Annotated in this window: 103 protein-coding genes, 15 tRNA genes and 1 rRNA gene (1 of these 119 running past the window's edge); 20 read left to right on the top strand and 99 right to left on the bottom strand. The window is 41.4% G+C overall.

Annotation, left to right across the window (positions count from 1 at the left end):
• From ABHC48_RS07105 to hflK, 3 genes are all read right to left on the bottom strand, one after another.
• Positions 1-222: the 5' portion of an acylphosphatase gene (locus ABHC48_RS07105; protein ID WP_118579773.1), read on the bottom strand. It extends 51 nt beyond the left edge of the window; the window shows 222 of its 273 coding nt (coding positions 1-222); it begins with the start codon at positions 220-222; its stop codon lies beyond the left edge, outside the window.
• A gap of 62 nt (positions 223-284) precedes the next feature.
• Positions 285-1,148: a protease modulator HflC gene (locus tag ABHC48_RS07100; protein ID WP_195699121.1), complete on the bottom strand. Its 864-nt coding sequence runs from the start codon at positions 1,146-1,148 to the stop codon at positions 285-287.
• A gap of 38 nt (positions 1,149-1,186) precedes the next feature.
• A complete protein-coding gene (gene hflK, locus ABHC48_RS07095; RefSeq protein WP_195699120.1) occupies positions 1,187-2,137 on the bottom strand; it encodes an FtsH protease activity modulator HflK in 951 nt (316 codons plus the stop codon).
• Between the two features lie 704 nt (positions 2,138-2,841).
• Between hflK and ABHC48_RS07090 the strand changes: the two genes are divergently transcribed.
• The 4 genes from ABHC48_RS07090 to ABHC48_RS07075 all read left to right on the top strand — a co-directional run bounded on the left by ABHC48_RS07090 (position 2,842) and on the right by ABHC48_RS07075 (position 7,878).
• A complete protein-coding gene (locus ABHC48_RS07090) occupies positions 2,842-3,519 on the top strand; it encodes a response regulator transcription factor (protein WP_118579781.1) in 678 nt (225 codons plus the stop codon).
• A complete protein-coding gene (locus ABHC48_RS07085) occupies positions 3,512-4,411 on the top strand; it encodes a HAMP domain-containing sensor histidine kinase (protein ID WP_118579784.1) in 900 nt (299 codons plus the stop codon). The genes ABHC48_RS07090 and ABHC48_RS07085 overlap by 8 nt, the downstream gene beginning before the upstream one ends.
• Positions 4,412-4,545: 134 nt before the next feature.
• Positions 4,546-5,217 carry an ABC transporter ATP-binding protein gene (locus tag ABHC48_RS07080; RefSeq protein WP_195699119.1) on the top strand — a complete coding sequence of 224 codons (672 nt, stop codon included), beginning with the start codon at positions 4,546-4,548 and terminating at the stop codon, positions 5,215-5,217.
• Between the two features lie 15 nt (positions 5,218-5,232).
• Positions 5,233-7,878 carry an ABC transporter permease gene (locus ABHC48_RS07075; protein ID WP_195699118.1) on the top strand — a complete coding sequence of 882 codons (2,646 nt, stop codon included), beginning with the start codon at positions 5,233-5,235 and terminating at the stop codon, positions 7,876-7,878.
• Positions 7,879-8,030: 152 nt separating this feature from the next.
• Here ABHC48_RS07075 and ade read toward each other — a convergent pair whose 3' ends face one another.
• The 16 genes from ade to uxaC all read right to left on the bottom strand — a co-directional run bounded on the left by ade (position 8,031) and on the right by uxaC (position 17,850).
• The gene (ade, locus tag ABHC48_RS07070; RefSeq protein ID WP_195699117.1) at positions 8,031-9,728 is read right to left on the bottom strand and encodes an adenine deaminase; all 1,698 of its coding nucleotides are present in this window, start codon (positions 9,726-9,728) and stop codon (positions 8,031-8,033) included.
• Positions 9,729-9,981: 253 nt separating this feature from the next.
• Complete coding sequence (locus ABHC48_RS07065) at positions 9,982-10,740, bottom strand: RNA polymerase sigma factor region1.1 domain-containing protein (RefSeq protein WP_195699116.1); 759 nt, start codon at positions 10,738-10,740, stop codon at positions 9,982-9,984.
• Between the two features lie 300 nt (positions 10,741-11,040).
• Positions 11,041-11,121: transfer RNA gene (locus tag ABHC48_RS07060), tRNA-Leu, on the bottom strand.
• A gap of 62 nt (positions 11,122-11,183) precedes the next feature.
• Positions 11,184-11,256: transfer RNA gene (locus tag ABHC48_RS07055), tRNA-Lys, on the bottom strand.
• A gap of 8 nt (positions 11,257-11,264) precedes the next feature.
• Positions 11,265-11,336: transfer RNA gene (locus ABHC48_RS07050), tRNA-Gln, on the bottom strand.
• A gap of 9 nt (positions 11,337-11,345) precedes the next feature.
• Positions 11,346-11,419: transfer RNA gene (locus tag ABHC48_RS07045), tRNA-His, on the bottom strand.
• 5 nt (positions 11,420-11,424) lie between these two features.
• Positions 11,425-11,498: transfer RNA gene (locus ABHC48_RS07040), tRNA-Arg, on the bottom strand.
• A gap of 20 nt (positions 11,499-11,518) precedes the next feature.
• Positions 11,519-11,589: transfer RNA gene (locus ABHC48_RS07035), tRNA-Gly, on the bottom strand.
• Between the two features lie 33 nt (positions 11,590-11,622).
• Positions 11,623-11,697: transfer RNA gene (locus ABHC48_RS07030), tRNA-Pro, on the bottom strand.
• A gap of 286 nt (positions 11,698-11,983) precedes the next feature.
• Entirely contained in the window at positions 11,984-12,463 is a 480-nt protein-coding gene (locus tag ABHC48_RS07025; RefSeq protein WP_148461758.1) for a metallophosphoesterase, read from the bottom strand.
• Entirely contained in the window at positions 12,460-13,050 is a 591-nt protein-coding gene (locus ABHC48_RS07020) for an XTP/dITP diphosphatase (RefSeq protein WP_118579802.1), read from the bottom strand. The genes ABHC48_RS07025 and ABHC48_RS07020 overlap by 4 nt, the downstream gene beginning before the upstream one ends.
• Positions 13,047-14,228 carry a class I SAM-dependent RNA methyltransferase gene (locus ABHC48_RS07015; RefSeq protein WP_148461759.1) on the bottom strand — a complete coding sequence of 394 codons (1,182 nt, stop codon included), beginning with the start codon at positions 14,226-14,228 and terminating at the stop codon, positions 13,047-13,049. Before ABHC48_RS07015 ends, ABHC48_RS07020 begins: the two co-directional genes overlap by 4 nt.
• A 17-nt stretch (positions 14,229-14,245) precedes the next feature.
• Positions 14,246-14,788, bottom strand: coding sequence for a phosphodiesterase (yfcE, locus tag ABHC48_RS07010; RefSeq protein ID WP_118579808.1), 543 nt, complete (start codon positions 14,786-14,788; stop codon positions 14,246-14,248).
• A gap of 143 nt (positions 14,789-14,931) precedes the next feature.
• Positions 14,932-15,249, bottom strand: coding sequence for a rhodanese-like domain-containing protein (locus ABHC48_RS07005; RefSeq protein ID WP_118579811.1), 318 nt, complete (start codon positions 15,247-15,249; stop codon positions 14,932-14,934).
• Positions 15,250-15,376: 127 nt separating this feature from the next.
• The gene (locus ABHC48_RS07000; RefSeq protein ID WP_118579814.1) at positions 15,377-16,384 is read right to left on the bottom strand and encodes a LacI family DNA-binding transcriptional regulator; all 1,008 of its coding nucleotides are present in this window, start codon (positions 16,382-16,384) and stop codon (positions 15,377-15,379) included.
• A 59-nt stretch (positions 16,385-16,443) separates the two neighbouring features.
• Positions 16,444-17,850, bottom strand: coding sequence for a glucuronate isomerase (gene uxaC, locus ABHC48_RS06995; RefSeq protein ID WP_195699115.1), 1,407 nt, complete (start codon positions 17,848-17,850; stop codon positions 16,444-16,446).
• Between the two features lie 257 nt (positions 17,851-18,107).
• Between uxaC and ABHC48_RS06990 the strand changes: the two genes are divergently transcribed.
• Entirely contained in the window at positions 18,108-19,589 is a 1,482-nt protein-coding gene (locus tag ABHC48_RS06990) for an altronate dehydratase family protein (protein WP_195699114.1), read from the top strand.
• 109 nt (positions 19,590-19,698) lie between these two features.
• Positions 19,699-21,183 (top strand): tagaturonate reductase, encoded by a 1,485-nt coding sequence (locus tag ABHC48_RS06985; protein WP_195699113.1) that lies wholly within the window; start codon positions 19,699-19,701, stop codon positions 21,181-21,183.
• Between the two features lie 188 nt (positions 21,184-21,371).
• Here the strand turns inward: ABHC48_RS06985 and ABHC48_RS06980 are convergent, their stop codons facing one another.
• Entirely contained in the window at positions 21,372-21,542 is a 171-nt protein-coding gene (locus tag ABHC48_RS06980) for a hypothetical protein (RefSeq protein WP_173716171.1), read from the bottom strand.
• A gap of 524 nt (positions 21,543-22,066) precedes the next feature.
• On the opposite strand from ABHC48_RS06980, the gene ABHC48_RS06975 reads away from it, so the two are divergent.
• A complete protein-coding gene (locus ABHC48_RS06975) occupies positions 22,067-23,059 on the top strand; it encodes a Fic family protein (RefSeq protein WP_195699112.1) in 993 nt (330 codons plus the stop codon).
• A 53-nt stretch (positions 23,060-23,112) separates the two neighbouring features.
• Here the strand turns inward: ABHC48_RS06975 and ABHC48_RS06970 are convergent, their stop codons facing one another.
• From ABHC48_RS06970 to ABHC48_RS06925, 10 genes are all read right to left on the bottom strand, one after another.
• The gene (locus tag ABHC48_RS06970; RefSeq protein WP_195477698.1) at positions 23,113-23,556 is read right to left on the bottom strand and encodes a hypothetical protein; all 444 of its coding nucleotides are present in this window, start codon (positions 23,554-23,556) and stop codon (positions 23,113-23,115) included.
• Positions 23,534-24,016 carry a DUF3990 domain-containing protein gene (locus tag ABHC48_RS06965; protein ID WP_195477697.1) on the bottom strand — a complete coding sequence of 161 codons (483 nt, stop codon included), beginning with the start codon at positions 24,014-24,016 and terminating at the stop codon, positions 23,534-23,536. Before ABHC48_RS06965 ends, ABHC48_RS06970 begins: the two co-directional genes overlap by 23 nt.
• A gap of 168 nt (positions 24,017-24,184) precedes the next feature.
• Positions 24,185-24,709: a site-specific integrase gene (locus ABHC48_RS06960; RefSeq protein WP_195699111.1), complete on the bottom strand. Its 525-nt coding sequence runs from the start codon at positions 24,707-24,709 to the stop codon at positions 24,185-24,187.
• Entirely contained in the window at positions 24,691-24,861 is a 171-nt protein-coding gene (locus tag ABHC48_RS06955) for a hypothetical protein (protein WP_195699110.1), read from the bottom strand. Before ABHC48_RS06955 ends, ABHC48_RS06960 begins: the two co-directional genes overlap by 19 nt.
• Complete coding sequence (locus ABHC48_RS06950) at positions 24,858-25,199, bottom strand: DUF3848 domain-containing protein (protein ID WP_118579832.1); 342 nt, start codon at positions 25,197-25,199, stop codon at positions 24,858-24,860. The genes ABHC48_RS06955 and ABHC48_RS06950 overlap by 4 nt, the downstream gene beginning before the upstream one ends.
• A 631-nt stretch (positions 25,200-25,830) precedes the next feature.
• Positions 25,831-26,265 (bottom strand): hemerythrin family protein, encoded by a 435-nt coding sequence (locus ABHC48_RS06945; RefSeq protein ID WP_118579835.1) that lies wholly within the window; start codon positions 26,263-26,265, stop codon positions 25,831-25,833.
• A 77-nt stretch (positions 26,266-26,342) separates the two neighbouring features.
• Positions 26,343-26,507, bottom strand: a complete 165-nt coding sequence (gene rd / locus ABHC48_RS06940; RefSeq protein WP_005608410.1) for a rubredoxin — start codon at positions 26,505-26,507, stop codon at positions 26,343-26,345.
• Positions 26,508-27,012: 505 nt separating this feature from the next.
• Entirely contained in the window at positions 27,013-27,471 is a 459-nt protein-coding gene (locus ABHC48_RS06935) for a hypothetical protein (RefSeq protein ID WP_173771184.1), read from the bottom strand.
• A 59-nt stretch (positions 27,472-27,530) separates the two neighbouring features.
• The gene (locus tag ABHC48_RS06930) at positions 27,531-27,848 is read right to left on the bottom strand and encodes a helix-turn-helix transcriptional regulator (protein ID WP_195699109.1); all 318 of its coding nucleotides are present in this window, start codon (positions 27,846-27,848) and stop codon (positions 27,531-27,533) included.
• A gap of 917 nt (positions 27,849-28,765) precedes the next feature.
• Positions 28,766-31,372, bottom strand: coding sequence for a hypothetical protein (locus ABHC48_RS06925; protein ID WP_173771187.1), 2,607 nt, complete (start codon positions 31,370-31,372; stop codon positions 28,766-28,768).
• Between the two features lie 340 nt (positions 31,373-31,712).
• Here ABHC48_RS06925 and ABHC48_RS06920 point away from each other — a divergent pair, with 340 nt between their 5' ends.
• On the top strand, positions 31,713-31,928 hold the full coding sequence (locus ABHC48_RS06920) for a helix-turn-helix domain-containing protein (RefSeq protein WP_173719184.1): 216 nt from the start codon (positions 31,713-31,715) through the stop codon (positions 31,926-31,928).
• Positions 31,929-32,030: 102 nt separating this feature from the next.
• On the opposite strand, the gene ABHC48_RS06915 is transcribed toward ABHC48_RS06920, so the two are convergent.
• From ABHC48_RS06915 to ABHC48_RS06890, 6 genes are all read right to left on the bottom strand, one after another.
• Complete coding sequence (locus ABHC48_RS06915; RefSeq protein ID WP_173719183.1) at positions 32,031-32,633, bottom strand: hypothetical protein; 603 nt, start codon at positions 32,631-32,633, stop codon at positions 32,031-32,033.
• Between the two features lie 109 nt (positions 32,634-32,742).
• Positions 32,743-33,849 (bottom strand): hypothetical protein, encoded by a 1,107-nt coding sequence (locus ABHC48_RS06910; RefSeq protein WP_195699108.1) that lies wholly within the window; start codon positions 33,847-33,849, stop codon positions 32,743-32,745.
• A gap of 15 nt (positions 33,850-33,864) precedes the next feature.
• A complete protein-coding gene (locus ABHC48_RS06905; protein ID WP_195699107.1) occupies positions 33,865-35,631 on the bottom strand; it encodes a hypothetical protein in 1,767 nt (588 codons plus the stop codon).
• A gap of 37 nt (positions 35,632-35,668) precedes the next feature.
• Positions 35,669-36,376: a hypothetical protein gene (locus tag ABHC48_RS06900; protein ID WP_173719180.1), complete on the bottom strand. Its 708-nt coding sequence runs from the start codon at positions 36,374-36,376 to the stop codon at positions 35,669-35,671.
• A gap of 3 nt (positions 36,377-36,379) precedes the next feature.
• Positions 36,380-37,282, bottom strand: coding sequence for a zinc ribbon domain-containing protein (locus tag ABHC48_RS06895; protein ID WP_195699106.1), 903 nt, complete (start codon positions 37,280-37,282; stop codon positions 36,380-36,382).
• A 143-nt stretch (positions 37,283-37,425) separates the two neighbouring features.
• A complete protein-coding gene (locus tag ABHC48_RS06890; RefSeq protein ID WP_173719178.1) occupies positions 37,426-37,896 on the bottom strand; it encodes a hypothetical protein in 471 nt (156 codons plus the stop codon).
• Between the two features lie 158 nt (positions 37,897-38,054).
• Between ABHC48_RS06890 and ABHC48_RS06885 the strand changes: the two genes are divergently transcribed.
• Positions 38,055-38,360, top strand: a complete 306-nt coding sequence (locus tag ABHC48_RS06885) for a helix-turn-helix domain-containing protein (protein WP_173719177.1) — start codon at positions 38,055-38,057, stop codon at positions 38,358-38,360.
• Positions 38,361-38,418: 58 nt separating this feature from the next.
• Here ABHC48_RS06885 and ABHC48_RS06880 read toward each other — a convergent pair whose 3' ends face one another.
• The 13 genes from ABHC48_RS06880 to ABHC48_RS06820 form a co-directional block, all read right to left on the bottom strand.
• Positions 38,419-38,700 carry a hypothetical protein gene (locus tag ABHC48_RS06880; protein WP_118581757.1) on the bottom strand — a complete coding sequence of 94 codons (282 nt, stop codon included), beginning with the start codon at positions 38,698-38,700 and terminating at the stop codon, positions 38,419-38,421.
• A 149-nt stretch (positions 38,701-38,849) separates the two neighbouring features.
• Positions 38,850-39,071: a DUF3791 domain-containing protein gene (locus tag ABHC48_RS06875; RefSeq protein WP_195699105.1), complete on the bottom strand. Its 222-nt coding sequence runs from the start codon at positions 39,069-39,071 to the stop codon at positions 38,850-38,852.
• A 67-nt stretch (positions 39,072-39,138) separates the two neighbouring features.
• Positions 39,139-39,423: a DUF2442 domain-containing protein gene (locus tag ABHC48_RS06870; protein ID WP_118581763.1), complete on the bottom strand. Its 285-nt coding sequence runs from the start codon at positions 39,421-39,423 to the stop codon at positions 39,139-39,141.
• Positions 39,424-39,442: 19 nt separating this feature from the next.
• The gene (locus tag ABHC48_RS06865) at positions 39,443-39,703 is read right to left on the bottom strand and encodes a DUF4160 domain-containing protein (RefSeq protein WP_118581766.1); all 261 of its coding nucleotides are present in this window, start codon (positions 39,701-39,703) and stop codon (positions 39,443-39,445) included.
• Between the two features lie 437 nt (positions 39,704-40,140).
• The gene (locus tag ABHC48_RS06860; protein WP_173716172.1) at positions 40,141-40,674 is read right to left on the bottom strand and encodes a methylated-DNA--[protein]-cysteine S-methyltransferase; all 534 of its coding nucleotides are present in this window, start codon (positions 40,672-40,674) and stop codon (positions 40,141-40,143) included.
• A gap of 375 nt (positions 40,675-41,049) precedes the next feature.
• Positions 41,050-42,333, bottom strand: coding sequence for a phosphodiester glycosidase family protein (locus ABHC48_RS06855; protein WP_195699104.1), 1,284 nt, complete (start codon positions 42,331-42,333; stop codon positions 41,050-41,052).
• A 208-nt stretch (positions 42,334-42,541) separates the two neighbouring features.
• A complete protein-coding gene (locus ABHC48_RS06850; RefSeq protein ID WP_195699103.1) occupies positions 42,542-44,200 on the bottom strand; it encodes a hypothetical protein in 1,659 nt (552 codons plus the stop codon).
• A 335-nt stretch (positions 44,201-44,535) separates the two neighbouring features.
• Positions 44,536-45,669: a hypothetical protein gene (locus ABHC48_RS06845; RefSeq protein WP_195699102.1), complete on the bottom strand. Its 1,134-nt coding sequence runs from the start codon at positions 45,667-45,669 to the stop codon at positions 44,536-44,538.
• Between the two features lie 10 nt (positions 45,670-45,679).
• Positions 45,680-47,095 (bottom strand): MBOAT family protein, encoded by a 1,416-nt coding sequence (locus ABHC48_RS06840; RefSeq protein ID WP_118581784.1) that lies wholly within the window; start codon positions 47,093-47,095, stop codon positions 45,680-45,682.
• A gap of 253 nt (positions 47,096-47,348) precedes the next feature.
• The gene (locus ABHC48_RS06835; protein ID WP_118581787.1) at positions 47,349-48,953 is read right to left on the bottom strand and encodes an FGGY-family carbohydrate kinase; all 1,605 of its coding nucleotides are present in this window, start codon (positions 48,951-48,953) and stop codon (positions 47,349-47,351) included.
• 103 nt (positions 48,954-49,056) lie between these two features.
• A complete protein-coding gene (gene araA, locus ABHC48_RS06830) occupies positions 49,057-50,556 on the bottom strand; it encodes an L-arabinose isomerase (protein WP_195699101.1) in 1,500 nt (499 codons plus the stop codon).
• 127 nt (positions 50,557-50,683) lie between these two features.
• Entirely contained in the window at positions 50,684-51,775 is a 1,092-nt protein-coding gene (locus ABHC48_RS06825; RefSeq protein ID WP_195699100.1) for a GntR family transcriptional regulator, read from the bottom strand.
• A gap of 316 nt (positions 51,776-52,091) precedes the next feature.
• Positions 52,092-53,111, bottom strand: a complete 1,020-nt coding sequence (locus ABHC48_RS06820) for a low specificity L-threonine aldolase (protein WP_195699099.1) — start codon at positions 53,109-53,111, stop codon at positions 52,092-52,094.
• 553 nt (positions 53,112-53,664) lie between these two features.
• On the opposite strand from ABHC48_RS06820, the gene ABHC48_RS06815 reads away from it, so the two are divergent.
• Positions 53,665-54,801, top strand: coding sequence for a sodium ion-translocating decarboxylase subunit beta (locus ABHC48_RS06815; RefSeq protein ID WP_195699098.1), 1,137 nt, complete (start codon positions 53,665-53,667; stop codon positions 54,799-54,801).
• 330 nt (positions 54,802-55,131) lie between these two features.
• Here ABHC48_RS06815 and ABHC48_RS06810 read toward each other — a convergent pair whose 3' ends face one another.
• Positions 55,132-56,301, bottom strand: coding sequence for an ATP-binding protein (locus ABHC48_RS06810; RefSeq protein WP_195699097.1), 1,170 nt, complete (start codon positions 56,299-56,301; stop codon positions 55,132-55,134).
• Between the two features lie 393 nt (positions 56,302-56,694).
• Complete coding sequence (locus ABHC48_RS06805; RefSeq protein ID WP_118581793.1) at positions 56,695-57,138, bottom strand: DUF1700 domain-containing protein; 444 nt, start codon at positions 57,136-57,138, stop codon at positions 56,695-56,697.
• A 557-nt stretch (positions 57,139-57,695) separates the two neighbouring features.
• On the opposite strand from ABHC48_RS06805, the gene ABHC48_RS06800 reads away from it, so the two are divergent.
• The gene (locus tag ABHC48_RS06800) at positions 57,696-59,381 is read left to right on the top strand and encodes a formate--tetrahydrofolate ligase (protein ID WP_173717513.1); all 1,686 of its coding nucleotides are present in this window, start codon (positions 57,696-57,698) and stop codon (positions 59,379-59,381) included.
• A 186-nt stretch (positions 59,382-59,567) separates the two neighbouring features.
• Here the strand turns inward: ABHC48_RS06800 and ABHC48_RS06795 are convergent, their stop codons facing one another.
• On the bottom strand, positions 59,568-60,440 hold the full coding sequence (locus ABHC48_RS06795) for a phosphoribosylaminoimidazolesuccinocarboxamide synthase (RefSeq protein ID WP_173717512.1): 873 nt from the start codon (positions 60,438-60,440) through the stop codon (positions 59,568-59,570).
• 326 nt (positions 60,441-60,766) lie between these two features.
• Here ABHC48_RS06795 and ABHC48_RS06790 point away from each other — a divergent pair, with 326 nt between their 5' ends.
• Positions 60,767-61,567 (top strand): Cof-type HAD-IIB family hydrolase, encoded by an 801-nt coding sequence (locus tag ABHC48_RS06790; RefSeq protein ID WP_195478342.1) that lies wholly within the window; start codon positions 60,767-60,769, stop codon positions 61,565-61,567.
• 108 nt (positions 61,568-61,675) lie between these two features.
• On the opposite strand, the gene xylB is transcribed toward ABHC48_RS06790, so the two are convergent.
• The 5 genes from xylB to ABHC48_RS06765 form a co-directional block, all read right to left on the bottom strand.
• Complete coding sequence (xylB, locus tag ABHC48_RS06785; RefSeq protein WP_195699096.1) at positions 61,676-63,142, bottom strand: xylulokinase; 1,467 nt, start codon at positions 63,140-63,142, stop codon at positions 61,676-61,678.
• Between the two features lie 239 nt (positions 63,143-63,381).
• Positions 63,382-64,863 (bottom strand): fucose isomerase, encoded by a 1,482-nt coding sequence (locus tag ABHC48_RS06780; protein ID WP_195379498.1) that lies wholly within the window; start codon positions 64,861-64,863, stop codon positions 63,382-63,384.
• Between the two features lie 166 nt (positions 64,864-65,029).
• Positions 65,030-65,647 carry a DUF4867 family protein gene (locus ABHC48_RS06775; RefSeq protein ID WP_226815961.1) on the bottom strand — a complete coding sequence of 206 codons (618 nt, stop codon included), beginning with the start codon at positions 65,645-65,647 and terminating at the stop codon, positions 65,030-65,032.
• A 206-nt stretch (positions 65,648-65,853) separates the two neighbouring features.
• Positions 65,854-66,717: an AraC family transcriptional regulator gene (locus ABHC48_RS06770; RefSeq protein WP_173719166.1), complete on the bottom strand. Its 864-nt coding sequence runs from the start codon at positions 66,715-66,717 to the stop codon at positions 65,854-65,856.
• Positions 66,696-66,893 (bottom strand): DUF6783 domain-containing protein, encoded by a 198-nt coding sequence (locus tag ABHC48_RS06765; protein ID WP_319017295.1) that lies wholly within the window; start codon positions 66,891-66,893, stop codon positions 66,696-66,698. Before ABHC48_RS06765 ends, ABHC48_RS06770 begins: the two co-directional genes overlap by 22 nt.
• On the opposite strand from ABHC48_RS06765, the gene ABHC48_RS06760 reads away from it, so the two are divergent.
• Both ABHC48_RS06760 and ABHC48_RS06755 read left to right on the top strand, forming a co-directional pair.
• Positions 66,813-66,986, top strand: coding sequence for a DUF6783 domain-containing protein (locus ABHC48_RS06760; RefSeq protein ID WP_319017296.1), 174 nt, complete (start codon positions 66,813-66,815; stop codon positions 66,984-66,986). The genes ABHC48_RS06765 and ABHC48_RS06760 overlap by 81 nt on opposite strands.
• A gap of 160 nt (positions 66,987-67,146) precedes the next feature.
• The gene (locus tag ABHC48_RS06755) at positions 67,147-67,425 is read left to right on the top strand and encodes a type II toxin-antitoxin system HicB family antitoxin (protein WP_118581811.1); all 279 of its coding nucleotides are present in this window, start codon (positions 67,147-67,149) and stop codon (positions 67,423-67,425) included.
• A 147-nt stretch (positions 67,426-67,572) separates the two neighbouring features.
• On the opposite strand, the gene ABHC48_RS06750 is transcribed toward ABHC48_RS06755, so the two are convergent.
• The 10 genes from ABHC48_RS06750 to ABHC48_RS06705 form a co-directional block, all read right to left on the bottom strand.
• Entirely contained in the window at positions 67,573-68,817 is a 1,245-nt protein-coding gene (locus ABHC48_RS06750; protein WP_195699095.1) for an AGE family epimerase/isomerase, read from the bottom strand.
• 357 nt (positions 68,818-69,174) lie between these two features.
• Entirely contained in the window at positions 69,175-69,597 is a 423-nt protein-coding gene (locus ABHC48_RS06745; RefSeq protein ID WP_118581817.1) for a flavodoxin, read from the bottom strand.
• Between the two features lie 156 nt (positions 69,598-69,753).
• Positions 69,754-70,305 (bottom strand): DUF3793 family protein, encoded by a 552-nt coding sequence (locus tag ABHC48_RS06740; protein WP_195699094.1) that lies wholly within the window; start codon positions 70,303-70,305, stop codon positions 69,754-69,756.
• Positions 70,306-70,376: 71 nt separating this feature from the next.
• Entirely contained in the window at positions 70,377-70,664 is a 288-nt protein-coding gene (locus tag ABHC48_RS06735; protein WP_118581906.1) for a DUF2325 domain-containing protein, read from the bottom strand.
• Between the two features lie 467 nt (positions 70,665-71,131).
• Complete coding sequence (locus tag ABHC48_RS06730) at positions 71,132-73,219, bottom strand: heavy metal translocating P-type ATPase (RefSeq protein ID WP_227200998.1); 2,088 nt, start codon at positions 73,217-73,219, stop codon at positions 71,132-71,134.
• A 203-nt stretch (positions 73,220-73,422) separates the two neighbouring features.
• Entirely contained in the window at positions 73,423-73,749 is a 327-nt protein-coding gene (locus ABHC48_RS06725; RefSeq protein WP_173719160.1) for a DUF6110 family protein, read from the bottom strand.
• Positions 73,750-74,049: 300 nt separating this feature from the next.
• Entirely contained in the window at positions 74,050-74,523 is a 474-nt protein-coding gene (locus ABHC48_RS06720) for a transcriptional repressor (RefSeq protein ID WP_306467816.1), read from the bottom strand.
• Positions 74,524-74,727: 204 nt separating this feature from the next.
• On the bottom strand, positions 74,728-76,881 hold the full coding sequence (feoB, locus tag ABHC48_RS06715; RefSeq protein ID WP_118581829.1) for a ferrous iron transport protein B: 2,154 nt from the start codon (positions 76,879-76,881) through the stop codon (positions 74,728-74,730).
• A gap of 314 nt (positions 76,882-77,195) precedes the next feature.
• Positions 77,196-77,417: a FeoA family protein gene (locus tag ABHC48_RS06710; protein ID WP_118581832.1), complete on the bottom strand. Its 222-nt coding sequence runs from the start codon at positions 77,415-77,417 to the stop codon at positions 77,196-77,198.
• Positions 77,418-77,442: 25 nt separating this feature from the next.
• Positions 77,443-77,655: a FeoA family protein gene (locus tag ABHC48_RS06705; protein ID WP_118581835.1), complete on the bottom strand. Its 213-nt coding sequence runs from the start codon at positions 77,653-77,655 to the stop codon at positions 77,443-77,445.
• Between the two features lie 462 nt (positions 77,656-78,117).
• On the opposite strand from ABHC48_RS06705, the gene ABHC48_RS06700 reads away from it, so the two are divergent.
• Positions 78,118-79,002 carry an LD-carboxypeptidase gene (locus ABHC48_RS06700; protein WP_195699093.1) on the top strand — a complete coding sequence of 295 codons (885 nt, stop codon included), beginning with the start codon at positions 78,118-78,120 and terminating at the stop codon, positions 79,000-79,002.
• On the opposite strand, the gene ABHC48_RS06695 is transcribed toward ABHC48_RS06700, so the two are convergent.
• The 3 genes from ABHC48_RS06695 to ABHC48_RS06685 form a co-directional block, all read right to left on the bottom strand.
• Entirely contained in the window at positions 78,999-80,171 is a 1,173-nt protein-coding gene (locus ABHC48_RS06695; protein ID WP_173716979.1) for a malic enzyme-like NAD(P)-binding protein, read from the bottom strand. The genes ABHC48_RS06700 and ABHC48_RS06695 overlap by 4 nt on opposite strands.
• A 315-nt stretch (positions 80,172-80,486) precedes the next feature.
• The gene (locus tag ABHC48_RS06690) at positions 80,487-82,820 is read right to left on the bottom strand and encodes an ABC transporter permease (protein WP_195699092.1); all 2,334 of its coding nucleotides are present in this window, start codon (positions 82,818-82,820) and stop codon (positions 80,487-80,489) included.
• Between the two features lie 11 nt (positions 82,821-82,831).
• Positions 82,832-83,530 carry an ABC transporter ATP-binding protein gene (locus ABHC48_RS06685; RefSeq protein WP_118581841.1) on the bottom strand — a complete coding sequence of 233 codons (699 nt, stop codon included), beginning with the start codon at positions 83,528-83,530 and terminating at the stop codon, positions 82,832-82,834.
• Positions 83,531-83,875: 345 nt separating this feature from the next.
• Between ABHC48_RS06685 and ABHC48_RS06680 the strand changes: the two genes are divergently transcribed.
• Positions 83,876-85,780 (top strand): GGDEF domain-containing protein, encoded by a 1,905-nt coding sequence (locus ABHC48_RS06680; RefSeq protein WP_195699091.1) that lies wholly within the window; start codon positions 83,876-83,878, stop codon positions 85,778-85,780.
• Positions 85,781-85,957: 177 nt separating this feature from the next.
• Here the strand turns inward: ABHC48_RS06680 and ABHC48_RS06675 are convergent, their stop codons facing one another.
• The 6 genes from ABHC48_RS06675 to ABHC48_RS06650 form a co-directional block, all read right to left on the bottom strand.
• A complete protein-coding gene (locus tag ABHC48_RS06675) occupies positions 85,958-86,215 on the bottom strand; it encodes a hypothetical protein (protein WP_173719155.1) in 258 nt (85 codons plus the stop codon).
• Between the two features lie 197 nt (positions 86,216-86,412).
• Positions 86,413-86,486 (bottom strand) — tRNA-Arg (locus ABHC48_RS06670).
• 184 nt (positions 86,487-86,670) lie between these two features.
• Positions 86,671-87,117 (bottom strand): hypothetical protein, encoded by a 447-nt coding sequence (locus tag ABHC48_RS06665; protein WP_195699090.1) that lies wholly within the window; start codon positions 87,115-87,117, stop codon positions 86,671-86,673.
• Positions 87,118-87,368: 251 nt separating this feature from the next.
• Positions 87,369-88,760 carry an aminopeptidase gene (locus ABHC48_RS06660; protein WP_195699089.1) on the bottom strand — a complete coding sequence of 464 codons (1,392 nt, stop codon included), beginning with the start codon at positions 88,758-88,760 and terminating at the stop codon, positions 87,369-87,371.
• Positions 88,761-88,948: 188 nt separating this feature from the next.
• Positions 88,949-90,679 carry an ABC-ATPase domain-containing protein gene (locus ABHC48_RS06655; protein WP_195699088.1) on the bottom strand — a complete coding sequence of 577 codons (1,731 nt, stop codon included), beginning with the start codon at positions 90,677-90,679 and terminating at the stop codon, positions 88,949-88,951.
• 451 nt (positions 90,680-91,130) lie between these two features.
• Positions 91,131-91,862, bottom strand: a complete 732-nt coding sequence (locus ABHC48_RS06650) for a histidine phosphatase family protein (RefSeq protein ID WP_118581862.1) — start codon at positions 91,860-91,862, stop codon at positions 91,131-91,133.
• A 324-nt stretch (positions 91,863-92,186) separates the two neighbouring features.
• On the opposite strand from ABHC48_RS06650, the gene ABHC48_RS06645 reads away from it, so the two are divergent.
• Positions 92,187-92,753, top strand: coding sequence for a hypothetical protein (locus ABHC48_RS06645; RefSeq protein ID WP_195699087.1), 567 nt, complete (start codon positions 92,187-92,189; stop codon positions 92,751-92,753).
• A 13-nt stretch (positions 92,754-92,766) separates the two neighbouring features.
• On the opposite strand, the gene ABHC48_RS06640 is transcribed toward ABHC48_RS06645, so the two are convergent.
• From ABHC48_RS06640 to ABHC48_RS06595, 10 genes are all read right to left on the bottom strand, one after another.
• Complete coding sequence (locus ABHC48_RS06640; protein WP_173719149.1) at positions 92,767-93,447, bottom strand: polysaccharide deacetylase family protein; 681 nt, start codon at positions 93,445-93,447, stop codon at positions 92,767-92,769.
• A complete protein-coding gene (gnpA, locus tag ABHC48_RS06635) occupies positions 93,420-95,603 on the bottom strand; it encodes a 1,3-beta-galactosyl-N-acetylhexosamine phosphorylase (protein WP_195699086.1) in 2,184 nt (727 codons plus the stop codon). Before gnpA ends, ABHC48_RS06640 begins: the two co-directional genes overlap by 28 nt.
• Entirely contained in the window at positions 95,596-97,497 is a 1,902-nt protein-coding gene (locus ABHC48_RS06630) for a hypothetical protein (RefSeq protein WP_195699085.1), read from the bottom strand. Before ABHC48_RS06630 ends, gnpA begins: the two co-directional genes overlap by 8 nt.
• Before the next feature lie 17 nt (positions 97,498-97,514).
• Positions 97,515-98,348, bottom strand: coding sequence for a carbohydrate ABC transporter permease (locus ABHC48_RS06625; protein ID WP_118581874.1), 834 nt, complete (start codon positions 98,346-98,348; stop codon positions 97,515-97,517).
• Positions 98,348-99,190: a sugar ABC transporter permease gene (locus ABHC48_RS06620; RefSeq protein ID WP_243284118.1), complete on the bottom strand. Its 843-nt coding sequence runs from the start codon at positions 99,188-99,190 to the stop codon at positions 98,348-98,350. The genes ABHC48_RS06625 and ABHC48_RS06620 overlap by 1 nt, the downstream gene beginning before the upstream one ends.
• A gap of 278 nt (positions 99,191-99,468) precedes the next feature.
• Complete coding sequence (locus ABHC48_RS06615; RefSeq protein ID WP_173719145.1) at positions 99,469-100,740, bottom strand: extracellular solute-binding protein; 1,272 nt, start codon at positions 100,738-100,740, stop codon at positions 99,469-99,471.
• A 112-nt stretch (positions 100,741-100,852) separates the two neighbouring features.
• Entirely contained in the window at positions 100,853-102,517 is a 1,665-nt protein-coding gene (locus ABHC48_RS06610) for a histidine kinase (RefSeq protein WP_173719144.1), read from the bottom strand.
• Positions 102,507-104,069, bottom strand: coding sequence for a response regulator (locus ABHC48_RS06605; protein WP_195699083.1), 1,563 nt, complete (start codon positions 104,067-104,069; stop codon positions 102,507-102,509). The genes ABHC48_RS06610 and ABHC48_RS06605 overlap by 11 nt, the downstream gene beginning before the upstream one ends.
• Before the next feature lie 250 nt (positions 104,070-104,319).
• Entirely contained in the window at positions 104,320-104,631 is a 312-nt protein-coding gene (locus tag ABHC48_RS06600) for a hypothetical protein (protein ID WP_118581890.1), read from the bottom strand.
• A 455-nt stretch (positions 104,632-105,086) separates the two neighbouring features.
• Positions 105,087-105,713, bottom strand: coding sequence for a lactate utilization protein (locus tag ABHC48_RS06595; RefSeq protein WP_195478279.1), 627 nt, complete (start codon positions 105,711-105,713; stop codon positions 105,087-105,089).
• A 206-nt stretch (positions 105,714-105,919) separates the two neighbouring features.
• Between ABHC48_RS06595 and ABHC48_RS06590 the strand changes: the two genes are divergently transcribed.
• Positions 105,920-107,680 carry a diguanylate cyclase gene (locus ABHC48_RS06590; RefSeq protein WP_195699082.1) on the top strand — a complete coding sequence of 587 codons (1,761 nt, stop codon included), beginning with the start codon at positions 105,920-105,922 and terminating at the stop codon, positions 107,678-107,680.
• Between the two features lie 362 nt (positions 107,681-108,042).
• Here ABHC48_RS06590 and ABHC48_RS06585 read toward each other — a convergent pair whose 3' ends face one another.
• The gene (locus tag ABHC48_RS06585; protein WP_173719139.1) at positions 108,043-109,206 is read right to left on the bottom strand and encodes a PucR family transcriptional regulator; all 1,164 of its coding nucleotides are present in this window, start codon (positions 109,204-109,206) and stop codon (positions 108,043-108,045) included.
• A gap of 187 nt (positions 109,207-109,393) precedes the next feature.
• Here ABHC48_RS06585 and ABHC48_RS06580 point away from each other — a divergent pair, with 187 nt between their 5' ends.
• On the top strand, positions 109,394-109,552 hold the full coding sequence (locus ABHC48_RS06580) for a hypothetical protein (protein ID WP_173717527.1): 159 nt from the start codon (positions 109,394-109,396) through the stop codon (positions 109,550-109,552).
• Between the two features lie 59 nt (positions 109,553-109,611).
• Here ABHC48_RS06580 and ABHC48_RS06575 read toward each other — a convergent pair whose 3' ends face one another.
• The gene (locus tag ABHC48_RS06575; protein ID WP_195699081.1) at positions 109,612-110,934 is read right to left on the bottom strand and encodes an MATE family efflux transporter; all 1,323 of its coding nucleotides are present in this window, start codon (positions 110,932-110,934) and stop codon (positions 109,612-109,614) included.
• A 406-nt stretch (positions 110,935-111,340) separates the two neighbouring features.
• Here ABHC48_RS06575 and ABHC48_RS06570 point away from each other — a divergent pair, with 406 nt between their 5' ends.
• The gene (locus ABHC48_RS06570; protein ID WP_173769931.1) at positions 111,341-112,696 is read left to right on the top strand and encodes an MATE family efflux transporter; all 1,356 of its coding nucleotides are present in this window, start codon (positions 111,341-111,343) and stop codon (positions 112,694-112,696) included.
• A 99-nt stretch (positions 112,697-112,795) separates the two neighbouring features.
• Here ABHC48_RS06570 and ABHC48_RS06565 read toward each other — a convergent pair whose 3' ends face one another.
• The 11 genes from ABHC48_RS06565 to ABHC48_RS06515 all read right to left on the bottom strand — a co-directional run.
• Complete coding sequence (locus ABHC48_RS06565; RefSeq protein ID WP_173717524.1) at positions 112,796-113,281, bottom strand: hypothetical protein; 486 nt, start codon at positions 113,279-113,281, stop codon at positions 112,796-112,798.
• A 239-nt stretch (positions 113,282-113,520) separates the two neighbouring features.
• Entirely contained in the window at positions 113,521-113,808 is a 288-nt protein-coding gene (locus ABHC48_RS06560; protein WP_330382821.1) for a hypothetical protein, read from the bottom strand.
• Entirely contained in the window at positions 113,801-114,127 is a 327-nt protein-coding gene (locus ABHC48_RS06555; RefSeq protein ID WP_334285664.1) for a nucleotidyltransferase domain-containing protein, read from the bottom strand. Before ABHC48_RS06555 ends, ABHC48_RS06560 begins: the two co-directional genes overlap by 8 nt.
• A 321-nt stretch (positions 114,128-114,448) precedes the next feature.
• Positions 114,449-114,534, bottom strand: a tRNA-Leu gene (locus tag ABHC48_RS06550).
• 3 nt (positions 114,535-114,537) lie between these two features.
• Positions 114,538-114,610: transfer RNA gene (locus tag ABHC48_RS06545), tRNA-Val, on the bottom strand.
• A 34-nt stretch (positions 114,611-114,644) separates the two neighbouring features.
• Positions 114,645-114,718, bottom strand: a tRNA-Asp gene (locus ABHC48_RS06540).
• A gap of 19 nt (positions 114,719-114,737) precedes the next feature.
• A tRNA-Ile gene (locus tag ABHC48_RS06535) sits at positions 114,738-114,811 on the bottom strand.
• Between the two features lie 4 nt (positions 114,812-114,815).
• Positions 114,816-114,888 (bottom strand) — tRNA-Thr (locus ABHC48_RS06530).
• A gap of 79 nt (positions 114,889-114,967) precedes the next feature.
• Positions 114,968-115,039: transfer RNA gene (locus tag ABHC48_RS06525), tRNA-Glu, on the bottom strand.
• Positions 115,040-115,057: 18 nt separating this feature from the next.
• Positions 115,058-115,130, bottom strand: a tRNA-Asn gene (locus ABHC48_RS06520).
• 87 nt (positions 115,131-115,217) lie between these two features.
• Positions 115,218-115,343: ribosomal RNA gene (locus ABHC48_RS06515) — 23S ribosomal RNA — on the bottom strand; the annotation flags it as partial.

Raw genomic sequence — 115,343 nt, 5'->3', positions numbered from 1 at the left:
CTGATAATTCTCAATCCGGATGAAACTTCCCATCTCGATTTCCTGAATCATACGCTCAATTCCGGAAAGCTCTCCCTGAACTTCCATTTCCACTCTGCCATCCCACAGATTGTCCACCCAGCCAGTAAGATCATTGGCTCTCGCCGCATTTTTTGCACGGTAACGAAATCCAACACCCTGCACCTGCCCGGAAAAATATATGTGTTTTCTCACTATCGCCATCTTTTGTCACTCCTTATGTTCCTTATGATATACGTCAATGCCAGCAGATGCAAGAATTTTTATTATTTTCCCTCAAAAATCCGAGCAATAGGGGAATCCGATGACAAAATAACGGTCTTGTTTTCTCCTTGCATAGAAGTTTTCAGGGCTTCAAGGCTTCTTACGAAGGAATAAAATTCACTTCTCTCATCTTCCCCATAAGCCTGGGAAAGAATTTTCATATATTCCTGTTCCCCTTCTGCCTTCAAAATCTCTGCCTGCTTCTTCGCATCTGAAATCTGAATGGTCACTTCCTTATCTGTCTTATTCTGGATTACTTTTGCTTCTGAATCACCTTCTGCTTTATATGTAGCAGCAATATTATCACGCTCTGAGATCATTCTCTCATACACAGCTGCCTTATTATCGTCCGGCAGATCCAATTGCTTTGTTTCAAATTTAATCAGCTCTATTCCATATTGTTCCATATTATCTCCAATGGCTTTCATTACCATATCCGATAATTCTCCGTCCCGGCTTGTGATCACTCTGTCCTGGGAAAGACTGCTGATCACATTTTTTGTGGCATTATATACGGCCGTATTAATTCGGCTTTCGCTGTTTTCCAAAGAAGAGTTCAGAGTCTGTGCAAATTTAAGTGGATCTGTAATTCTCCACAAAACATAGCTGTCACTGATCATGGTTTTCTTGTCCTTGGTAATCACATCAGATGCTTCCAAATCATATAACAACGTTTCCTTTGGTAAAGACTGTGTTCTTTCTATCAATGGAATTTTAAAGCTGATTCCCGGTTCGCAGATCACTCTGTCAACTTTACCAAACTGACGGATCAGCTTGTATTCATTTTGTTGGGTTATAGTTATGGAAGAGCCGATTATTACTGCTCCGAGAATGCCAGTTATAAGTGCAGCTTTTTTCATTTTCATAATTTTTTTATCCTTTCTGTCAGATACTTATCTTAACTTCACTTAGTTTCTTCTTTTGTACCGTCTGCTGTTTTCCAGTCTCCGGCAAAAGAATCCAGCGGCAATATCTTTTCCACGCCGCTTCCGTTGTCAATCACAATCTTCATACCAGGTAACACATCTTCCATGGTTTCATAGAACATTCGCATTTTTGTGGTCTCAGGATTCTTCATATATTCCTCATACATTGCATTAAATCTTGCCACCTCAGCTTCTGCCTCATTGATCCTCACCTGTTTTTGTGCCTCCGCATCCTGAATAATCTGATCTGCCTGGGCCTGCGCTTCGGGAAGCTTTTCGTTCCTGTATTTATTAGCATTGTTAAGCGCCGTTTCTTTTCCCTGTTTCGCAGTTTCCACCTCTTTAAATGCTTTCATCACTTCTTCAGTAGGCGGCTCGGAATCCTGTATTGTTATGTTGACCAATTGAATTCCCAGATCCTGTTCCTCCATCTGATTCAAAATCATTTCTTTGATCTTGCTCTGGATTTCTCCTTTTCCGGTGGTCAGAACCTCATCCACGTTATAGCTTGCTATTACAGTTCGGATACAGCTTTGCGCAATATTTTTTAAAATCTCTTCCGGCTGCTCAGAGGTGTAAAGGTATTTTACAGGTTCTGAAATTCGATATTCTACAAAGAAATCCACATCAATAAAATTGTAATCCGAAGTGATCATGATTCCTTCATTTTCCACCACCTCATTGTTCCCCATACTGTATCCGATTGGAAATCCCTGGATCGTGGTATTTACCTTCTGCACCTGCTGTACAAAAGGGACTTTGAAATGTAATCCCGTTTCATTCACTGCCTTTGGCACTCCAAAGGTTGTGAGTACTGCCTGTTCCTGCTCCTGAATCTGGTAAGTTGTATCCAGCGCTAATCCCCCTGCCACTATAAACCCGGCAGCACCGATTGCCAGATATTTCATTTTTCCATTTCGCTTATTCATTTTTCTCCTCCATCTCTCTTACTAACAATAGTTGTAAAGCGTTCAAAAAGGGAAAAAAAAGACTTTTATCCCAGGCACTGTTATAATGCCTGAAATAAAAGTCTCGCTGATTATCTCATAATGCGGGTAGTTTCATCTACCGTTCTGACGCATTTATGCACCATTCAGAAAAAATGGATTTCCTTTTATCTCTTCATGGCCGCTACTCCCTTTTCTTTGAGCGGTATCATATCATAAGTATTCATGAAAATCAAGATGTTTTTTTATGTTTTTCAGTTCTTATTAATGCCTTGTTGCTGTTCAGGGGCTAACCCTGTGTTACTGTTCACTCCGTTCACAGTAACGCGCTTCGCGATGCACAGAAATCATGCATTCGCATGATTTCGCGCCGCAATTCTCGGGTTTTCTGTGAACTTTGTTCACAAAAAACGCCTCGCGGAATGTTACCAGTGAACAGTAACAACCCTGTTTCAAAAAACAGGACAACTTTTTAGAGAATATGGATTTCTTTACATTAGCATGATACAATTAAGAAAGTAAAAAAACGGCACAGCATAGATCATCCGGCTTGCTGATTGGGATACAGTGAAAACAAACAAATTTGCAAACAGAGCAATAGCCAATAGCCTATCTTCTAAACTGTGAGAACGAAAAATTGCCCAAGGAAATAATGGTGGCATTTGAATAACGAGGGAGTGAGATACATGGAACAATTATTGATTATTGAAGATGATATAGGGTTGAATCAGGGTTTAAGTAAAGCACTGAAAGCAGATGACCGTCAGATTATATCCTGCCAAGACCTAAAAACGGCGAAGGAACAGCTGCTTTGCGGCGGTGTATCCCTGATCCTGCTGGATATCAATCTGCCGGATGGCAGTGGGCTTGAGCTGCTCCGTGAGATCAAGGAAAACACGCCCGGGATTCCTGTTATTCTGCTGACTGCCAATGACACCGATCTGGACATCGTAGACGGACTGGAGAGGGGCGCTGATGATTACATTACCAAGCCCTTTTCTCTTTCGGTTTTGCGGGCAAGGGTGAATACCCAACTGCGAAAGCAAGCGTCAAACAAAAAAAATGCGCCGTTCCATATGGATCTATTTCACTTTGACTTTGAGGCTATGACCTTTTATGTGGGAGATTCAAAAGTGGAATTGAGTAAAACAGAACAAAAATTACTGCGTCTGCTTGTTGAAAATCGTGGTCGAACCATGACCCGTGGAGACCTTGTCGACCGGATCTGGACAGATGGCGCAGAATATGTGGATGAAAATGCTTTGTCTGTTACGATCAAGCGTCTGAGGGATAAGCTTGGTGCACAGAAATACATTAAAACCGTCTATGGAATCGGTTATAGCTGGGTGATAAAAGATGAATAAAGCCGGCATTGTGATCCTGCTGCTGTGTTTTCTGGCGGCGGCAGCTATTGTATTATGGGAGCGGAGAAAGGCCAGAAAAACGATGGAAAAAATCGAAAGGATGCTGGACGCTGCCATGACCGGCTCCTTTTCTGAAACCAATTTTGATGAAAGCCAGCTGTCTGCATTGGAAACGAAGTTTGCGCACTATCTTTCCGCCGCAGAAGCATCTTCTCGAAATGTAGCGCAGGAAAAAGACAAAATCAAAACCTTGATTGCGGACATCTCCCACCAGACGAAAACGCCGATTGCTAACCTGCTGTTATACAGCGAGCTTCTGATGGAGGAAACTCTGCCTGCATCGGCGAAGGCAAATGTGGAGGCGCTGTACAAACAATCGGAAAAGCTGCGATTTTTGATTGATTCTCTCGTAAAGCTTTCCAGACTGGAAAACGGGATCATTTCACTCGCCCCCCAGCAAGCAGCGCTGCAGCCGCTGCTTGAAAGCGTAGTAGAACAATATGCCGCCAAGGTTTCTGAAAAAGGATTATCTTTGCAACTGCAAGATACCGATGCTTTTGCTGTATTCGACTTCAAATGGACAGCGGAAGCGCTGGCTAATATCGTAGACAATGCCATCAAATATACAGAGCATGGCACCATTACTATTTCTGCTGTAAGCTATGAAATGTTTGCAAGGATTGATATATCGGATACCGGTTCGGGCATTTCGGAAAGTGAGCAAGCGAAGATATTTGCTCGCTTTTACCGATCAAACAGTGTGCAGAAACAAGAAGGTGTGGGCATCGGCTTATACCTTGTCCGACAGATCATATCCGGCGAGGGCGGTTATATCAAGGTTGCTTCCGTTCCGGGAAAAGGAAGTACGTTTTCCATATTTCTGCCGAAATAACAACAATTCTATCAAAATTGTTAGATTTCATTTTCCGCCGGAAAGAATGTGGAAAGAATCCTATGCGATAATCTGTATGTATAAAGGATCATTTCCTTTCATACATACAGATTTTTTCATGGAGGTACTCATTTATGGAGGTTTTACAGGCAAAAGACCTGAAAAAAATTTATGGCTCCGGCAATAATGCGGTTCATGCACTGGATGGAGTTGATTTAAGTGTAAAGAAGAGCGAATTTGTTGCAATTGTCGGCACATCCGGCTCCGGCAAATCCACGCTGCTGCACATGCTGGGCGGGCTGGATCGCCCTACAAGCGGCACGGTCATGGTGGACGGACAGGATATTTTCTCCCTGAAGGATGAAGCCCTGACCATCTTCCGCCGTAGAAAAATTGGCTTTGTGTTCCAAGCATATAATCTTGTTCCGGTGCTGAATGTGTATGAAAATATCGTTCTACCCATTGAGCTGGACGGTGGCAAGGTCAACAAGGATTTCGTACAGCAGATCGTACAGACCCTTGGGCTGGATGAGCGTCTGGATGCGCTGCCCAATCAACTCTCCGGCGGTCAGCAGCAGCGTGTGGCAATCGCCCGTGCGCTGGCAGCAGCACCCGCTATCATACTGGCAGATGAACCGACAGGTAATCTGGATTCCAAAACCAGTCAGGATGTATTGAGCCTTTTGAAAGTCACCAGTCAAACGTTCGCCCAGACAATCGTAATGATCACCCACAACGAAGAAATTGCACAGATGGCAGACCGCATTATCCGTATCGAAGATGGTCGGATCGTCTCCCAGAACTAACGGGAGGTGGCTGCGATGAATGTCAAAAACAGAAAATGTATTCGAAAACTCAGCTTAAAATCTCTTTATGCGAACCGTCGCCGCAATCTGATCGCTATTTTTGCCATTGCGCTGACAACGCTGCTATTTACGTCCATGTTCACCATTGTCTTGTCGTTGAACGCCAGCTATGAAACCTACCAGTTTCGGCAGGTAGGCGGCTATGCACACGGCACCTTTAAGGATGTTTCCCCCGAGCAGGCGGAACGCATCGCTGCCCACCCAAAGGTGAAGGCTACGGGGGTACGGAAGGTAATCGGTATCACTGCGGAGGGGGTCTTTGCCAAAATACCGGCAGAGATCAGCTACATGGATGCCAACTGCACTAAATGGAGCTATGCAACCCCTACTACCGGACGGATGCCCGAAAGCGGCAAAGAGGTAGCCATGGATACGGCAGCGTTGCAGCTGCTTGGCGTAACGCCGGAGCTGGGCGCCGAGGTCACGGTTTCCTATTCCATTACGGACAAGGACCAAACCGCCTTTACTGTAACAGATACCTTTACGCTGGTGGGCTATTGGGACTATGATGAACTAATGCCTGTTCATTACATCAACATCAGCCGTGATTACGCAGATGACATCGAAGCGCAGGCAGTGAAAACAGGTTTACAGCCTTTCCGCACCGATTTGAATGTTATGCTGACCTCCGGCACAAACATTCAAGGGCAGATGGAACAGGTGGATACCGATCTTGGCTACACATGGGACAGCTATACCGATCCCAACAGCGTCCGGATCGGCGTCAACTGGGGATATACCTCATCCCAGCTGGAGTCGCAGCTTGATCCAGAGCTGATGATCGCCATAGCAGCTTTTTTGCTGCTGGTGATTTTCACAGGGTATCTTATCATCTATAACATTTTTCAGATCTCTGTTGCAGGGGATATCCGGTTTTACGGACTTCTGAAAACCATTGGCACAACGCCCCGGCAGCTCAAACGCATCATTCGCCAGCAGGCACTTCTGCTTTGTCTGATCGGCATTCCGGCGGGGCTGCTGCTGGGCTACGGCATCGGCGCTGTTTTGGTGCCTGTTGTCTTGCACTCCATCCAGTTGGATACAGGCATCACCACCATCAGCACTTCGCCTGTGATCTTCTTTGGTTCTATGCTGTTCGCCTTGTTGACGGTGCTTTTGTCCTGTTCCAAGCCCGGAAAAATGGCAGCCAAGGTCTCTCCGGTGGAGGCTACCAAATATACGGATGTGATGCAGACCAAGAAAAAACGGCGCAGCATCCGGGGAGCAAAGCTCCATCAGATGGCCTTTGCCAATCTGGGACGAAACAAGAAAAAGACGGTGCTGGTGGTGGTGTCTCTGGCACTGTCGGTGACACTGTTCAATGCGCTGTGTGCCTTTGTGGGCGGCTTCAGCATGGAGAAGTATGTATCCACCCGGACCTGCGCCGATTTTATCGTCAGCACGCCCGACTATTTCCGTTACAACTCAGCAGATGAATTCATCACGCCAGAACAGATCGGAGAGATCGCAGCAAACACAAAGGCCAGTCTTTCCGGCACGGGATATGCTGTGCGAAAACCCGCCTACCTGTGGATGACGGAGGATGCTCTGCGGCAGGACTATGCAATGTACGAAAGCGCCGAGCAGTTGGACAGCCATATGAGCCGCATGGAGCACCGGGGCAATATGGTGATGGGAAATACCAGAATCGAGGCTCTGGATAACAGTCTGTTTGACAAGCTGCAAGTGCTCGACGGCGATATTTCTCCTATGCTGGAGCCGGACAATAACGCCATTGCCATTGCGGTTTCCTTAGATGACTACGGTAATCTGCTCAATCCTGAATACTACCCCAAGGTGGGAGACACGATCACCGCTACCTATGCGGATGATGTGAAATATATCGACAGCCGCACCGGGGAACTCTGCACCGAAGATACACCGGAGGAGTACATTCAGAAAAAACTGTATGGAGCCAGAGATGTAGAGTACACGGTCTGCGCCTTGGTAAATCTTCCGAATTCCATGAGTTATCGTTATAGCGGCGTTGGCTATGATGCAGTTTTGTCTGTGGATACCGCACAGCGGGACAGCGATGGTGCGTCCATTCCGATGCTCTACCTGTTCGACACAGCGGACGAAGCGGACGAGGCCGAAGCAGAGCAGTATCTATCGAAGCTCACTGCCGGTGAGTTTTCGCCCTTGATGTATGAAAGCAAGGCCACGGTTCGCTCTGAATTTGCTCAGTTCCGGCAGATGTTCCTTCTGATAGGTGGTATCCTCTGCGCTATCATCGGGCTGGTAGGACTCTTAAATTTCTTCAACGCCATGATGACCGGTATTCTTTCCCGCCGCCGTGAATTTGCTGTGCTTCAGGCTGTAGGAATGACAAACCGGCAGCTCAAAACCATGCTGATCTACGAGGGGTTGTTTTACGCAATGTCTTCTGTAGCGGCGGCCTTTATTTTGTCGCTGGCGGTGGGACCTCTTGCGGGAAAAATGCTGGGCAGTATGTTCTGGTTCTTTGAGTATCGATTCACCATTCTGCCTGTCCTGCTGACAATTCCGGTATTTCTTCTGCTGGGGTGGCTGATTCCTTGCATGATGTATGACAACGCAGCGAAATGCAGTGTTGTAGAGCAATTAAGGGATGCTCAATAACTGTTAAGCAAAAAACGGCCCTCTGCCAATGAAAAGGCAGAGGGCTGAAAATCTACGGGTTTATATTCCGTCACAGTTTTTAAATAGGTTTCGGGGTTTCGTTCAAAACAAGACAACCGTCTCGTGTATTGCACTCCCGCAATCCTGGTATCTTATAAAAACTTCCACGCTTCCACATCAAAAACGCCTCTTGGTGTAATTCGGATCTGCGGAATAACCGGCAAAGCCATAAAGGACAGCGTAATAAACGGATCATGACCGTCTTTCACACCCATTTCATGAGCTTTATGGATCATTCGCCCAAGAGTCTCATTGTCTTTCTCAAAACCATTATCACTCATCAGTCCCATTACAGGAAGGGCAAGCGTGTCAAATACTTTATGATTCTCTACGATCGTATAGCCTCCCTGAGTACGCATCAGTTCCCGCACAGCAAGCTCCATGTCCTCATCATTATCTCCGATCACAATAATATTGTGGGAATCATGGGATACACTGGACGCAATTGCTCCACCACGGATACCAAAACCTCCGATCACGCCACAGCCGATTTTACCCGTCATCTTATGACGTTCTACAACTGCAATCTTCTGATAATCGTCATCGGACTGGAATTTGCAGGGACCATCCCCTGCTTTCAGAGTTCCCTTTCTGGTAGTAATCTGTCCTTCTTCTGCCAGAATCACCGGAAAGATTCCATCTGCAGACTCCAGCTGAAATGCCTCTCTGGAAAATCCAGCCACATGCACTGTATTTTTCAATTCAGGGGCACACGGCTTTATAACAATCTTTGCATTTTTATCTACCAATTGCCCTTTAAAGTACACATCTTCTATGGTCACACTGACAAGATCCGAAAGAACCAAAAGATCTGCCTGTCTGCCGGGTGCCACTGCCCCCTTGTCTTTCAGTCCATAACAATTAGCTGCATTGATGGTTGCCATCTTAATAGCGGACACCGGATTCATGCCAAGGCGGATAGCTTTTCGCACGTTATGGTCAATATGCCCTTCCCGCTGGATATCCTCAATATGCTTGTCATCTGTGCAAAAGCAGAATCCGTCACCATTCATGTGTCTTTGTACCAGACCGCCCACAAGTGCCTCAAGATTTCGGGCAGCACTGCCTTCCCTTACGAGAATGGTAAGGCCGTTCCGCCGTTCTCGCATTGCATAATCAAAGAAGCTGCACTCATGGTCCGTAGCAATCCCTGCCATGGCATATGCCTGAAGATTCCCCTCTTCCAGAAACGGAGCGTGGCCATCACGGATTCTGCCTTCAAACAGCTCCAGCTTGTCATGCATGCTTTTCTCGCCCTGTACCACAGAAATGCTGTCCATTACTTCTCCAAGTCCAAGAATCCGGCTGTTATGAAGATAAGGAGCCATATCTTCAGCAGTAAGAGTACATCCATTATCATCAATGGAAGTAGCCGGAACACAGGAAGGCATCATTACGTATACGTTGGCTTTTACATTCTCTGTCTGATCCAGAATATAATCAACTCCTGCCAGACCGGACACATTGGCTGATTCATGGGGATCCACAATAAAAGTGGTAGTTCCATGTCTGGAGGCAACCGTTACCAGTTCAGCCGGTGTAACCAGTGTAGATTCCAGGTGAAGATGGCTGTCAATAAATCCCGGACATACATATCTGCCAGCCAGATCACGTTCTTCTTTCCCATGGAAGCTTCCAATTCCTGCTATAATCCCATCCTGTATGGCAATGTCTCCGCGGATGATCTCTTCCGTAAAAACATTCACAATCCTCGCATCCTTCAATACCAGGTCTGCCTTTTCCAAACCTCTTGCAATTCTGGAATACTGCTGATATTTTTCCAAATTCATATATATCCTCCTTTCATTTGTCAAATAATATTTATTGTACGCAAAAATATTTTGATTATTATTTATGATAGTAACACTTGTACAGTGAAATTTCAATGTAAATTTCAAAACATCCAGAAAAGACAAAAAAACACCAGAGATGATTTTTACTTTTAAATCACCTCCGGTGTTTCCATCAATTCTGCAGCATTGTTTTCATTTCCGACAGGATAGCCTTATCTCCATAATTTTCCCGGAATTTCACTTGCCATAATTATTTATCGTCTCCTGTAAGACGCAGAATATCCCTGATCTCATCCACATTCATATCGAGAATAACCGCCAGCTCATCAATGGTAAAACGGTTCTCCCCGTCATCGTCCGTCAGATCCTTCACTGCCGATTCCAGCTTCTCCACCTTCGTTACCAGACACTCATCCTGGAATTTCTGCTGTGTCTGCTCCTCAATGGCAGCGATGATTCCCTTGCGAAGCTGAAGACGTAGCCATGCATCATCTTTACGTTCTGTCTCCGGGTCGGAAAGAGCCGTGAGCAGCACCACATTCGCCTCCTGAATCAAATCTGCAAGTTGAATCTCTGTACAGTTCATATCTGCGGCCATATTTGCCGCTACCGGCAGATAAATGCTGGTAAGAGCTGCCTCTGCAATGGCATCCCCATCTGCCAGATTCTCAAACAGTGTGTGAAGCATCTCCGGACTCACTTCCTTACCGTTGCTTACCTCTGCCAGGTAATCCTTCAGATATGCTTCTTCCTCTGAAGTAAGCGGGGTGCTGGTTCCTTTTGACTCCGGTTCCGTCTCACCCACTTCCTCTGTCTCCACCGGGGCAGTGTCTCCCTCTATCATAATTCCCTGCAGTTTCAGATACTGCAGTACCTTTAACATCTGACTGGTCTCAAGATCAGTACTTGCAAAATGCTCCCGAATCTGCTCATGCGTCAGCATATTTCCATTCTGCTTTCCAAGCTCACAAATATTCCTTAATTTCTCCTGAAACTGAATAACGTCCATATTATTCCTCCATGCTTCTTCGTTGTGTAAACTATAACAAATCCGTCCTGTAAAATCAAGGCATTACTGTTCACTCCGTTCACAGTAACGCGCTTCGCGATGCACAGAAAGACGAACCTTCTTGTGACAAGCACAAGAAGTAGCGTTTGCTGCGCAAACTTAACTCTCGGGTTTTCTGTGAACTTTGTTCACAAAAACACCTCACGTAACGTTACCAGTGAACAGCAACAAACAAATTAAAAAAATGACCCAGATCTAATTTTCATCTCGAAAATCCGATCCAGATCATTCCTCATTTCCTGCGGATGACAGGACTTGAACCTGCACGTCGTAAACACCAGAACCTAAATCTGGCGCGTCTGCCAATTCCGCCACATCCGCATATATATTATTTAAAAAACCGGAATGCCCTAATCATAAGGCTTCCGGTTCTCATTCGCAAGTGAAGCATCGGGGATTCGAACCCCGGACAACTTGATTAAAAGTCAAGTGCTCTACCAACTGAGCTAATGCTCCATATAGGACTGGGCTAGCTGGATTCGAACCAGCGAATGCAGCAGTCAAAGTGCTGTGCCTTACCGCTTGGCGATAGCCCAAAGGCAAAGGGTGGATACAGGGATTCGAACCCTGGGCCTCCAGAGCCACAATCTGGCGCGCTAACCAACTGCGCTATACCCACCACAGCGTGTCAGAAGGGATTCGAACCCCCGACCCACGGCTTAGAAGGCCGTTGCTCTATCCAGCTGAGCTACTGACACATATCTCTCTTCATCAGAGAAGCGAGTGATGGGAATCGAACCCACGTATCTAGCTTGGAAGGCTAGTGTTCTACCATTGAACTACACCCGCATTTACGCTGAAACGGTAATGTTGTTACAGCAGTCGGGGTGACAAGATTCGAACTTGCGGCCTCCTGGTCCCAAACCAGGCGCTCTAGCCAAACTGAGCCACACCCCGATGTCTTACAACATCATTTCTATGAAGTTGTCGTTCCTTGCGCTCTCAAGAATTTCTTTTCTCTCGCTCAAGGCAAGAGTTATTATATTATATGGTCTCCCATTTGTCAACACCTTTTTTATAAATTTTTATATTTTTTTCGAAAAAAGATGTAATTCCCGAAAACCCGCTAAAAATGCGGGTTTTCAGGCCCTCCACCACCTGCATTTTTCTCTTTTCGACTATTTCAAAAAAATATTTCAAAAAACATTTCATTTCCACAGTCAAACATACAGGTATTTTTCAGTTACAAATACCGAATTTCAATTTCCGGCTCTTCCCCTTTATACAGCTCCATCACCGCATAACTTGGTCTGCGGCCTTCCTGTCTCGGAAAAGAAAGGCTTCCCGGATTGATCACCAGTACACCATTTTTCTTCTCCACCACTGGCTTATGGGTATGTCCAAAGCAAACAATCTCACAGCCTCTGGCTGCCGCCTCTTCCGAAACCCCATAAAGATCCATGGACACACCATAATTGTGCCCATGAGTCACCATGATCTTATGTCCTTCCAGCAAAATCTCATCCTCTCTTGGAAGATCACTGAAAAAATCATTATTTCCTGCCACAATGGTACAGGGACATTCTGCCAGCGCTTCAATAAAAAATTCCCTGCCCTCCACGTCGCCGCAATGAATCAGATAGTCAAAGGGTTGCTCCAAAGCTACTGCCATCTCCAGTGACTCATCTCTCCCATGAGTATCACTGACAACCAGCACCTTCATCGTAATTCTTCCTTTATTGCCTGCAAAGCTTTTCCTCTGTGGCTGATTTTATTTTTTTCTTCCATAGACAGCTCTGCAGATGTACAGCCATATTCCGGCAGGAAAAAGATAGGATCATAGCCAAATCCATTGGCACCCTTTTCCTCATATCCAATACGGCCTTCCATGGTTCCACGCACAGTTTCCACTCTTCCGTCTGGAAAGGCAGCTGCAATAGCGCAGACAAAACGGGCTGTACGCTGCTCATCCGGCACGCCATCCAGTCTCTGGATCAAATTTGCATTCTTAATATGATAGTCTGTATTCTCGCCCATATAACGAGCAGAATAAACTCCCGGCTCTTTATTCAGATAATCAATCTCAAGCCCCGAGTCATCTGCAAGTACAATTTCGCCATCACTGGTAAGCTTGCTGATGGCAGTCGCCTTGATCACTGCGTTTTCCTCAAAGGTTTTGCCATCTTCCACAATATCAGCCTGAATCCCGGCTTCTTTCATAGATACCACTTCTGCATCCAGATCTGCCAGGATTTTACGGATTTCTTTCATTTTATCTGCATTTCCTGTTGCAAAAATTATCTTCTTCATTTATCAGTGCCCTCTTTCTTTTCCTGTGCCGCACGTCTTGGAGGCTTTGGTCCCAGGAACTGGTAAAAATATGTTTTCAGCATTCCGTTATAGATTTTACGGTTCTTATCCGCCTTGCGTCCAATGTCATTCTCAGCTTTGTCATAAGAAGTGATCAGGTACATAGACCACTTATCCAGGCCGCGGTAGCTCTCACCGATCTCGCGGTAAAGCTGCGGCAAAGCTGCTTTTTCTTCCAGACGCTCACCATAAGGTGGATTCGTAATAATAAATCCGTAAGGCTTCGGGTGATGAAGCTCCTTCACAGGACGCTGCTGAAAATGGATCAGGCTTTCTACCCCTGCCATTTTTGCATTTGCCCTGGCTGCCTTCAGTGCCTCAGCATCTATGTCATAGCCCTGAATATCTGTCTCGATTTTCAGATTTACTCTGTCCTGAGCCTCTTCTACAGCCTCATACCAGCATCTTCTCGGCACAACCTGCTTCCAGTCCTCGGCAAGGAAAGAACGGTTCATACCCGGTGCAATATCTGCAGCCATCATAGCTGCCTCGATTGGAAAAGTACCGCTTCCGCAAAAGGGATCCACAAGACTTCTGTCCTTTTTCCACGGAGTTAACATAATCAATGCGCTGGCAAGAGTCTCTGTAATAGGTGCCTTCACGGTCATCTGACGATACCCTCTCTTATGAAGAGAAACACCGGAAGTATCGATTCCAATAGTTGCCACATCCTTCATAAACGCCACGCGGATAGGAAAACTTGCTCCATCCTCCGGGAACCAGGACACGTTATATACGCCCTTCAGACGCTCTACAATGGCTTTTTTCATAATAGACTGGATATCAGACGGGCTGAACAGCTTACTCTTCACTGAATTGGCTTTCGCAATCCAGAATTTGCCATCTGCTGGAATGTAACGTTCCCATGGCAAAGCTTTCGTTGCCTCAAAAAGCTCATCAAATGTCTCAGCTTTCACTTCCGCAATCTTCAGAAGAATACGCTCTGTAGTGCGCAGAAAAACATTGGCATCTGCAATTCCCTGGGCATCTGCCAGGAAAGTAACCTTGCCATCCTCCACCTTGCTGATCTCATATCCCAGATCCAGTATTTCTCTTTTCAAAACCGCTTCCAGGCCAAAATGGCAGGGAGCGATCAGTTCAAATCTTTCTGTACTCATTCACCGTTTTTCCCTTCTTAAAGCACTATGCTTTTTACAATATTTCCTTCAAAATCCATGATGGAAAAAACACCGTTCTCAAGCACCGCATAGGTAGGCGGATTTCCTTCTTTCGGAATGGATACGGAACCCGGATTCAAAAGAATGTATCCCTCCATCTGCTCTGCTTTCAGCACATGGGTATGACCATGGATCAGAATATCTCCCTCGCATAAAGGCGGAAGGTTATTCTGATTATAAACATGTCCATGCGTCGCATAAAGTGTCTTGCCGTCAATTGACAGAATACAGTAATCTGCCATCACCGGAAACTCCAGAACCATCTGATCCACTTCTGCCTCACAGTTACCGCGCACAGCATAAATTTTGTCTTTCATGGCATTCAGCATGGGAATTACCTGCTTAGGTGCATATTCTTTTGGCAGATCATTTCTTGGTCCGTGATAAAGCAGATCGCCCAGCAGAACCAGGCGCTCTGCCCCTTCTTTCTCAAAAGCATCCAGCATTTTCCTGCAATAGTAAGCAGAACCATGGATGTCAGAAGCAAACATATATTTCATAAACTTGGTTTCTCCTCTGTTTTTAGTGTTCGAATTGTCTCTCTCCTTTTCGGTTTACATAACCTCATGAAAAGGACATTTTTCTTCTTTACATTATCATGCCTTGATGGAAATTACAAGAGAGTACTCTTTTGAATTTTTTCTCATATATCGCATATCAGATTTCTCCCTCTGTACTCCTTCATTCCCCCGATCACCGTTTTTGTCTTATATCCATTTCGCGCCAGAATCCTGGCCGCCTGAAGACTTGCCCCGCCCCGGTCGCAATACAGCACCAGTATTTTCCCTTTTGGAAAATCATATGTCTGCATTTCTTCAAACTTCTCATATGGCACATTTACCGCTCCCTTTATATGTCCGGTATGGTACTCTTTCGGATTTCTTAAATCTATAAGAAAGGAATCTTTCCGTCCAACATAATAATCCAGCATTTTTCCGGAAATCGGCTCTACAGGAAACATGGAAAATCCCCTTTTTTATCAGTATATCCGCAAATACAAAAAAGGTGCCAAAATGCACCTTTTTTAAGTATTGCTTTTCGCAACCTCCGCAGGGGACTTACTTGATTCGGTTAAATATGAAACAAGATCAGAAATCCGTTGTACATCTGCGGACTATTTCGCATGGAACACACACATTCTTTTCAATTTGTATTTCTCTCTCAAGAAGGTCTATCATCCGTTCCACTGTCTTTTTGCACATTACCCCCAGCTTACTGTCCACCGATGTAAGCTCAGGATCACTGCTGATTGCAAGAATTGAGTTATTATATCCGACGACCGCCAGTTCCTCAGGAATCGCCAGTCCCTTAATCTTTGCATACTTTACTGCTCCGATTGCAATTCCATCCTCCGTTGCAAGGACGCTGTCGAAATCGAGGGTCCGGTTGTATTCAAGCAGCATATCCCGCGTATATTCAATGTCATTTTTGGTCTTGAATTTCAGATTTCCACGAATGGGATATCCGGCATCCTGCAATGCAGCTTCGTATCCCGCCATTTTCTGCCTGGCACTGTAGGATTCTGAATCATACATAAAAAGAATTTTCTCTTTTCCTCTCCGAATAAAGGCTTTCGTCACTTCATAAGTAGCCTGAAAATCATCCGCATAGGTGCAGTAAATATTATCGCCTGAAACCTTTGCGTTAATCATAAATATGGAAACCTGTTCCGCTGCCTCCCGAATATAATCTGTGTCAGATTCATCTTTACCATTTCCTGCATATGTAGAACCAACCAGTATCAGCGTGTCTATTTTCTTAGACAAAAGGAGTCTGACATAATCCTCCTTTTCTTCCTGTTTAAATCCGCTGCAGCCAAGAATACAGTCATATCCATGAGCATGAAGATTTTGCTCCAGATAAGATACTGCTTTTGCCATATAGATATCGTCAATATTTGGACAGATGATTCCTACTGTTTTCATCGACCCAAGACCAAGGCCTCTGGCAAACGCATTCGGCGTGTATTCATTTTCTTTCATAACCGCAAGAACCTTTTCTTTTGTCTTCGGGCTGACTTTCGGACTGTTATTGACCACTCTGGATACTGTTGCGATGGAAACATTTGCCAGCTTTGCAATATCATATATATTCACTATCGTTCTCCTGTTCGTTCTGGTAATAATAGAAAATAAGCTTTCTGATATCAATCATTTTACAGGTCAAACCCAAAATAGTCTACTGCATTATTGTATGAAATTCCACACACGATTTCCTTTAAAGTCTTATAATCAGCCGGATATTCTCCATTTTCCACCCATCCGCCAATAAGCTCGCAAAGAATTCTGCGGAAATACTCATGTCTGGTATAGGACAAAAAGCTTCTTGAATCAGTAAGCATGCCAACAAAGTTTGCAAGCAGTCCCAGATTTGCAAGTGATGTCATCTGTGCGATCATACCTGTTTTGTGATCGTTGAACCACCATGCACTTCCCTGCTGAATTTTACCTGCTGCCTCTGTTCCCTGGAAGCAGCCAAGGATTGTTCCAATTGCTTCATTGTCATTGGGATTCAGGGAGTACAGGATTGTCTTTGGAAGTTCATTTGATGCGATCAGAGAATTCAGGAAATCTGCTGTCTGAGCACTTGGCGCATAGTTATTGATGCAGTCATATCCGGTATCCGGTCCGAGCTGCTCATACATAAATGCATTGTTGTCTCTCTTGCATCCATAATGGATCTGCATTACCCAGTTCTTTTTATGATATTCTTTTCCAACAAACTGCATAAAAGCTGTCTTGAAGATCATTTCTTCTTCTCTTGAAATGCTTTCGCCATTCAGTCTCTTTTTAAAGATCTCATTTACTTTTTCTTCTGCTGCAGGCGCATACATAACATATTCCAGTGCATGGTCAGATACGCTGCATCCCATCTGTGCAAAGAATTCCATTCTCTTAAGAAGGGCTTCTTTCAGATCTGCGAAATCAGCAATTTCAACGCCACTGACCTGTGAAAGCTTTTTCATGTATTCCGGATATTCCGATTTTTCCAGATTCATTGCCTTGTCCGGACGCCATGCAGGAAGCACTTTCACCTCAAAGCTGTCATCCTCTGCAAGAACTTTATGCCATTTCAGATCATCTACCGGATCATCTGTTGTGCAGATTAATTTTACATTGGACTTGCGGATAATGTTTCTTACAGACATATCATCTTCCTGAAGCTTTTTGTTGCACAGGTTCCACACTTCTTCAGCTGTATCTCCGTTCAGATATCCTGTATATCCGAAATATCTCTGCAATTCCAGATGGCTCCAGTGATAGAGCGGATTTCCAATTGCTTTCCCAAGAGTTTCTGCCCATTTCTGGAATTTTTCACGATCACTGGCACCACCTGTAATGTAGTACTCATCTACTCCATTTGATCTCATCTGACGCCATTTATAATGATCGCCACCAAGCCACACCTGGGTAATATTCTCAAACTTACGGTCCTCTGCAATTTCCTGAGGATTGATATGGCAATGGTAATCTACAATTGGCATTGTCTCTGCATACTCATGAAATAACTTTTTTGAAGTTTCTGTTGAAAGTAAAAAATCTTTGTCCATAAATGCTTTCATAAAATAATTCTCCTCTCCTTTCTATCCGTTTCAACAAAATGTAAGGTCTTACATTTTATTTACAGTATACGACAAATAAGTATCATTTTCAATTCACGAAGTATTTGCAGAACAGACAAATTTTCGCACTACACATTGTGTATTTTTACCATTTTCAGCTTTTTTTCCATTTCCTATTGACGTTCCCGTTTTGTTGATGTAATTTGTATGTAAGCTCTTACATACATTATTTTCACATAAAGGAGGTTGTTGATTTCTTGAAATCTTTTATTAAAATTAATCCTTCAGATAATGTAGCCGTTGCGCTTCAGCCTCTGGCGAAAGGCACTGTGATCAAACTTGATAACTCCACACTCACTCTTACAGAAGAAATCATGCAGGGACACAAGTTTGCATTAAAAAGTCTCAAGCCTGGTGATTCCATTATTAAATATGGTAATCCCATTGGACGTGCAACCGCAGAAATTCCTGCAGGTTCCTGGATTCATACTCACAATTTAAAAACAGGGCTGGGAGATCTTCTTACTTATACATATAACAAAACTATCACAGAGCTTCCACACCGGGAGCCAAAGTTCTTCCAGGGCTATCGCAGAAAAAACGGTGGTGTTGGTGTACGCAATGAAATCTGGATCATTCCTACAGTAGGCTGCGTTAACAATGTGGCATCTGCTATTGAACGAGCCACACAGAAGTACATGACAGACCAGATTGATGGTGTCTGTGCTTTTCCACATCCTTACGGATGTTCCCAGATGGGTGATGATCAGAATAACACACGTCAGATTCTTGCTGATTTAGTGAACCATCCTAATGCAGGCGGTGTTCTGGTTCTTGGACTTGGCTGCGAAAACAGCAACATCGATGAATTAAAGAAATTTATCGGGGACTATGATCCTGAGCGTGTACGTTTTCTCGTTGCCCAGGAATGCGAAAATGAGATCCGTGATGGTATTGAAATTGTCAAAGAACTGATTTCCTATGCCTCCTCATTTAAACGTGAACCAATCAGTGCATCTGAACTGGTGATCGGTATGAAATGCGGCGGCTCTGATGGTTTGTCCGGAATCACGGCAAACCCTACTGTTGGTGCATTTTCTGACAAACTGATTTCTATGGGAGGATCTACAATTCTTACAGAAGTTCCTGAAATGTTCGGTGCTGAGGAATTACTTATGAACCGCTGCGAGACAGAAGATCTGTTCAACCAGACAGTTGCCCTTGTCAACGATTTCAAAAACTATTTTAAAAGTCACAACCAGACCATTTATGAAAATCCTTCTCCTGGAAACAAAAAAGGCGGTATTTCCAGTCTGGAAGATAAATCTCTCGGATGTACGCAAAAATCCGGAAGTGCACCTGTCATGGGAGTTCTTTCTTATGGAGAACCTGTAAAGGAAAAAGGATTAAACCTGCTGAGTGCACCTGGCAATGATCTTGTCGCCTCTACTGCCCTTGCTGCATCCGGTGCACACATTGTACTTTTTACCACCGGACGCGGAACACCATTTGCAAGTCCTGTACCTACAGTAAAAATCTCCACAAATAACCAGCTTGCAAAAAAGAAGCAGAACTGGATTGATTTCAACTGTGGAGTCATGGTAAATGATACTCCTCTTGATGAGCTTTCAGAAAATCTTCTGGATTTTGTCCTTGAGATTGCATCCGGAAAGAAATCAAAATCCGAAGAAGCAGGTTTCCATGATATGGCAATCTTCAAACAGGGCGTTACTTTATAAAACATAAATCGAATTGCGGAAGCAGCGTAGCTGCGTAGCAATCCGGATATCAAATGAGTGTCAAAAGACCTTTTAACACTCATATCATTATATATGAGGAAAAATGAAAATGAAAAAATTATCTTATGCTGTTTTAAAAGAACAGGGCTATGATGGATACCTTCTTGAATCAGCGCCGGAACGTGTACTTCAGTTTGGTGAAGGAAACTTCCTCCGTGCATTTGTAGATTATTTTATAGATGAGTTAAACGAAAAAGCCGGATTCAACTCCAAAGTTGTTCTGTGCCAGCCAATCGCTCCAGATCTCGATGACAGGTTCAACGAACAAGAGGGTCTTTATACCTTATTTCTCCGTGGATTCCAGGATGGCAAAAAAATAAATAAAAAGCGTGTTATCTCCTGTGTAAGCCGTTGTCTCAATCCATATAAGGATTTTGAAGCAGTTCTCGCATGTGCAGATAACCCGGACCTCCGTTTTATCGCATGTAATACAACAGAAGCCGGAATTACTTATGATTCTTCCTGTCAGTTTACTGATGTTCCGGCTGGCAGCTATCCTGGAAAACTTACTCAATTTATGTATCGCCGTTTCCAGAAATTCGGTCAGGAAGCCGGCAAAGGATTTATCATTCTTTCCTGTGAGCTGATCGATGATAATGGAAAAGAGCTTGAAAAATGTGTATTAAAATATGCAAAGCAGTGGAATCTTGGTGAAGACTTTATCAACTGGATCAAAGCTGAAAACATCTTCTGCTCTACACTTGTAGACCGTATTGTAACAGGTTATCCAAGAAATGAAGCTGCTGCAATCTGTGAAGAACTTGGCTATAAAGATAACCTGATCGACACAGGTGAAATCTTCGGCTTCTGGGTAATCGAAGGACCTCAGTCAATCAAAGACGAATTCCCGGTTGACAAAGCGAACCTTCCAATCCTGATCACAGACAATCACAAACCATACAAGCAGAGAAAAGTACGTATCTTAAATGGTGCTCATACCTCCTTTGTACTGGGTGCTTACCTTGCAGGACAGGATATTGTCAGAGACTGCATGAACGACGATGTGATCTGTGGATTTATAAACAAAACTATTTATGATGAGATCATCCCTACTCTGGACCTTCCAAAAGCAGAGCTCAAAGATTTTGCCGCTGCTGTTACAGAACGTTTCAAAAACCCATTTATCGATCACGCTCTTCTTTCCATTTCTCTGAACTCTACATCCAAATGGAAAGCACGTGTTATGCCGTCACTCAAAAAATATGTTGAACGCAAAGGTACACTTCCTGCATGCATCACAGCTTCTTTCGCCTTCTACATTGCATTCTATAACGGATATGCTATGAGCGAAGACGGACTTACAGCCAAAAGAGCAGCTAATGAATACACTGTAAAAGATGACAAAGCAGTTCTCGAATTCTACCTTGCACATAAAGATGATTCCGCAGCGGATCTTGTTCATGCAGTCTGCACCAATACTTCCTTCTGGGGCGAAGATCTGACACAGATTTCCGGATTTGAAGCAGCTGTATGCAATTACTTAACTCAGATCCGCGAAAATGGTGCGTATGAAGTAATGAAAGCACTGGCTTAAATATATTACTGAATCATAAGTTCTTTCCATGATTGAAAGCGACGGTGCAGGACGCGTGCAACGTTAGAGCGTGTCTGAAAAAGGCTCTGGATTTCCTTCCGCATTGCTCATCAAAAACCTCCGGCATACATTAAACCTCCCAACATGGGCGCAGAGTCAACAGACCCTGCGCCCTTTCTTAAAATATTTTAATATCTGGAAGTAGTATCTTCCCCAGACTCGTAAGAATTACGACTCTTGTTTTTGCTGCTGTTTTTTGAGTAAGAATTCTTGCAATCCTGAGAATTCATCTCATTTTCATAAGATCTGTTTGTTGAATTTTTGCTGTTCTTGTTTTCAGACTCATAATTTTTTGCCATTTGAGTATTCCTCCTGTTGAATGCCGCTGTTCGCGTTCTGTTCCGCACCCAGCAGCTGTTTTCAGATTACTTTGTGTATTGTAACCAATTGCAGAAAGAATATTCATCAAAATGATATTGCTTTTTTTTCCAATTTATATTATAATTGGCTTTGTAAAAGAATTTACCCTTCAAAAATTTTTTTACATAACCCCTTATTTAATTATTTATACTCCCCTCGAAATACCCGGTAGCTCCCCTACCGGGTGTTTCTCTTTGGATTTATAAGGGTTTGCGGGGTTTTGGGGTTCACAATTCTCGTAATATTTCTGTAACATTTACCCTCCGTACCCAAAATATACCCAAGATTGCATTTCAAGTACCCAAATCAGTTTCCTCCGACGCAAAAATGAGGGCAGCTTTTAACCACCCTCACTCAAATTCTTCAAAAACAGAAATTGTTTTTTTCTTTCTTCCCATGTATAATTAAGCAAGAAAATACGCAAGTTAATAAGCAAGTTAATCATTATACACGGAGGTATTTTATGGAAGATTACGCACCACCTTTTACCATTACCAACAAAATACTAACATATGTGTCCTCTATTTCAGAAAAAATCGGACGCATTACAGCTACCAGCAGCCTTGAATCCAAGCCGCACCTTAGACGAAACAACCGCATTAAATCCATCCACTCATCTCTGAAAATTGAAGCCAACTCCCTTTCTTTAGGACAGGTCCGGGATGTAATAGGGGGAAAAACAGTTCTTGGAAAACAAACAGAAATACAGGAAGTAAAAAACGCATACGAAGCTTATGAACGCCTGTCAGAAATCGACCCTTACAGTATCAAAGATTTAAAAACATTTCACGGCATAATGACCAGATATCTTGTAAATGAATCTGGGGACTTCAGACATGGGGAAGAAGGCGTTTTTAATGGTGACCAGTATATTTTCATGGCTCCACCCGCACACCTTGTTCCAGAATTAATGAGTGATCTTTTTAACTGGATGAATAAATCCAGAAACACGATCCATCCTTTGATTCTTGCCAGCGTGTTCCACTATGAATTTGTTTTTATCCATCCATTTTCTGATGGAAATGGCAGAATGGCAAGGCTATGGCACACCGCTATTCTCGCAAAATGGAAGCCTATATTTGAATATATTCCTATCGAAAGCCAGATTGAGAAATTCCAGACTGAATATTATGACGCAATCGCCCAATGCCATAGGGCAGGCTCTTCCACTGGCTTTATTGAATTTATGCTGTCACAGATTGATAAAATTCTGGATGACATCCCGGCCCAAATCAATGAAGAAAACCATCTGCTCTCAGATTATGTTCAGAAACTACTTTCTGTAATGGAATATGACATTCCTTATACCAGCAGCGCACTAATGGAAAAACTAGATTTGAAATCAAAAGAAACTTTCCGAAAAAATTATTTACATCCTGCTATTAAGCTTAATCTGATCCGTATGACCCTCCCAGATAAGCCCAGGAGCAGAAGTCAGAAATATATTAAGCTTTGAACCCAATCAGACTTTCTGGCAGAAAAATTCAAGGGGGACTTTGCCCCCCTTTATTACGCCAACATTTCACCACTCAAATACGAACACCGCAGATAATCTGGATTCGTATAATACACGCTGGAATTAAAATCAGAAATCTCATCTGTGATGAACGATGAAAAAACGTCTATGATTCCTTGACTGGCATCTTCCTCCTTCATTGTAGATAAAACCAGTTCCTGATAGAGCATCCCAATAGATGTAACAGATGGAACTTCATATTTGCACTCTTTAACCGTATCAAAATCTCCATTTTTAATCCCATAATCTTCAATTAACTCATCAGCTACCTGTTCAAAGGAAAGACAGTGGTTCACTTCTGCAAGCCGAAGCTGTCTCTGGATATCTTTTTTAGAGAAATATCGGATCACATCCTGTCTGTGGTTCTTGGTCTTACGTGCTATAAATTCAATTAAACTGCACACATAATAGATATCATCTTTCTGTTTCTCGGTCATAAATCGGCTCACTCCTTTCAAATTCCAGGCACCGCAGTGCGTTTATTGTATGAAAACTGATCTGATGTGTAGGATGCTTGAATTTTGCGTATTCCCAAAATACATTTCTTGGAATCTTTCCCGACACAAAGCCATTTACAAAATCCCATATTGTATCATCAGCCATCGGTCCTTCTACTATATCATAGGAATGGCTTTCTCCAGAACGGCATCTGGCAATAAAGTCAAGCCACTCATCATTCATTTTAGGGAAATGCAAAATCTTTAATTCTGGATTTTCCGTGTATTTATAAACATTTACAATTCCATGGGAGGATCTTCGATCAGCCCAGCGGTAAGCCTGTTCATAACTATTGGTGCAATAGAATCCCCATGAAAAATCTTTGGTATATCTGGTTATTCTGATTTCCGGGTAAATAACTTCCATAGCACTTCCATGATACAACAAATTATTCTCCATAATCCTATCTCCTAATGAAAACTAAAAATTGGCACTTAAGTTCCGAGCCAGTTATATAAGTTCTTTATTCAGTGTACCATTTTTTCGCCATATATGCTACACCTCAAATAGAAAAGTACAGTAAGGCGTTTTTTCTAAAATATAAGGAGAAGCCTTTGCTCCCCCTTGCTAAAACATCGCTGCCAACTTGTTAATCTCCTCAGCCTTCTTGTCCGGAAGTACATGAGAATAGATATCCAAAGTCATCGTGATTGACTTATGCCCCAGAATTTCCTGCATGACCTTTGGCGGGATTCCCCTCTCAAAACCGCGTGTTGCAAATGTATGACGAAGCGAATGGGGTGTATGCTCTCCAAACGTGTGTCCGTCCTCCCTGATTTGAACTATGATTTTTTTCATGTCCTGATACAATGCATTCTCAGAAATGCACCTTCCAAAACTGCCTGTAAACACCAGATTTTCAAAACCTGGCTCTGGTCTCCATTTATCACCCAGAAGCATTCTTGTCGCGAGCTGGCGCTTCCTGTGCTCTCGCAGTACGGTCACCAGATTGTCAAGCATTGGAATGTCCCTTTTGCTTGTTTCAGACTTTGGCTCATCAATCATATATTTTACTTTAGCCTTCGCTATGTACTTCAAAGTCCCATTCACATGTATGATTTTATTCTCAAAATCTATATCCGACCACTGCAATGCCCGTAGCTCTCCGCCTCGTCGAAAAAAGAGGCTGCAAAACCTGCAGCCTCCTCCGTTGTTGTAATACTTGTGTTTCCATCTTTCCCTTCGTATAATACGGAGCCTTCCCTTACCAGCTCCGTATGTACACACATGACTCTTTTCTTCATGCCGCCTCCGTTTCTTCCTGCTCCAGGAGCAAGCCAATTTCCTTGATCCCGGTATCCATGCTGTTTTCCAGTTCCAGCTGGAAGGAATCTCCTTTTCCCATCCACCTGGCATAAAAGAACTGGATCACATTTGGCAGGACCAGGAGACAGCGCAGGACCTCTGATTTCATCTCACCGCTCTTTTCCAGCAAAGTCTCTGCAATATTCTCCCGGCAGTTGATCTGATACGCCCTCTGGTAAATCCTCTCTGGGGCTAACTGTAATACTCGCTTCTTATACTGCTTCCGTTCCAGCTTGATCTTGGCATTGAACAGCCTTACAATTTCATCCTCTCCCATGTTTCATCACCTCCTGTTTTCGTTTTTCTCAATCTTTCTTTGTGCCGCCGAGAACATTACCGATTGTATCTGCAACCTTACCCAGCAGTTCAAATAACAGCTCCCATGAAAAATCCATTGGCATAACTCCTTTCTCTGATATATTTGGACATGAAAAAAGCAAAGGAATGTTTCAGCCTTTGCTTTTTCATAATTATAATATGTAATTGAAATTTTGAACTTGTTTTTACACTACTCCAATTCCACAAACTGGAACTTGATTGTTAAAAACTTGCAAAATATTTTTCTAATGAATCTACAAACTCACCAATATGAATTCCATCAATAAATGAGTAATGAGTCTGTACAGATATAGGCACCATTATCCTTACATCTTTTTCCCAATACTTTCCCCAGTCCAATAAAGGTGTGGTATTATTTTTTAGCTGAATTTGTATGAGAAACATGTACATATTTTATTCGCAGCTAGGGGAACATTGAAAAATATCATTCCCAAATGGGCCTGTGAAATAGGGTTCTTGTTTATTTGTAATCTTCTTAGCATTGACACAGTATTCTCTAAGGTTATCCATCATAGAAATATTCACCCTTTTGTCTGAATTCTCTGAGGGAACACCTTCCCTGTTTTATTTTAGTATCGTTTTGGATTTTCTCTCATAAAGATAAATTCTGCTACAGAGCGGTCATATGTTTTAATGTGTCCAAACAGCCAGTCAATCACATTTTTCTGTACAAGTTCACTGAACCGATCAGTTGGTCCTTCATAATCCTGAAGGTATTCATGCAGTTCCTGAATTGTCTTTTTAAACTCTTCATGTTTTTCATGATGGTTTTCACGCTCTGGATAACCGGATTTTTCCTGAAGCTTTTCCTCTTCTTTGAAATGAAAGTCAGTATATTCATCCAGATAATCCAGCATTTTGATTGCTTTTACTTTGCTGTCGCCATTTTGACAGGCAGTTACAAAGTTCTGGATACGGTCGATCAATTCTTTATGCTGGGTATCAATTGTTTCATTTCCTGTTACTAAATTGTCATCAAAGGTAATATTTAAATCGTAAGTCATAATCTGGTCTCCATTTCTTTTTATATGTTCTCTTGGGATTTTTTTGTGTCTGTCAGTTTCACACCTGCATTTTCTGCTTAGTCTTCTACAGGAACAAAAACATCTTTTCCTAATCCACATATCGGGCATACCCAGTCATCTGGAATATCCTCAAATGCAGTTCCTGGAGCGATACCTCCGTCTGGATCGCCTACTGCCGGATCATAAATATAACCACATGGTTCACATTCATATTTTTTCATAGTTATTTTCTCCTTTTCAATGTTGATTCATTTTGTTAATAGATTCCTACTGAATTTTTCAGTATTTTGTTGCTTTTTTATGTATGTCTGTATTATACATGATACTTTCTATTATGTCAATAATAGTAATTGTTATTATTTTTATTTTGTGTATTTTAAATTCAGTAATATCTGACTAAAATGTTACGAAAAAGACTGGTTCTACACTATTTCTGAAAATCTGACAGTGCATTGCTCTTTCTCATGTAGCATCATTCATTATCCTATATGAATTTGCCATATATATTCCTCCAAATTCCGATTGAACAAAAGATTAAAAGTCCATAGGTAGTAGCTACTCGGACGCTCACTTTGTTCAATTAGGTCAAATCGAAAATGGAGTAAACGAAGGGGCAGTTCACTGAAATGTCAAAACTGCTTTTTCGTTTACTCCATCATCGATTCTAACCTAAAGAATTTGTGGTAATATTATACCTTGCAGTCAAAGATATTGCCACTATCGTTTCTATTTCTCCAATTCGAACTCAAACCTTTGTACAACACAGTTGTCCTTTACCTCAGAACAAATCTGATCTGCATTCTCATATAACATTGCCATTGTCTTTTTACACATCTTCGGAGAATCTGAAAGAATCCAGGAAATTCCATAAGATAATTCAATATACCCATAGGTATCATCATCTTTTTTCATGGTCACAATGTTCAATTCCAATAACTTAGCCAGTTCCATCGAAGCTCTCTGCAGTCTGATAAACAAAGCAATCTTCTCGGGATCAGGAACAATCTCTTTCATTTTTTCCTTCTCTTTAAAGCTTCTGATAATTTCTGCTAACTGAAAATCTCTCCGGTCATTTTCCAGCTGTAATTCTCCTTCAGAAAGATTCTCAGATTCTTCTGCTATCTGCTTATCCAGTTCTTCCATTTCCTTAGCTGCAACGTCATAATATTTACATTCTATCAGCATTCATCTTCTCCTTACAGACAAAAATGGAACAGTCAAACAAATACGTCCGAACTGTTCCCTCACTTCTTAAGTCCTCGGAGCATTGCCAATACAACAGCCTGCTCATCAGCACTCAGATCATTCCATATCTCCATCACTTCATTCTGTTTATCCGTCAGATGATTTTCTTTTTCATCCTGGAAAAACTGAGACAGTGTTACATCCAGTGCACTGCATATCTTTTCAAGCGTCTGTAATGATGGTGTACTCTCATTTGCAACAATCCTTCCAAGGGAAGACTGTGCAATTCCTGTCAGCTGTGCCAGTCTGTATTTACTCACATGACGTTTTTTGCATAAATCCTTTATATTCCCAGCAACATACTCTTCTATCTGCAAGTAAATACACCTCCGTTCATCATTACTGGTTTTATTTTACCTTCAATCTCAGCATTTTATTAGAGGTATATTACGCAAGTATTTAGTTGTGTTTTAAAAAGTATTTATACAAAAAAAGAAAATTTACTAAAGCGAAGATATGTTCCGGTTCTTATGTATCGTGTTTTACTGATACCAATTATAATAACAAATTTATTCTACCATGTATGAGTTATTTTGTCTAATATAATAATCTTCCATTGCACAATTTGAAGATGAATCTTTTTCATTTCTTTAGCCATAAAAGTAGCCTAATAATAATGTAATTATCAGTGCCCTCGTTTTATTGACTCGGTTATTGTCACTCTGCTATCGCATCGTGCCAAAACCTCGTGGGAGATTATAATTAGCCTTCTCTTATCAAGTTAAATATAACCAGCTCCACGGATAGAAATCTTTGAGAAATTTCACTGTAAAGTCTTGAGACAAATGCCTAGGCGACCAGGCTCTATCGCTTCGCGCGAGCCTGGTCTTTATGCATTTGCCTCAATCCTTCCCACTGAAATTTTCAAACATTTCTACCCATGTCGCATATTAACATATTATTGCTTTTAGCAAATCAATAGTCACAAATGCCAATGACATTTGTGACCTTCTCAACATCTCTTTCACGGAATATACGCCCTCTCCCAAACACACATGTCCGGGATACTGCCAGACATGTCTCCGTCCAACCGAAGTGTCTGATTCCCGCCTAGCCAGAAATTATAATATTTCTGGCTAACTGCCAGGCAGATGTATCAATCCTGGCAGTGCCCGATTCGTATATTCCTCTCCATATTATCATTTTAAGTATGTTGCCTATAATATTTTAAGGGATGACTGTCAACCCTGTTCGATCAGAGTCCGCCACATATATGTTTCTGAAGAATTTATTCTTAATATTCCATCGTCTCATTCTGGATTATTTCATCTTCGTTTTTCTCTGTATCCTCTTCTGTTTTTACTCTCAGATATGGATTCTCAATAATTTCAGCCTGCTGGCAGGGGTAATTAGAAAAAACATATACGGTACAATTCTCTCTTAAAAGTCTTGCTCTTCCCACAGCCTGTTCCAATTCTGACTCAATGAAGAAGAGCTGCATATTTCTCATTTTCTTATCAGCGTAGCTCATCATAGGGAAACTATATCCACCTCTTTCCACACGGTATCTGTGTAAGCTGCCACTTGTATCGTATCCAAGCATTGCTCCTACCATTTTATACAGAACTGGTGAATTATGTGGTGTACCTATTACAGCTATATCCATTCCACGATATACATTAAATCCCTCCGTCTTACCAAAATGAATTTCTGAGTCTGGTGCCAGCATTTTAAAGGTGATAATCGGAATATCCCCGATATACTTTTCCTTTATCTCTTCCAGAACATCTGTCCCTCCATTTTTATTGAAAAAAGCTCTGCTGAGAGTATGTGCCGTGTACTGGAGCACCTTTCCTTTATATTCAGCCTTGTATACTTCTCTGAAATTAATGGTTTTTCCAGAGAAGTAATCCTCATATAAAGCTCTGTCAGCAGTTGCTGATAATATAGTCATCTTACTACAGTCTCCGAAATCATACTTCTTAATAAACACAATTTCCTTCTTATTTTTGCACATGATAACATGGGTACTATCAAACAACTTTGGAACCGGTCCTGTAAACTCATTTCTTTGCTCATACAGCTTTTCCAAAACTGATTCTGACAGACTGGTGAAATTGACCTGAATGGTTTCTTCATTATCCAGTTCTAAAATTCTCTCAAGCTGCTCTCTATTATCCGCATCTATAAATGGCAGTTCCAATAATTTCTCAATATCTGACAGCGGTAAACTACTTGTAAAATGAAATAATGTCATAAGCAGGTCTTCATCAATGATAATTTCATAGTCCTGCATTTTGTATAATTCTTTCATTAAAAAAAGCGCATGTGTCGTAACAATACACCGCGCTCCGCTGTAGCCTATTTTTCTTTTTTTCAGTATCTCGTTAAATATCTCTAACTGTCTTGGGGATAGTTCATCCATATGTTCCTTTTTATATTCCAGTATGGTCTTTTTTCCTCTCTTGGTGAACCCCTTGGAAAAGTCCTTGTTAAGTTTCTCCTCTAAATCCGGAAGACCTAATTGTGCAATCTTGGTATACATACTTTCTGTTATTTCACACTCAACACCTTTGGCTTCTATTCTTTCAGCCACCTCACGCTGCAGCTTGATTGTAGGCACTGCTATGATAAATTTCTTACCTATCCAGTTTTTTACAATCTCAGCGTACTGTTCCGTTTTTCCTAAAGCCGTCTGTGCTTTTATAATGTGGATATCTGCATTTCTGGCAGCTACCGCTTCCTCAAGCATTTTTTTAAGCACAGATACACATTTATCAATTTTGTAAAAAACCTCTGTATTTTCTAATTTTCTGATTTTCCTGCTTGCTTTGTCATAGAGGGATTTACCTTTACAGTTATTATAATATGGACAGGTTGTTTTTGAATTTTCACAGTACATAGGGCTGCCATTTAATATATTATGTTTTCTATTCTGGTTTAAAGTATGGTTCCATTTACCAGTACGTTTCTGCAAATTATCAAAAAATAATTTTTTTCCACCTTTTATATGTACCAGACTGGTCACAAGAAGGAACTCCTGATCATAATGTATGTCTTCTCCATTAACAAAGTCATTTAACAGAGGACATAGTTTACATAATGATTCCTGGTTATATCCGGTCAGTGTTGGAATATCCTTTCTTATTTTCTGCTCTTTCGCAGAATCTCCCTCACACGCTTTGCCTTCGCTATATGGAAGCATGATTATGCCGTTATCATTAATTTTGTCTTCAATTCCTTCTAAATCAAATTCATTCTCATTGTAAATACATAGTTCTCCGTTCTTAACACATATCCCGCTCTTTTTTCCAAGTCTTTTTAGTTCCTTACTATTATTACGCCCCTTTGTCTCCCTATAATAAATTTCCAGATTCCTTGCAAGCTCCACAATATTAATTTTTGCATACGGCTTCTTCTCTATTATCCCTTTTCCTCCGAGAAAATACCCGCCTAAATTGAGGCATTCTGCACCCACAGGTGAAAAAAATGCCCTTAGCAGAATATTAGCAGCTTTCGCAAGTGCAGGATTCTTTATCCAACGATCCATCAAAAAAACAGCTCCAAATCCCTTTTGGTTTGCACAGCTTCCAAGTGTTTTATATGTAAAAGCATAGGACAAGCTATATTTTTCACATTTTTCTTTAAACTCACGATATTTCAGATCACCATCAAATTCCAATACCAAAAGTGTCTGTCCTACAAAGTTTTCCTCATCTGTTCCACCATCTAATAAAGCCCTGCAAAAAGCCTGTCCATTATTTCCAACGCTCTCTATAATTTCTTTTATGGTTAAGTCTTTAATACTTTGCCTCTTCTTAAAACGATCAGCAATCAGTCCCATATGTAATGAAGCAAGTGTCATATCCTTATATTTGTTAGAATCTATATTTATAAGCATTATTCTTCCTTTCCGATAAATTTCATACTGACATACTTTATTCAGGCTAAACTGGGCACTCTGGAAATATGGCATGGCAGTTTGTAAGCAAATTGGGAATGCTCTATTTAAACCTATGAGATTTCTATAAATATACACTTTTGCTTACAATCTGCTCATATCAGCTCTCAGTAGCTCCAGTTACGGTTCATATAAGTGTTTGAGCTTGAAAAAACTTTATATGGCATTTGAAATTCATCTATAGCATTTTTACAGGACTGTTCTGCTTATATTTATTTCTTACAAAACTAACCTTGCTCACATATAAGTAAAACCAAATATCAGACAGGAGGTAACTATTATGTCAACTACATCTAATTCAGTGCCTGCAGGGAAGGAAAATTCTATTTTGACTGTTTTAAGTGTCTCAGAAGTTGCTGAGTATCTCGGCGTGGGTAAGAACAGAGTTTATGAATTGCTTAATGACGGTAGCCTTAAAGGATTCCGTATGGGGGCTACCTGGAAGATCAGCCGAATGGCTTTGGAGAATTATATTTTGAATGCTTCGGAACTTTAATTCAAACAGATTTTCATTATTAAAACAAAAAAATGATGCTGTCTCACAGCACCATACCTTATCTATATTTTAGAGGGTGATCATCGATCACCCTCAATTTATTTAACTAAAGTTTTTGGTAGCGTTAAACAGTTTGCTCCAATAAGAGCTTGATTTTAATCGCTTCTGCTTATTAAATATTTTGTAATAAGCATCTATTGAAATTTCTTTGCCAGCTTTAAGATATTTTGACTCGTAGCCATTAAGCCAATCGTTTACATCTGTCAATTTCTGCTTTGGATTAGATACCAATTTACCTTTTACGACATTATAAAATTTACTTTCTAATATCTGAATGCCAGAATCATCATTATCATAATTTGTTGTTATAAGAAACTGTTTTTTGTATCTACTTACAGATGCATTTTTAAATACATACCTTCGTATTTTGCTTTTATAGATAGTATATATTATGCACATATCCTCATCCAAATTGGTAACAACATGCTCTGGATATCCATCTTTATTAATATCCATATCATACATATAGCAATCGCTACCAAGCTTATAACTCTTACTATATTTACCATAGTAAATAGCATTAAACAGTTTCTGAGAAGCTTTCTTACGCTGGTTGTAAGTTGTTCCAGCACTTACCGGTACAGCCATAGCAAAACACAAAATAACAGAGATTAATAATACAAACAATCTTTTTTTCCTTGACATAATAGCATCCTCCTTGTATAAAAGTTTTTAGACAAAAAAGTATACACTTCTCTGACCTGATAACATATACCTTTACAACATATGCTTAAAATCCAATAATTAAATACTGTCACTCTTCAGGATATAAATAAAAATAGTCTCCAAATCTTGGAATAAATGTTTCAATGTACTCTTCCTCTCCATTAATATACGGAGCTAAGCTCATACAGAATGTTTCTGACTGAATTTGAGATACATTACTTGGAAATGCAGTACCAAGTTCAACTAATTCCTTGCCTTGCCATATAAATTTGTAAGTATAGTAGCGACCATCCGGATCATACTCCATAGTTATATATGAATCATCTCCAGCTAATCCACCTGTAATTTTATATTTCCCTGAAAAATCAGCTGCCCTTAAATATATATCATATGCCGATGAGTTTTTATGGAAAATCTGATAATCTCCTGTATCGGGATCTGTAAACGTCAGTGTATCAACTGTATCATCAGTTACATCCGAGCAAGTCATTTCAAGAACTTTTGTTCTTCCACTTTGATATATATCATATGTATCATCAGTTTCAAAGTCCATTTCTGCCATAAGTATAATATCATCACTCAAAATAATATCATAAAACCTATTGTATAAATCAATAACAGTTATCGTTGTCCCATCATCCGCAATATATTCTCCCTCTGGATGTATATCTCCCCATAAATGAGTTGGTCCCTCCCAAGCAGAACTAACAGAAAACTTCTCCAGGCAAATTTGTATACTGGAATCTGAATAAATAAACCTACTACTATTTTCATCAAATGCTAAAAAAGCTCCATTATCATCTACCCATTTTTCCCCATCCGAATCAAAATACAATTCTACAGGATGTTCATTTGACGCATATAAATCATCCCCAAGTAAACTCTGCATAGAAACAAAAATGCTATCGCTTTCTCCTGGATATATGCAAATATAAAGCGTATCTCCCAGTCCCGAACCATAATATAGTTCTGACTCTTCACACGATGGTATAGTATAATAAAAACCATATGGGTCTCTAATATCTCCTAATAGTCTCTTCTTTGTTTCATTATACCAATCATCAGAAGTATCACTTTCCGATTCTGCCAGACTAGCAGTATAAGTATCAAACGCCTCTACATTTTTCATCGGAATAAACATCCCAGAAATCAGTAAACATATACCCAATACTGTTTCTATTGCTTTTTTTCTCATAAGCCCCCTCCTTTGTCATTCTTCTAACAACGAATAATCATTTGCATACGCGGTCATTATTTCATTCGGATATGTGATATAATTCTCATCATAATTTATGCTGTCCGATAAAATCAATTCTTCCTCTAGCTCTGAACCATTCTTTGTGATTCGTGTAACCTCTTCTAAGCCTTGATTTCCCCAGACTGCATAAATTCCATTGCCATCCGGAGCTTCGTATAACACAACCGGTCTGGCAAATGATCCAATTCCAAGTCCCAACCCATAGTCATTCACACAATATACATCATTAATCCAATCTGCATTACATGTACCTTCTGAAAGAATCAGCTCTTTTACACCATCATTGTCAAGATCAAACAGAGTATATTTGCAAGACTCTCCATAATGTTTATATGCATCTTCAAGTATATACTGGAATGCTGCACGATAATTCACAGTATTTCCTGATGATTCAAGTACACATGAATATGTTTCCGAACTAATACTTGGAATTTTAATTTGTATATCAGAACCATTCAATATGTAATCCGAATAATCCATTATAAAATCAGCTGACACTATTCTATATCCAAGATTCCCAGTACAAATTGCAGTTGAAGAACTTGTATCAATGCTTGTTCCATTTACAGATATATCATAAGAAAATAATTCGCTTTCTTTATCATATTTCAAATTTATAGTAGCATTAAGATCTTTAATACTATATGTACCAGAATATATATCTTGATTCAATGCTCCATCAAAATAATCTTCTGAACGTTTTAGATAATATTCATTTTCATCTTCACCTAACAACGAATATACGCGAATGGCAGTTGCAATTCTATTTTCATCTAAATCTACTCCATCAATATAATACTCCGTACCATCTATATTAATCGTGAAATCATTATAAATATATTCGCCAAGTGTCTGTTTTTCTCCAATTACGGTGGTTGTCCCATCTTTCGTTTCTAACATGACGCAATAGTATTTCGTATTATATAAGTTGTATATATACACCGTCAAACCATTATTCATCCCAACTTCTGACACAAAGGCTCCTTCAAGCATAGGATCTTGATAGCTATATTGTTGGTGCGAGCGGTCATACAAAGCAGCACTTTCTGATGTAATTTCTTCTAAGCAAACTCTAATTTTGTCGTTCGTAAAAACATACTTACCTAAAGCAGAATCGTATTCCAACAAAATATTGCCTTTGCCTTCCCATCTTTCTTTTTCTGAATTATATTTTACTTGTATCGTATCGTCTAAGCTATCATTTATAGCTGCTGTAATATCAATAATCGCATAATTTTCCTTGTTATCCAAAGATTTTGATATTACAAATATAATGCTGTCGTGATGTTTTTCTCCCCAGTAATCATCCATATCCTCGCATTTAGGTGTTGTATAGTATACACCGTAAGGATTAGAGATTTTCTCCGCTATATTCTCTTCAGATTTTTTCCCAAATCCCTGTATAGCCTTTAATCCTGTTTCTGGTTCATTGTCCTGTGCCTCCTGTATTTCATCTGGCTGTTCATAATCATTGGGTTCTGAATAACTTTCATCATCATTATCATTTGATTCTGCAAAATTTTTCACACTGGTATCTGATTCTGCAAAACTGTTTTCTGTATAATCGTTACTATTCGTATACGATTCATCACTTGAGCTATCCTCATCATAAGCCAAACTATTAGCACTAACAGCTACATATACCATATTTCCACATAACGCAAAACCACACAGACTAAGACAAGTCCACTTTATTCCCCATATAAGAAATCTTTTCATTTATTCCCTCCATTTTTCAACCATTTACATCATTTTTTTATGGCAAACAATTAAGTATTCGCTCCTTAATCTTCTTCCATACACCCCCAATCTTTATATCCTTATCAAATTTTCTATGTACAGTTGAAATATTCCATAGTAATTCCACTCCCTTAGGTATCATCACCCAATCTTTCACTTTATACGCCCAACGTAAGCAAACCAACAAAAAGTCTACATAAAACTCGACACTCGTCCAATCTGGAGCCCCCTCGAAAAGTTCAAGAACTTCTCCTGCATATCTTAAACAAAGAATCCCACATAAAATTTCAACAACCGGATACAGCCAGCTTAATGCATTCTCTAAATCGCTCAAAATTGTTCTACTAATACCAAATGTTCGCATTTCAGTGTTCCCAGCGTATTTTTCTATAAGCCATTCTCGAGCTTTCGTTAGCCCTGCACATATAACAACATAAAATACAAAACTTCCCCAGAATCCATCCAATATCTTCGGAATACCAGTTGCAAGCATTTGCCATGTAAAAATTAGTTCTGCAATACTTAGCCCAATTACAGTAGGAATCAAAAATTGCATTAGAAAATGTTCATATGGTGGTATCTCTAAATTTTCAATATCGCAATGCACATTCCCTGCTTTACTACTATTTTGCGATTTATCCTTATTAATCAATATGCACCCACATTCAGAACAATAGCGTTTATCTTCAGAATAATATTTATTACATTTTTCACAATACTTCATATTTTACTTATCCTTTGCCAAATATTTTTCAATATCTGTGTTATCCAATTTCAATATATCTTGAACAGTTAAATCCATAGACGATATATCAGTTCTGAATTTATCCACATCGTCTAACAAAATTTCACTTAGTCCATATGTATTCAGATAATCTTTCAACTCATCTGATATGTAATATGTATCTCCATCAGACATAAGAGTATATTCATCCTTTCCAACATCATACATTAAAATAGATATATTGCCTTCCGAAGTATCGACGTCAAGATATATATTTATCTGATTTTTATTAAAAATATATGCAAATGTTCCATCATTTCCGAGATTATCCGTATCAAACCAGCCTGAAAGACATTCTTGTATTTCTGGCTCTGTAATTCGTACCGAAACATTTTCATCCGAATATTTAATTTTCCATTTGTCTCCGTTGCAAAAACTATATATTGTGCCATCCCACTGCTCAAAATATTCAGATTGCAATGGTGCATTTTCCTTGAGCTCGGTGATTATATGAATCTTTTCCTGACTGAGCTTATTTTTATTCTGACTTCTGGAAACAGCATAACCAACAACACATAATGCAGCTACAGCAATAACAACATTTCTTATCAAATGAGATTGCTTTTTAGGAACACCTGGATTTTCAATAACTGCCCCCTTTGGGTTTCCACTATTTTTCTGCACAGTCTTTTCTTCTGTGCTTTCTCTCTGATTTACCTGTTTTTCTTCCATATTATCTTGCATGGTACTTCTTTTGGGTATTTCCTGTTCGGGTATTTCGTCAGTTCGTATTTCATGCGAAATCTCTTCCTCAACTTTTTCTTCTGTTCCTACCAACTTGGTTCCACAATATGGACAGAACTTATTACCTTCCTCAATTAACTTACCACAATTTTCACAATACATATTCTCCCACCCTTTCCTAGCATTTGTTTTTATCGTTATTTTTATACGTTTATACGTATTATTTTACAATATATTTTGTTTAATCTCAATAAAAAAAGACATTGAATATAGCTTTTTTTCTATAGTTCAATGTCTTTTCCTTATTATTCTTTAATCTTTGGCTGTGAATTAACCGGATTGATAGAATCTTCCTTTCTAATTGAATCCTCATTTTCTGATAATGATTTATTCATTTTTTTATTGATATCCATAACATTACGAACCAGCATGACGCCCATCATCTGTAATTCAAAAATGAAGCGCATTGTTATTGGTCCAACGATTAAAAGTACCAATCCAGTTGTAAAGTTACTCTGATCCCCGAAATACGTTTCAGTAACTGAGAACATCATAAAAAATCCAAAACATACGCACATAACTGTTCCCACTACAAATAAGAACTTTAAGATGTCCTCTATATACAACCTCTTAAAATTAAAATAATTATGTAACCACTGTAAATACTTGTTGTCCAGTTTGCCATCATATTTCTTTGGCAATACCTTCACATATAACAGCACGATTGCTGCTACTGTTGCGATCATTCCTATTGTTGCTGCAATTCCAATTGACATAAAGCAGTCCCCCTTCTTTTCTCTTATGTACTTACTATTATAACAGCTTTTTTTCGTTATTCAACTAATATTCGTTATTTTAATACGATATAGCATATTATTTTATCACTGTTTTTCCTCTACTATAAACCATATACTAACAGAAAGACGGTGATATTATGGTGCCTGTGCTTGATAGAATTACATCTTATCGTAATCAAAAAGGCTGGACAGAATACCAGCTTGCTACAAAATCTGGTCTGACTCAATCAACCATCTCTTCCTGGTATCGGAAAGATTTAGTGCCTTCAATTCCTTCTCTTGAAAAAATATGTAGTGCTTTCGGGATTACCCTCTCACAATTCTTTTCTGAAAACGAGGAACCCTATGTGCTTACCAAAACGCAGAGAAATTTACTTGAAGCATCAGCAGCCCTCTCAGAAGAACAACAGCTTGCATTAATCGAATTTATAAAGACTCTTTAAAAGGCTATGCGTATTCCCCACGCATAGCCTTCTCTTTAATACCTTGTATCATTTGAACCTATTCCCTTTTGCATTCCATAAAAAGCTGAAAGGCACACTTGAATCCTTGTGTAAACCCAATTTCTTCTCCTATCTCAGCAATCGCAAATGCCAGATCAACGCCTTCTCGTCCAGTTTTATCTTCAACCTGGATAGAAGCCTTGTTATTTTCCAGAAGTTTTCTGACTTCTGACAGTAATTTTTCATCCTGCCAGCCGCTCCGTCCCAGTTCTTCCAGTTCCATGTCATACAATTTTTTTATCATACTGTCCATAATGTTCTGAACCTGCTCTGGTTCCAATTCTCCCTTCTATGAGCATATCTAAATATTTACACCTTGCTACAGATTTGAAGATATAAAAAAAGAGACCAGAATTCAAATTTCCAGTCTCTAATCAATCTTCTATATAAAATTACAATCCTTCATCACCTTTTGGAATATCAGCTAAATTATGCCTTTCCCAAACCATTGCCTGTAATACTGCTGATATAATCGTCAATGTCCTGTACAATGCAATGATCTCCCATTGTATGCAGCGATTCAAAATACTTTGTAATATCCCCATAGATACCGTATTTTTCAAAAGTTTTTGTCACATCAGCTCCAGAAAGTCCTTTAAAATGGCGGTATCGTTCCATGCAATAAATTAAGAAATTTGATTCCTTACTCATCTCTCACGTCCCTTCTCTACGTGTCACGTAATCGTCATTCAATACTTTACTTCTGACTGACAGCATTTCACGCTATCATACCATTGATTTCCTCGAGTTCATATAACGTAAATGGATCAATATCTACGCAATCAGCTTCGTCCCATTTGCCAGAAATATCCCAGGCAAGCGTTCCATTCATTACCGTACAAGCATTTTTGAAGTTCTCAATATCCCTCATTGGTGCCATAATCTCAGCCTTTAAATCGTTTGTAGCATCATAATCAACTATTTTTCCATCATCAAAAAAGACCTGTACATGAAAATTATCCAAAGGAATCACCTGTACAACTGTAGGAAAATACTCATTCATAAACGTTCACCTCCACATATTATATAAGCGGATTAATTCTGTTCAACGGCTTCATGTCCTTTGACAGCTCCCAGTTCTGCATCAATTCGTCCTGGTGAATTGTACACCACGCCAGTATCAATCGTAATTGCTTATTTGGTAATGATCCCTTTATTACCTGTATATTGTTGATATCAACTAATGCTTTATGTCCATTGTACTCTGCATGGAAATGCGGTGGCATATGGTCATTATAATACATCGTTACCCGAATCCCATAAAATAATGATATCTCTGGCATATACAACATCTCCTTTTCAATGCTTTTTTATAGTGTACCATTTTTTTATAATAAGCGCCATAAAATAGGATAAGAATTTGCCTTTTCATTCTGTTTCCGTACCCAAAATATACCCAAGATTTCTTCCTCACCTATAAACTTTCGTAAACTTCAACACCCGATTTTCCGCGTATTTACGCCATTTCACGTCGTATCAAACTATGCCTTTTATAACCCCTTATTTAATTATTTATACTCCCCTCGAAACACCCGGTAGCTCCCCTACCGGGTGTTTCTCTTTGGATTTATAAGGGTTTGCGGGGTTTTGGGGTTCACCATTTTCGTAATATTTCTGTAACATTTAATAGATATGTCCAAAATATGTCCAAGATTCTATTTTCCGTCCAATCTTGGCTCTCCAAAATAACCCAAAATGAGGACAGTTTTATCACTGCCTCCTACAATGCTGTCCCTTTCTTTGGAACAAATAAATAACTCATATCCGCGTGTTCCAGTTCAAGCAACGAAAGCTTTTTATCAATTCCCCCGGCATACCCTGTCAGACTTCCATTTGTGCCTATCACACGATGGCAGGGAATGATAATAGAAATTTCATTGTGTCCAACCGCACCTCCAACTGCCTGGGCAGACATGCGGGATACATTTTTCATCTCTGCCATTTTGCGGGCAATTTCTCCGTATGTGATCGTCTGTCCATAGGGAATCTGCAATAAAATCTTCCACACTGCCTGTCTGAATGTTGAGCCGTCCGGATGAAGTGGCGGAGTAAATTTCGGTTCTTCACCGGAGAAATAAACATCCAGCCATTTTTTCGCTTCCGTGAGAATCTCTGTTTCCTGTGGAATATGCTTGTCTGGAAGTGTATTCGCAAAATATTTCTGTCCTTCAAACCATAGACCAGTAATTCCCACTTCATCTGCCGCCAGTAAAATATGCCCTAACGGCGATTTATATTTGTATGTGTATATCATATTTATACCTCAAAAATGCATGGAATCCTACGATTCCTATGAACAGATTTACAAAACAAAGTTTCCATTTTCCCTTAACCACTCATCCGCTGAGCAAAATCATCACCATCTGCACACAAGTGGTTCCGCAGGTGTAGCCACCATACTGACGCAGGTTCGGGATATCGATAAAAACATCAGCATCCTGGGTCTGCCCAGAATAAGGGAGACTGAGCAGATGGACTCTCTACCGCCTGCACCTGGTAAGTGAATAACAAGAAACATATGGCACCATCAAAAGCACCTGGTATCAAAATTCTGCATAGCTTTTTCATTTAGGCTCCTCATTCACCGTTCATACAACATGCTCCTTAAATGCTTTTCATTGTCAACACATCAATTTGTAAAATACAGAAAATCCCCACATGGTCTCTCATAATTATTAATCAGCTTATTCATGACCTGACCATTGTAATACAATGTGGCGGAGCCGCCGCCGTCCAGGTTGTAGGCGTACTGACAACCATAGCTATTGAAGATATTAACAAGATCCCAGTGGTTCAGACCGGCGTAACTGCCAGTGTCGGTGACAAGAAGCACATAAATGCCAGGTTTCACCATTCCCACAGCAGTTCTCGGATAATATTTGGCTGTTTCTGACCAGGCAGGCTGGGCCTGTCCATCTTTGATCAGAATCGGACCAAAATTATAGGTATCTTTCACGCCCTCTTCCAGAAGAGCTTCGCCTTTTAATCCCTGCTCTGGTGTATAAATAGTGCCATCATATTTTACAGCCATTACGCTGTAACTGGTCTCATAATTTCCATAAATCACACCATTCTTGATACACATTCCAAGAGGTGACGGCCGCCCTGTCTGGTAACTAAACGCACTTCCATTCACTCCGATAATACCCCCATTACCAGAAACCGCACCGGAGGTAGTCTGTCTGGCACCACCATAGGTTCCATAAGATAAAGCGGATTTCAGCTGTCCGGAATTTTTGATTTTTATCAGCGCTACCCAGTAAGGAACATTATGTGTGGATTTTCTGCGCAGATCAATATTAAGAGAGCTGCTTTTATATGTATAGCGGTTATCATTCACCTTCACATCCGGTCTGGTCTGTCCGGTTCTTCTCCCGCTATCATTTACATAATATTTTCCCACCCACACATTTGTATACAAAGCACCTGTTTTCTTATCAAAATAATAACGATATTCACCAATTTTCTGCCATCCTGTTGCCATTCTGGAATTAGGAAGGAAATAATATCGCTTTCCTCCGTAGCTCAGCCAGCGGTTGGCAATTGCCACACCTGACTTATTAAAATAATAAGAGTATTTTGTTCCAGTAGCCCAGCGGTTACGGAACATAATGCCATTCTTCCGGTTATAATAATACCGTTTTCCGCCTGATTTCAGCCAGCCTGTATAGCGTTTGCCATTCTTTGTGCTGTAATAACGCTGACCTTTGTAGGTAATTTTTCCCCAAAGCAGTTTTCCCTTGGAATTATAAAAATAATAGTCTTTCCCCCGCTTCACCCAACCATGCTTTTTCGAAGTGATACTCACAGTCGTATTGGATGCCTTCACATAAGAAGCCGCCCACACCGAAGAGGAACACATGGTAAATATCAAAAACAGAAAACAGATAATCCCAAAGCTTCTTTTTTTCAATTCCTTCCCCCCCTCATTTCAATAAAAAAATCGTAACGGTTCAGTACCTTCACAGTTACACGCTCCGTGATGCACCTAACTCACTAAACGGTCCTTTACTTTCTAATTATAAAAAAATACGAGGCAGACAAATTACTTCGTCTGCCCCGCTGTATTTGCCTTGCTGCAGGTAATTATTATGCGGCTGCCTGCTCGCATAAATTACTGATTAAGCTGCCGGTGTCTCACTGTCATCCAGTGTATCTCCAGCCATATCTGTCTGCTCTTCGGACTCAGCAACACCATCTGTCTCCGTACTCTCAATATCGCTGTCGCCTGTAGCAGCGATCACATCGTCCAGCCATCCCTCAGGCATGCCTGCGCTGGTCAGATTCTCTGTGATTGCATCCATATTCATGGAAGCTGTATAAGCTTCAATTTCATCATCATTACTGAAATCATAAACATCTGTCAGGGAAGCAACATCAACTGCGGCAAGTGCCTCTCCGCCATTGCCGCCTGTCAGAGAAACTGAACCAAGAGTCGCACCACCTGCTGCAATAGCTAGATTCCAGTCAATGCTGTCCTCATCTGCACCATCGGCTGTAAAGATCAGCTGCATTCCACCAAATGGATCATAGGAATTTCCATCTTCATCTTCCACAGGCGCTCCGGAAATTGTGTAAGTTCCCTTCCAGATTCCGTCCTGTACTGCCTTGGTATCATAATCTGTAACATCAATCACAGCTGCATCCGCTTCACCGGAAGAAATCGTGTAAGTTCCGCTTAACAGGTCACCTTTCAGCTCACCGCTTCCTTCAATTGCAACCTTGTCATCTCCGGAACCCAGCTGCATGGAAAATCCTCTCTTATCTCCATCCGCTGTACACAGATATCCGAAAAGCTCTTCCTCCTGCTCATCATTCAGAAGGAACTGGCGTCCAACAACCTCTCCGTCACTGTCAACCCATGCCCTTAAAATAAATCCGGACTCGTCAGTCTCATCAGCTTCTGTATCCAGATCTTTCTCCATATCCTCGATTACTTCCAGGAAAGTCTCATAAGTATAATCTGGATCATTCATGGCTTCTGTCCAGGTCTCAATAAGCCCCTTCAGTTCTTCATCAGACTTGGCTGTATCCAGAATCTGCTGGAACATTGGAAGTGCCTCTGCCTGTGTAACATGTCCTTCCAGAACGCTAAGCTCCTGACTTACATCTCCTGCAACAGCTTCCTGTGCTCCAGGATTCTCAGCATCTGCAACATTATCAAAAATAATATCTGTGTATCTTGTAAGAATAGATGTCACTAAGTCTGCTTCCGGAAGGTTCTCCAGAGTGGAAAAATAGCTGTTCATGCTATCTGCCAGATCAAGACTCGTGGTAAAGGAAGAATCCAGTTCCTGATCTGCCTCTTCCACTGCTTCCTGAGTCATCTGCTCCATATTCATTTTAATATAGCCATCACTCAGCTCCGGAATTCTCATATAAATTTCAGAATTCTCTGTATCAAAATAATATTCTATTGTACAGATCTTGGTTCCATTTACATTCACATCCATAAACTCAGTCATGGACTTATCAGACATGCTTACATTTCCACTGATGGAAGCATCCGCCAGCCAGGAGATATCCACAGGAGAAAGCATTCCCAGAATTGCTTTTCCACCATCTTCCAGACTTACCTTTATTTCCGCATTTCCCTTAACTTCTTCTGTATCCATTTCAGAAAGGCTCTTTGCGTAATCAGCACCAAATTCCTCGATCATTTTGGCAAAGGCTGCTTTCTCAGTTTCCTTGTAAGAATCTGCTGCCCATGTGGTAGCCGGTACTGCACTGATTCCCATAAGGGATGCTAACAAAATTGCGGTAATTTTCTTTCTCTTCATAAGATCCTCCTTTGGTATAAATCCTTACGGATTCTGCAATCTTCCCGTTGCTGTTTGCTGGTAATTCCCAACTGCTCTCATTACCAGTTAAGCAGCCAGTTTCTGTCAACGATCCGTCACGGACTATACAAAGTTCCATAACAGACATATCTGGCAAAACAAGTTAATATCAGAATAGCATTTGCCGAACTCATTGTCAATAACCCATAAATATTCTGACGATTCCCGTGACAAAAAAGTGGTTACTGTTCCATCTGTGACCAATAAAACAAAAATTTTTCCCACAAACAAATCTTATAAATCCGGACAGGCTCTGATATATCATATTGTACCATTTACTCTCCACTGTCCTGTATAATATAACTATCCAGTTTTTCCATATACCTCTGGTCACGCTCAACAGTAATCACAATCACGTCATCCGGTTCATATTTATCCAAAAGCTCCTGGTCAAAGTCATCAATTCTCACAAATATGGTTTTCTGATAGCGATAGGGCATGTATTTTTCAAGGCGGAGTCGAAAAGAATCCCCGATCACCATTAAAGTTTTCTCATTCTCCGAATTGGATTTAAACACTTTCAGGATCTCCTCGCCGCCTTCACTCTCCTCTTTTTTCACCTTGTAACGGATACCATCGTGAAAATAATTCAACCCATACTCCCTGTCATCATTCAGCTCTTTATACCGCCCGATCATCCTGGACAGATCCCCCCTGCAAGGTTTAGTTCCGATCAGAACCTGAATATCTTCGATTGGCAGACTTTCACCTGTCATATCCTGTACAATTTTCTCGTTGGTAATATAGCCGCCTAAATTGTTCATATGAGTATCATATTTTCGGAACAGCTGGTATTTTTCAGTAAACTCCCTCAGATAATCTGCCAGAAAATCAAATTCCACGTCGGAATTTTCTTTCATATATTTTGCAAAAGTCTCCATTCTGGAATCCCCGATTCCAATCACCTTTGGCTTCTCCGGCATATACTTCGAATAAAGTGTCTCTTTGTTGGGAGCCACGTAGTAATGGAATTGTTTCACGCCCCTGTTCAGGAACCAGTCCCGTACTTTTGCAATTCCGGATGCAATTTCCGCACTTTGTTCCAGTGTATACACATTGGTTTTCTGGTAATCTGCCATGGCATTTTCTCCCTCCCTTTCCGGCAGGTAAAACAGCCAGTTATCTTCTCCGATCACCACATCCCCGATCTTTGTATTGCGGAAAAATTCCGTATCAATAAAGTTGCAGAACTTCACCAGGTCATTTTTGAAGGGCACATGATCCTTATAATACGCCTCAAACTGCTCCGGGAAGTCTCCCAGAGATTCCAGATTCACCTCCGGAAATTCAGCCAGTTTTCTGTTTTCATTGTTTTCCGTATCAAATCTGCCGGAAAATCCAGCCCACACCACTCCTGGCAGAACCAGACTTCCTGCAAATAATACGATCAGAATTTTCTGTTTTCTCATATGCTTCCTGTTAAAATCTGAAATAAATAAACGGGTTATAGCTGTTATTTACAAGTGCCGCCACACTCAGCCAGAAAATCACCATACAGGCGATCATTCTCGGAACTGTCACCATTCCATTGGCAGGGATTTTTCCAGCGGAATGTACCCGGACCTTCTCATATATCTTCTGCAAAACTCCTGCAAATAAAACACCCATAACGATCAGAAAGATCATTTTGCTGTCAAGATATGCAGAAAGAAGAATGGTTCCTCCATGTGCCACAAACATATTTCTCACATAAGTGAAAAACAGGGAAATATTTTCTGCACGGAACAGAATCCATCCAAAAAACACCGCGGTCACTGTGTAGCCCCAGCCCACGATTCCAGGCAGTTTTTCCAGTTTTTTCCCAAGCCACACACGTTCCAGTATAAGAAAAAGGCCATGATAAAGCCCCCAGAGGATAAACGCTATTCCAGCCCCATGCCACATTCCGGTAAGGAAAAATACGATAAGCAGGTTTCGATAGGTGCATGCCGCGCCTTTGCGATTTCCTCCCAAAGGAATATAGACATAATCACGAAACCAGGAAGACAGAGAAATATGCCATCTGTGCCAGAATTCCTGCACGGAACCAGCTGTATAGGGATAATTGAAATTTTCCTGGAATTCAAATCCGAACATTTTTCCAAGACCAATGGCCATATCGGAATATCCGGAAAAATCGTAATAAATCTGCATCATGTAAAGAATTGCGCCCAGCCACAGAGCCTTCCTGGATACCGCGTATGGACCATATTTAAAAATTTCATCCACCACACGGGCAAAGGAATTGGCAAGGAGAACCTTTTTCCCAAGTCCCCAGCAAAAACGCATTATCCCGGCTGCAAATTTTCGGATAGTCTCTTTTCTTCCTGTAATCTGAGCTGCAATGTCGCGATATTTTACAATAGGTCCTGCGATCAGCTGTGGGAAAAAGGAAATATACAAAAGCATATGCCAGAAATTATGCTGTGCCGGCACCTCTCCCCGGTACACATCGATCACATAGGACAACGCCTGGAAAGTATAAAAAGAAATTCCAATTGGAAGCGCCACCTGAAAAAGAGTGGTTCCTATTCCATCTGCTGAAAAAAGTCCGGTTATGGCTTCTGTCAGAGTTCCAAAATACTTGAAATATCCCAGCAGCCCCAGATTAATAAGCAAAGTTGCCACAAGAATCTTTTTTTTCCTGGTCTGATATTTTTCAATCAGAATTCCGCCAGTAAAATTCACTGCCACGGAAAACAACATAAGGAAAACATAAAGTGGCTCTCCCCATGCATAAAAAAGCAGACTGAAAAATACCAGGATTCCATTTCGGATTTTTCCGGGACTTATATAATATGCTGCCAGTACTAAGGGCAGAAAGATCCATAGAAAGAGCATCGAGCTGAAAACCATGTGTATCTCCTTTATTTTTCAAACAGGCTCCAGAGCATGTTTGTCTGTCAATGCTCAGTATTATAACATAAAAGACCCTCCCCATACCAGTATCCTGAAAAAATTCACATTCTGGTATGAGAAAGGTCTCCGTTTTTTAACTGAGAGAAAAATCCATCCGTTCTCACTTATTTCGTATTATAACTGCACAGAACTTTTTTCGCGTGCAGATTACGGGAATGATCTGAGGCATACCCTCCTCATTCCAAGCCACTTACCAGATTTTGGAGTCCACAGCTGCGCGCTCGATCGGCAGGCCTTTCATATATCTTTCCATGAACATATTAAAGCCTTCTACACCCTCCGGATCTGGATTCAGGGTGCTTCCCTGATTTCCTGCAAATACCTTGGTATCCAGGAAGTCTTCCAGGGTCTCATTCTCCTCTTTGTTTACAAGATAGGAAGCGAGCACTGCAATTCCCCATGCACCGCCTTCACCGGCAGTCTCCATAACAGAAACCGGGGCATTTACAGCATCTGCAAGGATCTGCTGTCCAACACCTTTTGTCTTAAACAGTCCGCCATGACCAAGAAGACGGTCAACCTTTACCCCCTCTTTCTTAAACAGGATGTCAAGACCAACTCTCATAGCGCCAAGGCAGGTATAAAGATTGGTTCTCATAAAGTTGGCAAGATTGAATTTGCTCTCTGGAGAACGTACAAACAGTGGTCTTCCTTCTGTAAATCCAGTCATATGCTCACCGGAGAAATAGCAGTAGGACAAAAGTCCGCCGCAGTCCACATCTCCCTCCAGAGCCTTGTTGTATAAGGTTCCGAAAAGCTTGTTCATATCAGCTTCCATACCCATTGCTTCTGCAAACTCACGGAAAATATTTACCCATGCATTCAGATCAGAAGTACAGTTATTAGAGTGTGCCATTGCAACCGGATGTCCGGATGGAGTCGCAACCATATCAATTTCAGAATATGGTGCAGATAACTCCTTTTCCAAAACAATAGAGGCAAATACGGAAGTACCTGCGGAAACATTTCCGGTACGCTTTGCAACGCTGTTGGTAGCTACCATTCCAGTGCCAGCATCACCTTCCGGCGGACACATAGGAATTCCGGCTTTCAGCCTGCCTGTTACATCAAGAAGCTTTGCTCCCTCTTCTGTCAGGCAGCCAGCATCCTGTCCCGCAACAAGACATTTCGGCAGAATGCCGCGAAGCTTCCATGGGAACCCATAAGAAGCAACCTGCTCATCAAACTGCTGAACCATTTTTTCATTGTAATCCCTGGTAGTGCTGTCCACTGGGAACATTCCTGCAACATCGCCAATTCCAAGAACTCTTTTTCCAGTCAGTTTCCAATGTACATATGCCTCCAGAGTGGCAATATAATCAATATCTTTTACGTGAGGCTCGCCTTTTAAAATTGCCTGATACAGATGTGCGATACTCCATCTCTGAGGAATATTATACTGAAAAAGTTCGGACAGTTTTCTGCTTGCCTCTCCCGTAATATTATTTCTCCAGGTTCTGAACGGAACCAGAAGATTTCCTTCTTTGTCAAATGGCATGTAGCCGTGCATCATGGCGCTGATTCCAATAGCACCAACGCTTGTCAGCTCCACACCATATTTCTCCTCTACATCCTTTGCCATCTGCTGATAACAGTCCTGCAAACCGGACCAGATATCTTCCAGACTGTATGTCCATACACCATTCTCATAGCGGTTCTCCCACTCGTGTCCGCCGGATGCGATCGGTGCATTATTTCCATCTACCAGAACTGCCTTGATTCTTGTGGAACCGAACTCGATTCCAAGTGCTGTCCTGTTATCCAGGATTGCCTGCTTTGCTTCTGCTGCTCCCATGTGTAAAATCCTCCCGTTGTCTTTTTATAATGTGTAACATTCTTCACTGTTCAACCCAACGCCGTAAACAGGCTCCAGAGCGTGTTTGCCATTCTATGCGTTTTTACCTTCGAAACGCAATTTCATTCCAGCGAAGCTCATTCTTGAAGTTACGGATTGTAGTATCTTTGTCAATGTATACAGCTTCAATTCCCATTGCTGCAGCCCAGTCACCCATCTGCTCTGCTGTAAGATCATAAGTAAAGGCAGTATGATGTGCTCCACCTGCAAGGATCCATGCTTCTGCGCCGGTAGCCAGATCTGGCTGTGGTGTCCAGAATGCACTTCCTACAGGAAGCTTCGGCATAGGTTTCTCAACCTTCTTGCAATCTACATCATTGATGATCAGACGGAATCTGTCCCCCAGATCAACAAGGGATGTTGCGATTGCAGGACCTGTCTTGGATGTAAATACAAGTCTCGCAGGATCCTCTCTCTCACCCATGCTAAGCGGGCAGACTTTAATAACCGGCTTGCCATCTGCTACGGATGGGCAAACCTCCAGCATATGTGACTGCAGGATTCCCTCTTTTCCAGGAACAAGATTGTAGGTGTAATCTTCCATCATGGAGGTTCCCTTAGCGTCCTTCATGCCTGCTGTCATAATCTTCATCAGACGGACCATTGCAGCTGTTTTCCAGTCACCTTCTGCGCCAAATCCATAGCCCTTCTCCATAAGTCTCTGGATTGCCAGTCCCGGAAGCTGCTTCAGTGCTCCAAGATCACCGAAATGAGTTACGATTGCCTGATAGTTTTTCTCTTCCAGGAATTTCTCAAAGCCTATCTCAATTCCTGCTTGTACTGCTACATGACGCTTGAATTCTTCCGGGTCTCTTCCCTCAGAAAGAATGTCATATTTATTATAATATTCTTCCACAAGAGCGTCAATATCTCCCTTGGAAACAGCGTTCACATATTCTGCGATTTCATTTACCGGATAGGCATCAACTTCCCAGCCAAATTTAATCTGAGCTTCTACCTTATCCCCCTCTGTAACGGCAACATTTCGCATATTGTCGGCCACACGGCAAACTCGGATGTGGCTGCTCTCCATAATGCCAACAGCAGTTCGCATCCAGGAAGCCAGACGCTCCTGAACCTTTTTGTCAGCCCAGTGGCCCACAATTACCTTTCGCTTGATTCCCATGCGGGTTACCATGTGACCATACTCGCGGCCACCGTGTGCGGACTGATTCTCGTTCATAAAGTCCATGTCAATGGTGTCGTAAGGGATTTCCTGGTTGAACTGTGTGTGAAGGTGGCAAAGAGGCTTTCTGTATTCTTTCAGACCAAGTATCCAGGATTTTGCCGGGGAAAAAGTATGCATCCAGGTGATCACACCAGCACAGTCTTCATCAGCATTTGCCTCATTGAAAGTCTTACGGATAAGTTCATTGGTAATCAGAGTTGGTTTCCATACAATCTCGTATGGAAACATACCGGATTTGTTCAGCTCTTCCACAATAATACGGGAATGCTCAGCTACTTTACGGAGACACTCATCCCCATAAAGATCCTGTGAACCTGTACAAAACCAGAATTTGTAATTTCTTCCTGTTTTCATTGTAAAAATCCTCCTGTTTATTATATTTTTGTAAATATTGTTATTGATTCAATTTTTCAGACGGTGGTTTGCGATGTATATTTCCAATTGTAAGGGAACAATTATCAGTGATTCTTTGCAGCAAATATCATTTAAGCCTTCTGCAGGAACCACGAACAATTAATTCCGGCTGAATCAGACGTTCTACTTTGCTATCCGCTTCTGACACTCCATTGATTTTTTCTAATATCAATTCTGCTGCCATCTCTCCAAGCCGCTCCTGTGGATGGGCAATGGTTGTGATTCCGGTTCCGCGCTGGGCATAGAGGGAATTGTCATAGCCTGTAACGGAAATATCCTTTGGTACTTGAAGACCACAATCTTCAAGAGATTCAATCACCTGTACAGCAATCTGATCATTGTAGCAGACGATACCATGAGGAAGCGATCCGGTTTTTACCATTTCTTTTACCATCATAGATGGTTTACTCCGCCGATCTTCGGTGTGGAACCATACTACCAGATCTGGATCATAAGGAATACCCGCCTCCTGCAATGCCCTCACATACCCTTTATGTCTCTGGATACCCTGAATGTCATCTGCCTTGAAAAAACCGGTAATCCTGCGGTGTCCCTGCTCCAGAAGGTACTTTGTCACCAGATAGCCGCCCCTGGTATCATCCATAAGAATGTGGGGCTTGTCCTTCATTTCCGTGTAAATTCCCTGGATAAAAATGTATGGAATCTGATATTTCTCTAGATTTTCGTAAAGGCCAGGATGCCGACAGCTAAGCTGGCTTTTACTTGGCTCTATGATCAGACCATCAATATCTTTCTGCAAAAGCTCTTCTAGACATTTTGCCTCTTTCTGACGGCTGTTACCTGTATTTTTCAAAATGATGCTGTAGCCCTGTTCAGACAGTACATTATCCATTCCCTGAATCAGCCTTGGGAAAATGTAGTCGGAAATATAAGTTGTCACTACCGCAATGTTTCTGGACTTTTTCATATGGCGCATTTTCTCGGAACAAAAGGTTCCTTTTCCATGACAGGCTTCTATATAGCCTTCCTGTTCCAGAAGACTAAGTGCCTTTCGCACCGTATGCCGGCTGAGGGAATATTGTACTGTAAACTGATTCTCTGATGGCAGCTTCTCTCCTGGCTGAATCCTGCCGGAAATGATCTTCTCTTTTAGTTCTTCCATCAGAGTAAAATATTTTGGCTTGCCATTTTCAGTCATTCTTCCTTCCTCCTGTTTCCATCTTACAACTTGTACGCACATACGGACAAGTTGTTGTGTTTGGATATTGTATATAAAATAATCAGCTATATTTTATGCTTTTTTAACAAATGTTGGGGATTCTAAAATGAAAGAAGTGAAAACATAAGATTTTATTTACAGAATGGCTATGTAAATCAACGCTTACATAGCCATCTGTTTTACACAAGTGTTATCTCATTTACACAATGGGCATCCGAAATTCATACTTTCACAGGACCTTACCGCCTGCACGATAACAAACAACACTCGCGAAACATAACTTTTTCTTGTTTTATTACAATGTCTTAATCAGCGAGTCAATGTCTTCCATTTTCGTTGCCCAACTTGTTGCAAAGCGGACTACTGTATGACTATCATCATATTTTTCCCAAAAGCTGAACTTCACTTTTTCGCCCAATTCCTCCATTTTCTTATTTTCCAGGATAACAAAAATCTGATTGGTTGGGGAATTAATGAAAAATTCATAGCCCTTCTCTTTTAATGCAGCTTTCAGTTTTGCAGCGGTTTCAATAGCATTTTTACTGATTTCCAGGTACAGATTTCCTGTAAAAAGAGTATCAAACTGAATTCCAAGCAGTCTGCCTTTCGCAAGAAGCGCTCCCTGCTGTTTGATCATAGTAAAGAAATGTTTCAGTGCTTTCTTCGGAAAAACGACTGCTTCACCGCACAGGGCACCAACCTTGGTTCCTCCGATATAAAATACGTCTGTATAATTTGCAATATCTTTCAAAGTCACATCTGTCTCTGCCACCAGTCCATAGCCCAGTCTGGCTCCGTCCAGGAATAGCGGGATCTCATATTCCCTGCATATACTGGAAATATCTGCCAGTTCCTGCTTTGTGTAAAGAGTTCCGTATTCTGTCGGATGTGAAATATAAACCATGCCTGGAAAAACCATGTGATCATAGCTTCCGTCTGCGTAGTAGGTCTGGAGATAATCTTTCAGATCTGCGGCAGAAATTTTACCATTGTCCTGGGGAAGTGGAAGAACTTTATGTCCGGTAAATTCTATTGCTCCGGCTTCGTGCGCATTTACATGACCGGTAACTGCGGAAAGCACTCCTTCATACCGGTTCAACACGGACGCGATCACCACTGCATTTGTCTGGGTACCCCCTACCAGGAAATAGACCTCCCCATCTGGACAGCCACATGCCTCTTTTATTTTTTCCTTCGCTTTGTCACAGAAAGGATCCTGTCCATATCCCGGAACCTTTTCCATATTGGTTTCCATTAATCTTTTTAAGATTGCCTCATGAGCACCTTCACAATAATCATTTTCAAAATACAACATGATGTAACTCCTTTGTTTCATATTTTTCACTTGTACCATACAGGTATATTTTACTTTGATTTCGTTTTTTAATCATATACCTGCCCTGAATTTTTTACAAGAAAAATGTTTCCGGATAACAGTTCCGTAACCAAATGGCCAATAAATTCTTTCTTTTATATAATTCAGGGTTGACATTCCCACCTTTGCCGAATTATAATTACCACAACAAAATACATTTGCAGTCACGCTTCAATAAAAGGGAGTAGCTGGCATATCAAATGCACTGTTTCTGGTTTAGTGCATTTTTGTATATGGATTTTCATGCGTCAGAACGGTAGACAGTTCCATGAATCTGTCGCCCGCAGAAAATTGAAATGGCAAGACTTTTATTACAATAGTCGCATATCTTCAGATATGCAGTATTGTAATAAAAGTCTTTTTTATACCCCAAAAACAGGTTATAAAATGCCTTCCCTACAAGGCTTTCATTTTTATAACAATATTAACATTATGCAAGTATTTTTATCTATTTAAGCGCTTACATTCAAACACCCAAAAGGAGGAAAAAGAAATGGAATTTTTAACAGACGGAATCCTTGCATTAACCTGGCAGCAAATTGTGATGTTTGCCGTCGGAATCACCCTGATCTGGCTGGCTATCAAAAAGGGATTTGAACCAGCCCTGCTTCTGCCAATGGGCTTTGGTGCCATACTTGTGAACCTGCCTTTTTCCGGAGTTTTAAACCAGACTCTGGCTGGCGGGATCCAGGCAAACGGAGTCATTGAATGGCTGTTCCATGCGGGAATTGAAGCCTCAGAAGTCATGCCGATTTTACTTTTCATCGGAATTGGCGCTATGATCGACTTCGGTCCCCTGCTTTCCAATCCCTCTTTGTTCCTGTTTGGCGCAGGTGCACAGCTTGGAATTTTTGCTGCAATTTTACTGTCCACCATCCTTGGATTTGACCTAAAAGACGCTGCTTCTATCGGAATCATCGGTGCTGCCGACGGACCTACTTCCATTCTGGTATCCCAGGTCCTGAATTCCAAATATATCGGCGCCATTGCAGTTGCCGCCTATTCCTACATGGCACTTGTCCCAATTGTACAGCCCTTTGCCATCCGGCTTGTCACTACAAAGAAGGAACGCTGCATTCACATGGAATATAATCCGAAATCCGTTTCCAAAACCATGAAGATTGCTTTTCCCATTATAGTTACTGTAATCGTGGGGCTGGTAGCACCTCAATCCGTTGCGCTGGTTGGATTTCTCATGTTCGGCAACCTGATCCGGGAATGCGGCGTCCTGGGCACCCTGTCCGACACAGCCCAGAATATTCTGGCAAATCTGATCACCCTGCTTCTTGGAATCACCATTTCCTTCAGCATGCGTGCAGAACAGTTTGTAACAAAAGAGACCTTACTGATCCTGGTAATCGGACTTTTTGCTTTTGTCATGGACACCATCGGCGGCGTTCTCCTGGCAAAATTTATGAATCTTTTCCTGAAAAAAAAGATCAACCCAATGATTGGCGGTGCCGGAATTTCTGCATTTCCAATGTCCTCCCGAGTTGTTCAGAAAATGGCCATGGAAGAAGATCCCACAAATGTAATTCTCATGCAGGCCGCCGGTGCCAACGTGTCCGGACAGATTGCTTCTGTAATCGCAGGCGGCATGGTTATCAACCTGGTCACAAAATTTTTATAAAAAAATTTTTATAATGAGGAGGGTCTTATCTATGAATACATCCAATATCATTATTGCACTTGAAATCATGGCAAAAGGAATGGCAGGAATCTTTACTGCCATTCTGATCATCATTCTTTGTGTATGGCTTCTCGGAAAAATCGGAAAATAAATACTCCAATATATCTATAGCGCTTCTCTTTTCATCCCCTACAAAAAACGAGCCAAGGTCACATGCAGCATTGACCTTGGCTCAATATTTTTACTAATACATCGTTTCGTAAATAACTATACCAATCGCGTAGGATGTAGATCCGAGTGTGCAGGTCTAAAATCCACATTTTCTCTCTGTTACTCTACTGCATCAGCAGCATTCTCAGAGGCAGAACCGGGCTCCCCATCATAATTTTCCAGGAAAGAATGTCTCACACCATATTGTTTATATCCCACAACTGTATCAATATTTACATTCTCTACGCTCTTGAAAATGTTGCCCTCTACAAACGGATTCACCTTTTTCAGGTCACGGATCAGTTCCTTGATTTCTACACGTTTGGAGCGATTTTCGTTATTGCAGGTAGTGCAGGTATCTGTAAATTTACATGCACACTGAATAAAATGGAGATCATTGTAGTCACGCCATGCCTTAATATCATCCTCCCGCACCAGATACAATGGACGGATCAGTTCCATTCCCTCAAAGTTGGTGCTGTGAAGCTTGGGCATCATAGTCTGTACCTGGGCACCGTAAAGCATGCCCATAAGAATGGTCTCAATCACATCATCATAGTGGTGACCCAGTGCAATCTTGTTGCAACCCATTTCTTTTGCAAAAGCATAGAGATGCCCGCGGCGCATTCTTGCGCAAAGATAACAAGGAGATTTCTCCACATTAAATACAGACTCAAAAATATCAGACTCAAAAATACGAATAGGAATATTTAACCTTCTGGCGTTTTCCTCGATTACCTGACGGTTGGCCGGACTGTAGCCCGGATCCATAACCAGAAATTTCACTTCGAAATCAAATTTATTATGAAGCTTCAGTTCCTGGAAGCACTTTGCCATCAGCATAGAGTCCTTGCCGCCGGAAATACAGACTGCAATCCTATCTCCCGGCTTCACAAGCTCGTAAGTATTGATTGCCTTGGTAAACCTGGACCAGATTTTTTTCTTAAATTTCTTGCGAAGACTGATCTCCACATTTTTCGCAAAATCTTCGTCCTGTGAACTCTTCATGGCATCCATAAGCCAGGCAATGTACCCTTTCTCAAGGCTTACTGCATCCAGCCCCTCTTCCTCGAGCTTCTTAGCGATTTCTTTACTATTGATTCCGCGGCTGCAGCAAATAACCAGTTTTCTGGTCTTATCCACTTCCGGATTCTCCATGATTTCCTCTGGCTTACAGGCCAAAGCCCCCTTAACAGCGCCATGGGAAATCTCAATCTCGTCGCGGACATCAATGATCTGATAGGACTCCGCTGGTAACTTTTTTAATTCTTCTATTGTTATACTGCTCATTTAAATCCTTCCCTGAATATATTCTATAATGCCCATACTTTATATCACGATCTCAACAAAACTGTAACTCATTCCTGCTCAGAAGAAACCTTGCTGAATATGATTGTTACTGTTCACTGGTCACGTTCCGCGAGGCGTTTTTTGTGAACAAAGTTCACAGAAAACCCGAGAATTGCGGCGCGAAATCATGCGAATGCATGATTTCTGTGCATCGCGAAGCGCGTTACTGTGAACGGAGTGAACAGTAACATATGATTCTCTAAAGCATGTCCGACATTTTTTTGTTACAAAACGGACATGTCGTCTATCGGCGACATCTCTATATATGAAAATCAGCTGCTGTGCGCCTGCGACACTCCCGCATCTGCCGTTCGTGACGTTCATAGTATCATGTTAATTCCGATTTTTTATCAGTGACACAATAAACAAAATCAACGCCAGTACCGCAAAAAACGGAATCACTGCCACCAGAATATGAAACAGCAAAAAGACGACTATCAGCAGGATCACCACGCCCAGAAGTTTGCTGTACCAGGTATCAAACCGCCATACATGTACATGATTCCGGCTGGAGCTCTGGGTATTCTGTGCGTCATCCGAATAGGTGCTGTACTCCTCATAATCCAGCTGCCCGTTATCCACATCTGTATCCAGCAAAGTCCTGGCGATCAGCCTGGGATCTCCAAGTTCATCAAGAACCTGCTGCTCATCGCGTCCACTACGTACCTGTGACTGAATATAATCTTCATAGTAACGCACATGCGCCGCCACCTTACCCTCATGCATCTGTCCGGACAGCTGACTTCTCAATGTATCCAGAAATTCTGTTCTATTCATTCAATTATTCAACCTTTCTTATATAAAACCACGAATCATTATCCTGTTTCAAACAGGCTCTGTGCATTTTCTATTCTAACAATACTTGCCCTCATACGCAACTATCCAAGTCATAAAATTTTTATGAAGTCTGAAGCGGAGATTGTATTTTTCAATTCGGGTAGATTTTATCCACGTTCAAAGCATTTGTTATTTTTCACAAATATACATCGTCTTTTTTGACAATAATGCTGTCTGTTAATTTATTGACAAAATGTTTTTTTAATGATACAATGAACACATCAATTGAAAAGCTTCTGAATACTGACGGATCGTGGAGTTAACCACAGGGACTTCAGGAGCAGATCATGAGGATTACTGTTTACAGCAGCTGCACCTTATTTTGCAGACAGCATAGGCAGTAATTTCCAGCCGACCGTCTGGGCAGTATTTGAATCATCAGATACTGCCCTTTTTTTACCGGGAGGTACCTCCGACATGAGGGAAATACCGTTGTCTTTTTAAGAAGCGGTTATATAAAAACCATTTAATCTTACACAACGAAAGGAGCTTTTATTATGGGGTTTAAAAGTGACATCGAAATCGCACAGGAATGTGAAATGAAACCAATCACTGAGATTGCAGCTAAAGCAGGTATTGCGGACAAATATCTTGAGCAGTATGGTAAATACAAAGCAAAAATCGACTACAATCTTCTGAAAGAAACAGATAAGAATGATGGCAAACTGATTCTGGTTACCGCTATCAACCCGACTCCTGCCGGAGAAGGAAAAACCACTACTACAGTTGGTCTGGCAGACGCTATGCAGAAGCTTGGCAAGAACGTTATGGTAGCTCTTCGTGAGCCATCCCTTGGACCGGTATTCGGTGTAAAAGGCGGTGCAGCAGGCGGCGGATATGCCCAGGTAGTTCCAATGGAAGATATCAACCTTCACTTCACAGGTGACTTCCACGCAATCGGCGCAGCAAACAACCTTCTTGCAGCAATGATCGATAACCATATTTTCCAGGGCAATGCTCTTAACATCGACCCACGTAAGATCACATGGAGAAGATGTGTAGATATGAACGACCGTCAGCTTCGTAATGTAGTAGACGGACTTGGCGGAAGAACAAACGGTATGCCTCGTGAAGACGGCTATGACATCACGGTAGCTTCCGAGATCATGGCTGTTCTCTGTCTTGCAAGTGATATCAAAGACCTGAAAGAAAGACTTTCCAGAATCATCATCGGTTATACATATGGCAAACCGTCAGAGCAGAAACCGGTAACAGCTGGTGATCTTCATGCAGAGGGTGCTATGACAGCACTTCTGAAAGATGCTCTGAAACCAAACCTTGTTCAGACACTGGAGCATGTACCTGCAATCGTTCACGGCGGACCATTCGCAAACATTGCTCACGGATGTAACTCCGTAACCGCTACCAAGATGTCTCTGAAGCTTGCTGATTACACCATCACAGAGGCTGGATTCGGTGCTGACCTTGGTGCCGAGAAATTCCTTGATATCAAATGCCGTATGGCTGGTCTGAAACCAAATGCAGTTGTTATCGTTGCTACTGTCCGTGCACTGAAATACAATGGCGGCGTTCCGAAGGCTGATCTTAACAATGAGAACCTTGAGGCTCTTGAGAAAGGTCTTCCAAACCTTCTGAAACACGTAAGCAACATCAAAAATGTTTACAAGCTTCCATGTGTTGTTGCAATCAATGCATTCCCGACAGATACCAAGGCAGAGCTTGACCTGGTAGAAGCAAAATGTAAAGAGCTTGGCGTTAATGTTGCACTTTCTGAAGTATGGGCAAAAGGCGGCGAAGGCGGTATTAAATTAGCTGAGGAAGTAATCCGTCTTGTTGAAGAGCCAAACGACTTCACATATTCCTATGAGCTTGAAGGCTCTATCGAAGATAAGCTGAACCAGATCGTTCAGAAAATCTATGGCGGTAAGAGAGTTGTTCTCACAGCAAACGCTCAGAAACAGGCAAAACAGCTTGAGGAACTGGGATTCGGAAACTGCCCGATCTGTGTAGCAAAAACACAGTACAGCTTAACAGATGACCAGACCAAGCTTGGTGCTCCTACAGACTTCGAAGTAACCGTTCGTAACCTGAAGATTTCTGCAGGTGCAGGCTTCATCGTAGCCCTCACAGGAGAGATCATGACCATGCCAGGTCTTCCAAAGGTTCCGGCTGCTGAGAAAATCGATGTAGACGAAACAGGTAAGATCACAGGACTGTTCTGATTTTTACATGTCAGCCAGGTTTCCGTGTAAACATGGATTTGGCACGTTGCTCACAAAAATCAACGCCCGGGAGACCCAAACTCCCGGGCGCTTTTTACATACAAGCAAAGTGTATCCTTTGAAAATAAAATAAAGGATTTTATCAGCCTGCCAGGGACAAATGCCCTGGCAGTATTTGTATATTGCTTATTTCAGCTTCTCCCCTGTAAGCATCTCATATGCCTGGAGATATTTGTCGATTGTCTTGTCCACGATTTCCTGTGGAAGAGTCCAGTCGTTGTCCGGGTTTGCTTTCAGCCAGTCACGGGCAAACTGCTTGTCAAAGGATGGCTGGCCATGACCTGGCTCATATCCATCTGCCGGCCAGAATCTGGAGCTGTCCGGTGTAAGCATCTCATCACCAATAACAATATTACCATTTTCATCAAGTCCAAACTCAAATTTGGTATCTGCAATAATAATACCTTTGCTTAAAGCATACTCAGCACATTTTTTATATAATGCGATGGTGTAATCACGAATCTTCTCTGCATACTCCTGACCATGTCCCGGATAGTATTTCTCAAGATGGGTAACGCTCTGCTCAAAAGAAATATTCTCATCGTGGTCGCCGATCTCAGCCTTGGTAGAAGGTGTGTAAATAGGCTCAGGCAGCTTGTCAGACTCTTTCAGACCTTCCGGAAGAGTAATTCCGCAAACTGTACCATTCTTCTGGTAGCTTGCCCAGCCGCTTCCAGTGATATATCCACGAACGATGCACTCAACCGGGATCATATCCAGCTTGCGGCACATCATGCTGTTTCCGTCAAACTTATCCTGCTGGAAAAACTCCGGCATATCTTTTACATCAACAGAAATCATGTGGTTCGGCAGGATATCCTGGGTCATATCAAACCAGAACTTGGACATCTGTGTAAGAACAGTGCCTTTCTTCGTCACTTCGTTGTTCAGGATCACATCAAAACAGCTGATACGGTCTGTCGCAACCATGATCAGGCTGTCTCCGTTGTCGTAAATCTCGCGTACTTTGCCTTCTTTAACTGGCTTCATTTCCTGCATAGCTTTACACCTCATCACTTTTCTATTTTTCATTTTTGTAAAAGTCCCAAAGGCATGACTGTTTCACAATCTCAGCCTGCCTGTTTCCGCTTTTACAGCACCCAATTATTTTACCATTTTGCAAACAAAAAAACAATTCTCTTAAATGCCGAAATCAAGGCATCTTTTCCCGAAATCCATGTGAATCTTCACATGTAACCATTCAAAGTGATTGATTCCTGCACTATCTTCGTTTTATAATAAGAAAAAACAACCAGCAGGATACTCTGCCTGCGAGGGGCATTTCAGCTCACAAAACTAATTTACCATATATTCCAGGAGGCACTATGATCTATAAATTTGCAGCCGCCGACATGGACGGTACTTTATTAAATGACAAAAACGAAATTACACCATACACCATTGAAATAATCCGGCAGGCAGCCGCGCAGGGACTGATTTTCTCCATTTGCACCGGGCGCCCCATTCAGGGAGTGGAGCGCTATCAGAAACAGCTGGGCATTCAGGGACCTGTGATCACTTATAATGGGGCTATGATCCTGGATTCTGCTGACGGACGCGTTCTGTATAGACAGGAGCTGAAAGCTGACGATGCGCGTCTGATTCTGGAAGCAGGACTGAACTATGATACTACCATGTGCATCTGGTCGGACAATAGATTATATGGGAACAAGCTGAATAACCGGATTCAGGAATACAGCCAGGCTACCAAGGTAACGCCCCTTCTCATGCCATCTATCGACAAGCTTTTGGCGCAGGGGATTACGAAAATTCTCTGGTATGACGATGTTTCCCAAATTCAGCAAATAGAAAAAGAGCTACGGAAAACAGCTCATTTTCATAACGTAACCTTCTGCACCTCCAAGCCCTTCTATCTGGAGTTCTTCAACAGTAAGGTGTCAAAGGCTGCAGCTATTGATTGCATTGGTAAGCTCTACGATTTCACCCCCGCTGAAACTATCGCTATCGGCGACGGTTTCAATGACCTCTCCATGATCCGCTATGCTGCCCTTGGCGTTGCCATGGAAAATGCACCAGATGGCGTGAAAGAGTCTGCGGATTATATCACTGCACGCACTAACAATGAGGATGGTGTTGCAGAAGTTCTGGAGAAATTTGTTTTATAGAATCATGACTATACAAAAATGGTGATTGTGTTAATTATTTCACATTCAACACAATCACCATTCTATTAATCCGTTTTAAACCAAATTTTGTCCGCCTTGCTATATCTCTTACAGATTCTTAAACAACGGCTTCATAGCCGGATACAGTTCTTTGAACTTCTGGTATCTCTCCTCATATTTCGCAGCCAGTTCTGGAGTAGGCTCTACAGTATCCACTACTTTTGCAAGCTTCTTGCCAGCAGTCTCAACGTCCGGATAAACACCGCATCCTACTGCTGCCAGCATAGCACCGCCAAGGGATGGTCCCTCTTCCACTTCCAGAACGTCAACCTTAATATTCATAACATTTGCAATAATCTGCTTCCACAGCGGGCTCTTTGCACCACCGCCACAGATCTTGGTACGCTCAATTTTAATTCCAAGACTCTTTGCAACCTCCAGAGAATCACGAAGTGCGAAAGCAACTCCCTCCAATACAGCCTGAGTCATATCTGCTCTTGAGGTGTCCATGGACATGCCGAAGAATACGCCTCTTGCATCTGGATCGTTGTGTGGGGAACGCTCGCCCATCAGGTATGGCAGGAAGAATACGTGATTCTCACCAAGCTTCTGGATAGGCGCCTGCTCTGCTGCGAAGTCCTTCGTTCCAAGAATCTCCTCGGCCCACCATTTATTACAGGAAGCAGCGCTGAGCATACATCCCATCAGATGATAGCTTCCATCTGCATGGCAGAAAGAATGAAGGGCATTGTACTCATCTACACCAAAATTCTTGCTGGAAATAAATACAGTTCCAGAAGTACCAAGGGAAATATTGCACTGTCCATCACCAACTGTTCCAGTACCAACAGCTGCTGCCGCATTGTCTCCAGCACCAGCGATAACCTTTACATTCTCAGAGAAGCCAAGCTCTTTAGCAACCTCTGGTTTCAGTGTTCCAACAACCTCCCAGCTCTCATAAACCTTCGGAAGCTGCTCCTCTTTCACACCGCAGATTTCCATCATTTCTTTAGACCAGCAGCGATTCTTTACATCCAGAAGAAGCATACCTGAAGCGTCAGATACATCTGTGCAGAAGGAGCCGCTTAAACGATAAGCCAGGTAATCCTTTGGAAGCATGATCTTCACAACTTTTGCAAATTTCTCTGGCTCATTTTTCTTCATCCACAGGATCTTCGGAGCAGTAAAGCCTGCAAATGCGATATTTGCAGTATACTGGGAAAGCTTGTCCTTTCCGATCACATTATTCAGATAATCTGTCTCTTCAGAAGTACGTCCGTCATTCCACAAAATTGCAGGACGAATTACCTGATCCTGATCATCTAAAGTTACCAGTCCATGCATCTGTCCGCCGAAGCTGATTCCGGCAACCTGGGAGCGATCAATGCCCTCTGTCAGTTCTTTCATACCAGCCATACTCTGGGTATACCAGTCTTCCGGATTTTGCTCAGACCAGCCCGGATGCGGGAAAAATAATGGATATTCTTTTGATACGATATTACAGATTTTTCCGGATTCTTCCATAAGAAGAAGTTTTACTGCGGAAGTACCAAGATCAACACCGATAAAATACATTTTTATCCTCCTTAAGTTCATGCCTTAGGCGTTCCTTCTAGGCTTTCCGGCCAGAACCCTCTTAGAATGCTCTGCCCGCCTATTCTAAAAACAGCCGTACCGCATAAAGTGGTACGGCCGTTTCTATATACGCCTATAATTCTATTCAAATCGTCCCTTCCTGCTTTTTAAGCAAGAAGCAATCATTCTACATTGCTCTCAACTTTGTACACAGCAATTACTTACTGTTTATTTAAGCATTAGCCCCATGGATTCTCTGTAGGATATCTTACACCAGCTGGCTGGTTGTAACCGATCTTCTTAACATCAAGTCCAAGGAATTTCACTACTTCGTAGAATGCCTTTCCATAATGTCCGAACATAACTGCACCGTGATGCGGGTAGTTGCCCTCGATCAGTACGTGACGGTAGAATCTTCCCATCTCTTTGATTGCGAAGATACCAATACCACCAAAGGATCTTGTAGGTACGTCAAGAACTTCACCTTCTGCAACATAAGAAACAAGCTCTCCCTCAGAGTTGCACTGCAGACGATAGAATGTAATATCAGAAGCAGCGATATCTCCCTCCAGAGTTCCTCTTGTGAAATCTGGCTCAGATCCTTCCGGTTCAAGAAGTCTGTGCTGGATCAGCTGATATTTAACAGCTCTGGAATCGCACATCTTGCAGGCCGGAGTATTTCCGCAATGGAAGCCCATGAATGTATCGGTAAGCTTATAATCATATTTGCCCTTGATATCCTCATCATAGATGTACTGAGGAACGGAGTTGTTGATGTCAAGCAGTGTAACAGCGTCATTGGAAATGCAAAGTCCGATGTACTCGCTAAGAGCTCCGTAGATATCAACCTCACAGGATACCGGGATTCCTCTTGCAGCAAGACGGCTGTTTACATAGCATGGCTCAAATCCAAACTGTGACGGGAATGCAGGCCAGCATTTATCAGCAAATGCAACGTATTTTCTTGCTCCCTTGTGAGCCTCAGCCCAGTCAAGAAGAGTAAGCTCAAACTGTGCCATCTTAGCATTAAGATCTTCATAATATTTGCCTTCGCCCATCTCTTTTGCCATATCAGCACAGACATCCGGGATACGAGGATCATTCTCATGCTCTTTAAAGGAAACAAGAAGGTCAAGCTCAGAGTTCTCTTCAATCTCAACGCCCAGCTCATAGAGTCCTTTGATCGGTGCGTTACATGCGAAGAAGTCCTGTGGACGTGGTCCAAAGGTAATGATCTTCAGGTTACGAACACCGATAACGGCACGTGCAACTGGTACGAAGTCAGCGATCATGGTAGCAATGTCAGTTGCAGTTCCAACCGGATATTCCGGAATATAAGCTTCAAGATGACGCATCTTTAAGTTGTAGGAGCAGTTCAGCATACCGCAGTAAGCATCACCACGACCATTGATCATATCGCCATCGCCCTCAGCAGCAGCTACATACATGCAAGGTCCATCAAATCTCTCAGCGATCAGGGTCTCTGGAGTCTCTGGTCCGAAGTTTCCAAGGAAAACAACAAGTGCATTACACTCAGCTTTGTTTACATCCTCGAGAGCCTTCTCCATGTCTTTCTCATTCTCAACAGTTACTGGACATTCATAAAGCTCACCCTTGTAAGCGTCCATGATAGCTGCGCGTCTCTTCTCAGAAAGCTGAATCGGGAAACAGTCACGGCTTACTGCGATTAATCCAAGTTTTACTACTGGTATATTGTTCATAATAGGTATTCCTCCATATTTTAATTTTTTAAGAAACTTTCAATTGTGGTAGCTATGTAAGCTCCTCAGGTCTCAATATTCATTTTTCAAACAGACTTTAGTAGTTACCCACCAACAACGTGTCGGTTTATCTTCTGAAAAAAATGAGCAACTATGAATTATTTTATCAGTCAATTGTGATATTCTCACCCTTCAGACCATTAAATGCGCCAGCGATCTTCGCATCCTCATGTGCGATCAGCCATTTGTTCTTGGCTGTCATCAAGCTGTCCTCTCCCGTCTTCTCAGTCTGGAAAGTAAGGTCTGTGTTAGTTCCTTTCGGAAGTACAACAACACACTGGAAACCGCCCTCATTCACATGACATGGTGCGTAGTGAAGTGTGGTAGCGTATACCTCGATTCCGGTTCCTGCCGGTACAAGGAATGCCTCGATCTTAGATGTATCATAGGTATGATCCGGCTCAATGTCCTGCTGATGTCCGATAAGAAGGACAAGATCTGTAACCGCTACATTGATCTCGGAATTACGATGATACTCCACTGCATTCAGCTTCTTGTTATGGCCGTTGCAGTATCCGATCTGGACCGGCAGCCCGCCGTATCCCTTGTTCTGCAGGTCCTTCATAATATCCAGTGCCTCCAGCTCCTCAACAGATGGAACATAGATTACGTCCTCTGGAACCGGAGTGTGTTTCATCTCCTTGATAAGACCTGTAAAGTCGTATCCCTCCAGCACCTGTCCATATTTACGGAATGCCGGATCTGTTACTTTCTGAATCTTCACGATTAACCTCCTTTTGCGCATATCAGAATGCGGACATGGCTGCTATCTGCCACTCTCACAGCAGTCCAACATGCTCATACTCAAGATTCCCGAACCAGCTGCTGATCTCAGTCTGCCCTGGTTCTTTCTGCATGAAAAAAGCATACCATATTCTGATATGCTTTACGACGGTTTTCTTGTCTTATCTATAGCACTTTTTTGACATTTTATTCTTTTGGAGTTGTATTAAATTTTTGTCTTACTTCGCTTGGAAGTCTGTTATATTTCTTCTGAAACTCTCTGGAAAAGGCTCTGCTGCTGGCAAAGCCGTTGTCCAGGGCAATCTGGCTCACTGTTTTCTCTGTATTCATCAGTTCCCGACATGCATAAGACATGCGAATTTCCTGTAAATAAGTCTTAAAATTGATTTTTGCATACTTTTTGAACATTCGCGACAAATAAGCGTCTGAATAGCCAAATAAATTTGCCATCTCAGAAAGTTTCAGTTCTTCTGTATAATGCTCACGCATATAAGTGGTAATTTTTGACAAAGCATCCAGTCGTCGGCTATCCTGAATTTCCTCCTGTGCAGCCTCGGTCTCACGATAATCCCTTACCATCAGGTACAAAATATTGTAGTACAGGGCCATAGTCCGGTACTCCCATCCTTCTTCACGGGCACAGTACACCTTATAAAGCTCCTCAATAAAAAATGCCAGCTTCCGATTATCCGGAGCCTTGGACTTCTGATCCTTTGCCACACGGGCTGCACTTGTAAATCGGATAAACCGCTGGGCAGTAAAATATTTTTCAAACTGCTTCAGTGGAATCTGCAAAACCACAGTCTCATTTTTCCTGGGGGCGTGAATGGAGTGGATCTCATTGGAATTGATGATGATCAGCCCGCCAGCCTCCAGGGGGTACTCTTCTTCATTAAGAAAAAAAGTCAGTCTGCCTTTTAGCACTGCAAAAATCTCAATTGAGGTATGCCAGTGTTTTTCTCTTTCGTAATTGCCGTGTCCGCCTTCAAATAAAAAGATTTTGAAAGGAAGACCTTCGTTTGGTATGATCAATTCATGCTGAAATTCCAAGATTTCACCTCCGGCAGGTATATTTCTATAAAGCCGCGCCATTTTCTTTCAGTTCCGAACCGGCTAGAGCGTGTTTGAAAAAGGCTTTCTGCAAGATGTGCGTCACAATTTGTGGGAGATTTCGCTCGGATGAGGGCGCCGTAGCGGGCTACGGCAACCGAATTCGGGTGAAATATACCGCAAAGTGGGGCGTGCAGATTGCGGGAATGATTTTTCAAACACGCTCTAAAGTCTCTTGCTGTAAGAATATCATTTTCCCCTATATTTGACAATCCTGTTTCTTAGATTCTTTTTGGCTCCGCTGCCACGTCTTTTCTCGTTTCGTATTTTCTTAAATACAAGTTTTTTCTTATCTTGTATTTACCAGCTCAAACGCTTATAATTGAAATTAATTTTCAATATGTTATTTTTATTTTCGGGAGGTTTATCATGAAATTTATATATCCTGCTGTTTTTAAGAAAACCGAAGATGGTCGTTATAAGGGAACTTTCCCAGACCTGGAAGGCTGCTTCGGAGAAGGAGACACTTTAGACGAAGCTATCGAAAGCGCTAACGCTGCTGCATTCGACTGGATTTCTGTAGAGCTCTCCGAAGAAGTTCCAGAGCTGCCTCCGATCACAGATCCAGATGATATGGAATTAGAAGATGAGGATGTGGTCAGAAATATCCAGGTGAACATCCGGTTGTATGATGGGTGGGATGAATGAAGTTTACCGTGAGTGTTTGAAATGTCCGCTTACGTTCCAGACTTCACTGACTTACCTAATAAGTCCAAAATGGGGAGGCAAAGCCTCCCCCATTAATTTTATCACTGTACCTGGTCAGAACCTTCTCAGTTACAAAATATTTTTGTTTTATCTTGCCTGCTTCTTCACTGCCACTGCAATGGACAGACCGGGAGCATAATATGGAATCAATGTAGCCTGCAGTGCATGATAAATATCAGACTTTCCAGGCCATACGGTCTCCAGAAGATTGTTCTCTCTGTCCAGCTGGTGGAACCAGGAACCGTTTACGTGATCCAGAACTTTCTCATCCAGATATTTCATAAACTCTGCATAATCTGCTGCGTATTTCTCATTATCTGTTACATGGAACAGAACGGAAGAGGTGTTGATTGCTTCTGCAAGAGTCCAGTGCATTCTGTCATGGACTACAGGTTTGCCGTTCCAGTCTGTTGTGTAACAGATTCCCGGTGCACCGTCTGCATTCCATGCGTCAGCAACTGCGCGGTTATACAGATTCTCTGCAGCTTCAATATAAGGTGCTGCGCCAGCCTTGTCCTCTTTATATGTAGAAAGCGCCCACTGTGTGATCAGTCTTGCCCACTCAATTCCGTGTCCCGGAGTTGCGCCGTATGGCTTAAACTGGTCGTCCGGGCGGTCTTTGTTGCATTCCAGATCCGGTACCCAGTCACTGGAAAAATGCTCCGGTATACGCCAGTTATTGTCCTTTGCCCATACCAGAACATGGTCGATGATCCTGCCTGCACGTACACGATATTTCTCATCCCCGGTCACATCAGCTGCGGCAAGAAACGCCTCAACAGTATGCATATTTGCATTCAAGCCTCGATAGGAATCCAGCTCTGTAAATTCTGTGTTCCAGGTATCACAGGAAAGTCCTTCTTCCTCGTTCCAGAATCTCAGATCATAAAGTGCCAAGGCATCTTTCAAAAGCTCTGCTGCCCCTTCTCTGCAGGCCAACACGCCGGAAGAAGCTGCCAGAATTACAAATGCATGGGCATAGCACTGCTTGGTTGGAACAATTTCATTGTCCTTTGTAAGACCTGCATACCAACCACCATTTTGATCATCGTGAAGCTCGCCTCTAAGCCCCTTCAACGCTGCATCAGCCAATGCCTCGCTGCCTTCATGTCCAAGCATGGAACCAATGCTGTACACATGTGTCATACGGCTTGTGATCCAGGTTTCACGGTTACGGTCTTTCCAGGGAGTGCCGTCATCTCCAAGATAATAGGAGCTTCCTCCTGGTGCCGGAAACTGATGTCCGAAGCTTAATAAGCCATCTCTAACATCCTGCAGAAATTTCTGGTTTTCAGCTGTTCCAAGCTGATATTTATTCTCTGTAACTGCCATTTCTGTTTTCTCCTTTTATACTGTAATATCCTGTGAAAGTCCCGCTCTACAGCTGACTCTCATATATAGTGATGTCACAAATAGGCAACAAATCCGTTTTGTGATGATCTCCCACTTTGCAATCTTCATTTTACCTTATCTGGAAGGCCTTGAACAGAGGGGTGAACTTTGGCTTTTATGGGGATTTTTACTGTTTCACTTTTCTGACACAATTATACTCCCAGACGGGATTTCGGTCAATTTATTTAAGTTTCATCAAAACAGCCGCCATTAGTACATTATTTGCACTAATAGCGGCTGTAAATGTTATTATTGTTATAATAATCTATATTCTGTTTTTTTCAAAAACAGTTCCAATCAGCAGATAGCTTTTCCAAGCTCAATGCAGGCTGCCTGAGCCTCATCATCTGGCTCTTCGTTGCAGATTACACTGTCAACAGCAAGTGCAACGCCATCGTTCTGGCATTTTTCTTCCCAGCTGCGCATCCAGTCGCCGTCTCCCCATCCGTAGGAACCGAAGAGCGCTACTTTTTTGCCTGCAAGCTTTGGCTCACATGCTTCGAATACCGGCTGGAATACGGAATCCTCAAGCTCCTCATCTCCCATTGCAGGGCATCCGAAAGCTACACCGTCAAAACTGCTGATATCTGTTCCATCAAAATCATCTGCACTGATCACTTCTACCTCAGCTCCTGCAGCTTTTGCACCTTCCGCTACTTTATTTGCCATTTCCTCTGTATTACCAGTTCCGCTCCAATATACAACTGCTACTTTACTCATAACTTCACTTAACCTCTTTCTTTTATAATTTTATTGCCAGCCTGTGAGATCATTTATGTTTTATCCTCCACATCTGGCACTTTAATAACGAAAGTCAGCTTTTCCGTGACTCTTATCGCTTTTTGGCTGTCACCCATAGTGGACTTTCATTGTATGTCAGGCAGCCACTGTCAGCTGCAGAACACTCCTGCCTTTTGCCCATAGATTCCGATAAACCTCGCGGCATTTATGGTACTTCTGAAACATTTTCAATGCTTCACATTCATTACAATATACTTTCCAGCAGCCGGAACATTTATAATTCTGTCCGCCATTCTGGATAAAACCAATTACGTCCCCAAGTGGATAATCAAGAAAAATCCCAATCTCATGTGGAAAATCCTCTGATGCCTCAAAGCGCTTCTTCAATAACGCCAGGCACTGTTCCGGTTCTGTATTTTCATATCCATATTGCTTCAGAAACCGGGCAACTCCGGGACGATTCAGATTCTGTGCCAGCTGTTTTTCCCGGTATACATAAACCAGTGAACGGTTGCCACGGCTGCGAAGTGCCAACAGCTTCACACCCTTTTGATTCATCAACTGATTCCACATAAAAATTTGAAGGTTTATATTTTCTCCATCTTCACAGCAGGCATTAAAAAGATTGGCTGCTTTTAGTGAAGCGAGGGTTGGAGCACAGTGCTCAATGAGACATTTCTCGATCATGATAAACTCCTGTCATTAGCTGCATTCAAAATACTATAACCCCTTTGCGAATGTGGCTCGCAAATTCTTCTTTATGCCATCACTGCATGCTCATCCAATGCACACTTTAAGGCGCTTGCGCTGCTGGTATGGATGCGCGCTACCGGAATATTGTTTTTCTTTGCTTCCTGGGATGCACTGATGACCATTTTATGGGACACTGTATTGGTAAAAAGCACCATCAGATCCGGACATCCGATTTTTTTACGGATGGCGCCGTTCTCTTTTGGAAAAACCTTCGCCTTATATCCATAGTCTTTGCAGATATCGGTATACTGACATACCATTCTCTCATTTCCGCCGATAATTACAATACTCATGTAAATTGTCCTTTCCGGGTTTCCTGAAGCTTCTGAAAATGAAGAAAATTCCCAGCTTCCAGGCAATGTTTTCTTTCTATTTTCGTTAGTCTGTTCTAACCCTTTGTTAAAAAAATTAGAAGCTTTTCGTTTACTGTTTACAACCTTCCCAGTAACGCCTGCACTTCTGAAATATGTTTTAGTTGCTGCAGTCCTTTACATTTTATTTTATGTAAAATGTGCTGATTATATATTTTTATAGTTCTACGCTTCGGTTAGCTTATGCTAACTTTTATGGTGTTAGTTTACACTAATCCTTTATTTCTGTCAAGTACTAAGCAAAAAAAAGAGAGCTAATGAAAAACAGTCTCATTAACTCTCTGATTATATTCTGAAGTTCCACTATTACCGCAGAGCGTGTTTGAAAAATCATTCCCGCAATCAGAACCCGATTTTTTTACAATGTCCGCAATGCGCGACACATCCGTTCAGATTTCCTCAGTGCCCACCAGATTCTTCATACTGTTCATACCGATCAGCAATGTTGAAGTATTGTGAAGCAATGCTGAGGTAGTCGGCTGCAGGATTCCGGCAACGCCCAGCAGGATCAGACCAGTGTTAAATCCTACGATCGTTCTGTAATTATTGTGGATACGCTTCATCAGCGCGTCACTGATATGCTTCAGAACTACGATACCTTCCAGATTATCCGCACCGATAGTGATGTCTGCAATCTCTCTTGCAATCTCAGCGCCTTCGCTTACTGCAATACCTGCGTCAGCTGCAGAAAGTGCCGGGGAATCGTTAATTCCATCACCCAGCATGACAACCTTGCGTCCTTTTGCTTTCTCTTTTTCCACGAAGCTTGCTTTATCTTCCGGAAGAACCTCAGAATAATATTCGTCAACGCCGACCTTGGCAGCAACAGCCCTGGCTGTACGTTCACTGTCTCCGGTCATCATAACCACCTTGCTGAATCCGGCTTTTTTCAGCGCTTTTACAACTGCAGGAGCTTCCTCACGGAGAGGATCCTCAATGCAGATAACAGCTGCAAGACTGCCTTCAATTGCAAGATACAGATGGGAATACTCATTTGGAAGATTTTTAAACTTCTCTTCCATGCCTTCCGGAATGGTACATTTCTCATCCTCGAATACAAAATGGGAGCTTCCGATGATTGCTTTTTTCCCCTCAATGGTTGTAGAAATACCATGAGCCACAATGTATTCTACTTTGGAATGCATTTCCTCATGATCCAGTTTTCTCTTCTTCGCTGCGTCTACAACAGCTTTCGCCATGGAATGGGGAAAATGTTCTTCCAGGCAGGCTGCAATTCTTAGCAGTTCATTTTCGTTCTGTCCATTAAACGGAACAACCTCAGCTACTGTAGGTTCTGCCTTGGTAAGCGTACCAGTCTTGTCAAATACGATCGTATCGGCATCCGCAACTGCCTCCAGAAATTTACCGCCTTTCACAGTGATTTTGTATTCTCCTGCCTCCCGGATAGCGGAAAGTACAGAAACCGGCATTGCCAGCTTCAGGGCACAGGAGAAATCAACCATCAATACGGAAACAGCCTTGGTTACATTTCTGGTAAGCAGATAAGTAAGTGCAGTACCGCCAAGTGTGTATGGGACCAGTCTGTCCGCCAGGTGCTCGGCCTTGCTCTCAAGACCGGATTTCAGTTTCTCAGTATCCTCGATCATGGCTGCGATTTTCTCATAACGGCTGGAACCACCAACTGCTTTTACAGTAATGACAGCCTCGCCCTCTTCCACAACCGTACCTGCGTATACGGAATTTCCTTCCACTTTTCTTACAGGAACAGATTCACCAGTCAGGGAAGCCTGGTTTACCATAGCCTCGCCCTCTGCGATCAAACCGTCAAATGGGACCACATTTCCCATATGTACTACAACCATATCTCCGGCCTGGATCTTGTCTGCATCCACCAGCACTTCCGTACCTTCACTGCGAAGCCATACCTTACCAGTGTTCAGAGACATGGTACGTGCCAGATCATCCACAGATTTCTTGTGGGTCCACTCCTCAAGCAGTTCTCCGATTCCAAGCAGGAACATAACAGAACCGGCTGTGGAGAAGTCGCCGCGGAAAATAGAAACACCGATTGCAGTTGCATCCAGAACCGGAACCTCGATCTTACGCTTCCAGAGTGTCTTGACTCCCAGCCAGATGTATTTCACAGACATTGCAGTGGTATAGATTGCAGACAATGGATATGGCAAAAGCAGTTTGCGTCCGTAATGGAAAATAACTTTATTTACCAGCTTCTCCTTATAAGTCTCATTTAATTCTCTTCCGGAATTCTCCAGCACCTGAGCGGGTACGCTGACACGGCTGTAACCAAATGCCTGAATTGCCTTTAACAGTTCATTCCGTTCTCCAGTGTAATAGATAAGAGCATCACTGGTACGATTAAAGACCTGGGCCTTCTTTACTCCATCCAGATTTTCCAAGTAATACTGAAGGGTATCTGCCTGGGTAAAATTCATATATTTTTGAAAAAGATGGACTCTGATACGTCCTTTTTTCTCATGTTTAATTGTAAATTTCAACTTGTTCACCTACTTTTTCTTCAAAGCAAGAGTTACTGTTCATTACGTTTACCGTAATCGCTTCGCGCCACACTCTTCGAAATTTTAGTAAGGTTTGTTCACCAAAATATTTCGCAGAGTTTTTCAAAGGAACAGCAACGATTAAGAGGACTGTCGCAAAAACGGCAGTCCCCAATATGTTTGCAAGGTATTACACTGCCAGATTACTCAGCAGCTTCCTCTGTCTCAGCCTCTTCAGCTTCATCAGTCTCTTTAAACTCTGTCTCGCCTTCAGCTGCCTCATCCTCAAACGGCTCCTCAGCTGCTTTTCTGTCCTCGTTGATCTGCTGTGCATCTGCATAGATATCACCTGCATTTTCCTGAACAGTTGTAACCGTCTTCATTACACAGTCCTTTGCTCTTAAAACAGCTGCTGTGCACTCTGTGTAAACTTTTTTCGCATCTTTGCTGGAAAGAAGCTTGATACCTGCTGTTCCGAATAAAACACCTGCTGCAAAAAGTCCTGTCTTGTCCCATTTAAAACTTGCCATGATTAAATTCCTCCTTATAGTGAAACGCTATTGTTGTTAATTATTTTTCAATATTTTGGTATTATATATCAGGTTTTCTGAAATTCCCAGTGCTATTTTGCTTATCGAGAAATATTCTCATTATCTCCCTGTTTTAGGGCGTGTTTGAAAAAACTTTCTGCAAGATGTACGTCACAATTTGAGTGAAATATACCGCAAAGAGGAGCGTGCAGATTGCGGGAATGCTTTTTCAAACAGGCTCTAACTCTCTCCCCTGGATAACTGCTATTTTTATATGCCTTCATACTATCATGCCAGTTTTCAAGCACCGCACTTTGACATGGTCATCTCAATACTCTCAATATCCTGATCTCCAATATAGCCCATATTTTTCAATCCTTCTCTTACAACCTGTTTCCAGACTTCAGAAGGCAGCTTACAGACAGTAGCATCGCTAAGTCTTACCGTGCAGCCATTTTCCTGGCAGCATGCTGCACAGCTGGAAATCCGGTACATGTTCTTTCGGCTGATGGCGCCGATTTTTTCCAGCATATTTACCATACGGTAAATTGTGGCAGGTCCAATATTTCGGTCTTTCTCCTGCACCTTGTAATAAATCTCCTTACAGCAGGAACACTCCTCCTCCAGAATAATATCCAGTATCAGCTGGCGCTGTCTGGTGATCCTGCAGCCTTGTTCGCGTAATCGTTCAAGGATCATATCTTTCTGCATTTGTGTCCGCTGATATGCTTCCTGATTTTCATATGCTTTTTCTTCAACTGCGTTTTTCATCATTTTCATCGCCATCCTTTTTGATTTCTGTATGATTTTATATCAGGGCTGGAATTTCTATATAAGGAGAAACCATAACGGTTCACGCCTTCACTGCTGCAGAGCATCTTTTTCCAAAGTGAAAAGATATGGTGATTTCCCCTTATATAAAAATTCCAGCCTGTATCTTTTAAGGGATACAGGCTGAATTATTTTTAACAACTTTGCTTAAGCAATACTCTTTGTATTAACTTTTAAGCTGTTGCTCTCTTTATATGGTCTGAACAGCAGGTACAGGAATGCTGCAACCAGAACGAATGCAACAACTGTTCCGATTCCAAATCCGCCGCCTGTAAGCAGTGTACCAATCTGATAAATGCAAAGGGAAACTACATAAGCAAGACCGCACTGATAGCCGATTGCAAACCAGAACCATTTTGCATTGTTCATCTCTCTCTTAATAGCACCCATAGCTGCGAAACAAGGAGCACAAAGAAGGTTGAATACCAAGAATCCGTATGCTGCAATAGGAGTCATTACCTGTGCAAGATTTCCCCAGATCTCAGCTCCATCCTCTGCAACCTCAGCAAATCCGAAGAGCATACCAAATGTAGCAACAACGTTCTCTTTTGCAATAAGACCTGTTACGGCAGCAACTGCCATCTTCCAGCCTTCTCCTGCTTTTGTCCATCCAAGAGGAGCAAAAATCCAGGCGATTGCAGAACCGATCTTGGCAAGAATACTGTTGTTCAGCTCTTCTACCATTCCAAAGGAACCGCCTTCCCAGCCGAATCCCATAAGGAACCAGAGAACGATGGTGGAAAGAAGAATGATGGTACCGGCTTTCTTGATGAAGGACCAGCCTCTCTCCCACATGCTTCTCAGAATATTGCCAACGGTTGGCCAGTGATATGCCGGAAGCTCCATAACGAATGGTGCCGGCTCGCCAGCGAACATTTTTGTTTTCTTAAGGATAATACCGGAGCAGATGATTGCTGCGATGCCAACAAAGTAAGAGCTTGTAGCAACCCATCCGCTGTTGTTAAAGAATGCACCTGCGATCATTGCAATGATCGGGAGCTTCGCACCACAAGGAACAAATGTTGTAGTCATGATTGTCATTTTACGGTCACGGTCGTTCTCGATTGTACGGGAAGCCATAACTCCAGGAACACCACATCCGGAACCGATCAGCATTGGAATAAAGGATTTTCCGGAAAGACCGAATTTACGGAAGATTCTGTCCATGATGAATGCAACACGAGCCATGTAACCGCAGGACTCAAGGAATGCAAGGAACAGGAACAGAACCAGCATCTGCGGCACGAAACCAAGTACAGCGCCAACACCGGCAACAATACCGTCAAGAATCAGTCCCTGCAGCCATGCAGCGCAATTTACAGCTTCCAGAGCAGACTCAACTGCCGGAGGAATAATCTCACCGAAGAGTACATCATTTGTCCAATCTGTTACAATAGTTCCAACAGTGGTTACAGACACATAATAAACAACCCACATTACAACTGCGAAGATCGGAAGCGCCAGCCATCTGTTGGTTACGATTCTGTCGATCTTATCGGAGGTTGTAAGTTTCTTTCCTGTAGAGGATTTTGTATAGCACTGTCCAATAATGGAAGAGATGTATACATAACGCTCGTTTGTGATAATACTCTCTGTATCATCATCGAATTTATCTTCCAGAGCCTTTACTTCGTAAGACACATCCGGAACACTCTTCATCTGCTCTACGATCTTGTCATCTTTCTCGATAAGCTTGATTGCAAAGAAACGTTTCTGAGCCTCTGCAACAGTTCCTGTCAGCTTATTCTCAACAGATTTAATCGCATCCTCAACATCCTGTGCAAATTCGTGAACCGGAATTGTTTTCTTTTTGCTCTGTGCTGCGCTGATTGCTTTCTCAGCAGCTTTCATGATTCCGGTTCCTTTCAGAGCGGAAATCTCAACTACTTCGCAGCCAAGCTTTTTGCTTAATTTGTCAATGTGGATCTTGTTTCCGGATTTCTGAACCAGATCCATCATGTTGATAGCCATAACTACCGGGATTCCAAGCTCCATGATCTGTGTGGACAGATACAGGTTACGCTCAAGGTTTGTACCATCTACGATGTTGATGATCGCATCTGGCATTTCATTGATCAGGTAATTTCTGGCAACCACTTCCTCAAGTGTGTATGGGGAAAGGGAATAAATACCAGGAAGGTCCATGATGGTTACATCCTTATGACCTTTCAGTTTACCTTCTTTTTTCTCTACTGTTACACCAGGCCAGTTACCAACGAACTGATTAGAGCCGGTCAGTGCATTGAATAATGTGGTCTTGCCGCAGTTAGGGTTACCTGCAAGTGCAATCTTAATCGACATTTTCATGCCTCCTCTTTCTTTCCAGATTTTCTTTTTTCCGGGCTTATTATATACAGCTTCTGCTGATTTTAGTTGCCCTATGCTGCCGATTGTTTCAATCAGCTTTCGTTTGTTAGCTTTTCAACCCTTTATTAGGTTTCGCTAACCCACAAGGTAAAAAAAATTGCCCATTCCATTCCAGAACATGCAATTTCATGCTGTGCTGATTTTACCGCTGTTCATATGACAACATTTGTAAGATGTTTCGCAAAAGTACGTGAACAGTAACTTTTCCCTTATGTACACACAGCAAAGTACTATATCCTGTACAGTACTTATTCTACCTCTATCATTTCTGCATCGACTTTTCTCAGAGACAGTTCATAATCTCTCACGGTTACCTCAATAGGATCTCCAAGCGGTGCAACTTTACGTACATAGATCTGTACCCCTTTGGTGATTCCCATATCCATGATACGTCTCTTTACTGGTCCTTCACCGTGCAGTCTCTTCACTGTGACAGTCTGACCTACGCCAACTTGCCGTAATGTTTTCATAATACTTGCTCCTTTTTTCTGGATTTCAGACCATGATCCGATTCGCCATATCCTTGCCAATGGCAACTCTGGAATCTTTCACATTCACGATCATATTACCGCTGATCTCACTTACAACGGTTACTGTAGCTCCCTGTACAAACCCAAGATTTTCAAGGAATTTACGGGTTTCTTCTTTACCGCCGACTTTTTTAATCACCTGCGGCTCTCCTTCGTTTACCATTGATAACGGCATCATATCATCCTTCCTTTTTTGTGCTTTAGAAACACCTATTTATTATTATGTTTCGCTTACGTTGATTAGTATATTCTAATTTATATAAGCTGTCAATAATTTATTTGCACTTTTTTCTCATTTTTTTCACTGCAATTTCGTAAATTTTGACCAGTGCTTTTTGAAAATGTTTCGGGATTCCAGAGTGTGTTAAAAAAAATCTCTACAAAATATACCGCAAAGTGGGGCGTACAGATTGCGAAACGTTACCAGTGAACATCAACTGCGGGAATGCTTTTTCAAACACGCTCCAGGATGAATGGTGGATTTATGAGGAATTATTGTTTATAATGTAAAAGAAGATAAAAAGTGTTGAATGAGCGTATTTTTATGCTTCATACATTGTTTTAGATAGTAAAATCTGTGAAAAAGTTACATGTATAAAAAAATCACATGCACTTTATTGAAAAGAAAGGATTACTTTTTATGAAACAGGGAAGCAAAATCGGGATTGTCAGTTGTTCCAACGGACTTAGGCCAGAACAGGCCGAAACAATAAAAATGTTGGTGCAGATTCTGGAAAAATCCGGACTAGAAGTAGATCTTAGCCCTTATCTTTATGGAGATGAAAACGGACAGGCTGGAACTGCCAGGGAGCGTGCCTGGGCTCTTATGAAATTTTATGAGGATGATTCTGTCACGGATATTTTTGACGTATCTGGCGGGGATATGGCCAACGAGATTTTACCCTATCTGGATTTTCAGACCATTGCTTATGGAAAAAAGCATTTTTGGGGATATAGTGATCTGACAACAATTATAAATGCCATTTATGCCCGAACAGGGAAATCATCTGTCCTGTACCAGATACGAAATCTCACCTACGATCACAGCCAGTCCCAGATAACGGACTTTCTTAGTACTACCTTGGCGGGGGCCACTTCTCTTTATGATTTTCCTTATGAATTTGTGAGGGGGACTCATATGGAGGGAATTGTAGTAGGAGGAAATATACGGTGCCTTTTGAAGCTGGCTGGCACGCCTTACTGGCCGGATATGCGGGAGAAAATCCTGCTTCTGGAGTCCTTTGGAGGAAAACTGCCGCAGATGGTGACTTATTTAAGCCAGTTGAACCAGATGGGGGTATTTAAGAAGGTGAATGGGATTTTATTGGGGACGTTTACGAAAATGGAGGAGGATAACTGTCAACCAGATATGGCGCAGCTAGTCCTTGAATTCGCAGAAAAAAAGACACCCGTTGCGAAATCACCTTTGATCGGGCATGGAACGGATTCAAAGGCGATTCGCATCGGGCATCGTTTAAAGTTATTCTCCGCAGAAGAAAACAAACGGATATATAAAGAATTTTAGATCCTAGCCACTCCGCTCTTAATGGCAGCTTCAGCAGTAGCCTTCGCAACCGCATCTTTCACTCTTGAATCAAATGCTGCTGGCAGAATATAATCAGCGCAGAGTTCTTCGTCGCTTACCAGGCCTGCAATGGCATAAGCTGCGGCAATCTTCATTTCGTCGTTGATGTCAGATGCACGGACATCAAGGGCACCGCGGAAGATTCCCGGGAAGCAGAGAACATTGTTCACCTGATTCGGATAGTCGGAACGACCTGTGGATACTACCGCTGCGCCTGCTGCCTTGGCCTCATCCGGAAAAATCTCAGGAGTCGGGTTTGCGCAGGCAAAGATGATCGGATCTTTCGCCATAGTGCGAACCATATCCGGAGTAAGGGTTCCAGGTGCGGAAACACCGATAAATACGTCAGCGCCTTTGATCACTTCACTCAAGGAGCCCTTCTCCTGATTAGCGTTTGTGATCTTCGCCATCTCTTCCTTAATTGGGTTCAGGCCCTCACGGCCTTCGTAAATTGCACCTTTACGATCTGTCATAATAACATTCTTAAGTCCCATGGAAATAAGAAGTTTGATAATCGCGATTCCGGCAGCTCCTGCTCCGGAAGTAACGATCTTAATGTCTTCGATTTTTTTGCCAACAACCTTCAGCGCATTGATCACACCTGCAAGCGTAATAACTGCAGTACCATGCTGGTCGTCATGGAAAATCGGAATATCACAGCACTCTTTCAGCTTCTTCTCAATCTCAAAGCATCTCGGTGCGGAAATATCCTCCAGGTTTACACCGCCGAAGCTTCCAGCCAGAAGGCGAACGGTCTGCACGATCTCATCTACGTCCTTGCTTCGAACACAAAGTGGAATAGCATCTACATCACCAAACTCTTTGAACAGAACGCATTTGCCCTCCATAACCGGCATACCAGCCTCTGGACCGATATCTCCAAGACCAAGAACTGCGGTACCATCTGTTACAACAGCAACGGTATTCCAACGTCTGGTGAGTTCATAACTTTTATTAATATCTTTCTGAATCTCAAGGCAAGGCTGTGCAACACCAGGGGTGTAAGCAAGGCTTAAAGCATCCTTGGAATCAACCTTTGCTCTTGAAACAACTTCAATTTTACCTTTTAACTCATAGTGCATCTTTAAGGATTCTTTTGCGTAATCCATGTTCGTATCTCCTCTTCTGAAAAAATGTGTGGGCACCTGCTCTCATTATTATACGCAGCAAGTCCCGCTCGGATACAAAATATCCACTTTGGGCTACAAGGGAAAGTATATACGAAACTTCGTCAAATCACAACATGAAAATATGAATAAATCTCTCAATAAACAAAACACCGTTCCAACCTGGCTGCTACTATTAACCCGAACCCTCAAAACGTATTGCCGAAAATAAAATGCTCAGCATAAATCAGGGCAAACTCCCGAAGAAATAGAAGTCTGCCCCAATATCCTCCAATATTCTATTTTCTTATAATTCTCTTACTCCACATTCTTCAGCGCCACATCCATTGGAATCTTCTTGATCCTTCTAAATTGCAACAAGGCTACCAGCACATACGCTCCCATTCCCATCGCAAACATCTCCGGATAAACCGCTGGTTTCAGATATAAGGTCAGCCAACCTGAGAAGGATGACATCAGATATCCGTAAATTCCATATATCGTCCAGGTAGACAGCAGCAGGCTAAGTAAAATGGACAAGATCACCACCCACGTAGTGGATGTAAGATACAGGCTGTTGATCTCCCGGTTCTCATACCCCAGAATCTTTACCATAGAAATGGCATTGGCATTTTTCTCAATGATCAGCTTGGTAAGCAGATAGATCAGGAGGGCAAACAGCACAACTGCAAATATATTGATCAGCTGGAACATTTCTCCCATAGACACATCCAGCTGACGGCTGACCTTTGTCAGATCGTCCTCCGTAATCGTTGTTGCGATCAGATTCTCATCCAGATCTGTGATCTTTTCCCTGGAAAAATAACCGTTAAAATAATCCTCCTTTTCCCCAAAGGTTTTCCTGTAGGAGGAAATCGGCATAAATACCGTCAAAGATGCCGGATAATCGTAGATTCCCTGCACTGTAAACTCATAAGTCTCACTTCCGTAAGCTTCCTTCAGAACAATGGTATCTCCGGTCTTTATCTTATACTTTTCTGCATAACCGTCAGAAATCAGAACTCCATCAGTTGGAAGTTCCGCGCTTACATACGCACTGTCGTCCGCGATTCCATAGACCGTTATGGTCTCTCCTTCCTGATCCGGCAATACATTTTTCATGGAATTCAGGCAGAATTTTTCTGCTGACTTCTCATTTGTTTTCAAAGATGGAGTAAGAAATTTCTGCAACATTCCCATAACCGTATATTTCTCATCTTCATCTGGCCCCTCCGGTACATTCAGCACATACTGGTACGGCGCGATCATGTTCTTCAAAATTTCTTCCTGATAATGATCCAGAAGCGGCTTCATCATCATTCCAAAAAGCAGCAGTACATTTGCAAAAAAGATTCCAATAAACAAAGTCAGATAACTGGACTTATTCTGCAGGATAATACGAAGCCGGAAGCGGTTGAAAAACTTAAAGTCCGGAAGACGCACAGCTTTTTTCCGTTTGGAAGCAGACAGATCATGACGCAGGAATTTCAAAGGAGAAAGACGCAGTTTCCCTGAAATCAGAATCAAATTGATTCCCAGCATGATCACTACCGGAACCACTGTGGTCAATATAAATGCATCTGCATTCCAGCGTGTTTCATAGGTCGGCAGGCTGTAACTGCCATAATACATACCTGCACAAAGATTTTTAAAGGAGGTGTAGCCCAGCACGTTTCCAAGAACAGAAGCAACCACAGTTACGATCACCGGCATGGAAATATAGTGGACCAGAAGTTCTCTTCTGGAATATCCGGAAGCACGCAGAGTCCCGATCACAGAAGCTTCTTTTGTAATGGTATTATTTGTTGTAACTGCAAACACAAAAGCAATGATGACGATCAGAATATACAGCAGCACCTCCATCATAGCCTTATCACCGCCCATATCTTCACCGGTAAAAGTGATGGCCTGATTGGAATAGGCCGGGATAAAACCTGTCACATTTCCATATTTGACCAGAACCTCCAGAAAATCCTCTGACATGTTTTTCGCTTCAATATCATCCTTTGGTGCAGTCTCATACTGCCAGGAATAGCGGTACTCCAGATGGGTTGTTCCAAAAGCATCCGCACCTTTCTCGGTCATAATACCCACGCCAAATTTTACAGCATCAAACATCATATCGCTGTTATCGGAAAATAAACAACTGTAGTCAGGTAATGCCACCAGTCCGGTAACTGTCAGTTCTTCTCCTGCGATTTTCAGCTTGTCACCAACCTTCAGCTTGTTATTATCTGCATACATCCGGTCAATGGCAATCTCGTTCTTTGCAGCTGGCATTCCCCCTGACATCAGGCACACAAGATTCATATCGGTACGCTCCTGATAGATACGCATGGTTTCCTCTTCGTTTCCGTCCAGATCCGCATCTGTGGCCTCATCCCGATAAAAATTTTCGCAGATTCGTACTTTTCCATTTTTTTCAATTTTCTTTAAATCGCTTTCGCTGGCTTTCGAAGAAAGGGTAAAGTTGCCATGCTCAATGTTATATTTTTCGAAACCTTCGTCATAAGCAGCCAGCATACTGTCATCAGCCACAAGAAAGCCCGAGACAAAGCCTATGGTCAGTGTCATAAACAGAAAGATCACAATATATTTTCCGAAATCACTTTTCAATTCTCTTGGAAGACGTTTCCACAATGGATTCTTCATAGCGCACCGCCTTACCAGTCCAGATCGTCGGCTGCGACTTTGGACTCATTGAGATAGTTTTTGCGGATCTGACCGTCACGAAGCTTCACTACGCGGTCTGCCATATTCTTAATGGCATCGTTGTGGGTAACCATGATGATGGTATTTCCGTACTTCTGGTTGACCTGCTCGATCAGACGCAGAATTTCCTTGGATGTGTTGTAATCCAGTGCACCTGTAGGCTCGTCGCAGAGAAGAATGTCCGGATTTTTTACAATAGCACGACCAATGGCCGTTCTCTGTTGCTGACCGCCGGAAAGCTGGTTGGGCAGCTTATGTCTGTGCTCATAAAGCCCCAGTGTATGAAGCAGCTCGTCAATATCCAGTGCCTTATCGCTGAGATATGCGCCCACCTCAATATTTTCCTTTACATTTAAATTTGGGATCAGATTATACATCTGAAAAACATATCCCAGATGCTTCCGGCGGTAAAGAGTCAGCGCTTTCTCCTTCATATCTCCTGTTTTTTCCCCATCTATGGAAATATAGCCCTCATCTGGCTCATCAATTCCACCGATAATATTCAAAAGTGTGGATTTTCCAGAACCAGACGGTCCAAGAAGCACGCAGAATTCCCCTTTTTCCACAGAAAAATCAATTCCCCGAAGAACCTCTGTCCTGCTGTCTCCGGAACCAAAGCCTTTCTTCAAATCTTTAATTTCAAGAAACATCTCTTTTCCTCCCTGTAAACCATTATCGTTCATGAACATTTTTCATAAAAAACAATTACAAGCATTCATCATTCTGTCTTTTGTTAGTTTATGCTAACTTATATTTATCATACCTCTTTTATCCGGTTATGAAAAGGAGGGGAATTGAGAATAATTCTCAACATCTGCATTTTCGCTTTTTCGAAAATTATTTTGTTAAAAATCACCTTTACCAAATTTTTCTTCTTAATTTTTTACATATTTTTTCACAGAAAATGTGGCATTTCCATAAAAATTTGATATAATATTCACAATGTTTATAGTTTTTCACAACATTGTGAAATCTGTTATTCGGGAGATTTTTGCATGAAAAAAATAGCACTTATTACAGATGGCTGGGGACGTTATGTAACCTATACCTGGATTCAGGGATATCGAAATTACATGGCTGCCCACCAGTCAGATATGGATTTATATATTTTTCAGAGCTTTGGGAATTTCAGTATGGATGAGAAGCATAATGCAGGAGAATATAACATTGCACGGCTTCCGGATTTTTCAGAATTTGACGGCATCCTTCTGGATCTTGCCACCGTGTCCCAGCCAGACCTGATTGCAGAGATAATTGAACGCGCGAAGCTCAGCAGCATCCCAGCAATTTCTCTTCTTGAGCAGATTCCAGGACTGTACCATTCCGGAATTGACAACTACGAAGCCATTAGCCGGATTGTTGAGCACCTGATCACAGAGCATGGATGCCGTACCTTAAATTTCATCGGCGGGCCAGAATTTAACAGGGAAAATCAGCTCCGTTTCAAAGCTTACAGGGATGCCCTTCTTCGCCATGGGATTCCTTTCGAGGAGCAGCGCGTGATTCATCATAATTATGAAATCGAAACCGGAATCCAGGCATTTTCCACATTTAAAGAGAAAAACCTGCTTCCAGATGCCTTTGTCTGTGTCAACGACAATACAGCTGTAGGCGTCTGCCTCGCCGCCAAGGAAGCCGGATATTCTATTCCCGGGGATTTTCTGGTAACCGGTTTTGACAACGAAGACAAAGCTTCCTATTATGAGCCCAGAATTACCACGGTAGGCTTCTCCAAAGCCGATATCATGGAAAATGCCCTTTTAATGCTGGAAAAAATCTGGAATGGAAATGCAGAGGAAACTTATATATACGCACCTTTCACCTACGTTTTTCAGGAAAGCTGCGGTTGCGTTTCCCAGAATCCACCTGACCGTGGAGAGTATGTAATCAAGCGCATCGTTGCAGAAGCACGTCAGAGCGATATGCAAAACTGGATGATGGATCTGAACCGTGTTCTCCTGGACTGTGCAGGATACACAGAGCTTGCAGGACGTATGCAGAACTGGCTGACAAAGCATGGTTGCGGAAATATTTATCTGTTTTTGAACCCGGATATCTTTATGAGCGAAAATATGGATACACTGCCTGAGCTTCCGGAGGATACTTATCAGACAGAAGGATACCCTAAGGAGATGGCACTGGTTTACCCGCCCCTGAATGGTACGAACCGGCTTCACCTTAATCTGAAAGAAATTCTTTCACTTCCACAGACAGAAGCTACCAGAGGACAAAATATTTACCAGTTCTGTCCTCTGCATTTTCGTGAACGGGAGATTGGATTTCTGATTATCACCAATTGTGATTATCTTCTGGAGCATCAGTTCCTGTTCGAAACCTTAAATGCACTCCAGACTTCCATGGAAGCCCTGTATGCAAGACTTACCCTGCGTAAAATGAATAAACAGCTTTCTCAGCTTTACATCCATGATTCTCTCACCGGACTCTACAACCGGATGGCTTACGAGAAGCTTGCCATGCCTCTTTTCCATCAGTGCATGCAGAAAAATCAGCCAGTTGGAATCATGTTTGTGGATGCAGATCACCTGAAATATATCAATGACACCTTTGGGCATGATATGGGAAATCTTGCTATCAGCAGCATTGCTTCCGTCCTGCGGCAGCACTGTCCGGCAGAGTCCGTTTCCATACGCTATGGAGGAGATGAATTCGTATGCGTGATTCCTGATTATAATAAACAGAAAATACAGGAGCTGGCTCATACCCTTCTGGATTCTCTGGAAGTGTTTTCTGCCAACAGCCGTGTGGGATTCCCCATTGAAGCAAGCATCGGATGGGTAATTGCCGATGATCCGGGGCTGACCTTGAATGATTATATCAATCTGGCAGATGAGAAAATGTATTCTGCAAAAAAAGCGCGGAAGGCTGAGCGAAAGATTTGATCTGGAGCTTTATCTTGTTTCTGACAAGAATCCCGCCACAATAAGTATCAGATTCAGGCTATGTCGGTGTTTTCATTTTGATCTGATATATTCTATGAATATAAATAACATGTTTTAACGCCTAAAAAGACACCAGATTCGTTCAGGAAAATCTGGTGTCTTATAAAAAATACCGTATCATTTTTGAATCGCAAAACGTGCTTGCTCCAGATTTTTCCTGTCTACAAGTATTTCGTACTGCTTGGCTTGCTCCGCTGGATTTCCTGCACTTCCCACACGTCCCCGAATAGTTCCGCTGCCTGTCCATTCTCCCAGCTGATCTTTTACTTTGTACTTATACTTGATATTCTGACTATCCAGAATATCCCGGATCTCATTAAATCTTTTCAAATCTGTGCCAATCCATAGGCTTTCTGAATTAAGTACTGTGAACATTTTTCCTCTCTCCTTCCGCGAACTTTAATTCACTCAATAATTTTTCCGAACAAGCTTCACGCTTTTGTTTGAATTACCGTACCATAATTATAGTATTATTTCAATATTGGATTTATATTTCTTATTACCCGCGGTCTGATTTTGTGTACAAAAAAAAACAGAACCATCGATTTCTCAATGATTCCGCTTCTCAATTACGTGTGTTAGAGGATTCGAACCCCCGGCCTTTTGGTCCGTAGCCAAACGCTCTATCCAGCTGAGCTAAACACACATTTATTACTTGTGAAGTATTTGTCCCTCACAACAATGGATATTCTACACGATACCTGTGGTTTTGTCAACACCTTTTTGAAATTTTTTTAAAATATTTTTTAATAGTTTTTTTTTGCACGATTGGTACTATTTTAAAGACTCTATCAGAGCTCTCTAACTTCTTCCAGCATGACGGTGCCTCCCTATCTCCTGGCTTTCTTCGCCTGCCAGTTCAGCACTGCGCCAATCATATAAATAGCCGGGAACATCAGCATTCGGATCACGGAAGCCGGATCGAAATCTCCGAAGATCATAGTAACGATCACTTCTGCCACAACCTCTGCAATAAGAAGGCATCCCATTCCCACACAAAGGCCTGCATTCTTCACCTTACCAGCCTGTTTCACACCAACCACGCCAGCTGCCAGATAGATTACTCCTGCCACCAGAACCATCACATTGCTTGCAACCAGCTGGCTGTAAGTCATACCGTTCTGATTCAGATATTCTACAACTGCGCTGTCACTACTGCCCTTCATAACCAGAGAAAGCGTGTTTCCACTTCCAAATGCCAGCAGAACGCCAAGAAACAGAAGAAGCATGCCGCCAACCTTCAGGATTGTCTCTCCCGGTGCCTGTTTTTTTAACATAATCCAATACTCCTCACTTTATAAAATTTTCAAAATATTACAAACCCAGCCCTCGCTCTCCCAAAATAAAAAAGCCCGAAACAGAGCCCCAAAGGCTCTCTGTAAGTTTTCAAACAGCTTCTGCCATCTTTTTAATAAAAATCACGGACAGACCTAAAACGTCTGTCCGCTAATTTCAAATTATCCGTAGTTCAAGAAACTATTTTCCTAGAGCATGTTTGAAAAAGGCTCTAGAGCGTCAAAGCACCTGCTTACGCATCCAGAAGAAACGCCTTATAAGCCTTCTTTGCCTCGTAAACATCCGCCTTGCTGGTAACCTCCCACGGTGCATGCATACTGAGAACAGAAACACCGCTGTCGATTACTTCCATACCATAAAGAGCTGCGATAAAAGCGATGGTTCCGCCGCCGCCTACATCAACCTTACCAAGCTCAGCTGTCTGGAAGCAAACCTTATGGTCGTCAAAAATTCTGCGGACTCTTGCCACATACTCTGCATTGGCATCATTGGAGCCGGATTTTCCACGGGCACCTGTAAACTTGTTGAGAACGATACCTCTTCCAAGATACGCAGAGTTCTTTTTCTCAAAAGCTTCTGCAAATGCAGGATCATAGCCGGCACTTACATCTGAGGAAAGCATGCTGGAGTTCTTCAGAGCCTTTCTCAGTCTGAGATCTGAATACTGTCCCATTGCATCCAGGACCTCTGCTACACTGTTCTCAAAGAAATGGGACTGCATACCAGTTGCTCCCACGCTTCCGATCTCTTCCTTATCTACAAGGAGACAGCAGCTTGTACGCTTCGGTGCTTCCATCTCAAGAAGAGCCAGAAGGGAAGTATATGCGCAAACTCTGTCATCCTGTCCATAACCCGCGATCATGCTGCGGTCAAGACCACAGTCACGAGCCTTGCCAGCTGGAACGATCTCAAGCTCTGCGGAAAGGAAATCTTCCTCTTCCACACCGTATTTCTCGTTCAGAATACGAAGTACATTCTCCTTAACAGCCTCTTTCTTCTTGTCATCTGGAAGATCCTTCAGTGGCTGGCTTCCAATCAGGATATCCAGCTTCTCACCCTCAACAACCTCGGAAGCCTTCTTCGCCATCTGCTGTCCTGCAAGATGGATTAAAAGGTCTGTGATGTAAAGAACCGGATCGTCCTCATCCTCGCCAACAGTTACATTTACAACTGTGCCATCCTTCTTCACAATTACGCCATGCATTGCCATTGGAAGAGCAACCCATTGATATTTCTTTACCCCACCGTAGTAATGAGTGTCAAGATAAGCCAGATCCGTATCCTCATATAACGGATTCTGTTTAATATCCAGTCTCGGAGAATCAATGTGCGCACAAAGGATATTCATACCCTGTGCCAGATCATCCTCTCCAATATGATACAGGGCAATGATTTTCTGCATTCCGACCTGGTAAACTTTATCTCCTGCTTTCAGATCTTCGCCATTTTTCACCTTTTCTTCAAGGGAAACATAGCCTGCTTCCTCAGCCTCTTTCACAATCTGTGTGATACATTCACGTTCTGTCTTTCCTACATTTAAGAAATGACGATATTTCTTTGCCACAGTTTCCAGATCCTGCATATCAGCATCTGAATATGTGAGCCATGCGTTTGGACGTTCCATAATCTATATCCACCTTTCTCCTGTTTTCATTTTACACAGGGAAAATAATCCCTGTGTTTTCCTCATCCAAAATTCATTATAGCGTATAACCAGGTAAAAAGCTACCGGCAAATAGGTTTTCTTGCACAAATCTTTTGCCGCGCAGTCCAACACTTTGCACTGCCTTTTTTGATATATCCAAATCCGGTTCAAGGTCTCCTGTATCGGTTAAAACAAGCATATACTTCCTGTCGTCTTGGCACTGCATAGCCGCAGGAAGTATAGCCTTCTGACAGAAAAGACAGCCCTTCTTTTTCCAATTTATTGCAAAGCAGCTCCACAATTTCCGGCAGTGTTCTTTTCCCATCAATCAGTTTTTCCACTGCATATTTCAGCAACGCTCCTAAAGCTCCTGTCTGCTCACTGTCGATCAGCTGTTCCACATATCGCAGATCCACTTCCTGTTTTCCAATGGAAAAACCATCTCTGCCATGTACCTTTACTTTCAGCCTTTCCGGCTTATCCTGCGCCTTAGAATGACCATAATAATCCTTCTTGGAACCATTCAACGGCATATTTTTTGACATGATGCGATGGCTTTGTGGTACTTTAAATCCAGCTGCCGTATTCTCATTTAAAGGATAATCCCTGCAAAGTTCCCGGACTTTTTCTGTGATATCTACCGGTATATAATTGTCCATCTGGATCACGGTATCTGCAATATGGAAAAAAGCCCCGGAGCTTCCGGCAACCAGAATTGTGGAAATCCCCTCCTTTTCATACAGATCCCGGGCGCGTTCCAGGAATGGGGTGATCGGCTCTTTTTCCCGGCTGATCACATGCTGCATAAAGGCATCTCGCACCATAAAATTAGTAGCAGATGTATCTTCATCCAACAGAAACGCCTTGCTTCCTGACTCTATTCCTTCCACGATTCCTGCTGCCTGGGAAGTACTTCCGCTGGCATCTTCCGTAGAAAAACAGGTGGTATCTTTTTTATTGGGAAGATCATTTATAAACAGGGAAATATCCACATCTTTCACAAATCTGCCATCCTCAGAGCGCAGCTTCTGAGCTGTGGAATCCGTGATCACATATTCTCTTCCATCTCCCTGAATGTGGTTATACACACCCAGTTCCAATGCGTTCAGAAGGGTAGATTTGCCGTGATAACCACCACCAACGATCAACGTGATTCCCTTAGGAATTCCCATTCCGGTTATTTTTCCCTTATGGGGAAGCGCCATAGTCACCCGAAGACTTTCCGGCGAAGAAAATGTCACGCTCCCCTTCATCGGCTTAGATGAAATACCGCTCTCTCTTGGCAGAATCGCGCCGTCATTTACAAAAGCAATCAGGGAACGCTTCTTTAATTCTTCCCTGATATACGCCTGATCTTCTGCCAGGAAAATAGTATTTTCCAGATCTTTTCCACTTAAATTTCTGTATACAAATGCTTTTTCCACACAAACCGGGAGAAATTCAAAGAATATTTTCTCCAGTTCTCCCGCATTTATAGTACGTCCATTTGCCGGAAATCCTACAAAAAACCGGGCGATAATCCCCTGATCTGTAATCTCACAGGCCGTTCGCTCCAGCACCTCCTGACCGCATCTGGTCACAGAAATAAGTCCGCTTTTTCCAGAGCCTTTTGCCCGGAAAGTATAGCGGTTCACCTGCTGTTCAAACCGTCTGGTAAGATAGTCTGCCAGAGTAATTCTGGTCAGTTTATCTTTATAATATTCCGCTGGAAATCCAGCTTCTCTGTGGGAAATTTTCACACTGACATGGGACGGTGACGCAAATGGATCGCCCTGTACATGCTCAATTGACAAAACATATTTCTTAAACTGATATGCCCCTTTCAGGGATTTATAGGCAGGATAGCTCTTCCGATTGATGGAATGAAGCATGTCCTGCAGCTGATTTGATGACTGCATAAGTACCTCCATTGTCTATAATAACATTGTCAAGCAACGATATCACGCTCTAACTCTTCGCCGCATTCAGTAATAATACTAATTTTTCCCACAACGTAAAACCACCGCCCAGTCAGCGTTCTTGCCAACAGACGGTGGTTTATTTATACATTTTTAGGGAAAGGAAAGAGTTTTTCTTAAGAGTTCTTTCTCTTAAGATGTATATATCATATCGCATAATTGTGAAAAGCATTTGTCCAAATTATAATTTTTTTCTAAAATTTCTAAAATGAAAATAACTAATTCGTAACTGGCATCACAATTCCATCCCTGTTCTTCCCATTGTGTCCTGTTTTCAGATCATAACGTTTCATTATCTTCTGAAAGTCAGAACATAACTCTTACCATCCGTTAATACTATGAAGATTACTGTTCACGCCCTTCACAACAACACACTTCTCAATGCACAATGTCAGTCGTGTCTCTGATCCTTATTTCCATACGCTTCGCAAAATCTTGCTGCAAATGCCGGCGGCTCATTGTTGGCATAAAGGTGGGAAATATCGCCGAAGGAGCTCATGCGGAAAGCTGCGATTCCCTGACGGCGTTCTTCTGTGGTCAAGGTTGTCACAGAGGATGGAGCAGCCACGCAGCCATGCCAAAGTACCATCGGAGAGATATTCAGCAGATGGCTGAGAAGTACACACTCCAATCCAAAATGACAGAAGAAAATAATCGTGTCGTTATTTTCTTCATTTACTTTATAATAGTGACCTTTCCTCTCATATCCATGCTTCGCGAGAAGCTTGTCAAACTCCCCAATCACATGGTCATACTCTTCTTTCACATGCCCTTCCTGCATAGCCTCATTCTCAAACCAGTGGTCATACTGGAAAAAGCGCTCGTCTGCCATCCAGTCCTGTGGAAGCCAGTCCCATGCAATAATCTTCTTATCTTTCACATCCGGGCGCCAGATCTGACAGGGAAATTCCTTCAGCCATTCACACTCTGTGGCTGTTCTTCCCATCTTTTTCAAAGTCGGAGCCGCAGTATCCTTCGCTCTTCCAAGGGGGGATACATAGAAAGCTTTTACATCTAATTTGGAAAGCTTCTGTGAAAGATACTCCACCTCTTTCCAGCCTTTTTCCGTAAGGGAATCTATATCATAATCCGGGTCACCATGGCGTACAATTAATAATTTCATAATGTCACTCCTCGTTATTTCGCTTTTGAATCACTAATACTTTCAAGCTGTTTCTTATTTCATTGAATAATAACGATTTTAGCATATCTTCACAGATAATTCACCATATTTCTTACCGTCATTTCTTTACAATTTTTGTGAAAGAAGTATATAATAATGCTATATCAACGGGTCTTTTGACGCTCATATCTTATATGAATTCAAACAGACGCTGATCGGATCATACTTTAATAAATACAAGAACTAAGTGGACGCAATAACCACTTTCAGATTACATTTTATCCCTCAATATAACTCAATTTACGATTCAAGCGAGGTACCCACATGAAAAAACTTGCCGTCATTTTCCCAGGTGTCGGTTATACCTGCACCAAGCCCCTTCTCTATTATACTGCTTCCATGGCTGCTGAACGTGGTTATGAAATCATCCGCCTTGACTACGGCCAGGACATCCACACCTTCCACGGCCGCACCCCAGCGGAACTGGAACCTATCATAAAACTGGCAATAAAAAGAACGCTCCCCCAATTGGAAAACGTTCCTTTCTCTGAATATGATGATATTATTTTTATCTCCAAAAGCATCGGCACCACCATCGCCTGCCAGCTGGAAACAGCACTGCAGCTGAAGGGAAAAGTCCATCAATTTCTTATGACTCCAATTCCTTCTACCCTCCGTTATCTCTCCGATATCAACGGGCTCTTCTTCGCCGGAACCGCTGATCCATACATGCCGGAGTCCAAGATACACGCTGCTGCAAGAAACTTCCCAGATAAAACCGGCGGGATTTTCGAGGGCTGCAACCACTCCCTGGAGCAAAAAGGCGACACTTTAGGTGCGCTGAAGAATGTCAGACTGATTGTAGAATGTCTGGATAAAATGCTAGTCTGATTTTTGTTTTCTATTAACAGGGAAGAAGCACTTCCCTGTTTGTTCCATAAAAGATATTATTATGTCCAATTAATCTGTCTAAAATTTCTTCCATCCGTTTCCAGTTATTATTTACATCAAACTCATAGCTGTGTCCCCATATGTAAAATAACTGCTTTTCTTCACTTTTTTCTTTTAAAAATTTCTCCAGAAGTTCCCATATATTTTCGTCAGCATGATGACAAGTTGGTTTAAATATCAATAAATTCTTTTGTAATTTAAATGCTCCGGAAAACACAACTGACCGTGCATATTGAATTTTACATTTTTTCAATATCTGAACCACTTCATCATTATATGTTCCATAAGGATACGCCATACCGGTAATCTGGCAGTCAAACATCCGTTCCAGATTTTGTTTATCCAGGAAAACTTCATTATATACAGTGTCTTTATCAAGCTTTGTTAAATCTTGATGAGTCAATGTATGAACCGCGATTTCATGACCCTTATACAATTCTTTTAATCCTTCTGCATTCATATGATGCACTCTTACATTACCAAAGTCATAATGGCTGGCATATGTCTGCATTCCACTGTTTATATTGAATGTTGCTTTTACATGATAATAGTTGAACATGTCTACCAGTCTCCTGTCCTGGCAAACTCCATCATCATAGCTAAATGTTACTGCCTTTTGTTTCCCATCCCACATATATTCTGTAGCCTCGTTTCATATCCTTCAAGCTGCATGCTCCAAACGGCTCCTTCACATACAATCTTTGTTGTTTGTTTCTCTCCTGAATTATTAATAACAACTAATTTTTGTGCGTCTGGATAATAGGCACATTCCACATGCAGATTATCTGTAATGCATTCTGCCTGTTCTTCCCGTCCAGCCTCTAATATCAATTGCAACAATAATCTGGTACTTTCCTCTGAAAAAGCAAATCCCGTCATATAAATTCCACTTCCTTTTCCAAACTGGTGTCTGGTAATACCCGGATACCCACCTGCAGCCTCTGCCAATACCTCTGTTTTTTTATCTGTCAGGTATATATGTTCCATTACTGGCCATTCCAGTATATCTAATATATGATTTTGTGGTGCTTTTACTTCATACTCCCATTTTCCATGACATACCCTTGCCCCATTATCTTCATCTACGCCCAGTACCTGTGCCAATCTGAAAAACGTATCATATCCACTGGTTGCTGATGGCTCGCCAATTCCAATAAAACAGCCCCCTTCATATACCCACTTTGTAATTGCCTCAACAACTTTCACGTCTTTCCAGTTATCACCGCCACTCCATGCGTCACCCGATTTTCCTGCATTAATAATGACTTTGTATCTGGATAAATCTCCGCTTCTGGCTGTCTCAAAATCAATAAAATCAACATCCACAGGCAAACCTGAAAGCGCCTCATTTATATGAATCAAATTATGCATATATGTTTCATGAAAATGTCCAGACAAAGTCCATGAACGCAATTTGCCCCAACAATGTAAAACCGCTACTTTGGTTTTCAAGGTCCAAGGCTTTCCTTTTTCATGAAAAGACTTCAACATGCGAAATTCATCTGCAACTTTTTCAATGTAATCGCAAAAATCCGGATAATTCTCCGTAAGATGTAAATATCCGCCTAATCCAATTCTTTGAATCGGTTCACGCAACAATGCACGCCTTACATTTCTCCAATACTGCATTGCATCCCTTGTAGGATTTCCTCCCTCTGTAAATGTAGGTGCTCCTCCAAGCCCCACCGGGAAAAGATAAGGATGAAGCCTGAGTTCATGAACTTCTGTATCTACACCTGCACAAAGACGTGCTTCATACCCGGAAAATACGCATTTAATAATCCCATCAAAACCAAATTCATAAAATCTGTCATTATATGGTTCAATTCCAACCCAGCTGTCATCGTAAAATACGTAAGCCTTTTTTCCATATTCATGCACAATATCTATTAGTTTTTTTCCAAATGAAATTACAAAATCATTAATAAATTCCATCCAGTCTTTTTTTGCTTTTGTTGGCGGCATATGGGTTACCCGATATTTCCCCTGATTCACAAAATCCTCTGCGGTAAGTGCATATCCATATTTCTGTTCGAAATTGTGTAAAGCAAGAGGACTCACTGTAAAATCGTAGGAGCCCCAGTCTGTAAATAAATTTCGTTTTCTGGCATCGCTTCCCCAAATCCAGACAAAATTATAAAACATAGAGGTAAAACGAACCACTGTAGTTGCAGGATGTTCTTCGCACCATTCTTTCATCCAATTAATTAAATAAACCTGTGTTTCAGCGTATACAGGATCTATCGGTATAAGATGCTCTTTATCCCAGTTATTGGTAATATGATTATACATGGAAATTTCTTCCCAACTTCGATATGCCAGAAAGCTGACTGTATATTTGTGCCATAATACACAGTTTTCAATCCTGACAACACCTTTTTTCTTATCATAGCTCCAGTTTTCTTTATTTACTTCCCTGTCAGTTGTGCGGTCATACACCTGCCAGTAACCCAAAGCTTCTGCACTGTCATTAATTTTAAACTGCTCCTGAAAAAACTCTTTTAAGAGCTCTAGTTCTAGATAATGCTCAACTGCAGTTTTCGGTTCTGTGACAAGAAAAGTCTGCTGCAATTTATCCAAATTTTCCATAGCCCAGGGATTATGACCGCGGATAATACAAATAGTAGAATAAATACCATATCCTGCCTCCGTTATCTCCGGAGACAGTTCTGTCCCATCAGAATCCCTTATTACATCTGCTCCCCATTTTTTTGCAAGTTCTAAGGTCAATTTTTCATAACCAGCCTCACCAGGCAAGGTAAAGCCACCTTTATTTTCTAACTCAGTCATAATTTTTGTCCTCTTTCAAGTAGTAGTACAAAGCCCAGTCCTGATCATTCGCCCATGGATCCGCATACTGGCATCTTACCTTATTAACCATAAAAGGATATACATATGCGCAGCTTGCACTTCCGTCACCATTTATCATACTTAGTACACCTCGCAATGAATTTTCCGCCTTTACACCATATGATCTCTCACTGGTTATTTTTTCATATTCCCGAAAAGCAACACCACTTAAAGAACTCCAGTAATGTGGAAATGTATCTCCAAGATTTTTGTACTTTCCAAACCAATATCCATCCCAATGACGAACCGCATTTTCATACATATGAAAATCTGGCTGATGTCCATTAAACAGCACCAGTACAGCTAATTGTTTCTTTCCTTCTTCCAGATATAATATTTTTCCTGTAAGTTCGTATAACTGAAAAAGATAATTTACTGCAGGGGCAACAATACTCTGCTCATATTTTACTTCATGCGGTGGATAACATAATCCGTTTTTTATAAGCATTTTGCCATGTGTTTCATAGTATCTCAGAAGTTCCTCTGCCTCTCTTTCCATACCACCCGATTTCAATAAATTCACAGATTCCAGCATAGGGATTCCAATTGCATAGAATGAAGCTCCGTCTTGTGCATAATAAGATTTCATAATTTTATACATATTTTTAAGATCAGCAACCTCATTATACAATCTGTATCTTTCCATAAAAAAAATTGCAAGCCATGGATAATTGTACAAACGGTTCCAGGTATTATCTCTTCCTGCATCATTGTATACAATACCTGTATTCTCATCGTAGAGCTCTCTGTATATGTATTCGGTATATTTCTGCAGTGCTTTTTCCACTTTCATATCTTTATTTTTCTGCAGCCAGAGCGCCAGAAGTGCCCCCATTCCCACTCTTTCCCTGCCACCGTTATGATCGTATTCTTTTTCATAAACCAATCGCTTATCTTCATTATCATAAGTAAGAAATGCACCATCCAAAAGGCTTCCACTGCAAAAATACTGCTGTTTTTCAACAATAAATCTGCATCTTTTTTCTGCAAGCTTCTCCACCCTTGGTAATACCAGAATAACCGCAGATGTACTGTATTCTCCTCTCTTTATGAAGAACTCTTTTTCACCCTGACTTACAGAATCCATTTTAATTTTATAATCTATGCAATTACCGTTTTCTGTTTTTTTAGTTGAAATTTTTTCACCTGCAAGAGTGACTTCGATTTCTTTTTCATGCCAGATATCTTTATCTGCTTTTATATGAAAACTTAAGTTCTCGCCCTCAAAATAAATTCCATGTTCCAACTGTATCAACAGCTGTCCTTCCTGATGAAGCAATTTCTCTTCAAAATCCCTTTGATCGTCATACCAGAAAAGATCCCATTGAATCACGGTTCTTTCTTCTGGTTTTAAGTTGTTTATTTTAGGATTTAATATAATAGTTCCGCGATCATTGCTGAGTTCTTTTTCATTTCTTATAATGCTATAGCCTTCTATTTTGCCTTCTTTCAGAACCAACCCAAGATTTGGTTTTTCTCCTCCCATTCTGATCCCGGCAATATAACTCTGACTTTCACCGCAACGGATGTGTGCATGACAGCGCTCTCTCATACAGATTTCAGCAGCCGTATAATTATCAGGAAACGGTACCGCAATACCAATTTCACCTTTTTTGTGAAAATACTCCCGATCCCGATTATTCACAAAAATATATTTTTCAGTTATCTTTCCTTTTGTAGATACCGTTCTTTCTATTCTACCTGTAATTCCGTCTGGAAGAAACATTTCTCCCCATTTTTTACCTGTGGCAACCCAGTTCATTTTATATTTGTCATTTTTGTTTACAATGCTTTCCAACTGATGATTTTCATTCTCTTTAACAATAAATTCCATACCTAATCCTCCATATATCATCCTTTTACAGATCCCGCCATTACACCACTGATAATATATTTCTGCATAAATATATAGAAAACCAGCAGCGGCAATATACCTAATACCATCATTGGAAACAGACTAGTCCAGTCTGTAGAAAACTGACCGATATTGCGATATACTTCCTGTAAAATAACATCTTTTTCTCTTTTCTGTATAAAATACAACGGTCCCATAAAATCATTCCATACATTTAAAGTATTTAAAATTACGATTGTAGCAATCATCGGCTTCAGCAATGGAAGCACAATTGTACCAAAAATTCTGAATACTCCTGCACCATCAATTCTGGCAGCTTCTTCCAGTTCTATAGGAACTGAAGAAATGGAATTTTTCATTAAAAAAGTAGCAAATGGAATATTGATAGCAATATCAATAAAAATAACTGCTGTCAGCGTATTCATTAAATCCAGGCTTCTTACCAGCTTGTACAGACCAAGAACTGCCATCTGGTATGGAAACATCATTCCGGAAAGAATTACCAGAAAAATAATTTTTGTAATTTTACTTTTCTCTTTGCGGTTTAAAACATATCCACACATAGTACTGCACATTACAATGCCAAATACAGCACATATTGTAATAAAAAGAGTATTTCCAAATGCTCTTGGATACTGCATTTTTTCAAATGCATTGATATATGGTGTAATATCCCAGAAAGACGGAAGTGCCATCGGCTTTGCAGCCGCTTCAGTTCCTGACTTAAACGTAGTAACAAGCAGATAATAAATAGGAGTTAAAACAATAAACGTGATAATTAGCAAATAAACATGCTTCAAAATCTCCATAATATTTTTTTTCGTTTTCATCAGTTTAAATACTCCTCCCATTTTTTAAATATTCCAAGCATTACAGCGGAAACAACCATTGTCATCAACAGAAATACAATTCCAAAAGCTGATGCATAACCGAAATTTCCATCTGAAAATTTTGAGTACATTAATGTCAGAATAGTTTCTGTCTGATGTGCCGGACCTCCGTTTGTAGTTGACAAGACAAGATCAAATACTTTCAGTCCTGAGATCGTGCTTGTTACAAAATTAATTTTTATGGCAGGTGCAAGCCCTGGTAATGTAATATGCCAAAACTGCTGCCAACTGTTAGCTCCATCCACAGAAGCAGCTTCATAAAGATCTCCACTAATACTTTGCAAACTTCCTATGTAAATTACCATAGACCATCCAAACCACTGCCACACTGAAATTGCAATTATGGAAAATATAGCGATTTTTCCATTTCCGAGAAAGTTGATTTTTTCAAATCCCATTTTCAAAAGCACCTGGTTTATCAAACCATAATCACTTGCAGACAGGATATATTTCCAAAGATATCCAACAACCAAGGTGCTTAATACTGCGGGTGCAAAAAAGATTCCTCGGTAAATTGTTCTTCCTCTTAATTTGGAATTCAGAAGCACTGATACAGGAAGAGAAATTAAACTTTGAATGGATACTGTAAGGATTGCAAATACCAGGGTATTCTTTAATCCTTTCAAAATAATTCCATCTGCCAAAAGCTGTTTATAATTTTTCAATCCTGAAAAAACGATATCCGGCGAAAAATTAGTCCAGTTATAAAAACTGTATTTTGTAGTAAAAATAAGCGGAATGATAAAAAACACAGAAAATATAGAAACCGCAGGTATTGCCATGAAAATATATGGCAGATTTCGTTTTACATGATTGGCATTCATACTCTCCTTGCCCTCCTTCTTTTTATGTTTCTATTATAAATTTGATCTTTTTCTCTATAAATCCAAAAAAATTTATATGACTATCGTTTTTTTTATATCCCAGTTACTTTTGTTAATTCTATTGATAACATTAACCTCTATTGCACAAAAACAGATCCTGCAAAAAGCTCATTTGCTAAATGCAGGATCGGTTTAATAAATTATGGATAATTTTAAATTTGTTAAATGATTACAATTTACTCATATCTGATTGAGTCAGCTTTTGTATCAATAGCTTTCACAAGATCGTCTCCACTGATATCTCCGGAAATAACACCCTGAAGCTGAGCAGTAAACTCATCAAACAAGGACTGACTTGGAAGATTTACACTCCATCTGTCAGATGGGAATGCAATATTTCCATTGTTAATAATATCTGCAACATATTCATATTCTTCAGGCATCTGAGCCTCAACTCCGCTTCTATAGCTGGTTCCGCCAACATTTGCATCAGCAAATGCCTGCTGAACTTCAACGGAAGCCAGTGCTGTTAAAGTAGCTTCTGCACCATCATGATTTTCCGTATTTACATTAATACCGAAGCATGCAGCTGGTCCGCCTAAAACATATTCATTTTCTCCTGTTTCACTAAGCTGCGGAAGCATTTTAAAGTTAACTCCGGATTCTTTCAGCTCTGTATACTGCCATGGACCTCCATGAAGGAATGCCACTTCTCCATTTTTAAAGCTGTTCAGCATTTCCTGGCAGGAAATTCCCAGAGACTCAGAAGCGATCAGTCCTTTTTCAACTAATGTACACCATTTATTAACACAGTCGTTAATATGTCCGTCCATAGTTACTTCACCCAAAGCAAATTTGGTGTCGAAATCAGTTCCATCAGGGTTTGCTTCTTCATTATTATGATAATAAGAATTTTCCAGATACCCCAGTAAGCTGGATGTTGCAGTTGAGTCATCCGCAATCCCAAAACCATATGCAGTATAGCCTTTTTCATTAATAGTCTCGCAAGCAGCTACAAACTCATCAAATGTTTTGGGAATTTCCACCCCACATTCCTCAAGGATCGAAGCATTACACCAAATTCCGGAAAACCATCCATAGGAAGGAATTCCATAAATTTTTCCATCAGCACTGCAAAGTGACATTCCAGCCTCATTAAACTCTTTTACAAAATCATAATCCGAAATGTCTTCCACGTTACCAGCTTTGATTTCGGCTGGATAGTTTGTTCCATCCATAATAATGTCTGGGCCTTCTCCAGATGCAAGCTGTGTGCTAAGTACATTATTATAATCAGTATTTGCAACATATGTGTACTCAATCACATACTTCCCATCCATCTGCTCATTTACCTTTTCCAGAATAGGATTCATGTCATCCTCATCATACCATCCCATCAAGGTTACCGTCTCTGCATCATCCGCCATAACCAGATTGGAACCGCCTCCAACTACCATTACTGATACAGTGCATGCTGTAAGAAACATGCTAATCACTTTCTTTTTCATTTTTTTGCTACCCCTTTCGTTTATTTTTAAGTTGCTTTAAGTATAACGTTCACAGGATACGAAAAAAATAACAAAAAACTTATCTCATTATCAAATTTTTAAGATTTATATCCTATACTTTTCGTTCCAGTGTAATAAAATCTCTTCGTAATTTGATTATAGAGGTAGTTCCTCCCGGACCTGCAAAAATTTCCACACCGTATCCTTCCCCACACAGAATACGAATTCTCTTGTCAACATTGCTTACCCCATAACCAAATTCTTCATGGGACATTTTTCCCTGACCAATTTTTTCATACAACTCAAGTCCATTATCCCTGACAGTCATATAGAGTTCATTATTTTCTGCATAAATCTCAATGGATATTTTTCCTCTTTTTTCTCTCATGCAGTCAATGCCATGCTCAATTGCATTTTCCACCAGAGGCTGCAAAATAAAAATTGGAACCATCTGATCTAAAAGCGAGGGCTCAATTTTATACTCAACATCGAAGCCTTCATCGTGCGCCATAAGCTGCAGTTTCACATAGGCCTTTATATTTTCCACTTCTACATTCAAATGGTCTACGTTTATGCCCTTGTTAAGAGCAGTCCTGTAAAAAGTACCCAGTTCCGTAGTTATCTCGTAGATTCTGTCTTCTCCTTTTTCAATGGCTATCCAATTAATTGCGGAAAGATTGTTATAAAGAAAATGCGGGTTAATCTTTGACTGAAGCAGATCCAGTTCCAGGCTTTTTTTATCCAGTTTCGACTTATACACTTCATCAATAAGCGTTTGTATTTTCCGTAGCATTTTATTAATATTTTCCGCCAGCTCTCCAATTTCATCCTGGGAACTTTCTGCTATCTGAATCTCAAAATTTCCATCTTTTACTTTCTTTACCTGGTCAATAATCTGATACAAATAGTGCAGCAAAGATCTGGCACTTTTATTAACTCCTATAAATCCAAGCAGCAACAGTAAAACTACAATTACAACAGAACCAATGATTCTTGGATGAAAAGCACTTGAGAAATAAGAAGCATCAATTCTGTAAATAATTTTCCAACCGGTGTCATTTAGATTTCTTTCCTCTTCATAGCCAGCACTGTTTTCATTAACTTCCCCCTCATTATTGTATTCTAACAACACAGCTGAACCATTTTTCACCTGGATGTCCACTGGCATTTCCGAGAACATGGATATACTGTCAGAAAAAACTTTTTCCTTTACTTCTGCTCTGAGAACGCCATATACCCGATTTGGAAGGCTCATGGCAATTCTGCGTGTTATAAAATATTTTCCATTTTCATTCCACCACAAAGTATCTGCGCTATTCCAACTCGCTTCATACCAACTGTTATCTTCCAGATCGGAAGCTTTTTTGAATACTGCATCATTGTTAGAAATCCTTTTATCGGAATAAACCTCCATCTTTGAAAAATAGCTGTTGGAAAGCCAGGCGTTATAAATCAGGTTATTTACATTTGAAGTCATCTGAATGCGTTTCTTATACTCAGAATCATCTAAGCTGAGAAATTCCCTTAGTACACTGTTGCAGGTCACATATAATACGGATTTTTCGCACATCTTTATCTGATTCTCAATATTCAGGTGGTTCCGCTCAATGTTTTCTTTCGCTTCCAGAAGCTGCTGCTCCTTGATAAAATTTGTAGATGAGTACAATACAAATATCTCCAGAACCAGCACAGGAAGCATAACTAACAGCGTGTAAATGATCCTTACTTTATTCAAAAATGATTGTTTGTTGATTCTTTTTGCTATCCTATTCACCATTTTGCACCCTTTCCCTGTACTGCACCGGACTGCAGCCTTCATGATTTCGGAAAATAGAAATGTAGTAAGACACATTCAGGTATCCTACCCTCTCCGCCACATCACTTACTTTCATATTTGTCTGACGCAAAAGTTCTTTTGACTTTTCAACACGATACCAGGTAATAAATTTTACCAGATTTTTTCCAGTTTCCATTTTATATAAAGTACTTAGATAGGCAGAGGATACCTGCAGCTGCTCTGCGATATACGATACATTTAAATCACTTTCACTGTATTTTTCATAAACCAGTTCTTTTGCCATGCGGACCAGGCGGTTTTCTTTTACCTCTTCTTTTTTCTCTTCCTGCATTCTATCCAGAACGTTTTCGATTATCTTATTTACCTCTTCCAGTGTCCTTGCCTGATATATTTTCTGAATACATGGTACCATGTCCACATTAGAGTCTGTGTACTCACTGATCTGCTTCATCGCATCCGTAAAAGTATATTTTACATAAATTGAACTAAAGCCAGTCTGCTTCATTATATAGGCAAATACTTTCACAAATTCCTTCTTTATTCCGGAATAATCCTGCATTCTGGCGCAGTTAAATATCCTTTCAAAATACAGGGAAAGCATGTCATTTTCCTTTTTTAGAAAATAATCTTCATCATGAACCAATACCATACTTTTGGATACAAAAAACTGATAGTCAAGCTGGTCTTTCAATTCTGTATATTCTTTTTTCAGTTCTGTAAGACTTTCGGTCTTTTTTCCCAATATAACAAAAATATTTACCTGATATTTTTTCTGGGATTTTTCGATCAATATCTCACATTCTTTTTTCGTTTCTGCTGTCCGATAAAAATCTCTTTCCCGGATCAATAACACTACGATCTGGTTATCTGTGTTTGTAATGATCACAGTTTCTTTTCCAAAATATTCCCTGATATCTTTCAGGTACTCTTCCCATTCAATAGAAAACAAATTAGAATAACAGGAAATAATTACAGGTATACAGATTTTTTCCTGCACAACACTGGTGAATTCATTTTCCAGAGTTTCCCAATGATTTAAAGTTCCCTCTTCCAGTTCTTCAGACTCCAGATAATTAAGCAGATTCCAGCTCAGTTTTTGCTGTGCGGCCTCTTCCTTCGCCTGTATGATATCATTTCTATTTTTCTTTTCGATCTCTTTTTCCTGGCAGATCTCTATGATCTTTTCAAAAAGAGCCTTAAACGCATCCAGTTTAACTGGCTTCAAAAGATATTCCTGTACCCCTAATGAAATGGCATTCTGTGCATATTCAAATTCACCATATGCACTGTAAATAATGCATATTGGATTCAGCCCTCTTTTCTGCGTTTCACGTATAAGCTGGATTCCATCCATATAGGGCATTTTTATGTCTGTGAGCAGAATGTCAAAATAATTTTTTTCCATTATTTTCAGCGCATCTTCTCCGTTTTGCGCAAATGCTGTTCTTAATGGAAACCCAAACCTTTTTAATAAAAGCGCAATTCCTTCCCGCTCTTTCTTTTCATCATCCACAATCAAAATATTGTACATAAACTCACCCCTCCATACATATATTTACTCAACTTTATTTCATCATAAAAGAAGCTTTATGTAAATACCGAAAAAATTACCTGAGTATCAATTTTTTATACTACGATACAAAACTTCTAATACACAAAAGAGTTACTATTTCCGCAAGTATCCCTGCACGCAGGTGATATCATGCTTATAGTAACTCTTTTATCTTTATAACAATATTTGCATTTTAATCCGCTAAAGTTATAGTTCACTTATTTCACTTTTACAAACTTCCACTTATTGCAGCAGTTCCATTCAGCATTCCCATCCCCTGCAGTAAGCTTATAGTATCCCTTATCCCAGCTGCATAAGCAAGATCTGAATATCTCTCGTCCCGGGTCTGCAGACAGGCGATGTAATCATCGATCACACGCTTTACAGTGTGGGATAATTGCAGCTGGTCATATCGTTCCTCCAGATACTTCAGATCCTCATTGTCCTGTCTGATGTAGGAATCATTTTCATCCACCCGCTGCTGCTCCATCACCATTTTCTCAATGTTCTGAAGCATAATCATTTTTGTTGTCATTTTCATTATTGATTTCCTCCTGATATGTACTTATAGATCACGGTTCATTGGTAACGTTTTCCCGAATCACACAAGCTGTTCTTCTGTGATTCCAAGCTATTTAGGGTTACAATTTAAGCAGTGATAAAAAATCCATTTTTCTCACACTTACCGTCATTATTCTACGTTTTATATCAAAATTTTGCAACAAAAATCGTCCGACAACTTTCCCTATAATTCGACAAAAGTGCTACTGTTCACTGGTAACGTTCCGCGAGGTGTTTTTTGTGAACAAAGCTCTCAGAAAACCCGAGAATTAAGTTTGCGCAGCAAACGCTACTTCTTGTGCTTGTCACAAGAAGGTTCGTCTTTCTGCGCATCGCGAAGCGTGTTACTGGTCGCGAAGTGAACAGTAAAACAAAAGCGGCTGGAAAAGCGTGTATTTACACGCTCTAAGCTACGCCCTAAATAAATCTCACCGTTTAAAGTCCAAGAGTATCGTTTACAAGAATAACATGTATTCTATCTTTATGACGAGAATATCTTGTAATCAGAAACTGACAGCAAATCGTATCCGGAGATTTACAGTCAAAACATTTCCCTGCGGTTTTGCAAGGTGTCTTCACCTCAAATCTCTGTGCATTCGCCGGAGCTGCCACATTTCTTGCCCGCTTCATAGCTGCATCAAAATCTGAACAGACCTTATTCATTCCCACAATGAAAACCACCTTCTTCGGTCCCTGGGCAATACAGGAAACCCGATTGGAATTTCCATCAATGTTTACCATAACACCGTCACTGGTAATGGCATTTGCACTGGAAAGAAATACATCCGCATCATACGCTGCCATCAGGCTTTCTCTTGGTGACATTTTCGCGCGATTAATATAATTATAATTTCCATCCTCCAATGCCTTGATCAGTCCAATCTCATGAGCACTTGTGCAGCCACCCATGGCAATACTGCTGCCCTCCGGGATCAATTCCAGTGCCTGCTTTACAGCCGCTTCTCTGTCTGCGGCGTAATAGCCTGACATATTGCGAGATTCCAGACCTTTGATCACATTTTGAGCCAATACTTCATTTCTTTTTTGCATATTAATATCCATTGCTTGCTCCTCCTGACATTGTTTTAGTATAAATTATAAGCCAAATTTCATTCTTTATCAACTTTCGACTTGACTCATTTTATATTTCGCCAGAGCGTAGTAAAAAAATATATTGTCATTTTTTCAGAAAATTTATTTTAATTTTAAACTTCTGTGATATAATGCCTTATTATAGAAATTTCAACGGATAAAACGAGGTAAACCTGGTGAAGAAAAAAACACTTGTGCCTCTTATCATTTTTTTACTGGGCATATGCCTTGTTGGTTTCATTGTATACAAAACAGACACCCATGAGAAGAAAGAGAGACGCATAACAGCACAATTAAACGCAACAACCTATGGAGAACACATAAAGAATGAGATTGCGAATGGCATCGAGATTACGGAAGCTCTAAAGCAGATCCTGATCAGTGAAAAAGGAGAAATCAATCAGTTTGACACGATTGCTGAAAATCTTATGTCTGATTCTATTGAGAGCGTGCAGCTTGCTCCGGATGGTGTTGTGACAGATATTTATCCGGCAGAGGGAAATGAAGCAGGTAAAATTGATCTGATTCATGATAAAGACCGTGGAGAGATTTCCTGTTACGCAAGAGACAATCACACAGTCATTACACAAGGCCCCTTTGAATTGAAACAGGGAGGCTATGGAATTGCTGTACGCAATCCAGTTTATCTGACGGATACAAACAAACAAGAGGATTTCTGGGGATTTACCATTGTTATCCTGCGTGTTCCTGATATTTTCTCAGACTCGCTTTATGCTCTTTCAAATTTTGGATATGAATACAGGATTTCAAAGACGGCTTCTCCCTGGAGCGATACTTATAAAGTTGTTTATCAGTCAGACGGTCAGTTAACCCATCCGGTTTCTTATGATTTTAAAATAGGCGCAGAGAGCTGGAGATTTGAAGTAACACCCAAAAGCGGATGGCGAAACAATACACTTATAGCTATAGTCACCGGATTTTTTCTTGCCGTAATCCTGCTTCTGACAGTTCTTACCCGGGTATGGCTGGTGTCCAAAGAAAATAAAAACAGATTTCAGATACTGGCACACACGGATTCCCTTACCGGTATTAACAACCGCTATGGATTTGATGAAGCAGCAGAAAAAATTATCGCCCAAAATCCGAAGGCACATTTTGTGGCCGCACTTTTTGATATTGATGACTTTAAGTTTATTAATGATGTCTATGGGCACGCTTACGGAGACAGGGCTTTAAAAAGTCTGGCAGAGAGCATGAAAGCTTTTTTTCCACCGAATGTATTGCTTGGAAGAAACGGTGGGGACGAGTTCTGTATTCTTCTGCCTGATTATACCTTTGAAGAGGCAGACGCACAGCTGAATCAATTCATCAGACTGCCTAAGACCTTCTCTTACAAGGGAACAGAACATCACTTTTCTATTTCTCTTGGATATGCGGAATATCCGGCATTTGCCTCCAACCATTCACAGCTTATGCGCTGTGCAGATGCAGCCCTTTATGAAATAAAGCTTCATGGAAAAAACGGATGTATGGCTTACAGAGAAGGGCTTCAGTCAGGTGTCCGCAAACAGCTGGGATTTGCGCTTAAGGATGTCTCGGAGCATCTTCCGGGTGCATTTATCATATACAGAGCAGACAAAGAAGATGATGAGCTGTTCTATGCAAACCAGGAGTTTCTTCATATGACCGGATATAAAGATATGGACGAACTTTTTCGACTTACAAACAAAAGCTTTCATAACCTGATTCGGGAGGATGAGCAGAAAGAGATAGAAACTAGCATCTGGGAACAGATTGACAGTGGTAATGAAAATGACTATATTCATTTTCATCTTCGAAAAGCTGACGGCTCTTACCTCTCTGTGCTTGACCATGGAAGAATCGTAGAAAGCCAGCAATACGGAAGAGTATTTTATGTATTGTTTATGGACTGGAAGGACATGCATATTCATTACGGTGATAAATTTTCCGGATAATAATAAAATACTGTCTGGTAGGAATTTTTGCATTCTATAAACCTACGATTTCATCATCAATCTGAGAGGTTTACACAAAGTAATTTACACTCCGCCCTGTTGCATAAAATAATGCAGGTCTGAACAAGACCTGCATTATTTTATGTGCTTTTCACACGTATTTCCCCTTCATTTTATCCGCTTTATCTTCCCAAAATCCGGTCCAGATTTTCCAGAATTACATCAACATTGATTGGTTATGCAATATGTCCATTCCTTCCTGCCTTGATTGCTTTTTTACAATCTTACTTATGTAAAAAAAAACTGCTTCTATTATACGACTGCGCTACACTATGCACAAGAAAAACATTACTGCGCAATACTTATATCTGCCCATGCATATTTCTGATATAAAATGCAATCTGATAGGGCAGTCTCTCTTCCGGCGTTTTCAACTCATTTCCCAGAATTTTCCTGATATTTCCGATACGGTACAGTACCGTATTGCGATGCGTATACAATTCTGCTGCCACAGCCTGAATACTTCCATTATGCTTCAGATATGACTGAAGAGTTTCCACATAACCGGCATGATATCTTCTGTCGTATTCTTCCAATGCTGCCAGACATTCTGTTTCCATTTCCTTCAGTATTTCTTTATCTTTCACCATATAAAGCAGACGGAACAACCCGCAGTCATCAAACTTTACCACCTGCTTCTTTTGTGTCATCGCTATGTGTGCTGCCGCCTTCGCTCTCTGATAGCTTACCGAAAGCTGGGAAATATCCATACATCTGCTCCCGATTCCCACGCACAATTGCAGCCCAGGCATACGTCTTTTTCCTCTTTTTATGGCACCCTCTACAAGGCGGCACAAATACTCTTCCGAAAGCGCATTCGCTACCAGCACAAAATCAGAGTTGTAATAAAAAAAGCTTCCATTGTGAGTGATATCCTCCAGATATACCTGTATTCGATAAGATAGCTTTTTTCGCTCCACTGTGTCCATGGAGTCCAGCCCCTCACAAGTCATCAGCAGCACCTGAAAGCTTCCATCTACATCAAAATACTGTAATAAATCTTTTCTGTATGCATCCTGATTATCCGGAGTCTCAATAGCTGCAATCAGGGCGGATGCGATCTGCTCATCTGTAGTATCCTGCAAAAATACATGAATACTGAAGTCTTTTATCATATCTGATAAATGCACTTCCCAAGGCACAGTCAGCAGCGGAAGGTCATTTTCATCACAGTATGCTTTCAATTCTTCCGGAACCTCATAAATGTACTGTCCCACATTGATAACAAGCCCTGATGCATGATACCGGTTCAGCTGCTGTGCCAGATGCATCCAGTCTTCTTTTTCCGGAAAGCCAAGCCCGGTTGTCACTGCAAGCTCCTTTCCCCAGAAATTCTGTATGATCGTTGTATCCTCAAGAAGATGTACCCAGCTGATCGAATTGGACCATCCATTTTTTCCGGCCAGAAACTTCATTTCATATCTGGTTTCTGCTGTCAGCATCATATCCTGTATTGTAAAACTCATAAAACCTCCCTTTTTGTTATCCAAACCCATTCTGTAAAATGTTCAAATTTTTTCTTTATTATATCATATATTTTGTGTTGACAGCACATATTTTCCCCTTGATTTTTAGAATCCACCCCCATAGTTTTTTCTCAATTTTGTGCTAGAATATAAGTAACTTAAAAAACAAATTAAAGGAGGCGTGAATATGAAATTCGCAGAATATACAAGTTCCCTGGATGCACTTCCCGTTCCAGAATGGATCATAGCAGAACGTTATATGTATTGTGACAATTTTATAAATGACTATACGAAGACTCGGCATTTTGATCTTCTGGCTTTTGTCAAACGTCTCTTTCGCAAATAATATGCACTTCTTTTTATAAAAAGGACATCCGTTTTTTCAGGATGTCCTTTCTTTTACTTTTACTTTTTTCGGTAAATTCGAAGCATCAAAGGTGTCTCTACAAGCAGCATGGCAATCCATCCTGCCAGATAGGAATATGGCAGTGCCTCAATACCAAAATTCCATAACAAAACCATCGGTGCCGCTGCAATGACACGGACTGTCATATTGGTAAAACTGCTCATCAAGGTCACCTTCAGATCTCCGATTCCACGGAAAAAGCCCTGAAGCGAATTTGTGATAGCGGGAAGAATATACATTACCGCAATCAAGTGGAGATAAACCACTCCATGTCCGATAACTTCCTCATCTTTTACAAATAATGACATCAATGGTCTGGCAAATCCCAGACAGATCAGCATAACTGCTGCTCCATAAACAAGCTCCAGTATCATTCCACATCGGAAGCCTTCCCTCATACGGTCATTTTTTCCAGCTCCTTTATTCTGAGCCATTAATGCGGTCATCGCATGGGCAATATTCTGTTCCGGTGTGATGGCAAAATCATCAATGCGATTAACCACTGCAAAGGCTGCTGCTACCGATACTCCCATTGTATTAACCAGTGCCTGTATTGCAATTTTTCCCATCTGTACAGTTGCCTGCTGCATGGCAGATGCCCACCCGTAAGCAATGGTTTTTTTCAAAAGCCTGGCATCAAAAACCAGCCATTTCTTCCCAAGCCGAAGAATCGGTACTTTTTTCTGTATATAGATAATACAAAACAAACAGCAAAGCGCCTCACTGAGTACTGTGGAAATTGCACATCCATTACTTCCAGCCTTTAATACAATAACAAAAAACAGGTCTCCGAAAATGTTCAGAATCGCACTGATGATCAGAAAGTACAAGGGGGATGCACTGTCTCCCAATGCTCTTAGAGTGCTTGAAAAAAAGTTATATAAAAATGTAAACATTAATCCCAGAAAAATAATCCGCAAATATTGCACTGTCATACTCATAATAGATGGATCCACCTGCAATAACAGCAGAATGGGTACAGCAAATATTACACAAACCAATGTGAGAAAAAATGAAAAAAACGCACCAGACAACAGAGTTGTACTGATTTGTCTATGCAAAGTCTCATAATCTTTCGCTCCATACTGAATCCCCATCAGGATACTGGCTCCCATACACAATCCGTTCAGAAATAGTATCATCAACGTACTGACCGGATTACAGATTCCCACAGCCGCCAGGGCCTCCTTTCCTACAAAATGCCCTACAATAATGCTGTCAACTGCATTATAGGTCAGCTGAAACAAATTTCCCAAAACAAGAGGCACTGTAAAATTAACAAGAATGGGCATGATTTTCCCAGTAGTCAGATCTTTTGTCATATTCTCACACTCCCAACCAAAAGTTTTGCACACTCACATTTTAGCTTAAAAAAAGTAATTTCACAATGTCCTATTTTAACATTTTATATAGCATATTCTAATCGGATATGTTAAACTATAATTTATCACTTTCTCTGTTTCATTGATTGTAATAAAATGATATGAGTGTCAAAAGGTCTTTTGACACTCATTTGATACCCGGATTGCTACGCAGCTACGCTGCTCCCGCAATCCTCCAAAACATTCGTAATCCGCTCATTTTTCTTTGAAAAATGGCTACTTACTCATGTTTTTGGCGGGTCAAGAGGTCAAAAAGCCTCTTGCAAGCAAGCTTGCATCGGCTTTCTGACCTTTTGACCCTGGTATCATCATATTATAAATTGTAAGAACTAAGGAAAACTGTAACATGCTAAATAAAAAAGATTTCTTAAAATATGCATCGACATTGGCATTTCCAATTATGATTCAAAATTTGATTTCAACATTGGTAAATATTGCTGATACTGTAATGCTTGGATATGTAAGCCAGACCGCCATGTCGGCTTCATCACTTGCCAACCAATATACTTTCGTTCTTTTTTGTATATATTATGGTATGGCCACAGGTACATCCGTTTTATGTGCCCAGTACTGGGGAAAAGGTGATAAAAAGACTGTAGAAAAGATTCTCGGCTTAGCAGAGCGATGCACCTTAATTATCTCTCTGATATTTTTCCTTATCTCCTTTTCCATGCCAACTACGGTTATGAAGATTTTTACAGACAATCCTGATACAATTGCTGCTGGAAGTGAGTATTTGAGGGTACTTTCATTTTCACTTATGTTTATGGGATTCTCTCAGGTTTTTATGAGTGCCCTTCGAAGTATCGGAAAGATAATGCTGCCTTCTGTTACATACATTGTCTCCCTTTGTGTCAATGTACTTTGTAATGCCACCTTCATCTTTGGCTTATTTGGACTTCCAAAGCTTGGCGTTACCGGTGTTGCTCTTGGTACTGTGATTGCCAGAATCGCAGAGGTATTGATTTGTCTCATCTACTCCTTGAACAAATCAAATGTGAGATTCCGAATAAAATACTTCTTTGCGAAATCGGGGATCCTGTTCCAGGATTTTATGAAAATTGCAACTCCAGCCGTAATAAATGACCTCGTCTGGAGCTTTGCCAGTTCCGCATTCGCAGCAATTCTTGGGCATATTGGTAATGATATGGTTGCTGCAAATGCCGTCGCTGTTATGGTGGTAAACATTGGTGCTATCGCCTGTCGGGGTTTTGCCAACGCTACTACCATTATTATCAGTCAGGAGCTGGGGAAAAATCACATTGATACAGCCAGAGAATATGGGAAACGGATGCTCAGAATAACCATTATTGTAAGCCTGATCGGATGTGCCGTTATTCTGGCGATTCGCCCCCTGATACTGGATTTTTATCGGGATAAGCTGACAGAAACGGCCATTTATTATCTTGGCGTTTTTATCATTATGACGACCTGGCGTCTTGTTGGAGAAGGTATTAATACCTGTCTTATATGCGGCTGCTTCAGAGGTGGTGGTGATTCCAGATTTGGAATGATCGTTGATTCCATATTTATGTGGCTTGTAGCAGTTCCTCTCACATTTCTTGCCGCATATGTTTTTAAACTGCCGCCTATCTGGGTATACTTTGTAATGTCTTTGGATGAACTTGAAAAAATGCCTGTGGTATTTATTCACTATTTCAGAAGAAAATGGCTTACAAACATTACCAGAGATTTTGATTGATCCTACTTATTCACAATTATAAAATGCTCCCTTCTGAATGACAGGTTTTTGTTCTTTCACATTCCTGCCCAGTAGGGAGCATTTCTGAATCCTATGATCTTATTCTTTTTTTTTGACGATCAGCCCTATACTGTAAACAGAGGCTATTGCAATGATAAAGCCTAATGGAATTGCCACACAATAAAACACAAAATTTACCAGATTGTTATATGGGCGGAGTTTATAAATTCCTTTTGAAGTCCGATAAACCTCGACCTTAACTTTATCACCAACGTATACTTTCTGATTATAGGTTTCTTCTCCTTCATAAGCTTTTCCATCAACCTCAAATGCCAATTTGGTCCGATATTTTACTGATCTTGAATTCTTTTTATTTTTGTCTTTATCATCACTGTTATCAATCTCACGGCAGGATTCTACAACTGCAATAACCTCTCGTTTGTCTGTAGTGTTTTTGTACTCCTGGCTTTCAATTCTGTTTAAAATCATACCATATATTCCTATACCACACATGGCAATGCCCAGGACGAAACCTAATACCGAATATAATATATTGTTCCGCTTCTCTTTTTTATCCTGCTTCATACACATCCTCCGCAAAACCTGTTTTTGTTTTCGATTCTTGTAAAGAACACATATTGGAAAAAATTCTCCTTCAATTGACCATGTATTCTCTATACTAATAATAATCCATCCAAAACCGGTTTGCACTATTACTTGTGCCAGTAAATGAAGAGAAAATGTTATTGCTTACTTTGTCCACAAAAAAACACCTCGCGGAACGTTGCCAGTGACTTCACATGTATCTATCCAGACAGTCAACTCTACAGCTCTCCGAGTCTCTCTCTCAAATTTTTTCGTGCTTCAGTTGCACTCATAGTTTTGGCACCATCTATTCTTTCCCACTCAGCCTGAAGTACTCTGGCACGTAACCGAAGTAACTGTTCACGCTTTTCATATGTATCAATACTCTTAATTACCATATCTCCCTCATCATTTTGGGTGATATAAATAGACTCGTTGGTTTCTTTTAAACAATAGTCAGCTACTTTCAGACTATCATCAGCTTGTGTAATTCGATAATTGCTTAAATCTTTTTGTCTCTCATCCAATTACAATTCCCTCCTTCTCTACATTATCATAAAACGGCAATGCTCCCGGCCAGTATCTGTAATGTGCTTCATTCTCCAGAACTGGATTTATTACAATCCCTGACTCCAGTTCCAGATCAAACGCCAGATCAAAAATACTGTTTTCGACCTGCTCTATTTCTTCTTTTGAAAGAGGTGTTAATATCATAACATCAATATCCGAATTTTCCTTATAATCTCCACGGGCATAAGAACCATAGACAATAAGTTTGGATAGATTATTTTTTAATATTTTTTTAGTCCCTTGTACAAATAGCATTAATACTTCCTGTCTAATCAAGTTGCTACCTCCTGTCAGATTATTTTCATCTACAGTAATATTTTAATAATATTGCAGCTGACTACGTAAAGCAAGCTATTATTTTACTTTTATTTTTGAAAGCGCAACCTTTGAAACTATCAAGCATGGAAATTCCAGTTTCCAGCTATAAAAAAAGTGAATATTATACCAGAATATTATTTTGAAGCTGCTTAAATATTTTGTATCTGCTGTCAAATCTGCTGTCAAAATCCATTTTTGGGCTAAATAAGAGGTGTTCCAGAAGGGTGTAAATATATCCAGACATCAAAAAAACCCTTGAAAATCAAGGGTTTCAAGTCATGCCGCAGACCGGAATCGAACCGGTACGGGTATCACTACCCACGGGATTTTAAGTCCCGGGCGTCTGCCAGTTCCGCCACTGCGGCATATGGGACCTATAGGGCTCGAACCTATGACCCTCTGCTTGTAAGGCAGATGCTCTCCCAGCTGAGCTAAGATCCCACGATATTTAATTGTTGTTGATTTTCATCAACAGCGACCCGGAAGAGACTCGAACTCTCGACCTCCGCCGTGACAGGGCGGCGCTCCAACCAACTGAGCCACCGGGCCAGAAGAATATTAAATTAAATGGACCTTCGGGGACTCGAACCCAGGACCGACCGGTTATGAGCCGGTTGCTCTAACCAACTGAGCTAAAGGTCCAAAAAGCCGATGATCGGACTCGAACCGATAACCTGCTGATTACAAATCAGCTGCTCTGCCAATTGAGCCACATCGGCACAATACTTATAAACTGTATTATACACCAAATGTCAGAGTAAAGCCACACCAAATTGCCATTTTATTTAATTTTCTCAGTGACTCCAAGGGGATTTGAACCCCTGTTACCGCCGTGAAAGGGCGGTGTCTTGACCGCTTGACCATGGAGCCTAACATTTCCATAAAAAACTCCCCCTGTTGGACTCGAACCAACGACACTTCGGTTAACAGCCGAATGCTCTACCGACTGAGCTAAGGAGGAATATAAAGGTTTGCACCTTCAAAACTACATACATGTTACATCCTTGTGGAATGTTTGTCAAGAATCTTTTTCAAAACCTTGCGATTGTTGGTCAAGCCCTCACCCTATTAGTAACAGTCAGCTCCGTGCATTACTGCACTTCCACCCCTGCCCTATCTACCTCGTCGTCTTCAAGGGGGTTTACTTCTTTCGAATGGGACATCTCATCTTGAG

The organism is Ruminococcus sp. 1001136sp1, assembly GCF_039841815.1.
Lineage (GTDB): Bacteria > Bacillota > Clostridia > Lachnospirales > Lachnospiraceae > Blautia_A > Blautia_A faecis.
Note: the sequence above shows the minus strand (reverse complement) of the source record. Positions and strands in the feature narration are given on the sequence as shown.

What these genes read in the sequence shown, in the direction of transcription:
- ABHC48_RS06965 (WP_195477697.1), bottom strand. Translation starts at nt 24,016, where the DNA reads ATGGAGAATAATTTGTTGTATCATGGAAGTGCTATGGAAGTTATTTAC.
- ABHC48_RS07020 (WP_118579802.1), bottom strand. Translation starts at nt 13,050, where the DNA reads ATGAAGAAGATAATTTTTGCAACAGGAAATGCAGATAAAATGAAAGAA.
- ABHC48_RS06865 (WP_118581766.1), bottom strand. Translation starts at nt 39,703, where the DNA reads ATGCCAGAGATATCATTATTTTATGGGATTCGGGTAACGATGTATTAT.
- ABHC48_RS06790 (WP_195478342.1), top strand. Translation starts at nt 60,767, where the DNA reads ATGATCTATAAATTTGCAGCCGCCGACATGGACGGTACTTTATTAAAT.
- ABHC48_RS06705 (WP_118581835.1), bottom strand. Translation starts at nt 77,655, where the DNA reads ATGATGCCGTTATCAATGGTAAACGAAGGAGAGCCGCAGGTGATTAAA.
- ABHC48_RS06650 (WP_118581862.1), bottom strand. Translation starts at nt 91,862, where the DNA reads ATGAAATTATTAATTGTACGCCATGGTGACCCGGATTATGATATAGAT.
- ABHC48_RS06935 (WP_173771184.1), bottom strand. Translation starts at nt 27,471, where the DNA reads ATGCTGATAGAATGTAAATATTATGACGTTGCAGCTAAGGAAATGGAA.
- ABHC48_RS06690 (WP_195699092.1), bottom strand. Translation starts at nt 82,820, where the DNA reads ATGAAGAATCCATTGTGGAAACGTCTTCCAAGAGAATTGAAAAGTGAT.
- ABHC48_RS06825 (WP_195699100.1), bottom strand. Translation starts at nt 51,775, where the DNA reads ATGACTGAAAATGGCAAGCCAAAATATTTTACTCTGATGGAAGAACTA.
- ABHC48_RS06850 (WP_195699103.1), bottom strand. Translation starts at nt 44,200, where the DNA reads ATGAAGAGAAAGAAAATTACCGCAATTTTGTTAGCATCCCTTATGGGA.
- ABHC48_RS06810 (WP_195699097.1), bottom strand. Translation starts at nt 56,301, where the DNA reads ATGAGCAGTATAACAATAGAAGAATTAAAAAAGTTACCAGCGGAGTCC.
- ABHC48_RS06665 (WP_195699090.1), bottom strand. Translation starts at nt 87,117, where the DNA reads ATGTTAAAAAAACAGGCACCGGGAGAGACAATCCTGAAGGTTGGCGGC.
- ABHC48_RS06835 (WP_118581787.1), bottom strand. Translation starts at nt 48,953, where the DNA reads ATGGGAGCAGCAGAAGCAAAGCAGGCAATCCTGGATAACAGGACAGCA.
- feoB (WP_118581829.1), bottom strand. Translation starts at nt 76,881, where the DNA reads ATGTCGATTAAGATTGCACTTGCAGGTAACCCTAACTGCGGCAAGACC.
- ABHC48_RS06625 (WP_118581874.1), bottom strand. Translation starts at nt 98,348, where the DNA reads ATGAAAACGAAAAAAAATATTATGGAGATTTTGAAGCATGTTTATTTG.
- ABHC48_RS06815 (WP_195699098.1), top strand. Translation starts at nt 53,665, where the DNA reads ATGGAATTTTTAACAGACGGAATCCTTGCATTAACCTGGCAGCAAATT.
- ABHC48_RS06780 (WP_195379498.1), bottom strand. Translation starts at nt 64,863, where the DNA reads ATGAACAATATACCAGTAGTAAAACTTGGATTAATCGCAGTAAGCCGT.
- ABHC48_RS06805 (WP_118581793.1), bottom strand. Translation starts at nt 57,138, where the DNA reads ATGAATAGAACAGAATTTCTGGATACATTGAGAAGTCAGCTGTCCGGA.
- ABHC48_RS06900 (WP_173719180.1), bottom strand. Translation starts at nt 36,376, where the DNA reads ATGAAGTATTGTGAAAAATGTAATAAATATTATTCTGAAGATAAACGC.
- ABHC48_RS06595 (WP_195478279.1), bottom strand. Translation starts at nt 105,713, where the DNA reads ATGGATATTAATATGCAAAAAAGAAATGAAGTATTGGCTCAAAATGTG.
- ABHC48_RS06700 (WP_195699093.1), top strand. Translation starts at nt 78,118, where the DNA reads ATGAAACAGGGAAGCAAAATCGGGATTGTCAGTTGTTCCAACGGACTT.
- ABHC48_RS07075 (WP_195699118.1), top strand. Translation starts at nt 5,233, where the DNA reads ATGAATGTCAAAAACAGAAAATGTATTCGAAAACTCAGCTTAAAATCT.
- ABHC48_RS06620 (WP_243284118.1), bottom strand. Translation starts at nt 99,190, where the DNA reads ATGGCAATACCTGCGGTTTCTATATTTTCTGTGTTTTTTATCATTCCG.
- ABHC48_RS07025 (WP_148461758.1), bottom strand. Translation starts at nt 12,463, where the DNA reads ATGAAGGTGCTGGTTGTCAGTGATACTCATGGGAGAGATGAGTCACTG.
- gnpA (WP_195699086.1), bottom strand. Translation starts at nt 95,603, where the DNA reads ATGACTGAGTTAGAAAATAAAGGTGGCTTTACCTTGCCTGGTGAGGCT.
- ABHC48_RS07015 (WP_148461759.1), bottom strand. Translation starts at nt 14,228, where the DNA reads ATGAGTACAGAAAGATTTGAACTGATCGCTCCCTGCCATTTTGGCCTG.
- ABHC48_RS06675 (WP_173719155.1), bottom strand. Translation starts at nt 86,215, where the DNA reads ATGTTCACAGTACTTAATTCAGAAAGCCTATGGATTGGCACAGATTTG.
- ABHC48_RS06600 (WP_118581890.1), bottom strand. Translation starts at nt 104,631, where the DNA reads ATGAAAATGACAACAAAAATGATTATGCTTCAGAACATTGAGAAAATG.
- ABHC48_RS06740 (WP_195699094.1), bottom strand. Translation starts at nt 70,305, where the DNA reads ATGATCGAGAAATGTCTCATTGAGCACTGTGCTCCAACCCTCGCTTCA.
- ABHC48_RS06905 (WP_195699107.1), bottom strand. Translation starts at nt 35,631, where the DNA reads ATGAAAAGATTTCTTATATGGGGAATAAAGTGGACTTGTCTTAGTCTG.
- ABHC48_RS06680 (WP_195699091.1), top strand. Translation starts at nt 83,876, where the DNA reads ATGAAAAAAATAGCACTTATTACAGATGGCTGGGGACGTTATGTAACC.
- ABHC48_RS06795 (WP_173717512.1), bottom strand. Translation starts at nt 60,440, where the DNA reads ATGCAGGAAATGAAGCCAGTTAAAGAAGGCAAAGTACGCGAGATTTAC.
- ABHC48_RS06945 (WP_118579835.1), bottom strand. Translation starts at nt 26,265, where the DNA reads ATGACTTACGATTTAAATATTACCTTTGATGACAATTTAGTAACAGGA.
- ABHC48_RS06565 (WP_173717524.1), bottom strand. Translation starts at nt 113,281, where the DNA reads ATGAAGCAGGATAAAAAAGAGAAGCGGAACAATATATTATATTCGGTA.
- ABHC48_RS06585 (WP_173719139.1), bottom strand. Translation starts at nt 109,206, where the DNA reads ATGAGTTTTACAATACAGGATATGATGCTGACAGCAGAAACCAGATAT.
- ABHC48_RS06970 (WP_195477698.1), bottom strand. Translation starts at nt 23,556, where the DNA reads ATGACCGAGAAACAGAAAGATGATATCTATTATGTGTGCAGTTTAATT.
- ABHC48_RS06915 (WP_173719183.1), bottom strand. Translation starts at nt 32,633, where the DNA reads ATGTCAAGGAAAAAAAGATTGTTTGTATTATTAATCTCTGTTATTTTG.
- rd (WP_005608410.1), bottom strand. Translation starts at nt 26,507, where the DNA reads ATGAAAAAATATGAATGTGAACCATGTGGTTATATTTATGATCCGGCA.
- xylB (WP_195699096.1), bottom strand. Translation starts at nt 63,142, where the DNA reads ATGTATTTTATCGGTGTTGATCTTGGTACTTCCGCAGTAAAACTTCTT.
- ABHC48_RS06985 (WP_195699113.1), top strand. Translation starts at nt 19,699, where the DNA reads ATGAAAAAATTATCTTATGCTGTTTTAAAAGAACAGGGCTATGATGGA.
- ABHC48_RS06725 (WP_173719160.1), bottom strand. Translation starts at nt 73,749, where the DNA reads ATGGCAAGTTTTAAATGGGACAAGACAGGACTTTTTGCAGCAGGTGTT.
- ABHC48_RS07090 (WP_118579781.1), top strand. Translation starts at nt 2,842, where the DNA reads ATGGAACAATTATTGATTATTGAAGATGATATAGGGTTGAATCAGGGT.
- ABHC48_RS06575 (WP_195699081.1), bottom strand. Translation starts at nt 110,934, where the DNA reads ATGACAAAAGATCTGACTACTGGGAAAATCATGCCCATTCTTGTTAAT.
- ade (WP_195699117.1), bottom strand. Translation starts at nt 9,728, where the DNA reads ATGAATTTGGAAAAATATCAGCAGTATTCCAGAATTGCAAGAGGTTTG.
- ABHC48_RS06875 (WP_195699105.1), bottom strand. Translation starts at nt 39,071, where the DNA reads ATGAGTAAGGAATCAAATTTCTTAATTTATTGCATGGAACGATACCGC.
- ABHC48_RS06975 (WP_195699112.1), top strand. Translation starts at nt 22,067, where the DNA reads ATGGAAGATTACGCACCACCTTTTACCATTACCAACAAAATACTAACA.
- ABHC48_RS06735 (WP_118581906.1), bottom strand. Translation starts at nt 70,664, where the DNA reads ATGAGTATTGTAATTATCGGCGGAAATGAGAGAATGGTATGTCAGTAT.
- ABHC48_RS06860 (WP_173716172.1), bottom strand. Translation starts at nt 40,674, where the DNA reads ATGATATACACATACAAATATAAATCGCCGTTAGGGCATATTTTACTG.
- ABHC48_RS06685 (WP_118581841.1), bottom strand. Translation starts at nt 83,530, where the DNA reads ATGTTTCTTGAAATTAAAGATTTGAAGAAAGGCTTTGGTTCCGGAGAC.
- ABHC48_RS06840 (WP_118581784.1), bottom strand. Translation starts at nt 47,095, where the DNA reads ATGGTTTTCAGCTCGATGCTCTTTCTATGGATCTTTCTGCCCTTAGTA.
- ABHC48_RS07065 (WP_195699116.1), bottom strand. Translation starts at nt 10,740, where the DNA reads ATGGACGTTATTCAGTTTCAGGAGAAATTAAGGAATATTTGTGAGCTT.
- ABHC48_RS06660 (WP_195699089.1), bottom strand. Translation starts at nt 88,760, where the DNA reads ATGGAACGTCCAAACGCATGGCTCACATATTCAGATGCTGATATGCAG.
- ABHC48_RS07100 (WP_195699121.1), bottom strand. Translation starts at nt 1,148, where the DNA reads ATGAAAATGAAAAAAGCTGCACTTATAACTGGCATTCTCGGAGCAGTA.
- ABHC48_RS06955 (WP_195699110.1), bottom strand. Translation starts at nt 24,861, where the DNA reads ATGAAGAAAAGAGTCATGTGTGTACATACGGAGCTGGTAAGGGAAGGC.
- ABHC48_RS06925 (WP_173771187.1), bottom strand. Translation starts at nt 31,372, where the DNA reads ATGCTTATAAATATAGATTCTAACAAATATAAGGATATGACACTTGCT.
- ABHC48_RS06710 (WP_118581832.1), bottom strand. Translation starts at nt 77,417, where the DNA reads ATGAAAACATTACGGCAAGTTGGCGTAGGTCAGACTGTCACAGTGAAG.
- ABHC48_RS06645 (WP_195699087.1), top strand. Translation starts at nt 92,187, where the DNA reads ATGAAAAAACTTGCCGTCATTTTCCCAGGTGTCGGTTATACCTGCACC.
- ABHC48_RS06980 (WP_173716171.1), bottom strand. Translation starts at nt 21,542, where the DNA reads ATGGCAAAAAATTATGAGTCTGAAAACAAGAACAGCAAAAATTCAACA.
- ABHC48_RS06950 (WP_118579832.1), bottom strand. Translation starts at nt 25,199, where the DNA reads ATGGGAGAGGATGAAATTGTAAGGCTGTTCAATGCCAAGATCAAGCTG.
- ABHC48_RS06755 (WP_118581811.1), top strand. Translation starts at nt 67,147, where the DNA reads ATGAAATTTATATATCCTGCTGTTTTTAAGAAAACCGAAGATGGTCGT.
- ABHC48_RS07080 (WP_195699119.1), top strand. Translation starts at nt 4,546, where the DNA reads ATGGAGGTTTTACAGGCAAAAGACCTGAAAAAAATTTATGGCTCCGGC.
- ABHC48_RS06920 (WP_173719184.1), top strand. Translation starts at nt 31,713, where the DNA reads ATGTCAACTACATCTAATTCAGTGCCTGCAGGGAAGGAAAATTCTATT.
- ABHC48_RS06655 (WP_195699088.1), bottom strand. Translation starts at nt 90,679, where the DNA reads ATGCAGTCATCAAATCAGCTGCAGGACATGCTTCATTCCATCAATCGG.
- ABHC48_RS06820 (WP_195699099.1), bottom strand. Translation starts at nt 53,111, where the DNA reads ATGTTGTATTTTGAAAATGATTATTGTGAAGGTGCTCATGAGGCAATC.
- ABHC48_RS06640 (WP_173719149.1), bottom strand. Translation starts at nt 93,447, where the DNA reads ATGTGGGATGGGAAACAAAAGGCAGTAACATTTAGCTATGATGATGGA.
- ABHC48_RS06890 (WP_173719178.1), bottom strand. Translation starts at nt 37,896, where the DNA reads ATGTCAATTGGAATTGCAGCAACAATAGGAATGATCGCAACAGTAGCA.
- ABHC48_RS06870 (WP_118581763.1), bottom strand. Translation starts at nt 39,423, where the DNA reads ATGAATGAGTATTTTCCTACAGTTGTACAGGTGATTCCTTTGGATAAT.
- araA (WP_195699101.1), bottom strand. Translation starts at nt 50,556, where the DNA reads ATGAAAACAGGAAGAAATTACAAATTCTGGTTTTGTACAGGTTCACAG.
- ABHC48_RS06610 (WP_173719144.1), bottom strand. Translation starts at nt 102,517, where the DNA reads ATGGTGAATAGGATAGCAAAAAGAATCAACAAACAATCATTTTTGAAT.
- ABHC48_RS06800 (WP_173717513.1), top strand. Translation starts at nt 57,696, where the DNA reads ATGGGGTTTAAAAGTGACATCGAAATCGCACAGGAATGTGAAATGAAA.
- ABHC48_RS06695 (WP_173716979.1), bottom strand. Translation starts at nt 80,171, where the DNA reads ATGGATTACGCAAAAGAATCCTTAAAGATGCACTATGAGTTAAAAGGT.
- hflK (WP_195699120.1), bottom strand. Translation starts at nt 2,137, where the DNA reads ATGAATAAGCGAAATGGAAAAATGAAATATCTGGCAATCGGTGCTGCC.
- ABHC48_RS06895 (WP_195699106.1), bottom strand. Translation starts at nt 37,282, where the DNA reads ATGTATTGTGAAAATTGTGGTAAGTTAATTGAGGAAGGTAATAAGTTC.
- ABHC48_RS06605 (WP_195699083.1), bottom strand. Translation starts at nt 104,069, where the DNA reads ATGTACAATATTTTGATTGTGGATGATGAAAAGAAAGAGCGGGAAGGA.
- ABHC48_RS07085 (WP_118579784.1), top strand. Translation starts at nt 3,512, where the DNA reads ATGAATAAAGCCGGCATTGTGATCCTGCTGCTGTGTTTTCTGGCGGCG.
- ABHC48_RS06760 (WP_319017296.1), top strand. Translation starts at nt 66,813, where the DNA reads ATGTGCGTCACAATTTGTGGGAGATTTCGCTCGGATGAGGGCGCCGTA.
- ABHC48_RS06750 (WP_195699095.1), bottom strand. Translation starts at nt 68,817, where the DNA reads ATGGCAGTTACAGAGAATAAATATCAGCTTGGAACAGCTGAAAACCAG.
- uxaC (WP_195699115.1), bottom strand. Translation starts at nt 17,850, where the DNA reads ATGAAAGCATTTATGGACAAAGATTTTTTACTTTCAACAGAAACTTCA.
- ABHC48_RS06910 (WP_195699108.1), bottom strand. Translation starts at nt 33,849, where the DNA reads ATGAGAAAAAAAGCAATAGAAACAGTATTGGGTATATGTTTACTGATT.
- ABHC48_RS06615 (WP_173719145.1), bottom strand. Translation starts at nt 100,740, where the DNA reads ATGAAAAAGAAAGTGATTAGCATGTTTCTTACAGCATGCACTGTATCA.
- ABHC48_RS06720 (WP_306467816.1), bottom strand. Translation starts at nt 74,523, where the DNA reads ATGATGAAAAACGCAGTTGAAGAAAAAGCATATGAAAATCAGGAAGCA.
- ABHC48_RS06570 (WP_173769931.1), top strand. Translation starts at nt 111,341, where the DNA reads ATGCTAAATAAAAAAGATTTCTTAAAATATGCATCGACATTGGCATTT.
- ABHC48_RS06885 (WP_173719177.1), top strand. Translation starts at nt 38,055, where the DNA reads ATGGTGCCTGTGCTTGATAGAATTACATCTTATCGTAATCAAAAAGGC.
- ABHC48_RS07005 (WP_118579811.1), bottom strand. Translation starts at nt 15,249, where the DNA reads ATGTTTCCTGTAGAGCCGATTTCCGGAAAAATGCTGGATTATTATGTT.
- ABHC48_RS06745 (WP_118581817.1), bottom strand. Translation starts at nt 69,597, where the DNA reads ATGAGTAAAGTAGCAGTTGTATATTGGAGCGGAACTGGTAATACAGAG.
- ABHC48_RS06630 (WP_195699085.1), bottom strand. Translation starts at nt 97,497, where the DNA reads ATGGAATTTATTGTTAAAGAGAATGAAAATCATCAGTTGGAAAGCATT.
- ABHC48_RS06845 (WP_195699102.1), bottom strand. Translation starts at nt 45,669, where the DNA reads ATGAGAAAACAGAAAATTCTGATCGTATTATTTGCAGGAAGTCTGGTT.
- yfcE (WP_118579808.1), bottom strand. Translation starts at nt 14,788, where the DNA reads ATGAAATATATGTTTGCTTCTGACATCCATGGTTCTGCTTACTATTGC.
- ABHC48_RS06580 (WP_173717527.1), top strand. Translation starts at nt 109,394, where the DNA reads ATGAAATTCGCAGAATATACAAGTTCCCTGGATGCACTTCCCGTTCCA.